This window comes from Polycladomyces subterraneus (assembly GCF_030433435.1).
Lineage (GTDB): Bacteria > Bacillota > Bacilli > Thermoactinomycetales > JIR-001 > Polycladomyces > Polycladomyces subterraneus.
Genome location: NZ_JANRHH010000055.1, coordinates 1 through 111322 on the forward strand (window position 1 = coordinate 1; position 111322 = coordinate 111322).

A 111322-nucleotide genomic window follows, 5' to 3' on the forward strand; every position below is an offset into this window, starting at 1 on the left:
TGGTGTCACTGAACCGAAGTACAGTGCTCAACTGTACGCATCCTGATTGGATGCCCCCGAATTTATTCGGGGGAGGATGTCACGCAAACTAGCAATTTATCATCTTTTGGTCTGAATAAGAGGACGCCGAGGCTCTTAATAAGCATTCAACGAAAGGTACTATGTGTCAGGGGCTTACCGAACGGTAAGCCCCTATCCAATATACTACGGTAGACGGAATTCCATCCCCTGTTCCCGGAGGATGATCCGATTTTCGTCAGGACCCGCTGCCAGCAACAACCGTTGCATCGGCTCGTCCACCGGTTCGTACGACAGGACGAACGTGCGCCAGTGGATGGGAGCCATCCAACGGGCCCCCGTGTCCAAAAACATCTGCCAGGCTTGTTCAGGTGTGCAGTGGTTCACTTGGTACGTATCCGGTTTGTAGGCGCCGATCGGCATGAATGCCACATCGATGGGGCCATATTTCCGCAAACTGCGCAGACCGGGCGTGTAGGCGGTATCTCCGGCGAAAAAGAGACGTACGCCATTTTTCTCAATCAGATAGCCTGTATACCCGTAATCGGTGTTCCATGGAAGCCGGTTTCCCCAATGTCTTACAGGGATAGCTGTGATGCGCAATCCTCCATCCAGTTCCACAGTCTCCGATTCACCCAGCTCCCGTATGCTGTGAAACGGCATGCCTTTCAACAGATGAGTTGTGTTACGGGCCGTCAAAACGTGTGTCCGGTGAAAGGCCAACCGCTTCAAGGTGGGTAGGTCAAAGTGGTCAAAATGGGCGTGGGAAAGAAGAATCAAATCCACCGGCCCGATTTCCTCCACTCTCAGCGCCGGAGGCACAAACCGTCGGGGGCCGATTTGGATCGGCCCCAAACTGATACCGACACGTTCTCCCAGGACGGGGTCTGTCAGGATTCGTGTACCGTACAGGTTGATAAGCAAAGTGGCGTGTCCCACCCACGTGATGGTCACCTCATCAGATGACCATCGATCCGGCCGGGGGTGATGCCGGAGCGGCCGTCTCGAAGGTTGGGGGAGACGGCCCAGATGATACCAGTATCGGTAACCGAAAAAGATCAGCAATAGCAGAAATATGCCGAACAACGGTATCATGATCCACAAGATCCAATGCAACGGATTTCTCTCCTTAATGAACGGGCTCTGATTCCTGTTTCACTTGGTTCAAAGTCGTTCGTAGGAAAAAGGCCATTCCTTTTGACCGAACACATCCTGACCAGCGTATCGCAACCCCTTCTTTTTCAATCCCGCTTATTTTTCGGTTCGACAAATGTTTGGTAAATCTGTTGAATCAACTCCTGTTTCATTTTCCACAGCTTATTGGACAGGTCGACGGGGTACTCCTCGGGATTCAGCAAACGTAGATATTCTTCCCAAAACAGGGAGCGTTGTTCCCGATGATAACGTCGAATCTCCTCCAGCGACGGAAGCTCTGCTGTGCGTTCCCCATTTCGGATCACAGGTTGTAACAGCTCGATTGCCTGGTAGTGGGTGACCCGTTTTTTCCGATAGGTGTGGACAGGATCAAACAACACGAGCGGGGTCTTCTCATCCACCCGTTCATCCACATGGGTGATCAGATCAGCCTGTGCTTTTCCGGTCACCTTGTCGACGATCCGGTACACATTTTTCCGACCGGGTGTGGTAACTTTTTCCGGATTGGACGAGATTTTAATGGTAGGCACCCACTGACCCTGTTCCATTTTGGCTACCATTTTGTAAACGGCTCCCAGTGCGGGCTGATCATAGGCCGTGATCAGTTTGGTCCCGATTCCCCACGAATCGATGCGGGCACCTTGTGCTTTCAGGTTCAGGATCGTATCTTCGTCCAAGTCGCTGGACGCGATGATCCGGGTGTCTGTCAATCCGGCCTCGTCCAGCATTTTGCGCGCTTGTTTGGACAAATAGGCCAAATCGCCACTGTCCAACCGGATCCCAGCCAGTCGCTTGCCTTGCCGCTTCAGTTCCAGACCTACTTGAATCGCATGGGGGAGCCCGCTTCGCAATGTATCGTACGTATCCACCAGCAGGACGGATTGTTCCGGAAACGCACGGGCGAACGCGCGAAAGGCTTCCAGTTCGTTTTCAAAATCCTGCACCCAAGAATGTGAATGTGTGCCGATGATGGGGATACCGAAACGCTCACCGGCCCGGACATTGGAGGTGGCGTCAAACCCGGCGAGATACGCTGCTCTCGCTCCCCAAATGGCGGCCGTACTTTCCTGTGCCCGACGCGTGCCGAACTCCATGACCAGGTCGTTGCCAGCCACGGTGCGGATGCGGGCCGCTTTGGTGGCAACCAGTGTCTGGTAGCCGATAAAGTTGAGCAAGGCGGTTTCCACCAATTGCAGCTCCATCACGTTGCCTTCCAGTCGGAGTAACGGTTCGTTGGGAAATACGATCGTCCCCTCCGGTACGGCGTACACATCGCCCTGAAACCGAAACGTGCGGAGCATTTCTAAAAAATCGGGGTCGTATTGTTCCGGCTGCCGGGCGAGAAAGGCGATGTCCTCCTCGGTAAATCGGAGATTCTCCAAATATTGCACCGCCCGTTCCAGCCCGGCGAACACGGCGTAACCATTGCCGAACGGAAGATGACGGAAATACAGGTCAAACGCTCTCTTTCTTTGGTGCGACCCGTTTTTCCAATGTGCATACATCATCGTGATCTGATATTTATCCGTGTGCAATGCGTCACCGATTCGTTCCAACAACAGAAAAACCTCCCACGGGGCACCAACAGTGTTCAGCGATTCACAATAATCTGGTACATAACAGGAATCACTTGTTGGTGTCGAATATAGTAGGCTGACAGACGACAGTGTCCTTGTTTGAGTGAACAGATCCAGTAGCTTTTTTCGGGGTAGTGCCAATTGGCGATGTCGCGGGCGGACGGATAAGGTTCGGTGGTGGGATGGGAATGGACCACCCCGATCCACTCCAATTGCTGTTCCCGCAATTGCCGGATCGTCTCTAAATAGGCCTGAGGTTCAAATGAAAACGAATGCGGGCTGTCATCCAGGTTGGGGATCGGAAAAAAGTGCGTGATCTCCTGGGCATGACCCGCCAATATGCCGCATCCTTCTTTGGGATATTGCTGTCGAAGGTAACGGTGGATCTGTTCGACAACGGGGCCCCAAATCGAAAGATAGGAAGAGGCCATAGAATTCCTCCTCACCGATTGATCCCATCTGTGCTTGGTTGGTACGGGCCTGGCTTGTTCAGGTTTTATTGTATATCGAATTTTGTTGAACGAAAAGATGAACGGTTTGGGTCGTGTAGGATGGTGGAAAACTTTGAGACGTCTCCTTGGCTTTTTTGCTAAAATAAAGCTGAACTGACAAGCGGGAGAGGAAATGACAGGCATGACGGAAATCCGGGTGGGGGTTTGCGGCTGGGGTGATCATGATCTATACCCACCCAAAACCCCGTCGAAAGAGAAGCTGGCGTTGTATACACGTCATTTTGATGTTGTGGAGGTGGACAGTAGCTATCATGCGATCCAACCGCCCGAACGGTGGGAGCGTTGGGTGGAAGAAACACCGCCCGGGTTCCGTTTCGTTGTGAAAGCCTATCGGGAGATGACCGGTCACGGCCGTCCGCAACGGGCACCGGAGCGTACCCGGGAAGAGGTGTTTGATCTGTTCGAAGCATCCATTCGGCCGGTAATGGTTTCCGGAAAGTTGTCCATGGTGTTGTTTCAGTTTCCCCCTTGGTTCGATTGTACGAGGGAACATGTCCGCTACATCCGTTGGTGCCGCGAACGATACCCGACGTTGCCACTTGCCGTTGAATTTCGGCATCGGAGTTGGTTTTTGCCCCGTTTTCAGGAAAAAACCCTGCAGTTTCTCAAGGATCATGAACTCATTCATGTGGTCTGTGACGAACCCCAGGCAGGAGAGGGTTCCATTCCGATCGTGCCGGAAGTGACACATTCTGAACTTTCTCTCGTCCGGTTTCACGGACGGAATCGTGAAGGATGGAGCGCTTCTCACCGACCCGATTGGCGGGAGATTCGCTATGCGTATCGTTATTCGGAAGAGGAATTGCGAGAGTGGTTGTCCCATTTCCATCACATCAGAGAGCGAACGAAGCAGTTGATCCTGCTGTTCAACAACAATTCGCAGGGCGATGCGGCAGACAACGCCAAACAGATGATTCATTTATTGGCGGAAAAAGGTTGGATCGAATCATCCGCTGATCCGCAGCCTGTATTTCGGCAGGGAACATTGTTTTAGATAAAAAGGAAAAAAGGAGTGGGCCGGATGTGGGTGTGGTTGGTTGCGGGAGGATTGGCCTTGATCGGTTTGGTGTGGTGGGTACGGATGATCCGCCGGGGGGTTCGGCAGGCCGCCATCCGCAAACAGTCATGGGTGCGGGAAGATCTGGGCCTGCAGTCGCATGATTCGCAATTGAACCGAGACCTGCGTCAATTGATTAACCGGCTCGTATGGTCTTATTCCCGGGAATACGTGGACCGGGTCAAGCGTCGGATGATGGAGAACCACAGCATCCGTGAAACGGAGTGGAATAATCGTTGGTTTGAATTGAAGCGCTTTTTTCTCATGACCGCATTGATGAAACAAGTGCCGATGTACAGTCGCGAAGTGGATCAAGTGTGGCACGAGATGCTCATGTTCACCCGGGCGTATGAGCAGTTTTCCAAACGCTTCCTGGGCGAATATCTTCACCACGAGCCACATGACGCCGCCGGTGCCGCAGCTGGAAGGACAATGCGGGGATGGTTTGATCTCATCTACTGTTGGTTGTTTCAACCCACTCCCTACAGTAGATTGACCTGGGGGGCGTTTTTCCGCCAACCGGTCCCCAGGGAGATTTTGCGGGACTTCGAGGGGGAGGTCTCCGAAGAAGTGCTAGAGCGGTATTTTCGGTGGAGCGCAGGGGACGTTGTCGTTCGCCGGATCATCTTCCGGTTGGCGGAGCAGATCCATGAGGGAATCCGTTTCGTACGCTCATTTGTCGAAGAACGCGGCCGGGATGAGGATGCGCTTATCATCCGATTGTTCGATCAGGTGGAAGATCCTGTTTCGCGTTTGATGTATGGCGTACTGTTTTATTCCCTGTATGATGTGCCACGCTTCGATGTAAGTCGGATTTTGAAGTGGGAAGAAATCAGACGGACCCGTTCGTCCAAATCTTCCGCCAAAAAGGCAGCCGCAGCAGGTGGAACAACCTCCTCATGTACCACTTTCTTCGGCTGTTCCTCGTCGGGAAGTGAGAATGGGGGCAATCATTGCGGCGACGGAAGCAGCCACTGCAGTAGCAGCAGTTGCGGAGGAGGATGCGGCGGAGGTGGTTGCAGCAGCTCTTGAGATTCCGTTTTCCATGTACAACCTGTATAATGGATCCGATAGATACAAGACCTCAAACTGGTGGAGGACTTTCGACTCCCCCTCTGCTTACTTACCATCCCTGGCATTGATGTGTTTTTGGTGATGGATGGGAATAAGGAGTGACCTGCTGTGGAGTGGCTGTTGTTGTTCTTGATCGGATTGATCGGAGGTACGATCGGTAGTATCGTCGGATTGGGCGGCGGGATTATTACCGTGCCGGCATTGTTGTTTTTGGCAGGAGTAGATGCACGGTTTCACCATCTTACGCCTCCGGTGGCGGTAGGGACATCGTTGGCGTTGGTCATTTTGACTGCCCTGTCTTCGACATTGTCCTACGCCCGTCAGCGGCGTGTGGATTTTTCCAGCGGTTGGTTGTTTTTTGCCGCATGCGGACCGGGAGCGGCCATTGGGGCTTATCTCACTCATTTTTTTCGTTCCAGCGGATTTTTGGTGGGTTTTGGCCTGTTGATGCTGGGAGTGTCAATAGTGCTGTCATTTCGGGATCGGCTCAGGGGGATTTCGCTTCGCCAGTCGGTAACGCGTACGTTTGTGGACGCGGAAGGTAGGGAATATACGTACGGATATCATCGGCCGACAGCCCTTTTCATTTCATTTGTCGTGGGTCTTATTTCCGGCTTGTTCGGGATCGGGGGCGGTTCGCTGTTGGTACCAATGATGGTGATGCTGTTTCGCTTTCCCCCGCATGTGGCCACCGCTACCTCCATGTTTATCATCCTGCTCACCGCCGCCATCGGCAGTGTCGCTCACGCCGTTCAGGGAAACATCGACTGGATCGCAGCATTGTGGATTGCACCTGGTTCTTGGATCGGTGGTCAGTTGGGGGCGGCCATCTCCGCGCGGATGAGCAGTCAAGCCCTGTTGGTCACGTTTCGGATCGCGATTGTGTTGGTGGCCGTGAAAATGATCGCCGACGGCATGTCTTCATTGAGTTAGGAGGATGTTTGTGCAAGAAGTGGTGCGACTTCATCTCATCCATACCAACGACATCCACAGCCGATTGGAAGCCGCGGCTGGGATTCATACGTTGACATCTCGACTGATCAAAGAGATCGAGGGGCGCGATGAAGGGTTCCTGCTGTTGGATATCGGAGATCACATGGATCGGGAACGGATGGAAACAGAAGGAACTGACGGGCGCGTCAATGTTTCCGTTATGGCGGAAACCGGATACCACGGTGTAACATTGGGAAACAATGAGTTACTCACCTTTTCGCGTGCGTCGTTGGATTCGCTTTACGAAACGGCGCCATTTTTCGTCATTGCGACCAATGTTACGCCGATCGAGGGGAACCGGCCTGCTTGGCTTCGTCCGTGGGCGATTCTCCAGTGTCAGGGAGTGCGTGTGGGTCTGCTCGGTGCCACGATCCCTTATCCGATGGTGTACGAAATGATGGGATGGCAGGTCCAAGATCCGTTCTTGCGGGTCCGGGAGGTGGTTCAGCAAATGAGGAACCAGGTGGATGTGCTGGTGCTGCTGTCCCACCTCGGGTTGCCCAATGATCGTCAGATGGCGGAGGAAGTGCCTCAGCTGGATGTGATATTAGGCGGGCATACCCATCACTTGATGGAAAAGCCGGAGCGGATTGGGCAAACGTGGATCACGGGAGCGGGCAAGTTCGGACAATATGTGGGGCACCTCACGTTGTCGTGGGATGCCCGTCACAAACGCGTGGCAGACGTGGAAGGGACATGCATCTCCACTGAAGGGGTGCCTCTCTCAAAAGCGGTGTTGAATCGCATTGCCGAGGGTCGGGAGGAAGCAGAACAGAATCTGGCGTATACTGTCACCACACTGCACCAACCGCTTTCCATCGATTGGCGTTCGGAATCGCCGTTAGGTAACTTGTTGGCTGATGCACTGCGCGACTGGGTGGGAACGGAGATCGCTATAGTCAATGCAGGACAGGTTCTGGACGGCTTGCCCGCCGGTCCGGTGACGCGGAGGTTACTCCATCGGATTTTGCCTCATCCGATCAATCCGTGCAGCCTATTGCTGACTGGAGAACAACTTCGTCGCATATTGGAAGAATCATTGTTGGAGGAGTTTCAAACCAAAGTACTCCGAGGATTCGGATTTCGCGGGGAGCAATTGGGTATCCTCAACGTATCGGGGATGGATATCGAATATTGCCCGGAAGCGCCGCCTTATCAAAAAATCCGCACCGTACGGATTGGCGGGCGGGAGCTGGAAGCCGATCGTGACTATACGGTGGCCACCATCGATATGTTTACGTTCGGGGTAGGATATCCTACATTCCAAGAAGCGAAAGAGGTTCGCTATTTGTTGCCGGAGTTTTTGCGGGACGTGCTGGCCCATTGGATTCGGCAACCCGGTGCAGTCAATACGTGCAAAAGCCAACGGTGGCACCAAGTGCAGGCTTGTCCCACAAGATAACCCAAGGCTTCCAAGCCCACCCTTCCAGCAGGAGTTCAGTTGCGCTACAATTAGGTCTGAAGGAGGGTATCCGATGCGTTTTGTGGATGAAGTATATTCGTTGTACCGGGACCAATTAACCGACGATGAAGATGATGCGGTATCATTGGTTCTCAATTTGCTGGAAGATCACACGAGGCAGGATGTTTTGAACCTCATCGAAGAAATGAGCGATGATGAAGTATTGCAAATGGTGGCCATTTATTTGGTGGAAATGCTGAAAGCCAAGATGGCGCAGGAAGGGAAACTGTCGATGTGGAAACCTTCCTTTCAAACGCCATACATTCATTGAGTGGCAGAAGAGTTCCTCTGACGGGGAGCTCGTTTTTTGTATGGACCTGATTTCGTAGAGAATAGATGCCCGTTGCCGTGCCGTTCCGGTGTCGCTCACATACGGTATTAGGGGAATCCGTATCGTGGGAGGGTTATACGTGGTTCAACTGAAACCGATCGATGTGGCGGGACAGACGGTATTGGGCATTGAAGTGGCATTGCCTAAAACGCGTCTGCTCGCGATCGCCACGGAAAAGGGGTACATCATGTGTGGCGCTTTGGATGTGGCTTTGTTGAATGAGCGGTTGGCCGACCGTGGTATTCTCGCCGGACGGGCGGTAGGGGTGCGGTCGCTGGATGATTTGTTGGCCGCCCCACTGGAATCAGTCACCCATGCAGCCAGGGAGGTGGGGATTCATCCAGGTATGACCGGCCAGGAAGCGCTGCTGAAGATGATGTAACGCCAGAAGAGTATATGTTCCTCGACTACTGACAAAATGTAACAGATCAGCAGCCTCAAGCTACCCATCATCGGGTAGCTTGAGGCTGTTTCAGACCAGGCATCCACACATCAGCCAAAGTGCTTGGTGGTAGCGCAGTGTGATGACGGTCATTTTATTCTGCTGCCGGTTCGCTATCAGCGCTCCTCCTCTCAGGAAGGGCGTTACTTCCTTGGGATCAAGGCCGGCTTCGATCAAGCCGATGTTCTCCAGACAAGCATCCTCGTTGGGAGGCATGATGGAAGCCGTCGTCCCGTCGCGGAGGATGCGCTCAAAGGGATGGTCTTTCATCAAGCCGTGGATTCCGCAGGCGATGGAGGCGTTGCGCAGGGTACGGGACGCCCAATAATGTATTTGGCCTTCAGAAAATGAGAAAAAGTTTGCGCGCCAGGGCCATAAGTATCGCTGTACCAAGCGGCGTAGTAAATGGCGTGGCGGGCCACATCCATATCGGAGAACATTTCACCCAGGCGGCGGCGGATCATCGGGAACCCATCGGCTGGGCATACCTCTTCGGTTTACGGGTGGTCAACAGCTTCTTGGCCCAGTTTAACGCACCCATGCCCACGTCGTAGTAGACAGCGGCGAAGGAGCCGAAGGACCAGTTGGCCCCCTGGATGATGAAAGAATCCAGGAAGGTGTCGGTTTTGTGAAGCACCATGTCATCGGGAACAAAGACGTTCTTGTACTCCACGGTGTTGCTCCGGGTGGCTCGCATCCCCAGAGTGTCCCACACGTCGTGGACGGTAATGCCCTCCAGTTTTATCTCTTCCGGTACGTCGGGGTGCTCGATAATCCCCGCCGTGGCGTTTACTGCGGGAGGGGGTCCTGCGGCCCGCCGCGAAACAAACAACGGACAGTGTTCACTGTCCGTTGTTTTTTATTTTTAGAGAAATGTGGGAAAAGAGATGGTTTGTTCGGATTGAACTCAGCATGGATGTGTGATATCCTGATCAATGCCTGATTCATTAAGAATTAATCATTTAAAAACAAATACCCAATTATATCTTATCACTTTCCGATTCTGCTGTCAAGGTCTTTTCGAAAATCATCGGCTAGGGGGACGGATGCATGAGCGTGACAAAGCAGGAATGGCAAAAAGAACAAGAGCGGTTGGACCGGGTAACCGCTAAAATCGGCAAACGGATGGATGATCTTAAGCAGCGAGTCAGCGGGCTTAAGTCGGAAATCGTAAACATCCGCAAGAACTTCTGGGATGATGTGAGGGTTAACGTGGATGAGCCGCATGAAGCGGTGGAGACCGCCGTGAGCGTCAAACAGCAGTCGGAAGTGTTGGCTGAAAGGGAACGAAGCTTCCGTCACGTAAACAAGGAGTTGTCTATTCTTTCGCGGATGAGGAAGTCCCCATGGTTCGGCCGGATCGATTTCAGGGAAGACGGAGAGCAGGAAACAGAGAAGATTTATCTGGGGATCGCTTCCTTCCGTGATGAAAACGATGAGGACTTTCTCGTTTATGACTGGCGGGCGCCGGTCTCCAGCCTGTATTACGAAGGGGTACCCGGCCCTGTGCAGTACGAAACGCCTGGCGGCACAGTGACCGGGACCCTGGAGCTGAAGCGGCAGTATATCATTCGGAACGGAAAAATTGTCAGCTTATTTGATACGGGTGTCACCATCGGAGACGAGCTGCTTCAGGAAGTGCTCGGCAAGCATTCGGACGCGCAGATGAAGAGCATCGTGGCCACGATCCAGAAAGAGCAAAATCGCATTATCCGAAGTGAAGGGCCGCGTCTCTTGATCGTTCAGGGAGCAGCGGGCAGCGGCAAGACGTCAACTGCTCTTCAGCGAGTGGCATGGCTGTTGTACCGGTACAGGGGCTCGCTGACCGCCGACCAGATTGTGCTGTTTTCGCCCAACCCGATGTTCAATAGCTATGTTTCCACGGTTCTTCCCGAGCTGGGGGAAGAGAATATGCAGCAGACCACATTCCAAGAGCTGTTGGAAAAACGGATCGGGAACATGTTTGAGCTGGAAGACCCGTTCACCCAGATGGAATATGTGCTGACGGCCATGGATGACCCGGAATATTCGGCAAGAATTGAGGGAATCCGGTACAAGACGTCCGTCTCCTTCATGAATCTGATCGACCGGTACATTGCGTATCTCGGACAGGACGGGATGCTCTTCCATGATCTGAAGCTGGAAGATGAAGTCCTGATTCCCGCCGATTACATTCGGGAACAATTTTACTCGCTCCCTGCATCTCTGGCCATTCACGACCGTATGAGCTTTCTTGCGGAACGGTTGCTGGAAGATTTAAAAGAACGGGCTCGTCTGGAGCGTTCCAAGCCGTGGGTGGAGGAAGAAATTCAGTATCTGGATCGCCATACGTTGATTCGCGCCTATCAAACGCTGCAGAAACAAAAACGTTTCACGATGACCATGTTTGACGACTTTGAGCGTGAACGGGAATTTCTCGCCGCCTTTGTTGTTCACGAACGGTTCAGGCCGCTTCGTCAGTCTGTGAAGCGGCTGGAATTCGTGGACATCGCGGGGATCTACCGGCAACTGTTCGCTGATCCGGACTATGTGGCGCGATTTGCTCCCGAAATTCGGTTACCGGATAATTGGAAGACGATTTGCGCGCAGACGGTGAAGCGTCTGGATCGCGGCAAGCTCTCCTGTGAAGACGCGACGCCGCTTATGTATCTGAAAGAACAGATCGAAGGGTTTGAAACGGACAATACCATCCGGCACGTGTTTGTCGATGAAGCACAGGATTACTCCCCGTTCCAGTTTGCGTTTGTTAAACGGCTGTATCCTCGTGCCCGAATGACCGTTCTGGGTGATTTTAACCAGGTGATTTTCGCCCATGCCGCTGCCGGTGACGTTTTTCAGGCGCTGCCCGATCTGTTCGGAACCGACGAGGTCAAAACATTTATCCTGTTGCGCAGTTACCGCTCCACCCGGCAGATCGTCGAATTCACCCGACAGTTGATCGATGGCGGTGAGGCGATCGAACCGTTCCACCGGGAAGGCCCCAAACCGACCTTGACGCAGGTGGCGGACCGGAATGAACTGGCGAAAAGAATTGCCGACCGAATCCGCTCCCTTCAAGATGCCGGACACCAAACGATTGCCGTGATCTGCAAAACGGCCCGGGAGAGCCGGGAAGCGTATGAGGTGTTAAAAGACCAGGTTCCGATCCGGTTGATCGGGAAGGACTCTGTTTCTTTCGAAAAAGGGGCTTTGATCATCCCGGCGTATCTCGCCAAAGGGATTGAGTTCGACGCGGTGATCATCTTCAATGCGTCGGAAGACGTGTACGGAAAAGAGAGCGAACGCAAGCTGTTCTACACGGCCTGCACGCGGGCGATGCACGAACTGCATATTTATTGGATCGGAAACAGAAGCCCGTTTCTGGCTCAAGTTTCCCCGGATTTGTATGTCACCGAAAAATGATAGAATCAATGTACACACTAGCTATATCTGTACTGCAAAAACGTATTGCTGAAAAAGTCGAACGTCTGCTCAACAAGATCGTGCATGTTCCAGGCGAAGCGGTCGAAGGACGGGCGTGGGCAAGTTGTTCGGCCGCCACCACATTGCCCGGCATCCCGGCCCCTATACCGCCGTACTCCTTTGGAATGATCAGGCAGTACAATCCGGTTCCGCAGTTTTTCGTCGTTTTCCGTCGGCGCCGGCATTGCATTTGGCTGCCCGGTTGTCTGTCAGCGAAGAGAAGATGTTGGCTTCGAAGGAGACGACAGATGGGGGCTTGGCGGGAATGTGCTGAGTAGTTCGATGCTAAGGGAGCCCGCATTTGAAACGAAAAGGCAGATAAAATTCCTGGATACACCTGCCGCTTTTCGGGGTTCTGTCCTTGTTGTCCATATTCTTATTTCGACAAAAAAAGACTGCTGACCTGCACCTTATGTCAGCAGTCTCAAGGAGGAGAACATACTCCTCCATTTTTGTTTGCGGTTGTTCACTTGTACTCCAGAAACTCAATACGGTTACCAAATGGATCGCGGGTGAAAAATCGCTCTCGGCCTTCAATCGGTGCGTCTTCGATGATCTCTGTGCCGTATTCGGCCAATCGTTGTTTTAACACCGCCAGGGATGTGACCAAAAATGCAGGATGCGCCTTGGTCGCTGGGACAAATGGGTCCTGTACTCCGATGTGCACCTCTTGGTTGCCGCAACGGAACCAAACACCGCCCCGTTTTTGCAATGCGGCCGGCTTCGGCACTTCTTTCAACCCAAGGCATTCGCCGTAAAACCGTCGTGCTTCTTCCTCACAGTTCGGCGGTGCCGCCAGTTGTACATGGTCAATCCCCTGAAAGCGACAATCCATCCGACCATTCCTCCCTCACAAAATGAAGTGATTCAGTCAACTGCAACCAATCCTCCGGCGGCATGGTCTTCAGTGTGAGATTTTTTCCTGTCAATGGATGGCGAAACGATAGGAGCCAAGCATGCAAGGCCTGTCGCCCGATTCCTTCCATGGGTCCGCCATAGAGTTTATCTCCGTATAGCGGGTGACCGAGCGAAGAGAAATGGACGCGAATCTGATGGGTCCGTCCTGTCTCCAATCGAACCCATACAATCGAGGCACGATCGTTTTGTACCAGGACCCGGTAGTGTGTCACGGCCGGATCGCCTTCAGGGGAAACGCACCGTCGCAAAGGATGGTTGGGATCACGAGCGATCGGTTCGCAGATGGTACCCTCGGGATTTTCCAACCGTCCGGAAACACACGCCAGATACTCCCGTTGAATATCGTGTTGGCGCAAATCCCGGTCCAGCAACTGATGTGCGTATGCGTGCTTGGCGATCAGAATGAGGCCTGAAGTATCCCGGTCCAGCCGGTGTACCGGCCGTACCCGTCCTTCTCTGCCTTGTGACAGCCAGTAATGGATAATCCCGTGGGCCAGCGTTCCACCTTCACCGGGACGTACCGGGTGTACATTGATCCCGGCGGGTTTGTCCACCACCATCAGATCGGCATCCTCATATACGACGGAAAACGGTACCGGTTCCGGCGGCAGGTCGGCCCGTTCAAACGGGCGCACAGCCACACGCAGACGGTCGCCCTTCTTCACCCGTCGGTCCAGCCAAGGCATTTTACCATTGAGCTGAATCCCCCTCGACCGAGTGAGTCGGTTGATCATCCGGTTGGACAGCAACAAGGGTCCTCGCAGTACTTCCCGCACGGTGTGTCCTTCCCACTCGGGTGTGACACAGTAGGCGATCCATTTGCCGGGGTTTTTCTGCTTTGACGACATGAACATCACCATTTCTATTTTCACCTGTGTGTCATCACCATTCAAGAAATAGTATAAAAATATTTTTGCAAAATCGTTGACAAAAGGGAGTGATTTCAGCATTATGCCGTGTGGAGAAAGACACCAATCACTTGCGAAAAGTCTCGGTTGGCTTAGTTGAATGGTTAGAAACATGTTCGGGATGGTTCCGCTATGTGAATGATATAATGGAGTAAAAACATGGAAAGGACGGAGAGGATGGAGACCATCACCTATGACCGCGTACGGGAGGCGGCCGCCCGGTTGAAAGGTGTCGCCCACCGGACTCCTGTGATGACATCGCGAACATTAGATCAGCAAACCGGTCAGGAGATTTACCTTAAATGTGAGCAGTTCCAACGTGGGGGAGCGTTCAAGTTTCGCGGTGCCTACAACACAATCTCCCAATTGACCGAGGAGGAAAAACAGCACGGGGTACTCGCCTACTCATCGGGCAACCATGCCCAAGGGGTGGCGCTGGCCGCCCAATTGTCCGGTGTTCCGGCGGTCATTTGCATGCCAACCGACGCGCCTCCCGTCAAATTGGCGGCCACACGGGAGACCTACGGCGCTGAGGTACTGACGTTCGATCGTTTGACGACGGATCGGGAAGCATTCGGACGGCAAGTGGCAGAAGAGCGGGGGCTCACCATTGTTCCGCCATTTGATCATCCGCATATCATTGCGGGGGCAGGGACGGCGGCACTGGAGTTATTGGAGGAAGTGCCGGATTTGGATGTGGTGATAACGCCGATCGGTGGTGGTGGATTGCTGTCGGGGACTTCGATCGCAGCCCACGGTTGGAATCCAAAGATTCGCGTATTTGGTGCAGAACCGGTACTGGCGGCAGATACATACCGTTCCATGCAGGAGGGTAAAAGGGTGTCAATCGATCCTCCGTCGACGGTGGCCGACGGTCTTCGAGCGACAACGCCTGGCGCGTTGACATTTCCCATTTTGCAATCGCATGTGGAGAGCATTGTGCTGGTGACGGAGGAGGAGATTGCAGACGCTGTCCGTTTTGCCCTGATCCGGTTGAAAACGGTGATTGAACCGTCAGCCGCTGTGGCGCTGGCGGCTGTGCGGAAGGGAGCTTTGCCCCGGGATTGCCGGAAAGTAGGCGTTATCCTGAGCGGGGGCAATATCGACCCATCGTTGCTGTCGCAGCTGTGGGAGAGAGAAGCATCGAAGATTTGACGCCGGTTGTTGAGGAGGAGTATACTCTCATTCGTGCGCATTCTGGAGAATCGAGGGGATCAAGATGATGAAAACCGTGACGCCGAAAACAGATCGACGGCCGATCACACCGGATTGGGACCCCTGGGACCCTTGGTATACACGCAGCGAAAAAGGGCGATACGAACTGACCAGTGTGGAATTCACTGTCACCCAGCTTTGCAATCTACGGTGTGAGCATTGCGCGGTGGGGGAAATGTTGGTAGAGCGGGAGGGCATCCCCATCCCCGTCGATCAGCTGATCCGCAAGCTGGACGAAGTGGAAACCTTGCGTACGATCAGCATCACCGGCGGCGAACCGATCCTCAACCCGCAAGTGGTAAAGGAGACGATCCGTCCCTTATTGCGCTACGCCCGTTCGCGGGGGATCTACACCCAACTCAACTCCAACCTGACCCTGCACCTGTCGCGTTACGAAGACTGGATCGAAGACCTGGACGTGTTGCATATTTCTTACAACTACCGGGGGCCGGAGGACTTTCACCGCATTGTGTTTGCCCATTCCAAACAGGAGGTTCCATTCAAAACGGCGGAAATGCTGTACAACCGGATGGTGGATAACGCGCGGGCATTATCCAAAGCAGGCGTGTTCGTCTCTGCGGAATCGCTGATCAGCCCGTTTACCGCCCCCCATCTCCCGCTAATGCACCGGCACATCGTCGAGATGGGGTGTGTTCGCCATGAGGTGCACCCGCTGTACCCGAGCGATTTCGCCAAGAGTATGGAACTTCTCAGTTTGGATCAACTGCGGGAGGCCATTCTCCGTTTGGTCGATCAGCGCGATCCCGATGTGTGGATCTTGTTCGGCACCCTGCCGTTCTATCCGTGCAGCGACCGTCCGGAGGACCGCGAACTGTGGCTGCGGCTTCACCGCGAGCCCAACATCACCGTCCGCCACGACCCCGACGGACGTAACCGGCTCAACATCAATGTTTTTACCGGAGACATCATCGTTACCGACTTTGGCGATGTTCCACCTTTGGGCAACATTCACACGGATCGTCTGACCGACGTCTTCAATCGCTGGCTCTCCCATCCGGTCGCCCGGAAACATCACTGCTACTGCCCGTCTGCTCGTTGCACCGGCCCCAACATCCTAGTGGCACAGATGTATTACAACGACTGGGATTTCATGAAGAGGAAAGCAGACTTGGTGGTTGAGCATTGATGTTTGGATCAGACACCCTCCAGTATGGAAACATTGCTGGAGGGTTTTTCATTGCATCTATCACGTCAAATCCACTTTTTCGATTATTTTTTGTAAAACTATGAATGATTAATTTTGAAAGGAAACAGTGAGTAATCACGAACGTAGAGTTCCACAAGTGATCTCCAAGAAAGTCGAATACTTGCTCCAAAAAGAAAGCAGCAGAGTCCCTGAGCAGTGGCCGTAAGGGGGAGTGGTCAATGGCGAATGATTTGTCCCATTTGGTCATTATGGCGAAAGAGAGTGAACAACAACTGCTGAGTGACATCCACCAAATCAAAAACGATCCGCCGATCTATTGGCATTTCCCTAGTGCAATAGGCAAGTCGAAAAGCGTAAAAAGGCGGCAAGTGCTATGGGTATTTCTCTAGTGATAAAGTCCTCACAGTTTGCGAACTTTTTCTTTTCTACCAATTCAAACAGGAATATTAAAATAAGCAGGCACCTTTTGGTGCCCGCTCTACCTTATATCAACTGGGAACTCACAGTCTAAAACAGCCTGAGGCGTAACCAGGTTATTCTTGCAGGGTGACGCAGGCTTCTTCGTCGTAGTAGAGGTCCCGCCCAAGCTCCACTCGGCCAGAGTAGAGGGGCCGCGGCTTCTCGACCAGCTCCAGGCGATAGACGGTGCTGACGTAAAAGGGAATATCGGGCTCCTTGACCGGCACAGGTGCCATGCGTGCCACCGGGTAACCCCGGGCTACAATGTCCTCCAACAGGTAGTCTTGGAATGCGCCCAGCATGTCCGTGATGGCAAAGCCCATGTCGAGAATGCCCCGCTGGATCTGCCGCCACTTCCGCCAGGAGGCTTCCAGGTAAGAGAGGCCAAAGTAGCCAGCGGCACCGGGCCCACGCAGCCCCTCTGTGCAGCGACTCAGGAAGAGCAGGAGTCCCTTGACGGTCTCAACCGGATCCGTGAAGAACACATCAAACTGGCCACGGAGGTGGGAAGGTAGTCCATCCCGCGCGTCGTAGAACTCGGTGTGAACGTGGTCCCAACCACGATCCCGGGCCACGTCACGGATGAAGCTGACGATGCGCTCGTCCACATCCAAGATGCAGATGCGCCGCGGCAGCCCCGAGAGCGCGGCCGCAATCCCCGTAAGGTCGTCGTCGCCCAGCAACAGCAGGTCGCGGCCCACCAGATCACCCTGTTGAGCCATCAGGACCAACCGTAGCACGGTGGTCTCTGGCGTCACGTACCCTTGGTCAAAGTCAGGCGTTGCTTTGGGGCGTATGGCTACGATCTCCTTGAAATCTGCAAGGATACGGTCGAAAGGCGGCCGTAGAACGATGCCGCGCCCGCCGCAGGCCTCACAGCGTTGTTTGGCTACTCGTTCCAGTCTCAGCGTTTCTGCTTGTCGACGTCCCGTCTCGGTGAGCACGAAGCGGTTGTCGTTGTAGGCCACCAGCTCGCTTTCCATAAGAGACTGCAGGGATTCCAGTACCTGATGGGTCTGGGCTTGCCCTGCCCGCATCAGCTCCCAGTAGGTTTTGGGTCCGAAGTAGAGTTCACGGAGCAGAAGTGCGTCAATCCGACGGGTTTCCGCAGCAATACCGATTGTTGACATAGGTACCACTCCTTTCGCCCTGAGAGTAGTGACGACGCATTTCGCCCCGGCTTCCTTCGTTTTCAGCGAAGGAAGCGACGAGAAAACATGGTACCGTTTCTTTTGTGTCCGGTCAACCCTACAGGTGGCCGTGGCAACAGGACTGTGTCGTGTCGCATGGACTTGGCCACCAATTCCCTACCATTTGCGGATGCGAGGTCAACAAAAGGTCCTGTTCTGAGACTGCTGACAAAGGTAGCAGGTCATCAGAATAAGTCGACATCATCAAGTGTAAAGGACGGAATCGTATGTTTCAAACCTGCTCCCATCGACAAGGAAGCATTGAATGGTTCAATCATCGAGGATTTAGTGCCGCAGGATTACTAGTTGCGCAAAATGGACGTCGCCTTCAATTTTTCATTCATCGCGGTAAAGATCCGGCGGATTCCGGGTTGAAGAGCAATAAAGTTCCTGAGCAGTGGCCATAAGGGGGAAGTACTATTAATGGCTAACGATTTGTCCAATATATCGAATGGGTGCGAACAAGAACTGGTAGAAAGTTTCGATAAGATCAAAACCGATCCTACTACATAATATTGGGATTATCCCGAAGCGATTGCTATATTGGAAACCATTTCTTTTAAGGATCTGTTGCTAGACAAAAATGTACCGGAGTATACCGTTCCGGAAAAAAGATGGAGCGTATCAAACGCATTGTTGGCATGCCTGGGGAGACAATCCAGGGCAGCGACAATCGCATATTGATCAACGGGAAACCGTACCTGAAGGCGTAGCAGGAATTCTACAACTTCATTCCCGTCAAAATTCCGCCGAAGCATGTGTTTGTGCTGGGAGACTACCGGAAAGCCAGCATTGATTACCGGGCCCGTTCCTTTTAGTCGGAGCAATGGAAAAGTGGTATGGGTGATCAAGCCGGATGAAAAATGAGAAAAGCCGGTCCCCTTCTGCCGGGGATCGGCTTTTTATCTATGCTGCTTACACCGTCCAACGGATTAACGTGCTGGAGTGAACAAAACCGCCACCAAAGCCGGATAACAACAGGATATCCCCTTTTTTGATCTTGTTTTGTTCCATCCCCATCTTCAAGGCTAATGGGATGGTGGCGGAGGAAGTGTTACCGTAGAACTCACCGCTGAACAACACCCGCTCCATCGGGAAATGCAGTCTGTCACAAGCAGCTTCGATGATGCGGATATTGGCGCTATGAGGGACGAACCAATTGACATCCGACAGGGACATGCCTGCTTTCTCTATCAGTTTGGGTATTTCATTCACCAGTGTGTTAACGGCCATTTTGAAAATTTCTCTTCCGTTTTGGACGATCTTCCCATTGGTAATGATGTCTTTGTCGAGAAGTTTGTTGGCAATGCCGGAGTAATACAGGTGAATGGCCGCTTTTCCTTCCGTTGAGGTGGAAGAGTAGAGAAAGCTAGGATTGGCATCATCGTATTCTACCAGGACAGCCCCGGCTCCGTCGCCAAACAAGATGCAAGTGGTGCGGTCGGTGTAGTCCGTCACTTTGGACAGGGTGTCCGCTCCAATCACGAGCACTTTCCGATGCAACCCGGAGGTAATCAGCGCATTCGCAAGATGCAATCCCTGTACAAATCCGGCGCATGCAGCACTGATATCAATGGCCCCAAGGGAAGAGGGTAAATTCAATTTCGCTTGAAGTTGGCTGGCCACACTGGGAAGCGGAGTGTCAGGCGTCGTTGTGGCCACGATCAGATAATCAACATCATCCAACTTCACGCCATGATGTTGGACCATGTCTTTGACTGCTGCTACACAAATGTCACTCGTAAATTCATTTTCATCGGCAATCCGTCTTTCCCGGATGCCGGTTCTTTGCACAATCCACTCATCAGAGGTATCCACTATTTTTTCGAGGTCGAAGTTGGTCAGTTTCTTTGACGGTGTATAGGTACCGATGGCAGTAATTCTCGCCTTTGACCTGATCTTGGTGTTTGAGAAATTCATTCCCATTCCCCTTCAATCAAAATTAGTACCAGATACTAATCATTACTCATCATGTTAGCCATAAAACCATCGTTGTCAAGGGAGAATCGGTTTCATGTACACGATGGACAGGATCGAACATATGGGCAGGGTCATTCTCCAAGATGTAGAATGAAAATATCTGATTTGGAAGTTTTGGCATGGAGGTCCCATGATGTCCTACACCATTTTCATCGTGGAAGATGATCCAATCATCGCCGGTTCCGTCCGAGACTTTTTGACCCGTTATGGGTACCGGGTGGTGACGGCCACCGATTTTGAGCGAATACCCGAAACGGTCAGGGAACTTCAGCCCCATTTGATCATTTTGGATGTGCAATTACCGTATCAAGACGGGTTTCATCTGTGCAGGGAACTCCGACGTCACTCGTCGGTACCGATTCTGTTTTTGTCCGGTCGTACAGGCGAGATGGAGCAGGTGCTGGGAATGGAAAGCGGTGGAGACGATTACGTGACCAAGCCGTTTCATCTCGAGGTGTTGTTGGCCAAAATCAGGGCGATGTTGCGCCGTACATACGGGGAATACGCATCGGCCGAACAGCCCGTTCATGAGCAGTGTCGGGGTGATTTGTGTCTTCGCCTGAATGCTGCGGAGATGGTGTGGCGGGGAGAATTGCAAACCTTGACCAAAAACGAGGTGAAACTGTTGGCGCTGTTGATGGAACACGCTGATCAGGTGGTGAGCAGGGAAGAGTGCCTGACAGCGTTGTGGGAGGATGTCGCCTTTGTCGACGACAATACGTTAACCGTGAACGTCACGCGGTTGCGAAAGAAACTGGCCCGTTGGGGGATCGACGATGCGATTGTCACGCACCGGGGATGGGGATACCAGCTGAATACGAATCGGTTGGTGAAGAAACCGTGACAAGGTCCATCATTTCATATCTGAAGGAATGTAAGCATTGGATTGCCATTTATACGGTCAATACGGCGGTGCTGCTGATCTGGTTCGCTGTGGCTCGCGCATGGGATCGGCACCCTCTCCAGCTGTTCTGGAACGAAATTCTGTATGGGGCATGTCTTTCGGGCGGATGTCTGTTGTCGTTTCTTGCCGCTCGCTTTTTCAGCTGGTATCGCAAAATGGAGTATTTGCGCCGTACCGTTCAACAGGCAGAGACAATGGACGAATTGTCCCGTTATCCGTTTGACGATACCCTTCCCAGCATTTGACTGCCCGATGGATCGAACGACTACATGAGCGTTACCGGGAACAACTCCAGTCGTATCAGTTGGGTTATCGTCAGCACCTGGATTTTGTGCATTTGTGGGTGCATCAGATGAAAACACCATTATCGGGGCTTTCTCTGTTGTGTCAGCAACAACGACCCCAGACTGCTGATGAACGGGAACGTTGGTTGCAAACGGAAGAGGCGGTGGAAAAGTTGGCCGAAGGGTTGGATACGGTGCTTCACATGGCCCGATTGCAGGATTTTGCTTTGGATGTGCATAACCGGCGTACCGATCTGTTGCAACAGGTAAAAGAGGTGATCGATGCCCGGAAACGAACCATGATCCGGCTCGGGATCTTCCCCCGGATCGACGCGGAACAGGGAGAATGGCCAGTGTATACCGACCCGAAGTGGAACAAGGTGATCCTGGAACAAATCTTGTCCAACGCGCTGAAATACGGTTCACAAGCGGACAAGGAGGGGCAGTACATCCGCTTTGGATTGCACCGGGGGGGGAGAGAGGTGGTGCTGACTATCAGCGACGATGGTCCCGGCATCCCGCCCCAAGACCCCCCGCGGATCTTCGATCCGTTTTTCACCGGGGAAAACGGACGCCGCTTTACCCATGCCACTGGGGTAGGTCTGTATCTGGTGAAACAGGTGACGGAGCGCTTGGGCCACCATGTAAGCGTCACATCCACGCCGGGAGAAGGTACGTGTGTGACGCTGAGATACCAGGGAGAACAGGTGATTTGACGGACCTTTGTATCATTTCAACAGGGGATGAATGGGGAGTAAGGGGAGAGTGAGGAAATTTTTCAGACATGATAGACAACTCATTTTTTTGGTCACGATATCTTCCAAAACGGGGCAAGGAGGGATAAGGTTTGCCTTTGTTGGAGGCCAAACAGTTGACCAAAATTTACGGTGGAGGTGGGGCCGCTTCCCATCGGGCACTCGATGGATTTGATCTGAGAGTGGAAGCCGGGGAGTTCGTCGGAATCATGGGGCTCTCCGGCAGCGGCAAAACGACATTGTTGCACTTGTTGGGCACCCAGCGTATCCAATGTGCAGTTCCAAGTGGGGGATGCTGAAAATCTCCCCTTCGAGGAAGCCTCATTCGACCTTGTTACCTGTCGTTTTGCAGCTCATCATTTCCCTGATCTGAAAAAAGCGGTGGGGGAAATAGCCAGAGTACTGAAACCGGGCGGAATATTCTTGTTGGTGGATCATTACGCACCTGAGGAAACGGAGTTGGATGTGTTTGTCAATCAGCTGAACCGTTTGCGCGATCCGTCTCATGTTCGCGAAAGTTCCCTGTCCGAGTGGCAAGATCTGTTGACCCAGCACGGTTTGTTCTATCGAGAAATCATGAAATGGGATTTGCCAATACAGTTTCAAAGCTGGGTGGAGCGTTCAGGCACGCCGTATGAAGTGCGGGAGAAGCTGGTCCAGATGCTGAAAACTGCCTCTCTATTGTGTCAAGCGTCATTCCGCATCACATTTGCCGAAGATGGCAATCCCCGTTCGTTTTGCCTGAAGGCCGTTTTGTTGCACGGGGTGAAATGACAGATATGGAGTGAAGCAGTTTCCGATTCGTTCAACCCGACTTTTCACGGACATCGTGATCAGGCGGGTTGAATTTTTGATAAAGTACAAATTGACACTCCATAGTGACAAGTGTAAAATTACACTATAAGTTAACGGAGGTTACTTTTTGTGAACAAAGATGAGCTGATTCAACAACTCTCGCAACAGATGAAACTAGTACGTGCTGAATACGGTTACACACAGGAGGAGATGGCGGAAAAATTGGGCATCTCCAAAAAGACGCTGGTCCAAATTGAAAAAGGTCGGCAAAAAGCGAGCTGGACGATAGTGGTGGCGCTATGCGCGCTGTTTGCCAACAGCTCGTTTTTGCAACATGCCTTGGGAGGGGATCCATTGGAAGTAGTTCAGACAATTGCCCATACGCATTGCGAATGGCATAAACCCAAAACATGGGGAGGAAAGGTGTGGTGGATCGAAAAAGAGCGTCGGGGAGGCTTCATTCTGCAGCAGAATATCATTTCCCGTCACTATCGTATTTTGGATGAGGAACAAAGACGTTGGTATAGTTCCTTTGATAAGGAGTACATGGAGGAACGATTTGATGAGTTAACCCAACCAAATCATAAGGAGAAATAGGCGTGAAAAGAGTACCGATCTTATATAATGTGATTTTTCCGATTTGGATGGCGATATTCATCCCGCCGTTTACCTTGATCCCTTTGCTGGGCAACCTGCTGATTGACGGCAGTGTCATCTATTTGACGTTGAAACGCAATGGGGTAGTGTTGGATGGAGGGAAGTTGAGAAAGCTTATTTTACAGGCGTGGGTGATGGGGTTTGTCGTCGATCTGATCGGGGTCGGGTTGTTATTCCTATTGAATGATGTATTGTACCGATTTTTCGCCATCGAGATCGACTTTTTCTGGGTTTGGAAAGATCCCGTGTCGGTGATCGTGCTGGCATTGATCGTTGCTGTATGCGGCACACTCATCTTCATGGTGAATCGTTGGTTGGCCCGGAGAGCAGGAGTGGTGGAACCGGCGGCGTTTCGTGTAGGACTGGCGATGGGGATCATCACGGCACCGTATCTCTTTTTGGTGCCCACAGGTTATTTGATGATATGAGAAACAGTATCGCGTGATCCGAATACAGGTTGGAACAATCCCGCAGAGCCAACGCAAACGCTCTGCGGTTTTTTTGGCAACGTCCCGACCAAAGCGCTTTCGTCTCCCCTTTTAATGGAGAGATGAAAGTGTTCTCTTAATTTCTCAAAACCTCTTTTCTCAGCTTCCGGATTTGGGGATACTGACTCAGCTTTCTGTACAAGGTGGTGCGGCTGATCCCGAGAAGACGGGCCGCTTGCGACAGATTTCCCTCTGTCTTTTCAATCGCCATTTTCAGCGTTTCTACTTCCTGTTGGTTCCAAAGTCCTGATTTGGAATGAACAGAAGGCTGGAATACCTTCTCCCTCGGCAGTGAGATGTCTTGTACCGTAATCGTAGAAGTCCGGCGCAAAAGGCACGCCCGGTACGCCGCTTGACGGAGAACCTGTCGGAGTTCCCGGATGTTGCCCGGCCAACTGTACCCGGCGATTTTCTCGCGGGCGATTTGATCAAGCGAGATGTGGGGCACTCCCAGTTCTTTGGCCATCTCCTCCAGAAAATGCTCCGCCAAATCAAACAGATCTGAGCGCTCCCGGAGTGGTGGCAAAAAGAGCTCAATTTCACAAAGGCGGTAATACAAATCCGCCCGAAACCGGTTTTCCTCCACCTCTTGGGACAATGTCCGGTTGGTGGCGGCGATGATGCGGACATCCACCGGCTTGGAGCGATGGGAACCGATTCTTGTCACCCGTTTCTCCTCTAACACACGCAGTAGAGCAGCTTGAGAGGCTAAGGACAGTTCCCCAATCTCATCCAGAAAGAGGGTTCCCCCGTCCGCCGCCTCAAACTTCCCTTGGTGGCCTTCGTTCTTTGCCCCGGTGAAAGCTCCTTTTTCATAGCCGAACAGCTCCGATTCAATGAGGGATTCCGGGATTGCAGCGCAGTTGACGACCACCAAAGGACCGGAACGGCCGCTTGCCCGGTGGATCGACTGGGCGATTACTTCCTTGCCCGTGCCGGTCTCCCCCTGAATGAGTATGGTAGCATCGGTGGGTGCCACCACCGATGCGAGACGGAACACCTCTTTGGCTTTGGGACAGTTGCAGATGATGTCGCTTTCTCGTGTGAGGCTTTGCTCCTTTACTTCCTGCACATTCACTTTTTGCACATGTTCTTTTCTCTCCAACGGCTTCGGACTTAACACTGTACGTATCACCCGATCCCGTTGATCCCGGACAGGACGTACAATCCACTTTTTGATTTCTTCCCCTCCTGATGAATCCGTTTTCAATTTTGGCTCAACAAAAGACGGACCCTTTGCCGAGAGAATCTCATCGATATCCTTCCGGCTAAACCAGCGGGATAAGTGCTGACCGATGCACTTCTCTGGAGGCAGGCCAAAGATCCTGGACGCATCTTGGTTGATTCGGGTGATCACTCCGTCACGATCAACGGAGAGGAGGGGTTGGCCGTACCAATCAAAAATTGTGTCCGTTTCCTGAATACAAAGGGTCAATTCCCGCTTAGCGCTCTCCAGCAAAAGGTGGGCTTGACACGCTTGGGCGGCCGCGATGACCATCCCCATGGTGTGGGCCTGATGATGACGGACATCTCCACTCACATCTAATACGCCCAGTAATTCCCCTGTTGGAGAATATAGGGGAGCGGCATAGCAGCACAAAAAATGGTTCTCCCGGCAGTAATGCTGTTCGCCGACAACACTGATGGGCTTTTTTTCAATGATAGCTGTTCCGATGGCATTGGTTCCCTTCACTTTTTCATGCCAATTGGCCCCGGCATCCAACCAAACCTTTCTCGCTCGATTGGTAAAAGGAGAGTTCCCCCACGATTTGAGAATATAACCGTCAGCGTCGGAGACGAGAACCATGAATGGGGTGTTTTTCAGTTGCTTATAGAGGTTGTCCAATACGAACGACGATGTGTGAAACAAATCGTGGAGACGATCTTTTCGATCTTCCAATTCCCCGCCTGTCAACAGGTCGTTTTCGACATGGAGCGGATCCACTCCGAATGACTTGCTGCGGTCCCAGGAACTGATCAAGGATATTGTTTCTTCTTTTATTTTAGAAAATTTCATTAATTATTCACCTCCCCATCTTTTTCCCTCTTAAGGTGGAACGGCATCTGACTCTCCTCTGTTCTTATTATAATCCAAATACGTTATTGAACGATGTACCAAATGAAAACAATGTATTGTCACGTGAACATGGTCAATCGTACTGGAATCCTCAAAATCTTGGGTATTTTGTGTTGGCACAATGATTGCTCATATCTTTTGTTGAAAATGCTTTCAATTATTTTTCAAGGGGTGAGTAAAAGATGGCAAAAAAAATGCTCGCGGCGGTGGTACGGAACTTTCATGAACCCATTCGTATCGAAGAGGTGGATATTCCGGAACCGGGAGAGGGTCAGGTTCGCGTGAAAATTGAAACGTCAGGATTATGCCACACCGATATCCATGCGGCTAAAGGGGACTGGCCGATTAAACCGAAACTGCCTTTTATTCCGGGGCACGAAGGAATCGGGATTGTGGAAGCTGTCGGAAAGGGCGTCAAAGGAATCAAGGAAGGGGACCGTGTGGCCCTCCCCTGGCTGGGTTACGCATGCGGAATGTGTGAATACTGCAACTCCGGCTGGGAAACCCTGTGCGAATCCCAGTTGAACACCGGTTACTCCATTGACGGCACCCACGCCGAATACGCCATCGGTTACGCCAAACATATCGCCAAGGTGCCCGACGGTGTCAGCCCGTTGGATGCGGCTCCACTGACCTGTGCTGGAGTGACCACGTACAAGGCGGTGAAAATGTCCGGCGCCCGTCCTTCCGATCTGGTGGCCATCTTCGGCATCGGTGGGTTGGGTCACCTGGCTTTGCAGTATGCCAAAGTGGCAGGTGCGGCGGTGGTGGCTGTGGACTTGTTCGATGAGAAACTGAAGCTGGCCAAGGAGTTGGGAGCGGACTATGTGGTTAACGCCCGTACCCAAGACCCTGTGGAAGAAATCAAGAAGCTGGGCGGGGCGGATGCGGCTATTAGTGTGGCTGTTGCACCCAAGGCTTTTGAACAGGCTTTTTATTCCCTGCGTCGGGGCGGCCGTCTCGTCTTCGTTGCGCTGCCAGCGGACAACCACGTAAAGCTGCCCATTTTTGAGACCGTCCTCAACGGTATCCAGGTCATCGGCTCCATCGTGGGAACCCGTACCGATCTGGAGGAAACGTTCCAATTGCACGCGGCCAGACGGACAAAAGTTGTTTCTGAAACCCGACATCTTCATCAGGTTCATGAAGCCTTTGAAGAAGTGGAAAAAGCACAAGCGAAGGCTCGACTGGTTTTCAAATTGTAAGCAAGAAAAACGGGTTTTCCGTACCCCAATTGTCGATATTTCAAAACCTCAAGTTGATCGTACAACAATAAGACCAATTTAAAATGGAGGAATGAATCATGAGCACGATCCTTGCTGGGTATAAAGCTCCAAACACAGAAGGGAGCCTCGTTCAATACAAGGAGAAATACGACAACTTCATCGGAGGAGAATGGGTTCCCCCCGTGAATGGGGAATACTTTGAATCCATCTCCCCTGTCGACGGAAAACCCTTCACCAGGGTGGCGCGCTCCAGAAAAGAAGACATTGAACTGGCCCTGGATAAAGCCCATGAGGCCAAGGAAAAATGGGGCAACACCTCGGCGACGGAACGGAGCAACATCCTCTTGAAAATCGCAGACCGCATGGAAGAAAACCTGGAAAAGCTGGCCCTCTCCGAAACTTGGGATAACGGCAAGCCCATCCGGGAGACACTGAACGCCGACCTTCCCTTGGCTATCGACCACTTTCGCTATTTCGCCGGGGTCATTCGCGGTGAGGAAGGCAGCGTAGCCGAACTGGATCAAAACACTTTGTCTATGCATATCAAAGAGCCCATCGGCGTGGTCGGGCAGATCATCCCCTGGAACTTCCCCATGCTGATGGCCGCCTGGAAGCTGGCTCCCGCATTGGCTGCCGGTAACTGTGTCGTCTTGAAACCCGCAGAACAGACGCCAGTGACGATTATGCTCTTTGCCGAGCTGATTGCCGATCTCTTGCCGCCCGGTGTGATCAACATCGTTAACGGCTTCGGTCCCGAAGCGGGCGCACCACTGGCTTCCTCTCCCAGAGTGGGCAAAGTGGCCTTCACCGGGGAGACGACCACCGGCCGTTTGATCATGCAGTACGCATCGGAGAACATCACACCTGTCACCTTGGAGTTGGGGGGCAAATCGCCCAACATCTTCACAGAAAGCGTCATGGCTCAAGACGACTCCTTCTTGGATAAGGCTCTTGAAGGGTTTACCATGTTCGCTCTCAACCAAGGGGAGGTTTGCACTTGCCCCTCCAGGGCCATGATTCAGGAATCGATCTACGATGCCTTTATGGAAAAGGCATTAGAACGGGTAGCCAAAATCAAGTTGGGAGACCCCCTCAATCCCGAGACGATGATGGGGGCGCAGGCGTCCCGTGATCAGTTTGAGAAAATCTTGAGCTACATTGAGTTAGGAAAACAAGAGGGTGCCGAGCTTCTGGCCGGTGGCAAGCCCTTTGAAAACCCGCATTATCCCGAAGGGTACTATATCCAACCCACCGTGTTCAAAGGGCACAACAAAATGAGGATCTTCCAGGAGGAGATCTTCGGACCCGTCGTTTCGGTAACCACCTTTAAAGACGAAAACGAGCTCTTGGAGATCGCCAACGATACACTCTACGGCCTCGGAGCCGGCCTGTGGACCCGGGATATGCACCAAGTATACCAAATCGCCCGGAAGATCGAAGCGGGTCGGGTATGGGTCAACTGCTACCACTTGTACCCGGCTCATGCCGCCTTCGGTGGTTATAAACAATCCGGTATCGGCCGAGAAAATCACAAAATGATGCTGGAGTATTACCGGCAAACCAAAAACTTACTGATTTCCTACGACAAAAACCCACGGGGCTTCTTTTAATACACAATCGTCATAGCTAGTCGTTGTATGCTTTTTACCCGCAGAGCAAACGAGCGCTCTGCGGGTTTTTCGTTAAATCCTCTTTTCTTTCCACGTCGGGCAAGTGCCTCCAATAGTAGACCAGTGTTCGCAACCCCTTGTCAAAGTTGTCCAGCAAGAAAAACTCATTGGGAAAGTGAACATTGGCATCGGGCAGGCCGGATCCCATCAGGACTACCGGCACCTGCAACAGCCGGGAGAGTGTTTCCACCACTGGGATGGACCCTCCAGCTCGGATGAAGTGACACCGCATACTGAATGCTGACTCATAGACGGTGGCCGGAAGAATCGTTTGCCGCCTTCTTCATAGTAGCCGCTGACGATGCCGTTGATCTCCAGCGGTGGACGAATCCATACTCGCTCCAACGCGGTGAAACCCTCTTCGCCAAACAGTTCCTTCAATTGAAGGCGGGCTTCCTCGCTTCTTCGTCAAAGGGTAACCAACGCCACTTTTTCCTGCGGTGTCGGAGGGATGACATCCTCGTGACTTGCTCCACACGGCTACCAAGGGTACTCCCTTTGGTCGTCGTGGGCGGCGTGAAAACCCACATCCATCCACGAAGGATTCGTCCAAGCTTAGAAAAATTGTCCGTGTCTCAGATCAGGATACCAAGCAATGCTCGCTTTCATCTGCCCATTGAAATGGCAAGGATTTCGTTCGTTTTTCCAAAACTCGAAGTATCTAAAAAAGAAGGAGTCCCTCGTTCTGTTCGCGAAAAATCGTTCAAGTGAAAACAACAAGAGTAATCCTCATTATTCATGGTGAATGGAAACCGCTATTATAAGCGGAAATCATTCCAATAGCAATGATGAAAGGGGATCCGGTAATGCATCCTTCTTATACTCAGCAAGAAAAGGAAATCATCTACCGTGTGATCAGGGAACGACGCGATATCCGCCACTTTTTGCCCGATCCCGTACCTGAACCGGTGCTGGCACGCATGTTGGAAGCGGCGCATTACGCTCCCTCGGTGGGTTTTATGCAACCGTGGAATTTCATTTTGATCACGTCCAGGGAATTGCGTCAGCAGGTGAAGGCTTCATTTGAACGAGTGAATCAAAACGAATGGGCGAAGTTGACCGACGACGAACGGCAAGCATTATATAGCCGGCTGAAGTTGGAAGGCATCATGGAAGCACCGATCAATCTGGCGATGACATGCGATCACCGGCGGGACGCGCCATTTGTGTTGGGACGTGCTCCCATGCCAGAGACGGATGTATACAGCACCTGTCTGGCCGTGCAGAACCTATGGTTGGCCGCTCGTGCCGAAGGGGTCGGAGTAGGTTGGGTGAGCCTGTTGGAGAAACGGGAAGTGGAAAAACTGCTCGGTTTGCCGGATGGAGTGGAGTTGGTCGCCTATCTGTGCGTGGGATATCCTGTCGAATTCCGATCCAAACCGATGTTGGAGGAGAAGGGTTGGAAATTCCGTATGGATTGGCGACAGCTGGTTTTTGAAAACGGTTGGGGTGATCCGGTTGTCTCCTATTCGCTCACTTCGCCGTGATCGCAATGGCGGTAATACTGTGCGAGTACCTCGTGAAAGGAACTTTCCTCTTTCTATTTCCTATTATTTTTGGAATAATAGAATGCAACATCTTGTCAATACACGGGTGGAAAAATGGTAGTCGACATGAATCATCTTCTGGCCACGTACGTTGATAGAACCGGAAGGGTGTAACTGATCATTCGCCCCGTCAACTTACATCCCCGGAGTGACCAGATATACTGCAGTTCCTGAGAAAGGGGTAACACTGATGATTGTCCGTCGTCAGGGGGAAGCGTTTGTATTGATCCGACAACATGACCATGCGCGGATTTCCGGCTTGATGGCACGGCATTGGCGGAATCGACCTGAACCGTACCCATCCGTTGTTTATGCAATTGAATACCACGATGTAGGCTGGCAGACGCTGGATCACACGATCCATTGGAACGAAACCGCAGATGCTCCGTATTCGTTCGAAAATTTTCCGCTGGAACCCAAACTGGTTACGTATCGGGAAGGAATCGACCGGGTAGAAAAGAGAGATAGGTATGCTGCTTGTTTGTGCAGTATGCATTACGCTTCCTTTTTTGTCGACAGCGATGAACCGCAGGCCCTGGCTTTCAGGGAACGGGAGCTCGAACGCCAGAAGGCGTTGATGCGTCATTTTTCGGATGAAGACCGGAGCCGACTGAAGCAAAACCTGCACCTGCTGCAAGTGTGTGATAATCTTTCACTGTTTCTCTGTTTTAACCAAACGGGAGAGAATACCCATCCATGGTATCGGGACGGCGTCAAGTTGGGACCTTCCCATTATCATCCTGTTTGGGAGAGTTCCCATGTATTGCGGTTGGAACCCAATCCCTTTGATCGCTCATTCGTCGCGGAAATCCCGTACCAAGTAGTGGGCAGGGACCGGAGACCGCTGAGTAAAGGAAGCCTCCGGATTAAGATCCGCGGGGAAGAGAGAAGAGGAGTGGGGACATGATTCGCGCATTGGTGTTTGATTTTGACGGGACCATTTTGGATACGGAAACACCGGCCTATCTCACCTTGAAGGAAATCTATCAGGAGTATGGTGTTGAGCTGCCGCTGGACGAGTGGTGCAAGTGCATCGGAACACGAGGGGGTGAATTTGACCCGCTCGGTTACTTGGAATCGTGTGTTGGCCGCCCGCTGGACAAGAAAGCCATCCATCAAAGATGGCGGGCGCGACATCAGAAGATGGTCGAGCAACAGCGCCCCCTTCCCGGAGTGGAGCGTCTTTTACAGGAGGCAAAAGCAAAAGGATTGAAGGTGGGGCTGGCATCCAGTTCCGACCGGGAAGTGATCCTGCACCGCCTGACGATGTTGGACCTGCTGTCCCATTTTGATTGTGTATGTACAGCCGACGATGTGGAATATGTCAAACCCGATCCCGCTTTGTACCTGCTGGCGATATCCCGACTGGGCGTCAGGCCGGAAGAAGCGGTGGCAGTGGAAGATTCACCTAACGGGGCGTTGGCGGCCAAACGGGCGGGATTGCGTTGTTTGGTGGTACCCAATCCGATGACGGCGGGACTCAATCTTGGGGAGTATGAATTGCGATTGGATTCGTTGGAGGAGCTGACCGTAGACAGTTTGCTGGACGGCAGTGCATTCTCCGTTTCCGTGAAAGGGGAGCGAAGATGAAGCTGACCGGTTTCAACCATGTGACGATTCGGGTAAGGGATTTGCAACGTTCCTTGGCATTTTACCGGGATGTCTTGGGGATGAAGCTGGTTCATCTCGGTCGGACCGACGCCTATCTGGACGGGGGCGGTGCCTGGGTGTGTCTGGTGGAGAAAGCCAATCTGATGCCTCAGAGAAAACGGCAGGAGTGGATCACGTGGCGTTTTCGATTGCCGAATCGGATTTCGACGAAGCCGTTCAACAGTTAAAGCAGAACGGCGTGACCATCGTACGCGGCCCCGTTCTTCGCGGGCAAGGGTGGACCGTCAATTTCCTCGATCCCGACGGAACGCAATTGGAACTGCATACGGGCAATCTGGCGAAGCGGATGGAAGTGTGGAAGTAGAACGACGCGATCGGGGAGGATGGAGCATGACCACCCTGTTGGAGACAGCTAAAGCCGTTGCGGTGAAAGCGGCGATAGAGGCGGGGCGAATTGCCAAAAACGCTTTTCAACAGGATTTTCACGTTTATGAGAAGGGGGATCACGGTGATGTCGTGACAGAAGTGGACATTAGGGCGGAGCGGGCAATCGTGAATACCATTCGGCGACATTTTCCCGATCATGTCATCCATAGTGAAGAGATGGGCACCTCCGATGGCCAATCGGAATGGATATGGCAGATCGATCCGTTGGACGGAACCAATAACTTCGTTATCGGTCTGCCGTTGTACGGCGTGTCGATCACGTTGTGCCGCCACGAACGGCCGGTACTCGGTGTGATTGTGGACAGTCATCAGGAACGGGTGTACATCGCCGAGCGTGATCGTGGTGCCGTATGCGGTTCCCAACCGTTACGGGTGCGAAAGCGTGTGGACGATCCGAAGCAGATGACGGTGGGTTGGATCCAAGGCTACCATGTCGGACAGGAGGCAGGCGCGGTTCGATTGCGGCAAATGCTGGAGAACAGGGTGAAACGCACCCTGCGTCTGTGGGCTCCCACGTTGGTATGGGCGATGCTGGCACGAAGCGACCTGGATGCTGTTTTCGTTTATGACTCGGAAGGGGAAGATTTGAACGCAGGACTGCTGTTGTCCCGGGAAGCGGGAGCCGCCGTGGTGGAGTTTTCTGGAAGGGAGTGGGATGGGATGCCGGGACAACGCTGTGTTTTGGCCTGTCACCCCGAACACGCGGACCTCTTCTTATCTTGGCTGAAAGAAGTCGAGGAGGAAAATACCGATGCGTTTGGCCGTTGACGGAACCGGGGTGGAACTGCGATGGTTGGATAAAAGCGACGCCGAGGCACTTTTTCAGTTGGTGGTTGCCAACCGGGAGCATCTCTTGCCGTGGTTGGCGTTTGCCAAAACCACCCGCCAGGTGGAGGATACAATGCGTTTTTTGGAAGAAGTTCAAGAGCGGCATGAACAAGGTCTAGGTATGCATTTCGGCATCTGGATGGGGGAGGAATTGATCGGCACGCTCGGCGCAATCCCCGACCGTTACGGTTACGGCAGTTACGAGATCGGTTACTGGATCGCGAAAGCGTATGAAGGAAAGGGGATCGTGACACGCTGTGTCATCCGGTTGTTGGATCATCTCTTCGAGGAGAAGCAGGTCCATCGGGCCGAGATTCGTTGTCACGCGGACAATGCTCGTAGTCGCGCCATTCCTGATCGCTTGGGATTCCGGTTGGAAGGATGTTTGAAACAGGCTTCCCGCACATCCGACAGGGAATACGGCGATCAGCTCATATTCGGTTTGCTGCGGACGGAATGGGCGGCCGCCCGGGCTCACGCTACGGCGTCGGCCGGATCGGAATTGTCTGGGTGAAAGGAGCATCGGCATGATCACACTCCAACCCTTTACCAAAGAAGATTATGCCCAATTAATGGAGTGGGTTGATAACCCTGCGTTTCTCCTGCAATGGGGCGGGCCACGTTTCACTTTCCCGCTGGATGAGCGGCAACTGGACGATTACCTGTCGTGGGAAAGTCCGGGCCGGCAAGTGTGGAAAGCGGTGGATCCAACGAGTGGCCGAACGGTGGGACATATCGAATTGGGCAACATCGACCCTCGAAATCGAATCGGTACGATCGCCCGTGTCATGATTAGCCCTGACGCCCGTGGCAAAGGCTGGGGCGAACAGATGGTGCGGGAAGCGGTTCGATACGGCTTTGAAACGCTGCACCTGCACCGGATTGAACTGCGCGTTTTTGATTTCAACAATGCAGCCATCCGATGTTACGAGAAAGTAGGATTTCAAAAAGAGGGATTGTTACGCGAATGCAGGCGGTTCGGGGATGAATACTGGAGTTTGTGGGTCATGAGCCTGTTGCGGCCGGAGTGGTTGAAGCAAAAACAAGAGGAAGGAGAATGAAAAACACCTGCGACAGGTGGCCGATCGTACAAAGGGACTTCACATCAAAAAGGAGCCACGATATGCATGTGGCTCCCTTTCTTTTGGTTCCCCTTCACGTTAGTTCGCTTCATACACCAGCAAGGATGCGTGATCGTCATCCGGTACAGCATAAAGCCGCAACCCTTGGTCAGTATTCTCCAGATACACCGGGTTACGAGTAATAACATGTCCTTGCGGCGAAAATTCGGTTACCGGTACTTCGTGGAGGATATCCAGCGTGTTCGTGTCAAGCAAGGCCAATCCGCCCAACTCATAGGGGTTGGAATTGTTTGTTGCAGGGTTGGGCAGCTCCGAAATACCGCTACAGACAATTTTTCCTTGGCCCACACCCTCACAATCCTGGTAATCGACGAAGTGGCTGGGATTGTTTTCTACACGCAGTTGTTTCCCTTGTTCATTCCACAGATAGAACTTCCGAGAACCCCAACTGACACCGATCAGTTTTCCGTTTCGAACGTCGTGGACCAGCCCGCCGATATGGTCATTAACCCGGAACACTTCCTCTGCCTTCATCGTCTTGGGATCTACTTTGTAGATAATAGAATGGCTATTGGGACGGTATTCGGCCACAGGCACCCAAATGTATTTGCCGTCATATGCGATGCCGCCAGGGTGATATATGATTCCCTCACCCAGCTGGATGTCTTTTACGAGTTTCCCTTGTTTGTCAAAGGCAAACAGGTGTCCAACCCCTTTTCCGGGCGTGCGATCATATCCGTCCCGGGGTTGGTCATATTTCACCGGTTTTTCGATGATTTCCACCGAGGACATGTAATACAGGTCCCCAATTCGCGTCATTCCTTGTGGGTGATAGACATTGAATGGGAGATCGATCTTTTCTATTTGCTGCCACTTGGTGCTGCGGGAAAGTTGTTGGAATTTGTCCGGCAATAGGGCATCTTTCGTTTCAGCATGATCCGGTTGAGCCATGGTGACAGCCGTGAATACGGTGCCGATCAAAAATATGACAGTGACAATGAATACGATTTTTCGCATCATCACCCCTCCTCGGTTTCCACCTAGCATCCATTAACCAGTTACATCTTAACTGTCTGGAAGAAGAGAAAAAAGGCTTTCAACAGTACTTTAAAGGAAGATTTAATCGGGATTTACAGAATTTCGTCCATTAAACAGGATGAATCGTGGAATGAAAAATAGTGCTCCTGAATCCCTTCAATAATTTCTATTGGTATTACCCTGTAAAGTTGAGTATCAGTGTACAGCGGGAATTTTCATACAATAATGATATTCCATTTAATCTAATTATTTAATGCAATAGGGAATAGTCGCTTCCAACCGCATCATGTTTTCCGTCTATTAGGAATATTACGACTCATTCTTGCGCCATTTGTGATTTGGTGTATGGCCGATGGGCAGGTACGATAGCTAACGCACAGTCCGACGGTGGCCCGTTCTCTTACCGGAGAGCAAATCCCTTCCGATGAGGTGATGAAGGGAAACAAACCCACAGCGCACGATAGGTACGCCGTGGGAGACTGGTCCGTCATGACAAACAGACATTGTCATGATCCCGGTTTGTCAACACCCACGGCCTCCCATTCTCCTGAATGGAGACCTTTGTTTGCATGTCCCGTATTCATTCCCTTCAGTCCGATGGAATCCGACGTGGATCGGAGTTACGAAACGGGTCTGCCGAGTGGGACGACGGATGCAGCTTTTTCCGGTTCCTTGGGCCGGGAGGCTTGTATGACTCTTCAACCTAGAAGTTCACCGGATCCACTGCTTCCGCAGGGCGATGGCCACCGCTTCGGTCCGGTTTTTGGCCTCCAGCTTCTTTAAGATGGTGTTGGCGTACTCGGCGACGGTGTGTTCGCTGATATACAGTTCGGCAGCGATAGATTTGGTGCTGTGGCCATCGGCAATCAGCTGCAGGATTTCCCGTTCCCGGTTACTGAGGACGGAAGGGGTGTGGAAGCGGGGTGGACGGGACGGGTTTAACTGAGCTTCCAGGGCCTTGGACGTCCGCTTCATCAATGCGTGGACGGTTTCCATCATCTGGTGTTCCGGCCGGAAGGGTTGCCCGTTCTGGTCGAGGAGTAAGAATCCGAGGGGGAAGGGATCCTTCCCGTACAGGGGGGCCACCACCAGGGACGTGACCCGAAAGTGTTCAATGTGGTGAGATGGGAGGTAATGCTTGACGTTTCGAAAATAGATGGGCTTTTTCTCCTTCAGTACGTATTTCAACCCGGGTATCTTGTAGTCCAGTTCCCGGATGCGCCGAATGTCGTCCAAATCGATGTTGTGAGAATAGATTCCATCCAGGGAACGGGTGATGGGTGTGTACCAAAACAGCGCGGCCCGCGCGAACCCGGCGATACGGCAAACCTCCCGGACGGTATAGGAGAGTATATCTTCCAGCCCGTTCAGGGTGAGCAAGTTTTCATCATATTGGATGATCGCTTCATACAGGCGTATCTGATCTTCTTTAAAAGGGATGGGGTCCCGCTTCGACAATTGTCCTGATTGGTCGGATTCTTCGGACATCGACCCGTGGAGAAACTCTTGTTCCTGTATGGCGGAAAAAGCCAAATTCAGCAGAGATGAATGAATCCAGCAAAAGCCGACATGGATGTCCAAGTCGGGATTTTGCAAGATCAACTCGAGCGTAATCTCCTCCAATGCGCCGATGATGAGGATGATATGACTCAGACGGAGCTTACCCGGATGGGAAGCGATCCGTTCATGAAACTGCCGGGCGCCGGTGACCGGATCGGAAAGGAAACGGTCCAGCCGCTCCAGGAGGAATTGGAATACGTCGTTCACCGCGCGCTTTTCCACCCCGGAGAGCTTGAACGTCGAGAGTTTCACTCTCCAACGGGTCTCGCATTCCGGGTAGCCCTGAACCAACGTGTTCAGAATTTGTCGAACTTCCTTCTGGGTCAGGATTGGGGTGGGTAGGATACTCTCCATGGCAGAACCTTCCTTTTTATTGCGTGATATTGATATATTCGTATTTTGAAATTATTTAGTTTTATTACATTTGTCAAGTTGTCAACCCCCTTGATTATGGGGGTAGTAATCCCCCCATCCAGGGGATGTGGGCCAATTTGGAGCAGTGATATCTTTCAGAATAAAGGGAATCCTTACACAAGTAAAAAAGGAGGCAGAAATGAAAGCGCTTGACGAGGAATGGGTTGAAGCCTGGAAAGAGAAGATCAATCAGAGTGTTCAGTATAGGCAGGCGGCGCTGACGTGGGAATGGCCGCTGTCCTGACGATGGAAAAGGACCCATCCGTCGGCTGGAACGGGGACAAGAGCGTCTATCTGGACCCCTACCGGGGGGAGTGCCACGAAGCGCGGGTTGCCACGAAAGAGGACATCGCCTATATGCCGTGTGGGGATACCGTGTTGAAACCGTGTTCCAAATCGTCGGAAGAGTAAAGGAGTGGGTACGGATGGCATTTGAGGCTTTCACGGACGAATGGGCAAAAGAATGGGCCAAACATTTGAACCGGAACGAAAACTATCGGAAGTTGGCAGCAACCTGGGAATGGCCGCTGGTGCTGCGGGTGGAAAAGGATGAGTCCGTCGGGTTGGAGGAGGATCGTGCCATCTATCTGGATCTGTGGCACGGCCAATGCCGGGAGGCCAGGGCGGCAACGGAAGAAGATCTGGAAAATGCACCGTACATCATCAGCGCCGATCCCTACACATGGAAAATGATCCTCGAGCGGAAACTGGAGCCCATCTCGACACTGATGCGCGGCAGACTGAAGTTGGTCAAAGGCGACCTGTCGACTCTGTCCGGCTATGTGATGGCTGCCAAGTCTCTGCTGGAGGACGCTTTGAAAGTGGATACGGAGATTCCCGAAGCCCTGAAATAAAGAACGGGGGGAAGAAACATGCGCGTGATGCAGAGCACGAGCGAAAAAGGGCTGAATCATTCGCTTCTACCCATGCGGTTGTATCACAAAGCCAAAGTTTTGGGTGTATGGGATCCGAAGGACATCGATTTGACCCAGGACAGGAAAGACTGGAAAACGTTTAACGAAATTGAAAAGGAGATGGCCCTGCGCCTGTGTTCCATGTTTCAGGCGGGAGAGGAAGCGGTCACTCGGGACCTGCTTCCGCTGATCCGCGTTATTTCCATGGAAGGACGCCTCGAGGAAGAGATGTTTTTGACCACATTTCTGTGGGAAGAGGCAAAACACACCGAAGCATTTCGACGCTTCCTCGATGAGGTGGCCGGTGTCACTGGACAGGATTTGTCCGTGTATCACCTCGACAATTACCGGAAGCTGTTTTACGAATACCTGCCGCAAGCCATGGAGCGGTTGATACACGATCCCTCGCCGGAAGCACAGGCGGAGGCGTCCGTCACCTACAACATGATCGTCGAAGGCGTGCTGGCGGAAACGGGATATTATTCCACATTCTGCTCCTACAAACGCTTGGGCCTGATGCCGGGAACAGTCAAGACGTTTGAATACCTGCAGCGGGATGAATCTCGCCACATTGCCTACGGTGTTTATCTCCTCCAGCGTCTCATCATCGAACACGACCATGTGTGGGACGTCGTCCGAAAGCGGATGGAGTTTCTCCTGCCGACGGCGATCGGCGTGGTCAACGAGTTGATCGGTCAGGTGGAGGTTCTCCCCTTCGGTTTGGACAAGGACGAAATGATTCAGTACGCCATGAAACAATTCGATATCCGGATGAGCTTGTTGGAGCGGGCCCATGGAAAGTCGGTGGAGGAGCTTTCCGACCTGAGTGAAGAAACCTTAAAAACAGTAAAGGAAGTTTTTTAAGGGAATAGCTATGGATCATTACGTCAAGGGAGGCGGTGTGGGGATAGGATACCCGTTCTCCAAGGAGGGATTAAAGCGGTGGTATCTCCGGTCCTTGAGGATTCCGAAGAGAAGACGGTTGTGAAGGGAGAAACGTTCACCGCGGAGGAAAAGGAAAAGATCTGGCAAGAGATCCGGGGCATGCGGAATTCGATCACGAAAGGCGGACGCTTTCGCTCCATCGCGAAGGTTCTAGCCAAACACGGGCTTCTTTATTTGTTGTCGGATCGGAAGATGTTCCGGTGGTTTCCGGGGAAACTGGTCTCACCGGAAGAAGACCGGGAATTGCATCAGATCGGTCGTCGCCTGCGCCTCGCCTTTGAGGAGCTGGGTCCCACCTTCATCAAGCTGGGGCAGGTGCTGGTCACCCGACAGGAATTGATCCCCGAACCGATCACGGCAGAACTGGTGAAATTGCTGGACGAGATTCCCCCGATGCCGTTTCGGTATATCGCCGTCGTACTGGACGATGAGCTGCCCGATGGATTGGAGACCTTTGAATGGATCGACCCGGAACCTATCGGATCCGCTTCACTGGCCCAGGTGTACCGAGCTCGGCTGAAGGACGGGCGCATGTGTGCGGTCAAAGTGGTTCGACCCAATGTTGAAAAACTGTTTCAGACAGACATCGACGTCATCAGGAAATGGGTCCGTCGGTTGCACAAGCTGCTTCCGCCGCCGCTGGCGGCGGTCGTCGATCTGCCGGGGTTGGTCGACGACTATTACAGCAGCTCGATGAACGAGTTGGATATGCGCGTCGAGGCGCGCAACATGGAGGAACACGGACGGATTGGAGAGGAATTTGAAACGATCGGTGTTCCCGAGGTTTACCATGCGTTCCGCTCGGTCCTGATCATGGAGTATGTGGAAGGATGGAACCTCAAGGAGTTTCCGGTCGACTTCTTCACCTTTGAAGAACGCTTTGAGCGGATGATGGATCTGGCCCATTACTACATCAAGACCTTTTCCGAGGGATATTACCACGCCGATCCTCACGGTTCCAATCTCATGGTGGATCGCCGCACAAAAAAAGTGATCGGCATTGACTGGGGCATGGTGGGCCGGATGGACTCTCTCCACACGGAAGCGATCTTCCGCATGCTGCTCCATATTCGATTAAATCAGGCGGAAGACGCCGCGGAAGCAGCGCTGGACGTCTTCCAACCGACGCCGTATACGGACCCTGTCCGCCTCAAGGATCAGCTTCGTTCCGTCTTCATCCGGTATGTCAACAGCGAACAGGCCAGCAAGTACAACTGGGGAAACTTGTTGATCCAGGCCATCACCGTTGCCATGCGTAACTATTGCCGGATTCCCAACGGTCTGGCCCTGTGGGCTAAGGGATTTTCGGCGGCTGAGGGAACAGCGCGATGGCTTTGTCCCGAGATCAGTTACCATCTGGCGGTGGAGTCGGCCGACGTGCAGATTCTGCGCCGATGGCTGGCCCGCCGGTTCAACTACCGGGCCAACGCAAGCTTGGTCGTGGAGGGCGCCAAACTGGTCGCCACGTTGCCCCGGCGACTGAACAAAATCCTGGAAAAACTGGCCTGGAATGATCTGAAGTGGGTGGTGGTGAACCGGTTGGACGACGATTCCGTCCGTGAGGTGAACAGGATGATCAATCGGATCACCCTGGGGATGATGACCGGTGGTCTGTTCGTGGGCAGTTCCCTGCTTCTCGCCTTCGGCGGGGAGCAGGTGCTGGTCGTTCCGTCCATCCGCTGGCTGGCGACCGGCATGCTGTGGGGCTCGGCGATCACTGCCCTTTATGTTGTTTGGAGGGTGGTCCGATCCAACAGAGCTTGACCCGGGTGCTGGTGGACACAACGGGAATGGAGGGATCGGGTTGGAAAACGAAAAGATGACCATGGAACAGCGTATAGAGGCTTTTTATCGGCAGAGCGGCGGCCCCCACAACAGCCAGATCCCCAAGCTGCTGGAGAAGCACCTCCTCTACGGGAAAGATCACGGCATGCCCGGCTACAAGGAGACCTTCGAGGATGGGATCATGGATGTAGTGTTGAACGATCCCAGTCTACTGCTTCTTTACGAGCGGATTCAGCGCTGGCGTCTGAAGCGGAAATCAGAGCACGAGGCCGCATCTCACTTGAAGGAAAAGATCGAGTCTTTGGAACGGGAAGTGGCTCGTCTGCGGGAGGCGATCGACCGTCTGTTTGAGGAGAAGTCGAAGCGGTGAAAAGCGGCGAATCTCCGGCATGTGCCGGGGATTTCTTTAAAGTGAGCCCTACAGGGCACGACTGTTCGAAGGGCGTGGGAATGGGAAATCTGTTTTTCGGCTTTTCCCGAATGACCGGCAGTAGATCTCCCCGTTCATATTATCACTTGTCTCTTTAGGTTTTTGAAGGTTTGGTCATACTGTTCAAAGATTCGTTCTAGCTCTTGCCTTCATTTCGAGAGTCTGGTCGCCGACAGGGAGTTTGTATGAGCCTGTTGTTGATCACGGGATGTACGCAGGAGGAAAAGACGGTGCCTGTCGTTATCAGATTAAAGAACACCCAAGGACAACCGGTTACCCATTCAGTGGTTGGGATTTCATCCCCAAAAATCTTCGGAAACAAGTAGGAGCCATCCAATGGCCGGATCAAAAAGGGGGGGAAGTGGTTCAACAGCTTTCCCTGGCAGTACGGGAAGCAGAAAAGGATCGTGGAAGTCAAGAACCGACCGGTGACGGTGGAGTTCATCACAAAAGAATAAACAACCGGGCTCAATAAAGCATCTCAGAACATCTGTTGGCTTTGCAGACTGCTATGGTTGGTATAAAATGGTTTGTACGATGCCGATGAAGTATTCAAATTCGCGGATAATATGGTTTATAACGACTTGAGCGGTGAAATTGTTTTTGAACGATTCACTTTGATCTCTGATTTGTATTTGTATAAATTGTTCACTTTGATTGAGGCAAAATTTTACTAGCTTTAACACGTTTTGATAAACTGCAGGAGTGACGGCATAATCAGAACGGATCACCGTCTCAATGAATCTGATTACACGCTGGTGTGTTTGATTTAACGCCCTCTCCCATTCTTTTAGTACTTCGACATATTGTGTTTCCAGGTTTTTTACTAGCTCTCGAATAACAACAGTATATTCTTCTTCTTGATGCTTCCAAAATTCAGCCTCATCCAAAATACGCAACGGCATTTGATTTCCATAATAATATTGCATTTCTATGCATTTCTACCTGGCCACCATTCGATATTCGCCTATTAAACAAATGTATTCAAAAGATAGTCAAACATGAGGAGTCGTTATTAGTGCATTTAATGAGACCATAAGAGCTTTAAGGGAACTGGTAGTCACCAGGCAATATTGAGACTTGGTCTAAAGAAGGGGTTCGGCTCTTTATCAATCAAAAAATCCAATGAATGGAAACAAACGATCAAAGGAGGAGTGGTACGATGGACTGGGAAAAGATGTATGAGACAGGTGAGTTCGCCTATTGGGACTTTGTGGCCCCTTCATCGGAATTGGTAGCAACCATCGCCGTTTTGGGACTGCCGCAACCGGGGGAGGTGGCGCTGGATATCGGATGTGGTGCGGGACGGGAGGCCATTTTCTTGGCCCAATGCGGTTATCGTACCATTGGTGTGGACATGACGGCCAAGGCGCTTGAAATCGCTAGGGAACGCGCACGTGAGGAAGGCGTTCCGGTCGATTTCCGGCAGGGAAATGCCCTGGATCTACCGATTGAAGATGAATCTGTCGATTTCGTCAATGATCGAGGTTGTTTTCACCTCATACCCGAAGCCGACCGGTCGCGCTACGCGAGTGAGGTGTTGCGCGTGATGAAGCCGGGAGCCCGGTTTCTGTTGCGTGGTTGCCGAGATGCCAATGCCGTTCCAAAAGCCGTGGAGGAACGTGATGTCCATTTCGAACCGATAACGGAGGATGTCGTCCAACGTTTTTTCCCGACCGAGTATTTTGTACATGGACCTGTCTTGCCCCTGCAATTGATCGGGAATCAAAAAGCGCTTCCTGGAAATCTCGTGGTGTTGCGAAAAAAATAAACGGAAAAGGGGATTAAGAGAATGGATATCGCCTACAACCGCATCGGTAAGACGTATGACGCAACCAGGAGGGCTGATCCGGAAATCCTTCGTCGGTTGCTACGGCATTTGTCTGCGGCGCAAGGAGAACCGGTGTTGGAAGTGGCCTGCGGCACCGGTAATTATACCACGGCGTTGGCCGAGGCGGGATTGCGGATGACTGGGGTGGATGTGTCAGATGTGATGTTGTCCCGTGCACGATCCAAATCAGCTGAGGTGAACTGGGTGCAGGCGGATGCGGTGCAGTTGCCGTTTGCAGATGGATCGTTCCGAGGCGCGTTGACCGTGCTGGCTGTTCATCACCTGCACGACGTCGTGTCGGTGTTTCGTGAGGTGTACCGGGTTCTGGATCAAGGCCGGTATGTGATCTTCACCTCATCGCCGGAGCAGATGGAACAATACTGGTTGAATGCGTATTTTCCCACGATGATGCAGAAGGCGATGGAGCGGATGCCCAGTGTCGGCCAGGTGGCCGACTGGTTAAAAGAAGCCGGTTTTACCCTAGTGGAGGCGGAAACTTACCTGATACCTGAGGATCATCAAGATGCGTTTCTCTACGGATTGAAGCATCGTCCAGGAGCATACCTGGATCCGCAGGTTCGTGCCGGGATTTCTGCATTCGCCCAACTGGCCGACGAGCAAGAGGTCACGGAAGGGTGCTGTAAGTTGGAGCGGGACATCGTTTCGGGCCAAATTGGTGAAGCAATAAAACAATGGGGAAGTATCAAAGGGGATTACACATTTGTAATCGCTGAGAAGAACAGATCGGTGTCGGATTGATTCAACCATGAAAAAGAGGACCATTTCCCCGTTATGCGTGTCCGGTAGGATTTGAGCTCGAGAAGGGTGTCCTTATTCTCGCAATCCACCCTTTAAGATTGGAAACAGAAGCGAGGGGGAAAACGTGTTCCTCCGTAGATTGACCGGGAGAAATGGCGATATCCAAAAAAAAAGCCTAGCAGGGATCAACCCGCTAGGCTTTTTTTTTTACCAATAGAAAAACTAAGCTGCCCTCGCTTAGTCACAAGATTTTTTTCCCAAAGTATTTTTCATGCCTTTCCACCACTTTCCGCCTTTTTTCCCGAAAGAGACCTTCGGTTGTATGGTCCAAAAATTCACGACGGGACATGTTCCCTTGCTCAAACCGTTCGTAAATCTTCTGTTCTTTTGGACCCAACCTCTTCACGGTGTGCACCATAGACACCCTTTCTACCTGACAAATGATAAGAAACTAAAGGGGAAAGCGCGTTGGCAAAAGCCCTTAAATAAGGAATGTCTTCTGATTCAATGTACGAATTTTTTTCTTCGCCCGTCACACTTAGAACGCCTATTACTTCTTTTCCGCATTTTACGGGAACCGTAACCAGTGAATGAAAGCTATTATCGGAATGATTATTATATTCGAAGCGAGCGCCAGGGTCGTTTACATCAGGCAAGTAGTAAGGTTCGCCAGTCATATATGTAAATCCTGCTGAGTTTTCCTGACTAATGATCGGAGTGAATTTTTGGATTTGCATCGAGTGACTGGCCCAACCATATGGTTCTAAGTGGGTTTCTGCGTCATTAGGAATGAAAAGTACCACTTTGGGGTCCTTGGATTTTTTATTGATCATAAAGGCTCGAACCATCCAACATATATGATGAAAGGTGTGACGATTATTGGTCTTTGAAAAAGGTTCTCGTAAACATTTGGCAATTAGATTGCCGATTGTACTCAAAATATCGATAGCGTCAGTATTCTTAACTATTTCTTCGTTGATTTCTAAAAATTCTTCGGTGAAGTTCAAGGACCTTGCTGTTCTCTTGTAACTCCACCATAAAAGAATGCCGACTAAGAAAGATAATACAGTAACAACCAAAATCACTACTATAGGGGTGTTCTGAAGGTTTTCCCAATCCAACTGAGAAAGAGTGTACCATACCAATCCTAATATTGAAATAAACGCTAATACAAAGGGGAACCACAGGAAACGCTTAAACAACTTTTCTAAAAGCTCCCCGAACACGCTTATCCCCCTTCCTGGTAAAAATTATTCAATCTATGGTCTTTCAATTCCTCTCTTACATTTTGCTGATTGTTGACCAAATGAAAATAGGGATCCCACTCCTTATAGGGTGGAGAGGATCCCGAATTGGTAGCAAGAATAGGATTGGGAACCCATGTTCAGAAAAACACTTTGTCAATTTTATTGATAAAAAGAGCCGGGTCATAGTGAACTGAACCCCAAAAAGTAGGCATGAAAAGAAAAATACCTAAGCAGATCTCATGAAATGTCTTCTGTATTCTGCAGGAGCCATTTCATTTAGTTTTGCTTGGAATCGTTCATTGTTGTAAAAAAGTACGAGTCAGAATTGAAAGAAAATAACTATCCGTAGGCTTTGCCATCAACCTACTCCGAACTCGTCAGGGATGGATTTCTTGATTTTGGAAAACTCTATAGAGAGGATGTGTCGACGAAGGAGAGAATGACGTGGGAACGATTGTGTCAGTGGGAACGGCGGTTCCACCTCATGGTATCCATCAACAGGAAGTTCGCGAGTTTGCAAGGCACTTATTTCGCGATTCCTTTTCCGATGTGGACCGTTTGCTCGGTATTTTTGATCGTACAGCCATACAGACACGCTGGTTCAGCCGGCCGAGGGAGTGGTTTGAACAAGACCATTCGTTTTCTGACCGGAATGAGGCCTACATCGAAGCAGCATGCCAGTTGGGGGAAGAAGCGGTGCGGCGTTGCTTGGATCGGGTCGGTCTTGAGCCGCAAGAGGTGGATGTGTTTCTCTTCGTCTCCACTACCGGTTTGGCCACTCCCAGCATTGATGCCTACTTGATCAATCGATTGGGGATGAACCCGCACGTCAAGCGAACGCCGATTTGGGGTCTGGGATGTGCAGGGGGTGCCGTCGGATTGGCACGAGCGATGGAAACGGCGAGGGCGTACCCGGAGGCGCGGGTGTTGTTGTTGACGGTGGAGTTGTGCGGGTTAACGTTCCGCCGGGAGGATCGCAGCAAGAGTAATCTGGTCGCTTCCTCCCTTTTTGCCGACGGAGCGGCGGCGGTGTTGCTGGTGGGGGATCGCGCGAAAGCGCCCCGGCCAACAAACGGCCCCCGATTGTTGGATGCGATGAGTACCACCTGGCGGGATTCGTTGGAGATCATGGGATGGGAAGTGTGTGACGACGGACTGCAGGTGGTGTTCTCCAAAGATATCCCGTCCATCGTTCGCCGGGAGGTACGTTCCAACGTGGATCGTTTTTTGGCACGCAGAAAATTGGTGTGTAGCGATATCCACCGTTGGATTACGCATCCGGGCGGTTTGAAAGTGTTACAGGCTTACCGGGAGGCGATGGATTTGCCGTCGGAAAAATTGCATCATGCACAGGAAGTGTTGCGGGATTACGGCAACATGTCCTCAGCCACCGTATTGTTCGTGTTGGAACGTGAAATGCGGGAAGCGCATGAACCCGGGGAGTATGGATTGGTGACGGCATTGGGACCCGGTTTCAGCTCCGAGCTGGTGCTCTTGCAATGGGAGGAAAGGTGAGATGTCTGTAAATGACTGGTTTTGGTTGACGGTGTCAATAGTACTGATGCAGCGATTGGCGGAATGGGCCTGGTCCCATCGCAACAGCCGACTGTTGCGGTCTTGGGGAGCAGTGGAAGCCGGACGGGAACATTTTCCCCTGATTGCTGGGATGCACGGATTGTTTTTTCTCTCCTTGATCGGAGAAAAGGTACTTTTTTCAACCGAACCACCGATTTGGTGGCCCGTTCCGCTTGTTTTCTTTCTGGCCGCCCAAGTATTCCGGATTTGGGTGCTCCGCGCATTGGGGCCGTTTTGGAATGTCCGCATTTGGGTGGTACCGGGTATGCAGCCGGTGATGAAGGGCCCGTACCGTTTCCTGCGGCATCCCAACTATGTGGTGGTCGTGATGGAATTGTTGGCGTTGCCGATTCTGTTCGGTGCGTATCGAACGGCGCTTCTTTTTTCGGTGCTCAACTGGTGGATCTTGACCCGGGTCCGTATTCCGGCGGAGGAGCGTGCTTGGGCGGAGCTGACCAATTACGAACGGGAGATGGCGGAACATCATCGGCTCATTCCCGGATGGACGGGGCCGAACGGGCGGCCGCGAACGTAAAGCGTTTACTGCTGGGATCAGAATGGGGGATGGATTGTGAAGCGGGGGAGTTTGTATGATGTTTGAGAGAAAGAGAAAAATTACGGTACAATAGTATCGGAAAAGGGAAAATAATGATCCAAAAGAGGGTAGTTTTTGATAGAGAATCGTGGGGCGTGTCCGCTTCTTTTCTGAGCCATAAGAGGGGTTCCTGTCTTCCAGACGGGTTCTCCCGGATCAACGTGCTATCGGGCACGCTCAATCATAGAAAGGAGGCGGGCCGATGGACTGGAATGATCGCGTGGTGATCGTTACAGGTGGTGGACAGGGAATCGGACGTGTCCTGTCCCATGCCTTTGCCAAGAAAGGCGCCATCGTGTACATCGCCGAAGTGGATGAGGAAGCGGGTGAAGAATGTCGGCGTTGGATCGAAGCAGAAGGAGGACGAGCGTTATTCGTTCCTGTCGACGTATCGCGGGAGGAAGAGGTTCAATCGCTGATGGCGCGTGTTGAACGGGAGCAAGGCAAGTTAAACGTACTGGTCAACAATGCGGCAATCATGAGGAACGGTCCGATTGAGAAGCTGTCGTTGGAGGATTGGAATCGGGTAATCGGGGTGAATCTCACCGGGGCCTTTTTATGTGCCAAATACGGGGTACCCTTGCTGCGAAAAGGAGAAGATCCGGCCATCATCCAAATTGCTTCCACTCGGGCACTGATGTCGGAGCCCCATACCGAGGCGTATTCCGCCAGCAAAGGCGGTATTTTGGCGTTGACCCATGCGTTGGCCGTCAGTCTGGGGCCCGAGATCCGCGTCAATGCGGTGAGTCCGGGATGGATCGACGTGTCCCCTTGGCAAAAAAGCAGTGAACGCCAGCCCGAAACACTGAGGGAGATTGACCACGCCCAGCACCCGGTCGGTCGGGTGGGCAGGCCCGACGACATCGCACAAGCGGTATTGTTTTTGGCTTCCAAAGAGGCGGGGTTCATGACGGGAGCCAATATCGTCGTCGATGGTGGCATGACAGTGAAAATGATTTATGCGGAATAAAGCGTACGCCTACTGCAATATTTTAGGACGTGACTACATAAGCCGGGGAAAACCCGGCTTAGAAAATGAAGTGTTGAAACACTGGGAGGCGCCATAAATCCTTTTGAAGTCCATCCGCGGTATTTGACCTTGCATCTCAAACGTGGTTCCTATACAAACTGCTCATTTTCAGCGATTTTTATCAATTGGCCACTCGGAAAGTGCCTTTCGCCCGGTTGCGATGAATCCGCCGATAAAGATCGGGACAGTGAACGGCGGTTGAATAACGATAGGCGGCAGAATACCAGTCGCAAATAGGATATAGTTAATCGTCACGATCACAGCGGGTGCGGCGACAAACGGGATTAATAAAACAGGATTTAACACAATCGGAGCTCCGAAAATAACGGGTTCGTTAATGTTGAAAATCGCTGGTATCAATGCAGTTTTTCCGACTTGTTTCAATTGACGGGAGCGTGAGAACAGCATAAAGATCACTAATCCCCAAGTCGCCCCGGATCCCCCGATATGGGCAAACATGTGAAAGAACGGCTCCGTCACAATCCCGTGTGCTGTTTTTCCGGCGTTGACGGCAACAGCATTTTGGGCCAACTGGGTCATCCAGAATGGATACGCCACAGAGGAAACCACGTTCATCCCGTGAATCCCCATCCCCCAGAGGATCCATCATCAACAAGATTTCACCGAGAGCAGCAGGGTAAGAGCATGACGCAAACACTCCAATCTTTACCTACCATGAAAAGGAAAAGAAAATACGCAAAAAAATCCTTTTCGGCTCCACCGCGGCCGCCATACAGGTAGGAGTCACGTTTGGGTTGGGCTTTATTTCGCCGACCATGGCGAAAGCACTCAAACAGATTCCCATACTCGGCTCAGTATTCTCAACGGTGGGAGACTACGGTTTAAAAACAGCGGAGGAAAATGGATTGATCCAAACCTACCACAAACGGCTGAACATCAACGGAGACACTTTTGAACTGACTGAATCGTTTTATGACGGCTATCGCATCAAGCTGGGCTTTGTCTATCGATTTAAAGGAAAAATGGACATTGCCGCCATTCCCGACTTTTCCTTCAAAATTAATAATCACCTTTTTATGGGGGGGCGGGGGTTTAAGTGGCGGTCCCGTCGATGACAAAACCTTTAACGGCATCCTACATCTAGAAACAATCAAAAGGCTGCCTGATCAATTCACATTGAACATAACCCTCAAAGACAAAAAAGATCCGAAAAAATCTTGGCAAATGAATATTTCGGTCAAATTGACGCAATCGGGACAAACCACATATACCCTAAATACGACCAAATCCGCGCCCGATTTCTCTTATACCATACAAAAAATCAACTTTAGCAAAAGTGAAACCATCTTGATGATCCATCCGTCGAAACACCCCACTCCTCGTAACCATGATTCTATAATGGATTTTATGATCATGGACGATCGGGGGATTGTGATCGATGGATCTATGGGTAGCGGTTACTTCGATGAAAATGGCTCCTATGTATACAGAATGTATTATTCGCCTTTGAAGCGAATTCCGCGTTCGTTGACCATCATCCCATATTATCCGTTTAAACACACGAAGAAACTTCGTCTGCCTATTCCACACATTGAAGCAAAAATGGATCACTCGCCAACACCCGAAAAGCCGATTTTACTGTCCATGGGTGACGCAGGTAAAATACGTATAATAAAGTGGAGTTTCATTCTGATCAAACGCGCGTCCATTACCAGATAGTCAGCCCAGAACCCTACCAATTCAACAGAGAATTGGAACTAAAGGACAAAACCGGCCGAAAATATCAAATTCGATACGTCCAAGTGGCCAATACGGATACGTATTCGTTCATCGCCTATTTCCCGGCAATCAAACCGGATCAACTTGCCTCCTTTGTCACACGCGATCTGGCTCCCCATGTCATGCGCAAGGACTTAATGTTGAAAGTAGAACTGCCACCCAAAAAATGAAAAAAGACCGCCTATGAAAGGTGGTCTGAGGCTATAAAAAACCCAGCGGAAAAAACGCTGGGTTTGTCTAGTGATTGAAAGAAAATAAAGAAAACTAGACGGAGATCATGGAGCAAGGCCCGCCTGGGCTCCATGCTCCTCATCCAGATGTTCTTGATGTTATGGCACACGGCAGTAACGAACCTACTCCATGTCATCTCATCAAAATCACCGAAAATGAGCGACCATGAGCGGTCGTCCTGTTTTCCACTTCATTTTTTAAGCCGGTGCGCAAACCAATCGGTTCCTAATATGGATTCTGCAATTTCGCTTAATACTTTGCCGATGCTTTCATGTATGATGTGATCTGCCAAATGATCCAAAGGAGTAGAGGTTTTGTTGATGATGATGATTTTCGAACCTGTTTCATGTGCTAACTCTACCAATCCGGCAAAAGGATAGACTTGCAGAGAAGTGCCCATTACTAGTATCTTATCCGCTTGTTCCACTTCTTGAACAGCCGAATTCCAAGCATCTGAATCCAGCGGTTCACCGAACAGAACGATTGGCGGACGAAGGGGAGCCTTACAATTCTCATCTGTACAATAATAAGTAGATTCGCGATAAGAAGTTGCGGGATATTCTTTTCCACAGCGGGAGCAGACCAGATAGCGCATATGACCATGGATTTCGATCACCCTTTGACTTCCCGCTCGTTGATGGAAACCATCGATATTTTGCGTAAGAACCGCTTTTAAAATTCCTTCCTTCTCCAGTTCGGCGAGCACATAATGACCAATATTAGGTTTATACTTCAACAAGTCTTCGATGCGCATTTGGTAGAATTCAAAAAAGTCATCCGTTCCGATCGCTTGCGGGCTGGCGATTTCATAAGGATCTCTTCCGCACCAAAGCCCGCCTTGTGAACGAAAATCGGGAAGTCCGCTTTCTGTCGACATACCCGCACCGGTAAGAGCGACGAGATAGTTGGAGTCTTGGATCAGCTGAATCAGTTCTTTCATGAGATCCCCTCCTCTTTTCAAAGATCTATATTGAACCATTTCAATGCGGTTTGTCAGTGCTAGGGTGCTTATGTGCGGTATGTAGAATCTATCACTTTTGATGCTAATCCTTTCTCCTATTAACATAATAACATTAGACATCGGTTGATTCCGAGGTTGACTTAGCACTACCAAGTCCGTTTGGTGATGCCTTATCTATCAATGGTTTCCGCCTGGTCTTAAGAAGCGGAAAGGAGTGATTAATCTGTCCGAGGGTAGGAACAAAATGCATGACATTCTTTTAGGGGGAATACCAGCGAAGCTGTCACCAGGGGGGGAAGTAGATTCCATAAAAAGTAAAACCCTCAACTGAGGGTTTTTATTTTCTCCCATGGTAGTTCTCTATTCTCTATTCATATATAGATTTTGCGTCTCGTGGAAGAGCCCATACCCGTTTCAGATAATCAGTGACTCCCCGATCTTCGTCATATGGATATTCGAAGCCAAAATGTAGTGCTACCTCAATTGCGGTTTCCCTAAAAAGATCACACATCACGAAAAGTGCCTGCCAAATATTATCATATTCGCCATCAGGAAACGTTTGGACGAATGCTTTCCAACGCTTCGGATCAAGGTACTTCTCAAAATACTTGCCAAATTTTCCTGTATCGACGGAAAAGCCCGTTTGGGTGCCTATATACCAACTTAACATCAAAGTAAGCGCATCCCGTGCAGGATGGTCATACATGAACTTCGCATATGGAAGCTCCCTACGCCACAATCCCTTGGCGATGTTTGTTGTAATCCACCAAAATTCATTGCAACAGTCCTGAAATTCTTTTTCAGTAGGAGGTGTAGGGATATAATCTTTGTCACATGCTGGTGGCAATGGTTCTAACATTCCGTCCTTATCCAGCAGAAGCAAACTGGTGCTTTCCAAACGTAGATCGGATATTTTATTAGCAGGATAAAAGGTGAGATCGATCCGATTTCCATCCTTAAACAACATAAGAAAAGCGAAGCTACCATTGTCACGATCTGGTGGTGGCGGGAAAACTTTTTCATCGGGAGTTTGCATCATAATCAGTTCTCCAAAAGTATTGATCCAACTGCGGTCTCGAACAAAATCATCAACGGAGGATACGATATACATGATGTCGTAGTCCTGAAATGGATCACGAGGCGCATTCGGATTGGCGCGTGATCCGTTCAATATGAGCGCTCGTATCCGTTCATCATCATTCGCAAAATTGAGTATCAAATCAAGCATTTCCTTTTCACTTCTCATTGCTCCCCTCCTATTAAACATCTTTCCATTTTGATGATCACAGTTAAATTTCCTTTATTTTTCTGGATTGTAAACATAATATTCCGCAATCCTGCCCGAAAGTTTAGGGCGGCCAGGCATCCCGTTTCTTCTGGAGCGCGATGATGGTGATGGTGAATTGTCACTAGTTGAATTTGACCACTTTTTCACGATAAGAAGGAACTTCGTAAGTCGCGACCAAAATCCCCACTTGCTCAATATCATCATACGATTTGAGTTTTCTTGTGGCGGCGTAAACCCAATAATTCATGGTTTGGCCGTGATGTATCACTGCGTAAAAATACACTGTTGGATCAGGATGTACCCCCGGTGTGATAAAACGCAATTCTGCAATATGATGATGCGTGGCATGCCGCATTCCTATCAGTCTGGTGAAGATTTTCCTCAGACGCGCTGCTGCGCTTAGAGGGATGTGAGAAGTCTCCGACATCATGGTACTTGGTTTCAAACAATGGCTATGTAGCGTCACTTTGTAGGTATTGCCCATTCCGAGTAAGCTTTGCGGGTCGTATACTCGATAATAGGGATTGATATACCCTTTTCTCAGTAATTGCTGGCGTCCAATCGTGATCGCTCTGCCTGCTTGATCAAAATAACGCAACACAAAGGTCTTAACAAAAACAGGAACACTTTTCACATTGGTCAGGATAATATCAATCGTGAAGCTTCGTCGGTCTTCTGCTATATAGATCGTAACCTCAGGTTGTGCGTCCTTCCTTGCCTGTTTGATCTGACTGTAAGCAAAAAAGACTGTGACCAAAGTCAAAACAGCACTGAGTACTTGCCCCGCAGAACTGACTATCTGTGCGGCATCCACCCAGTCCTGTTGTGTCCATAACGTCCAATTTTGTTTGAGTGATAGGAGCAATGCTGTTCCCTCCACACTATACAAATATTGTCATGGGTTAGTTCTGCAAATTCAAAAATCGGGGTTTGCTCTGGCTCAGGAAATGACATATCGGAATGGAAGGCGCATCTTTTACATCAAGATGTCCGCCCCCGAAGATCGGGGGCGTTTTCAATTTTAGCCCAATCGTCGTTGTGCATAGCGGGCAAACACAGGATGCTTCTCTTGCAGCTCCCGAAGCAACGCCTCAAATGTGAGACGGATGTCCCATTGTGCTTCCGGCGAGGTGCGCAGGTTGATGAGATGGTACAGTTCCCACAGCGAAGCTGTGGCAGTAACGGGACGATGGTGCGCGTTGCTCACGCAATAGGCGGCTATTTCGGGGAAACGGGCGGCTATAAACTCATATGTTTCCGTTGCCAAAAACACCGCTTCCTCATAAATCGAGGTCAGTCCGGCCTCTTCCACATGAGGCGGGATGGTGTATCCAAGTTTGACCGTCGGTTCGCCGTAGGAGAAATGCGTCCGCCGGTTGTGACGGAGCAGTTGGTGCCAGTTGGCCTCCGAGATCAACAGTTCCATGGTGTAGGTCACATGCTGGAATTCATCCCGGGGGTTGTCAAAGAAGCGCAGGTGCCGTAGCGCAGTATCAACGATCCGCTCCTTCTCCTCGACAGAGAGTCGTTCAGCCGTAGCCAATGCCCGCGCGTAGGTCGCCGATCGTTCGCTCACCATCAAGTGGGTCACCGTTTGCGTCAAGGCTTTGTCGTAATCAGGCATCTGGACGAACCGAGCGAACGGTTTCTTCCTCTCCGTATCCTCCGTCTGATGAGGAGATTCCGGCAACAGGTCGGAGAGGTCATTCCGCGTCTGCAACAGATAGTCATTGGGTTTGACGTGTTTGAGCAATGTCGGGATGACCCGGCTGATTTCCCGCTCCATCTCCTCGGCCAATCGGCGGCATTCAGAGTGGCGGCTGGAGAGCAGCCGGACGATCGTGTCGCGGAGGGCTCGTCCGTTACCAGTCATGCCGAGATTGGTGAGCGTAGCCAGTGTCAATACGTATCGGGCATCTTCAAACGCCGTTTTTTCCACACGAACGGAGAAGCGTTTGTCGGATTCGCCTTCTTGACGTGGGAGGTTGCGACTCAGATGATCGATCAGCCCGCTGAGCAACCGTTCATAGATGTCGAAAGCTGTTTCGTTCAGGCGTATGAATGCTTGTTTTGATTCGGTGTCCTGTTCCAGCTCCGCCGGGATGAAGTAGTCGCCACGCCGGGGCCGTTGATATCGCTGGCTGTACTCGGTAAAACTGTTGAAGCTGTTGGCCAGTTCCAATTCGGCGGATGCCAGTCGACTGATCTTTTCGATTCCCACATGGGCGACGGCATGCTCTGCCACACTGCTGTGACCGTAGCCTACCACCCATTTTTCGTGGAAGAGGGCAGCCTTTTCCGAGTAAAAACCGGTCATGCCGCCGGCCGTCTCGTCCATCGCCAATTCCCCATCAGCCAGCAGTTTTTTTAGATTGTCGCGGAAGCTGGCTGGACTGCGACTGACGTACGCAAAAATGACCGCAATCACTTCCTCGGGCAAATTGAAGATGGTATATACATTTTTATCCAGATTGGACACATATCGGGACAAATCGATGGTTTGCGCTGTCATGTTCATTCCTCCGTCATACACGCTAAACTATCTTTTTCATTCTATCAAACAACCCTGGCAAGTGGACGGGGTTTTTTGCATAGAAGTGGGGCGAGGAGGGATAATGATGCGGTTTCGAAGGTGGCGATTGCGGCTGCGTCGCAGACCTCAGGGGTTGAGGCGGCGCAGAAAATCGGGGGCATGGTTCCTGGCGTTGGTCATCCTGTTTGCCGTGTTGTACCAGACATTGTGGTTGTTGGAGAAACACCTGCATCCCACCTTAGTCACGATCGCCCGGACCGAAGTGAAAAAGATCGCTTCGGAGGCGATTTTGGAAGGGGTACAACAACAATTGAAAATGGGCGGTGACCTCAACCGCATCATGAAAGTGGAAAAAGCCGCAGACGGGCAAGTGGCGTGGATCACGATCAATCAACAGGTGCAACAGCGGGTATATACACAGACCACCTCGCAGGTGACGCGGATTCTGCATCATCTCGAAAACAAACCGATCAGCCTCAGTTTGGGGCAAGTGTTGCAAAGCAACATCCTGGCCGATTATGGACCGCGGATTCCGGTGGAAATTTGGCCCAAAGGGGACGTGATCGTCGATTTCGAACCGAAGATGGAGTCGGCGGGGGTGAATACGGTGATGGTGACGATGATGTTGAAAGTGCACGCCGAGATGAGCGTGGTCGTTCCGTTTTCAACCGAACCCACGGTCGTCCAGGCCAAGATTCCGATTGCGACAGCGTGGATGATGGGAGACGTGCCACAATTCTACTATTACAACGGCGCATTGAAAAAAGCCGAGAGCGGCTCATCACCGCAGGTTCCGATGCCGCAGATCAAAATGAAGGGGGAAAATTAGGTCGTGTCTGTTTATTCCGTAAGGGAGCAATTTTCCCCAGGCGTGCGACTGACCCAACCCTGACTGAGTCGGAGCGGTCATCATTAGGTTCGCTGAAGGGTGAAGGTGGAGCGAGCCGGGAAAGCAATGTGGACAGTATTCACCAGACACACCCCAAAACCGGTTGTATGGGGCGTATCAAGTAATCTCGCGTGTGACAAAAAAAGGCGTACCCGGACAATCGAATGTACCGGATACGCCCTCCAATCTTCCGAGAGGGAAATTTGGTCCCGCTAATTCCGGTATGGCGGGTGTCCATTCAATTGGATCGTAGCCCTTGTGGAAAATATTCTTTCCACCGTCGATCAACTAACTGCACGATCTCCGGATCCGGCTCCAGTTCGTCGGGATAACCCGGCTTCATGCGGGCATCGATCACGATCGGCAGGCGGTACCTCGGATGGTGTCGCACCAGTTCCGCGCGGGCATGGATGTCGTAAGCCGGATCGAACCGGGTGAAGACCGTCCACAGGAACCGTGTTTGCCTCTCTACTGCACGGATGTCATCCACCAAAAAGACGAAGGGCCATTCACTCAGTGCATCACCATACGATTCGGCCAGGCGACGGGCCAACTCCGGCTCCCGTTCGAACGGCTCACCTTCCACCACCAGTGCCCCTTTGCAATAGGGACAGATGTGACGAATCCCAGGCAGTTCCGGGCCGCGATACTCGGCAGGCAGCGTACGGATCGGTTCGCCGACGCCGACCAGGACCGCCTTACTTCCATGATTGAACCGTCGGCCGGTATAATCTAGCGTATCCATCGAGGTATTCCCGAAGACGAACAGATCAACCGCAGGATCAAACCGCTCCAACACAGTTTCGAACAACCGGGGGAAGTTGTCCAGCGGCAGAGCTTGATCGGTGATGATCAAAAACTTGGTCAGCGTCAACTGGCCTTCGCCCAGGATGCGGAAGGCGTGAGCCAATGCTTCCCGTCGATAACTTTCTCGGACCACGGCGGCTGCCAGGGGATGGAACCCGGTTTCCGCGTAGGTCCACAAATCCCTGACTCCCGGCATGGCCAGTGGGAAGGCGGGCGAGAGCAGACGTTGCAGGAATTCGCCGAGATAGTAGTCTTCCTGTTTTGGTTTGCCCACCACGGTCGCCGGGTAAATCGCGTCCTTGCGGTGATGCACCGATTGGACGTGGAAAACGGGAAAGTCGTGTTTGAGTGAGTAATACCCGTAGTGATCACCGAACGGTCCTTCCGGACGCCGCTCATGCGGCGGCACATAACCGGAGAGGACGAATTCAGCTTCCGCGATGATCGGGTATCCGTTGGCGCCCGGCCGAACGACGGGCAGTTTTTCTCCTAAAATGAGGGAAGCCAGTATCAACTCCGGCAACGACTCCGGTACGGGGGCGATGGCAGAAGCGATCAATGCGGGCGGGCCGCCCAGAAACACCCGCACCGGCAGGGGTTGGTTCCGCTTCTCCGCTTCGTGGTGGTGAAAACCGCCTCCTTTGTGAATCTGCCAGTGCATCCCGGTTGTCTGCCGGTCAAAGATTTGCATCCGGTACATGCCGAGATTGTGTTGACCGGTCTCCGGATGTTGCGTATAGACCAGAGGCAGAGTGATAAACGGACCGCCGTCTTCCTGCCAGGAGGTGATCACGGGCAATTGGGTCAAATCCACTTCCGGCTGTTGCACTTCCAGCACGGGAGCCCGGTTGGAAGAAACGGTTTTGGTCCCCACTCTGAGCAGGTCGAACAGCAGTTTTCGCTGTTTCCACAAGGTTTGTGGTTTGGGTGGAAGCAATTCGTGCAACATTGCCACTGTTTGCTTCATCAATTGTTCCGGTCGTGGACCGAACGCGAGGTCCACCCGCCTGGCGGTGCCAAACAAATTGGTGACGACAGGAAAGGACGAACCTTTTACTTGGGTAAACAATAATGCCGGTCCTTCCTCGGCAATGACCCGTCGATGAATTTCCGCCAATTCCAGATGAGGATCGACGGGAGCAGAAATCTCGACAAGATCGTTTTCCCTTCGCAGTGTATCCAAAAATGATCGTAAATGTTTGTGCAATGAAATCGCCCCTATGATCAGTCTATCGCTATTATACAGCTTCTCGCGAGTGATGGCAGAACTTCGATGCAGACGTTTGCTGTGATATAGTGGGAGGAAAAGAATGTTACGCACTGTATATGGAATGTGTCCCCTCATTGATCAACTGTAGTGAGCGAAGACTTGAGTGCGACCGAGCATCGCAATATTCATCAGATGCGTCCAGGTAATCAAGTTTCGTAAGGGGCAAAGTTTTCCCGGGTGTACGACTTACCAAGCCCGGCAGAGAGAAGACCCGAAAAGCGCAGGAATGGAATCACGGGCAATTTCCTTTCAGCGAAGCGTACTTTGCCCATGTCCTGTGCTCACCAGGTCGTAGCGGTCATGATTTCCTTCCTTGCTGGGCGCAGGTGGAGCGAGTCGGGAAAGCAATGCGTACACTATTCACCAGACACGCCCTAGGTGCTCGAAAGGAGGGACCGGAATGCAAGTAGTGGTGTATTCCAAGCCCCATTGCATTGAATGCAACGTCTTGAAGCGCTTTTTGCACGACTATGGCATTCCATATGAAGTGCGGGATTGTGCCGCCCATCCCGAATATCTGGAGGAAGTGAAAGCGATGGGATTTTTGGGCGTCCCAGTCACGGTGGTAAACGGTACGGCCGTCCAAGGACTGCAACCAGACGAGATCTTGAGACTGTTGGGGCGCAGTGGGTGAGGCTGTTTCATTCACTCCCCGACTCAATCAGAATTGGCGGGGTCCGATGGTAAACAATCGGACCCGCATCAGTCTTACTGTTACTTTTTTCGTTTCTTCTTTTTCATTTCCCGCCATTGTTTGCGGGTTTGCCGTTCCCACGCTTTTAGATGGGGATAGGGGTCAAAAGAATAAATGGTTCGACCGTTGAACTTGTACAAGCCGTAATGCAAATGGGGTGGAAACTTACCCGAGGTACCCGGTGGACCGTAACCGGAAGAGCCGACGTATCCGACCACATCGCCCGGTTTGACGATGTCACCTTGTTTCAATTTTTTGCGGAACCCATTGAGGTGGGCGTAATAGTGATAATTGTTGTATACATCACGGATGCCAAGACGCCAGCCACCGTATTTGTTCCATCCCATCAATTCGATATAACCGTAACAGGTGCTGAGAACTGGGGTGCCGTAATCGGCAAAGATGTCCGTCCCTTCATGGATACGTAAACCTCCCCATCCTCGTCTATCCCCCCATGTGCTGTGATAGGTATAGTTGTATTGCAACGGGAGAGGAAAAACATGTGCATCCAATTTCAATGTGTCGAACTTGGCAAAGATCTTGGCAATATGTGTAATGGTATCTACTGCGATGGGTTGGTGGTAGTACTGCCACAATCCTGTACGAATCGCATCTTCATCCGTTCCAAGGTGAGATAGGAAACGGGCCACGGTGTACAGAACATCGACAGGATCGTGACGATTCGCTTTTCCGTCACCATTGCCGTCACGTCCGATGCCCCCGAAATATTGAATGGAGACTTCCATTTGATCTTCTTGGTCCGGGTTGATCACACCGGCCCATCTTTCAGCAGGAACGTGGATGGCCAGCCACCCTTTTTTTCGGGGAAGATCACGACGCACTCTTTGTAAGTTACGTTCATATTGGTCCATAGCGGCTAGATAATACCAAGGGAGTCCAGTTAACATTTCCACGTTTTTAAATACCTGTTTCCGCCAATCTGTTTCCACGGGGGAGTCTTTTGCCGCCGCGGATGGGAATGTCAACGCGAGCGTTAGGGACATTACCATGCAGAACGCCAGGAATCTTCTCATCCGCATCACCATTTCCTGCTTGATTGATCATTTGATAGTGTGAATGTTTTCGATCGGAAACATGGTGGTACTTTTTGGGTTTTTCGTTCGGGGGAGGTATTGTGATGCACGACATGGATGCTGAACAGCTGGATTCGGATATGGTGGAGATCGCATGTAATCTGGACGACATGAACCCTGAGTGGTTTGAACACGTGATGAATCGATTGTTTGCATTCGGAGCCCGTGACGTGTGGATGGTTCCGATCATCATGAAGCGGGGGCGTCCCGGTGTGACATTGCATGTTTTGGTAAGCGAGGAACATCTGGATGAGGTCAAACGCGTGTTGTTCTTGGAGACAACCACATTGGGAATACGGTGGCATGGCGTAACGGTGCACCGACTGGGACGGACGTTTCAATCGGTGAAAACCCCTTGGGGGACAGTGCGGGTAAAAGTCGCAACCCATCAAGGAGAAATCGTGCAGTTTGCTCCGGAATACAGGGATTGCCGCGCGATTGCCGAAACAAGCGGGGTACCCCTGAAACAAGTAATGAAAACGGCGGAAATGGCTTGGATCGCTTCGTTGCCTGACGAGCAGAGAAAGAAGTGGAGCGGTGAACATCCAACAGAAAAAGGGGATATTGCAATGGGAGAAGGGATGAGTACGGATATGCGGTACCCCATCGGTCAATTTGTAAAGCCAGACACCATTACGACAGCGCATGTCCAACAGTGGATCGACGAATTGGGTGGTTCGGCCGAGCAGCTTCGCCATGCAGTGGCGGGGTTGACGCCCCAGCAGTGGGATACGCCTTATCGACCGGGTGGATGGACTGTCCGGCAAGTGGTGCATCACGTGGCGGATGCCCAAATGCACAACTATATCCGATTTAAACGGGCTTTGACCGAAGAAGAACCGGAAGTGAATGTATGGGAGCATGACGGGTGGGCCGAGATGGCGGACTCACGCACGGAACCGCCGGAAGTTTCCTTGCAATTGATCGAGGCGCTCAACCGTCGTTGGGTGACATTGCTGCGTTCTCTGGAAGCGGCGGATTTCAAGCGTACGTATCTTCATCCGGTGATGGGGCGCATGAGATTGGATGAAGCGTTGGGGTTGTTTGTCTGGCATATTCGGCATCATGTGGCTCATATCACGCATTTGCGCCAACGGATGGGATGGTGAGAGACGGCGGGAGTACAGGCTCAGGCATCAGGCCGATTCGATGTCTGTCTGACCGAATGGGAGCAAGAAAAGGGTGACCTTTTCAGCGATGATCCCAGCGAGCGAAAAGAGCCACCCGATTCATCGTTGTAAGCGGTGAGCCCTGCTTTCTTTAGACTTCGGTCAGTCTGTTTGTTCCGACTGGCCGACTTTTTTCACCAGACGATCGTATTGCATGCGAAACAGACGGATGATGCGATCCACGTCTTCCTCTTTGCGAATCCAGACACTGACCCAACCGGAATCGGGATAGATATGATGAGGTTCCGCTTCTCCGTCCGCCACCAGTTGGTCACGGACGGACCGGGGAAACGGAAGGTCAGCCAACCGGTCTTCATGCAAATGGCCCAATTCCTTCCCTGCGTAGCGAAATTCGATTCCCCCGAAGCGGTGCGGTGCTTCGCTGACACCCGGCCAAGCGGATATCGTCTGACGGATGCGATCGGCGGCATTCATCTTGGACAAGCTCCTTTCCTCAATGGTTTGTGGAGTAGTACATAATAAAATATATAATAAATAAAAAAGTTTATAAATAACCAAATCAAAAAAACAACGGCTGATCAACAACAAAGATTGCACGCCGGTATGAAGTTCCTACCGGCGTGTGTGATGGTGTCATAGTACGAGGACGGTTTAGCGGTTTCCAAGTATCACACGCAATACATTGGGGCGGTCTGGCAGGTCAAGCATACCTGCGCCGTAGCCGGTCCGTTCGACGGTCATGTCGGGAACGGGGCCCCATTGTTCCGTCAGTGCCGTCAAAATGCCCGCTCCCGTAGGCGTGGTCAATTCAAAGGGCAAAGAGGTGGAACGGATGGGATATCCTTTCATCAGCTCCAGTGTGGCCGGGGCGGGAAGCGGATAAATCCCGTGAGCCATAACGGCTTCGCCATTCCCCAGTGGCGGAGGTGATGAAGAGATTCTGTCCGGATTGAGCTGATCCAATGCCAAAGCAGTTCCGACGATATCAACAATCGAGTCGATGGCTCCTACCTCATGGAAATGGACCTCATCGAGCGCAATACCATGAATGCGGGCTTCCGCCTGCCCGATCCGTTCAAAGATCTGAAGGCTCCATAAAACGGCCTGTTCTGGCAAGTCAGCCGATTTCAGCATGTCGACAATCTCCCGATACCGACGATGTGAATGTCCCTTTTGTTCGGGCTCAGTGATGATTCGAACGGCGCGGGCGGAGATGCCTTTTTTCACTGTGCGGGTCCATTGCAGATGAAACGTTTCCAGCGGAAGGGATTGCAACTGTTGCTCGATCAACAAGGGATCGGCACCGGCGTCCACCAATGCGGCCAGCGCCATGTCGCCGGCAATGCCGGAGAAAGGGTCAAAGTGCAGGATTTTTCCCATGAGCGTTGTCCCTCATTTCCGTCAGCTCAACTTGACTGCGATGGATCAGTGCGGCATAATAACCGGCGCCGAAACCGTTGTCAATATTGACGACGGCCACCCCTGCCGAACAGGAGTTGAGCATGGTCAGTAGTGGTGCCAAACCGTTCAGATGTGCACCGTATCCCACACTGGTTGGAACGGCCACGACAGGAGCGGCGACCAATCCCCCCACCACGCTTGGAAGCGCTCCTTCCATACCTGCAACCACGATAATGACATTGGCTTTGCGCAGGACGGACAACTGATCAAGCAGCCGATGCAAACCGGCCACGCCTACATCGTAGACGCGTTCGACCGGGCTGCCGAGGAATTCTGCCGTACCCGCCGCTTCTTCCGCCACCGGCAAATCAGCCGTTCCCGCACAGACGACGGCGACAAAGCCAGGGCTCATGGTTTGCGGACATTCAGGTGGCCACCAGCGAAGCAACCGGGCGACGTCGTCATACTCCACATCGGGTGTAACGTTGCGTACCGCCTCCGCTTGTTCACGTGTGACGCGGGTAGCCAATACAGGTTCTCCCGTTGCCTGCAGTCGATGAAAAATGGTCGCGATCTGGTTCGGCGTCTTACCCTGGGCGAAAATGATCTCCGGAAATCCGGTTCGCCGGGATCGGTGCAAATCGACACGGGCAAAGCCCAGTACATCATAAGTGGCCAATAGTTTACGGGCTTGGTCCACCGAACATCGTCCCTCTGCAACCGCACGCAAAATCTCGGTCAACCTGTCCATGCTCATAGGGTTTCACCTGCCTGATTCCGTACGATGTTCATACTGCCGCTTCTGTATCCGGCCAAATCCAACGTGGTATACAGGAACCCCAACGAGCGGAAGAAGTCAGTGATGGCAGCGGCGTGGCGAAGAACGAGTGGCATTTCTTCCGGCAGCACCTCGATCCTGGCGATCGTTTCGTGATGACGTACACGGACTTGCGTGAATCCTAGTTCCAACAAAAAGATTTCGGCTTGGTCCAATTGTAAGATTTTTTCGCGTGTAATCCGGGTACCATAGGGAATGCGGGAGGAAAGGCAAGCGAATGAGGGCTTGTTCCAGGTCGGCAATCCCATCTCTTTGGAAAGCAGACGAATCTCCTTCTTGGTCAACCCGACTTCCATCAACGGGCTTCTGACGCCCCACCGGCGTGTCGCCTGCATACCGGGCCGATAATCCCCGACATCATCCGCATGGCTACCGTCTACTATAACCGCGTTGGCATATCGGGCGGCAATGGCCTGTATGCGACTATATAATCCGTTTTTGCAGTGAAAACAACGATCTAAATTGTTGGCGGCAAACGCTTCGTTGGTCAACTCTTCCACGTGAAGAGTTTCGTGGCGGACCCCCAATTGCCGAGCCAACGATACGGCTGCATCGAATTCCCTTTTGGGAAACGTGTCGGACGAAGCAGTCACAGCTAGACAGCGTTCCCCCAACTCCTCTTGTGCCCTGGCCAGCAAAAACGTGCTGTCCACACCCCCTGAAAAGGCCACGACCACCCGATTCATCTCTTTGAGCAGGTGTCCCAAACGCTCATTTTTGTCGCGAACGTCCAAGGGGAGACCTCCTTTGTCTGTATGTTCAAGTCCAGTATATCGGGTTTTGTCTGGAAGAGACAACCAGACTTTCTCTGGTTGAAGAGTGGGTGCCAATTGCGTTACCATGGAAACGATGGAAACCTTTTGAGACTGCTGGACAAATTGGTTGACCTCACGCATTGGAAAGTGGGTCCAAATTTCCCGTCGCATACAGTACGGAAACGGGAATTTGGTGCCCGCGAACTTTTTCATCCACCTAATAACGGCGTAACCGTTTTGTTTTTGTGGTAAAATAATCATGATGATTGTGCAGCTTCGATCAATCTCATCGGGTATTTTTGCCTTGGGCAGTTTCATGAGAAGCTGCTCGGGGAAGTATAGTGGGGGACACCTGTTTGGCAGCCTTTGCACATAGGAGGATGCGTGGATGAAACACGAACGGAAGCCGGAATGGCTGAAAGTCAAATTGTCCACCGGAGAAAACTATCAAGAATTGAAACGGATGATGCGGAGCAAGACGCTCCATACCGTTTGCGAAGAAGCACGCTGTCCCAACATTTACGAATGCTGGGCCAATCGGACAGCTACATTTATGATCTTAGGCGATATCTGCACCCGCGCCTGCCGTTTCTGTGCTGTGAAGACGGGCTTGCCGACCGAGCTGGACTGGCAGGAGCCGGAACGTGTGGCCGAAGCAGTGGAGCAAATGGGCGTCAAGCACGCCGTTGTTACTTCGGTTGCCCGGGATGATCTGAAAGATGGGGGTGCCGCCATTTTCGCGGCCACCATCAAAGCGATCCGTAAACGCAATCCGTTTACCAGCGTAGAGGTATTGATCCCGGACTTCCAGGGTAACTGGGATGCATTAAAAGTGGTGATGGATGCACGCCCGGACATTTTGAACCACAATATCGAAACGGTGCGGAGCCGTTCGGACCGTGTCCGCTCCAAAGCGAAATACGACCGTTCCCTGGAGCTGTTGCGCCGGGCCAAAGAAATGCAGCCGGATATCCCGACCAAATCCAGCATCATGGTGGGCGTCGGTGAGGAATATCACGAGATTTTGGAGGCCATGGACGATTTGCGGGCAGTCAACGTGGACATCTTGACCATCGGCCAGTATTTGCAACCGACCAAAAAACATCTGAAGATCCATCGGTATTACACGCCGGAGGAGTTCCAGCAACTGAAGGAAGAAGGGCTGAAACGGGGCTTCTCACACGTGGAATCCGGTCCGTTGGTCCGCAGTTCGTACCATGCGCACGAGCAAGTGCAATCCGCCGAAAAACGCATGGCGCAATAAACCAAACAGCCATCTCCGGTTAAGGAGATGGCTGTTTTTCTTCTTCGGACTCAAAAGGAAAACGCGATCCAGGGCGTGCTGATCCATCTCGCAATTTTCCCGGCTGGCTCCACCTGTGCCCGGCAAGGAAGCAGCGTAGGACCTGATTTAAATGAAAGCGCGGGAAATGGACTAAGTTCTGATGGAATAACCAGATACGTGCCCTAGATACCACCGGATCCGCCCGCTCGGGCAGAACGTCCGGCTCCTCCCAGGTCGGGAGGTGTTTTGTCACCCATACGATCCAACAGTTGTTCCAGATCACCGCGTGCACCCTCGACATAATTGCCCCTTTGCAACCGCATGCCGACCCGGTCGATCTGGTTCCGCAAACGGGTATCGCTAGTCACGTGGATCCGGAAATATCGGGGTGTGACGCTGGCTGCCGTCCGCCAAGCGTCGCGCAGTGTTTTCCGGTCCAACTGTCCCGTTTTGGTTTGGACACCGACAAATACGTGATTGTCTGTTACTAGGACGGAAGCTGCTTTTACATTGGGGAGTACCGTCTCCAGATGGGCGATGTGTCGTGCCAAGATGGTCCGGTCCACATAAACGCTGGGACCCTTTACAGCAGTTCCGTCCGCATTCCGGAATTGGGATTCATCATAATGGATATAACCGATCTGGTTGGGGCCGCCGTGCATATTGTAGCGGCTAGCGTCCCGATTCCCGACGTAGTCATATGGGCGCGTGTTCTGTCTATTTTGGTACAGAGACTCATCCAGATTGCGCTCCGGCATCCTCGCTTGCATACATCCGGTCACCAGGAAAAGAAAAGCGCAAAAGCCCAAAATCAGGCGTCTTTTCATGATGTACACCTCCTAGGGATATCATGCCCGCGGAAAAGAGGCGTACGCGTGACAAAATGTGTATGAGACTGGAATTGGAGGAAGAAGGAATTGATCCAACAAGTGTGGTAAGATAGGAACAAGAACAGGTACAGAGGTTGAGAGTTATGGAGACCATTTCTATACAAGGAAAAGAATATGAATTGATCACGAATCACAAAAACGGATGGAATCCGGAGGCGTTTCGCAAGCGGTATAGCGACATTCTGGGGAAGTACGACTACATCGTGGGAGATTGGGGATATGGTCAGTTGCGGTTGAAGGGCTTTTTTTCCGACCATCACCCCAAAGCGACTAATGATAGTAAAATCAGCCACTTGGAGGAATATCTAAACGAATACTGCAACTTCGGATGTGCGTATTTCGTGTTGAGGTGTGTCAACAACAAACGTCACTATGCCAAATCGCGCAAAGGGAAACAACGTGAACGACGTCTATATGAAAAGCGGTGAAAATTTCATAGAAAACGGGGGCCGAATCCTTCCGAGCGACTCATACCGGACGCAGGTGGATTCGACTCCCTTTTTTTATGCTTCAAATGTTGGTTGAGATGGTGCGTCTCCACCGCGGTCCTGTTCGTCGTGGGTAGGGTGACTGCCAGGGGCTTGACGGGGAAGCCCTTCATGAAACTCCCTCATTTCGTAAGTAAATTGGGGAGCGGCATGCTGGCCCGGTCGCCAGGGTGTACTTTTTCCCAATTGTGGTTCGTTATGAGCAGCACCGTAGGGACCTTCCGGGAATTCTTCGGGTATTAACTCATTGCGTTGGGATTCCACTGTGGAGACATCGTGAAAATCACGTTTGGGATGTTTTCGGCGCATTTGATCTCACCTCAAAAATTAAACTCCCCTTGCGGGGAGGAACTATGCGCCCAAATGTACTTGTCAACCGATTATGGACCAAAGGAACTGCTCCAATTCCTGCGCTTCCACTTCCGACAAACCGTATACATGTTCCAGATAACCGGGTTCCTTCAAGTCGTCTGGACCGATGATGGAGAATTTGTTGGATTGCAGGTTCAAAACCAACAGCTTGCCGTAAAATCGCTCGGTCTGAATGATCGCCAAGTCGAAACGGTTGGTATCGCCCACAAAGCTAACGAACCGGGTGCGCGTCTCTTCCGTGTCGTCATATAAAAACATCCAATTCTCTTGTGTCATCTATGACGTGCTCCTTTGCGGTTGGATTTCGTTCTCCATTATACCGCACACACTCGGTGGAACCCAGAACTGCAAGATCAGAAAATGCCCAAAAAGCGCGCGCTTTTCTTCTGTCTCCGTGGCACAAACTGGCTTTCTTCCGAAGCGGCTGCCAGTCGGTTGTGGAAGGAGAGGTTTCGGAGCTCGATGCGCAGTTGGTCCTGCTTTTTACGGATTTCATCAAACATGAGATGCACGTCGTTGGCGGGAGCATACTCGTACGTCATCGATGTGAATTTATTATCCAGCTCTTCGATAGCGTCAAACAGGCTGTATGTGTGCTCCTCCATTCGTTCCAACCGATCGTATAGCTCCGACACCATTTCCCCGATATTTTCCATATGTTTCATCATGTGTTGCAATGCTTTTTCCGTGTTCAGAAACGGCGCCACTTTGTCTTTTTTTGATTCCTGCGCAGGTGCGGGCGGTTCTTCCGGCTTCAATTTACCCTCTTTATACAATTCTAACCGCACTTGGCGCATGGACTTGTTGGGTTGCTGCTGCAGGCGTTCCTGTATCTCCGCCAAGCGGTTGAAACTTTCTTCGTTTAACACGTAATGGCCCCGGTCGTTCCACTCTGGGCGAATGTATTCGGCGAAGACGTCGATCCATTTGCGGATTGTGCGGGCATGGACGTGAAGACGCTCGGCGGCTTCCCGGGTGGATATCGTGGCTGGCTTAGACATGTTTCATTCCTCCCGTTAATCACGTTCCTGGCTATCCATTCGTGGGCAAGGAATGGAAATCCTTCCAACCCGACAAAGAATGTCATTTCCTGACAAACAAAACAAAAAACAGACAAGGGACGATTGAAGTGTAGGTGCCATTTCAAAAAGAATGAAACATCATTGCAATGAATTGTAGGGGACGATGTTTTTCCGGGTGAGCGACTTTAGGAGCTCAGTAAAGCGAAGGAACGGACCACGAGGAGAAACGCGGTCGATGGCGAATCTGGCAAATCAGTGAGGGAGCAAATGCTTTCCAGGTGAGCGAAGACCTGGAAAGCACAGGAAATAAAATCGCGGGCAAGACGTCAAAAACTCATTCCATCTGTGATTTCAAAGGAGTGTAACACCCCGATGGAACTTCTTCTTCGTCCCATGTATACAACTGACATCCCTGGTGTGAAAAAGGTGGCGGAGGAGACTTGGTGGTCGACATATCGCCCTATTTTGAAAGAAGAGAGCATCCGGCGGTTTTTACAAGTTTCTTATTGTGAGGAAGCGTTGGAGCAAGCGTTGGAGGCACATCAACGAGCAGCTGTGTCGCTTTTTTGGGTGGCGGTACAAGAGGGAGCGGTCATCGGCTTTGTTGAGGCGATGCGGGAAACGGACTCGATGTTTGAACTGAGAAGATTGTATGTGAAGCCGGAAGTCCAACGGCAGGGCGTCGGGCGTCGATTGTTGGAAGAGGTCATTCAAGCGGGACGGATAAATAGCATGTTTGCTTGGGTGGAACAAAAAAACGAAATCGGCCGCGCTTTTTATGCGCGGCGGGGATTCGTCAAAGTGGACGAGCGGGAGGAGGACTTTTTAGGGACGGTCACTGTGGTGGAAAAGTGGGTATGGCGGTGTCAAAAAACTGCCTCAATCTTTGACACAGATGGTCCACCTCGTTGATCCCGCCGCGTGGGGCGGCGTCCCATTCCGTCACCCGAATCCCCCAATATACCCGAGGGGCTCCGGGATAACGCGGAATAACGTGGACATGCAGATGCGGGACGTTGTGTCCGATGCCGAACACATAGACATGTTCAGCTTGAACCACTGACTTGAGCGCACGGGCGGCTCGTGCGACCATTTGGCCGACGGCGGCGCCCTCCTGATCCGTCAGTTGATCCCATCCCGTCGTGTGTCGTCGGGTTTCCACAATCAAGTGGCCCAGGTAGATCAAAGGTTCTGGTTGTTTTTCCAACGGTGCGTGGTAGAGAAAGGCAAGGTCATTTTCGGCAATCTTCTCCAAATGGGAGAAGGCAGCTTCTCCTCGATGTTTCCGGCAAAAAAGCAGTCTTCGGATGTGGTGCTCAACTCACTTCCCTCCGCTTGGAAAAAATGGTGCCTTCTCTTGTTTCCACATGGTGAGCCGCAAGACCTTTCTACAAAGTGCACATTTTTCGTCAAAACAACCATCCCCGGATTTCCTGCCGGGGATGGTTGTTACGCATAAGGGAACTGTGTCCGGTAGTTGGCGAATTGTTGTGCCGCCTGCGTGACTTGTTGCGCCGGGGCGGGATCAGTTTTGTACCAACCCTTTTGGCTCATCAAATTAAACAGGTCGCGTTGGCAGTGATGCAGTTCTGTCAACATTTGCATCTGAACCTGATACAATTGTTGGGTACTGGCTTCGTTCACCGCAATGTTGTAGGCGGTCGTCAAGTATTTCTCAGTTGACAGAATGTCGTTTAGCCGATCTCGGTCGTTCATTTCCGGCCCTTTGACTTTGGGTAATCCGGTCGATTGCTGAGGTTGGTTTTGCTGAGCTCCCCAGGTGGATGGTTGTTGTCCGTATGGTGGTTGCATTGTTTTCGCCTCCTTATTGCGTCATGGTCCCACCGGCAGGTGGTTGAGGTTGGATTCCCGTAGTTTGCACTCCCGATTGCAGTTGAGAGAGCAGGGTTTCGTAATGCTGTTGATGTATGCGTCCGACCCGATCGATCAGCTGGCGGACTTGAGGGTCCTGAGATTCCTGAGCGTAATGATGGCATTTTTTCATCGCCAACAGTTCCCAAGACAGTTCATCCTTCAAATAATGCAGATCTTTGCTGGACAATGGCATTTTCTTTCATCCCTTCCCATTCTGATGGTCTCATTGTTTGAAAAAAAGGAAGGGAATATGCATGGTCCATGTTAAAACCCGGGATTCATGATGTGATGATCTGGTATAATCCTAGCAGGATCAAAGCGCTGCCGCTGACATAGTGGACCCATGAACCGGGTTGAATCCGTCGGGCTCGGGTTCCCAATGCACAGCCCACCCACAGGAGGATTCCACTGAAACCACCCAGAACCAAACCGAATAAGGTGGGCGCGTAACCGAGGAGACCACCGGTCAATCCCATCCCGAGGTTGTTGAAAGACAACCCCAGGGCCAAAAACCACCATTCTTTTTCCAAAAAGGTTGCGTAGCGGGTGATGCGAACCCGGACGGTCCAGTACGATCGCAGGCCGATGATCAGCAAGGTGATACCTGCCATCCACCCCAGCAAAAAATCGGGGAGAAGGGGATGTAACCAGGAACTGAGCCAATCAGCCGTGCCCGAAGCGAATCCTCCTATGACAGTCACCAACACCAGTGCCGCATATGGGATCTGCTTATTACCCAAACCATAAGTGATGCCCACTCCGACATTGTCCACATTGGCGGCGAAAGAAAGCGCGATCAACGGCAATAATGGATGCATTCTTCGTTCACCTGACGCTTTTTTGAGGATTTTTTGAGGATATCATCACACCCTATGTCGCTATCGCTGAAAGAGAAACGGCGGAAACTAACGGGCACGAGGTTTTTTCAGCCGGGGGATCAGCCCGGATCAAGATATATCCAGAAGGAGGAGTTTCAGTCATGATTTATGATGTAAATACGGAAAGAATCGAACGGCAGTTGACCTACTTGCAAACCTGCATCGACGTGATCGCCCGCATCGACGAACAGCCACAGGAGAAGTGGATGCAGGACCCTATCCGCGTGTTTGCTCTATCCCGTGCCTATCATATCGCGGTGGAATGCATCATCGACGTGGGCAGTTTGCTGATCGACGGATTTATCATGCGCGATCCCGGCGGCTATCTGGATATCGTGGACATTTTGGCGGACGAAGAGGTAATCCCTGCGGAACAGGCGGATACGATTAAAACGCTGGTTCGCTTCCGCGACCGATTGGCCCGCCATTACGACACGTTGGTGCCGGCGGATTTGGCGGAACATCTAGACAAACGGGAGATCATGGCTTCCTTCATAAATTGGGTGCGTTCGTATTTGACACGGGAACTGGGGGAAAGTTACCGATAAAAAAGGGAGTTGTCAACATTGGACCGCATCGAGGAAATGCCCATCAACAGATTGTTGGCCGAGATGGCGATGAAAACCTTCCCCAGTCCCAAAGCGGGGAGTTCGTTGGCCCTCACATTGGCGATGGCATGTGCATTGTTGGAACTGGTGATTGCGGATCGGGGCGAAGAAAGTGCGGTGCCGCCAGGAAGGGACTGGCACGGCGATGTGCTGCTCGTGCGCGGATGGCGTAGGGATGCTCTGGTACTCGGGGAGGCGGACATGAGCGAAGTGATCCGTCTGTTCCAAGACCATCCGGAAACAGCGGAAGCCCATCCCTCAAGTTTGCCTACACCGGTTGCCCGTTTGCAGGCACTTGCCGAGGCCGTCATCGAGATGGGGATGCCATACTTGGACCATGCGGGGGACAAAAAGAGCGACATCGTCACCGTCCTCCTACAGGCGCGTGCGGTATGGCTGGGGGCGCATCATATTCGATGGAACAACCGGAACAAGACGATGGAAGCCCCTCTGACAAAGAGTGTCCGGTTGACGAAGGTACGGATTTGGGATGAGAGATTGGAGATCGCCATGAGAGATGTGGAAATAATCGGTAAGGATACATAATGGTTTCGGATATTGATGAAACCGGGTAGAATAATGGGAGAGGAAGGTGAGGCCCAATGACCTCCACTCGGGAGCAGATATTGCATCTGCTCAAAACGGACGGACCGATGACGGTCAGTGATTTGGCTGAAAAACTGGATATCACGGAGATGGCGGTTCGGCGCCACCTCAACACGTTGGAACGGGATCAGATGATTGGCTCCCGGCTGTTGCGCCAGGCGATGGGGCGTCCGACCAGCCAATTTTATCTGACAGATAAAGCGGATGAATATTTCCCAAAAAACTACCACACCTTTGCACTCAGTCTGTTGGAGGACATCGAGGAGACGGAAGGTCCGGAAGCAGTCGAGCGGCTGTTTGAACGGCGCAAGGACCGACTGACCAAAGAGTTTCAGGATGCTTTTCGGGGTAAGACGTGGGAGGAGCAGGTCAAAACGCTCGCCCAACTACAGGATGAAAAGGGCTATATGGTTCGGCTCGAAAAGCGGTCAGACGGTTCCTACGAGTTGACGGAACTCAACTGTCCGATCGCGCAAGTGGCCAACCGGTACCAACAGGCTTGCGCCTGTGAAATCGGGTGGTTCCGCAATATGTTGGATGCAGATGTGGATCGGACGGAATGCAAGGCCAAAGGCGGCCAACATTGTGTCTATGTAATCAAGCCCAAAAGAAATTGATTGTTTAGGGCGTGTCTGGTTACTGTCCACATTGCTTTCCAGGCTTGCTCCAGCCTGCGCCCTGCAGGGAAGCAGATGATGACCGCTCCGACCAGGTCAGCGCAGGACGTGGGCAGGAAATTGCCTTCGATTTCAATCCTGCGCTTCCCGAGTCTCGGGCTGGCTTGGATAAGTCGCTCACAATGATCAGAGATGCCCTAGTCCGGACACACTTTCGTCTTAACGGCATTGAGCCGTTCTTTTTTTTGCACTGCGGGACAATCCTGCAATACAATGAAATCAGTTGGGCGTTTTGTGCCATCAGGAGGGAAACAATATGTCTCAATGGTACGAAGAAAGTTTCGGGGAAGATTATTTGTTGGTGTATCGCCATCGCAGTAAAGCATCTGCACAAAAAGAAGTGCGTGCGATCACCCGGTGGTTGGACCTGAAACCGGGTCAACGTGTATTGGATTTGTGTTGCGGCACGGGACGTCACTCCATCGCACTGGCAGAGGAGGGATTGCACGTCACAGGAATCGATTTGTCCGAGACACTGTTGAAACGTGCGCGGAAAGATTCGGCAGGGCGGAACATTCGGTATGTTCGCGGTGATATGCGGGAATTGCCCTTTGAAGACGGGTCTTTTGATGTGGTCGTTAACTTGTTTACTTCCTTTGGTTATTTTGAAACGGATGCGGACAATCAGAAGGTATTGCACGAAATCGCGCGCGTGCTACGGTCTAGCGGTGCGTTCCTGATAGATTTTCTCAATCGCCAATCGGTGCAATCGCGCTTGGTCCCTGTCAGTGAGCGGGAGCAAAACGGTTTGCACATCCGGGAGGAACGTCGCATTGACGGTGATTTCGTAAGGAAAACGATCGCCATCACGGCCCCTGACGGGAATCGCCGTCAATACCATGAACGCGTCAAAATGTATACGTATGAACAAATGCGGGATATGCTGGCGCAATCCGGTTTGCGTTTGGAGGACGCCAAGGGGGATTTTGAAGGCAATCCGTATACGCCGGAAAGTCCACGCATGATTTTGATGGGGCGTGGTAGCAGATGAAAACCTATCAGGCCTATCTGCTGGATTTAGACGGCACGTTGTACCGTGGGAAGGAAGTGATTTCGGGAGCACGGGAGTTTGTACGCTGGTTAAAAGACAGCAGCCGTGATTTCCTTTATTTTACCAACAACTCATCCCGTACCCCCGAACAAGTGGCGGAAAAACTGAGGGCGTTCGGGTTTCCGGCAGAGCCGGATCAGGTGATGACGTCGTCAATCGCCACCGCCCGCTTTTTGCAGGAGCAATTGAAGGGAACGTCGCATTCTGTCTATGCCATCGGTGAAGTGGGTTTGCTCACGGCTCTGCGTGAAGCCGGTTTCCGTTTCGATGAAGACCGACCTGATGCGGTCGTGGTCGGCATTGACCGGGATTTTCACTATGAAAAAATGAAAAAGGCTTGTTTGGCGATTCGAAACGGCGCCCGGTTCATCGGAACCAATGGAGATAATGCGTTGCCGACGGAAGAAGGACTGCTGCCTGGCAACGGTTCACTGTGTGCGGCGATCGCGACCGCCACAGGGGTTGATCCCGTCTTCGTGGGAAAACCCGAGCCATTCATGGTTCATTATGCACTGGAACGATTGAGAAGAAAACCGGAAGAAACGTTGTTGGTGGGAGACAATCTGATGACAGACATCCAGGCGGGAGCGGTCGGCGGGATCGACACGCTGCTGGTTTATACGGGTGTTACCACCCGGGAGCAAGCGGCGGCATCCGACATCCGGCCAACTTATGAAGTGGACAACCTGATGCAATGGATGCAGAAGGAGGCAGCCATCCGATGAATAAATGGGAGGATATTACGCAAGTTTCTCTGCCGTTGCCGTTTGCGTTGAAAATCATTCACGCCTACGTGGTGACAGGGACTGACGGTATTACATTGATTGATACGGGACTTCATATCGGGGAAGACATGGATACTTGGGAACGGGCACGGCAGGAAATGGGATGGGATTGGAGAGATGTAGAAAAAATCGTGCTGACGCACTATCATCCGGATCACTACGGGTTGGCCGGCACATTGCAGAATAGGACAGGAGCACCCGTATACATGTCCAAGACGGATGCCGAGCAGGCCTTGCTGTTTTGGCGGGAGGACAGCGATCAGCCGGAAACGATGGCGCGATTTTACGCCAAACACGGTTTGGATGAAGAATGGGTGAAGAAGATGCCCGATCACCTGCGCAGTTTCCGCCAATGGGTGGAACCGCATCCGCAGCCGACCTATATCGCCGGTGGAAAGACGGTTCGCCTGGGAAACCGGAGCTATCAAGTACTGCATACCCCCGGACATGCTGACGGTCACCTCAGTTTCTACGATCCGGAACGAGAATGGTTAATTGGCGGCGATTTTCTGCTGCCCAAAATTACACCCAACATCAGTCTGTGGCCCGGATGTGACCCCAATCCGTTGCGGTCGTATCTGACCACGTTGGATCGTATGGCCGATCTGCCGGTGAAGAAAGTGTTCCCTTCGCACGGACCCGTATTTGATCATTACCGGAAACGGATCGAGGAGCTGAAAGCGCATCATGCCGCACGACTGGATGAAATGCTGGAATTTGTGAAAGCAGGGCCGAAAACAGCGAAAGAGGTGTGTGATTTTATCTTCGGCTCCAATCTGTCCATCCATAATCTCCGCTTTGCCCTGTCGGAAACCCTGGCCCATTTGGAATATCTGCGGAATGAAGGGATGCTGCAGTTGGTGGAAGAAAAAGACCGGTTTTACTACATGCATGCTTGATGTGAGTATCGTCGGAACCGATTGGGCCGCGGCTCCGATCGGGCACTGGGTGCCCGCGGATGACCGCGGCTTGTTTAAACGGTCCGTTATGTTCGATCGAGTGACTGGAGAAGATGGAGAGTGGAATCGGGTGATGCGAGGAAGCGGCCATATCCTTTCTTTCGCAAATACCCTTCCGTGAGGCGTTTAACCGGGACTGGAGCGGACAACCAATAACCGCACACCACCCATTCCTCGCGGTTCACGCCCGAATGACCCGCTTCGCCAGCCAGTTCTTCCACCTGCTCTTTGATTGCCCGTTTGATCTCGGCTCGTTCCAGCGAGGGAACGGGACTGACCAATTCATTGAGCAAATCTCTGGCATGATCGGACCATTTCATTTTTCGTCACTCCTTTGGACACATGCCCTCGAGATGTCCGGCAGGCTTGTTTTCTCTCAGTCTACACGGAAGCGATCCATTTTATGATCTTGTCGGCGATGGCGAATCCAAATGAATCAGGGAGGGAGTTGTATTGACGTCACATCAATCCCGCGTTGCGCTGATCGCGGGTGGTTCACGCGGTTTGGGACGAATGGCGGCAGTGGAGTTGGCCCGTGCCGGGTGGGATCTCATGATCAACTACCGTCAAGGCGAGGAAGAGGCAAACCGGTTGGTCCATCATCTCAGAGAGTACGGCAGAGAGGTGGAAGCGGTACAGGCAGATGTCAGCCAGCGGACGGAAGCGGCTCGATTGGTCGAACGGACTGTGTCCAGGTTTGGCCGAGTAGATGCCCTCGTACACGCAGTAGGACCGTTTTTACGTGAACGTCGCCGTTTTGTCGACTATTCGGTCGAAGAGATTGAACAGCTGATCAACGGCAACTTCCGCAGTGCGGTCATGACCATCCATTCTGTGTTGCCTCACATGAGACGAAAGCAGTTCGGACGGATCATTTTGTTTGGTTTCGGACGGGCGGGAGAAGCCCCTGCTTGGCCGGACCGCGCCATTTATGCAGCAACGAAAACGGCGTTGGTTTCTTTTACCAAATCGCTCGCTGTGGAGGAAGCGCCCTATGGGATCACGGTCAATATGGTTTGCCCGGGTGACATAGTAGGAGCCAACAAGGAAAAGACGATTCAGGACGTCCGAAGGTTATCGGATGAGGAAACTCCATTGGGACGGCCCGGCTCGGGTGAGGATGTGGCACGGGTGATTCGCTTTTTATGCGAGGCGGATTCCGATTTCGTGACCGGAAACGTGATCAACATCACCGGTGGGTTGGACGTGATCCATCCTGTCTCCAAAGCACCGCTGGAATGAAAAATAGGCACATTCCCTCGCGTTAGTACATAGAGTGTGACAGATAACAAGAAATGACGAGGGGAAATTCCATGGCAGACATCCTGGATGATGTGAGGGAATGGACAGGTGAGCCGCGGCTGGACGTGTTACTGGAGCATTATTATGGTCTACAGTTACAATCTGCTCAACCTTACGCCGGTGTGTTAAAGGTGGAGACGGACAAGGGTGCCTATGCCATCAAGCGTTTTCGCAAACAGGAAGAGGTCACCTGGTCGCTGGTTGAACAGGTCGCCGAACACGTCAAGCAGGCGGGATACATCATTCCTGTGCCGACTCGGACTCAACAAGGAAAACGCTCCTTCCCCGGATTTGCCCACCGGTATGTGTTATTGCCATGGCAAGATGGGCAACAGATGGAGAAGTGGGACAGGGACGGATGGTTAGAAGTGAGTCGACATCTGGCCCTGTTTCATGCGGCTACAAAGGATTGGGAATCGGAAGTGGGTAGAGCAACCTGTCTCCATCTGGGAAAATGGACGGAGCTGTGGAGAGAAAGCCGTAGACAGATGGCCATTTTCCAAATGGCAGCCGATTTGGCGGGGGAACGTCAGGGGATGGATGAACTGTGGTTGAATCACAGCATTTATGCGGACACGATGGTGGACAATGCCGTTCAATACTTGGAAAAAGCAGGCGGAGACCGTCTCTGTCTGGAGATGTCTGAACACGGCAAGGTATGTCACGGCAACCTGCATCGCCGCAATGTGCTGCGCACCGCTGAAGGCGTCCAGCTGATCGATTGGCGTCACCTGGTAGTGGACGTTCGGGCCAGAGATTTGGCGCATTGGCTGATATACGCGTATGGACGAACCGGTAGACCGGAAATCGTCGTGCCATTGTTGCGGGCTTACCAGTCGGTTTCTCCGTTGAAGGAAGAAGAATACCAACTCGTCTACGCACAATTTCTGTTTCCCCATCGCATCGCTCATGTCTTGTACCAAACCTATGACCGACAAAAATACACTGCCCGTCAGGCAGAGGCCCATTTGAACCAAGCAGTGACAGTCGAAGAGAAAAAGTTGATGTTAATTCGCCGTTACCCTGATTTGATGCGGGAAGCGTTTGATGTGACGGTGCCCAAGGTGGATTGGTTATGAAAAACGGGCCTTCCACAGAAGCGTGTTTTCGCTTCGAATGGAGGCCCGTTTGCACAGCCGATCGTCAAATACGGTCCAACAGCGATTGCCCTTCCTGTTGTTTGAGCTCCACTTGAACTTGGTACATTTGTTCAATCGTTTTGCTGAACTGCTCACGATCCACTTGTTCCCAACAACGGGACAACAGAAAGAGCACATCGTATTGCAGTTGCTTGTACCCGTATTTTTCGGTGAGGGAAAGGGCTTCTTCCAGATACGGAATCGCTTGCTGGAATTGTTGTTGTTTTTGTTTGCATTCGCCCATCACGAGCAGCGCACCGACCAATCGCAAAGCGTCGTTGAGCGAGCGGCCCAACTCGATGGCTTGTGACAGCGCTTCTTCCGCCTCTTCCCATTTCTCTTGCAACATGTACAAGGTGCCCAAATCGGAGTAAGCGGATACGAAGACGGCTTCATCTTCGAAGGTACCCTTCAAAGACAAGGCTGTACGGTAGCAAATCTCTGCCTTTTTCCACTCTTTCTTCGCCATGTATACGCTTCCCAAAGCGGACCACAAATCAAATGAACGGTCGAATTGCTTGTTGATGCGGGCGATTTCCAACCCTTCTTGTGCATAGCGGATCGCCTCGTCGTACATACCGGAACGGCGCAGCAGAACGGATCGCAGTTCATATAGGTACAGGATAACAGAGATGTTTTGAATCTCGGGCAGATGGTTCCACAGTTCCTGTACAGCGCGAAGTGCCTCTTCGTAGCGTCCGGCCTTTTCCAGGTATGCCGCTTTGTTGGTCATTAGAATATATTTGTAGTAGCGGCGTCCTTGATCAGGAAGAAAGGCCTCAATGCCATTTTCTGTGTAGCGGATCGCTTGTTCCAAGTTGTTTTGGTAGTAACTGCATAACGCCAATTCGTTGAAGCTGGCCGCTTCGATGTTTTCCCGTTTTCCTTCCTCGCTTTGGTCCGCGAGACGAATGGAGTTGGAGAACTCCCGCTCCGCCCGTTTCCAATTGCGGCGATGTTTTTGGTATTTCCCCCGCAGATAGTAGTAATAGGCGGCAAATGGATGCGCGTCATCCAAATCCAGTCCGCGCAATTGATCCCAAAGACCTTCGGTCACACCCAGATCCAACTTGGATTCGATGGATTGCAGGGTGAGCCAAAGGTCTTGCATTTTTTGTTGTTCGTCTTTTAACAACTCGGGCAACTGGTTCATGTCCAGACCCAATTTTTCCATCAAATAATGAATCTTTGTCGGACTGACATGGGGAACACCCCGTTCAATGTTGCTGACCGTCGCGGGAGAGATATTCTCGTCCGCGAGATCTTCCAACCGAAGGCCGCGTTCTTTACGTACTTTTCTTATAACTTCTCCAATCTCGCTCATCTCGATCGGATTCATCTTGGTCCACCTCACGTTTCTACTGACATTTTCCTTTTAAGTGTATCATACTATGTTTTATTGGGATTGGATACAGCATAATTAATATTTTTCTATCTCAACCACATTGTGGATTTTAATCAAAAATCCTTGTGACTTTTTTATTAACTGTATTCATCATAAACGCTTTAGAGTAAGAAAGCAAAAGAAAATCATCTTTTATTCGAGGATAAATTTTCCAAATGAAAGGAGATCTGTATGTCTATTCTAGGCAAACGAAATGGAGGAAATACCCCTCACAGATCAACAGTGTGATTGACTCCAATAGACGTTACACAAATTACCCTCTTTTATGGAATGTATCATGAAAATGATGGGTGTGCAAAATATAAAAAATGGCGAGAACTAGAAGAAATCCTGGAGAAAAGAAAAATTTCGATTAATTTATTGTGTAATGGAAAAAATAAATCAGCTATGTTTTCTGAAAGAAAGATAATTGTATTTCTGGTATATACAAATTTACAAAATATAGATTTTGTGGTGATTGATTCTTGTTCATGATGACCATCATATCGACAGAGAGAAAATACTTGTAAAATATGGACTTAATACAAAATTGCCAACCAAAAAACATAGTTGCAATCGAAGGGTCAATTCGTGTTAAGATGGACATTGGGTATGGACTCCAAATATTTTCTGATGATTAAAACTCTCGAAAAGGTGGTGTAAATGTGAATAAGGAGTCTGGTAAACCGTCGTTTGTTCCGTATGTACCGGCTTCGCGTTCTTTGCCGGAATTGACGGTGGTCGCACTTGTGCTGGGTATTATTTTGGCGATTGTATTTGGTGCGGCTAACGCGTATTTGGGGTTGAAAATCGGACTGACGGTAAGTGCGTCGGTTCCGGCGGCCGTGATATCGATGGCCATCTTGCGCGGACTGTTCCGCCGGGAGTCGATTTTGGAAAACAATATTGTTCAAACCATGACTACGGCAGGGGAAGCGGTTGCCGCAGGCGCAATTTTTACCTTGCCCGCATTATACCTGTGGAAATTAAACCCTAGCCAAGTCATGATTTCCTTTATTGTGTTGACGGGCGGTTTTCTCGGTGTGCTGATGATGATTCCGCTCCGTCGCCTGTTGATCGTCAATGAGCATGAAACGCTGCCTTATCCGGAAGGAACCGCGTGTGCAGAGGTGTTGAAGTCCGGTGAGACAGGCGGGCGCAATGCAAGACTGGTTTTCACCGGATTCGGCATCGGTGCACTGGTCAAAGCGCTGGGAGACGGTTTTTCACTGTTCAAAACGGAAATTGAAACACAAGTGGCCAAATTTAAAAATGCTGTCATCGGGATGGATACCTACCCGGCACTGTTGGGTGTGGGATACATCATCGGTCCGCGTATTGCCGGACAAATGCTGGCAGGGGGCCTGTTGGCATGGATTGTGCTGATTCCGGCGATTTCCTTCTTCGGTGCGGGGAGCACGCACCCGATCCTGCCCGCGGCAGATCCAATCAGCAAAATGGATGCCTGGACCATTTGGAAAGAATATATTCGATATATCGGGGCTGGTGCGGTGGCAGCCGGCGGTTTGATCACGCTGGTGAAAACATTGCCGATTTTGTACAGCTCCATCCGTGACACGGTCCGGAGCATGCGGGTCAAACGCGACAACGGGCCTGCAGCTATCGAACGGACGGACCGTGATATTCCGATGACCTATGTGATCCTCGGCATTATTGCGCTGATCCTGGTGATCGCGTTTGTGCCGGTCACCGATGTGGGGATCATCGGTGCGGTCGCCATTGCTGTTTTCGGTTTCTTGTTCGTTACCGTGGCATCCCGGATTGTGGGGATCGTTGGAAGCTCTTCTTCTCCGGTATCGGGGATGACCATCGCTACGTTGATCATCGTGACCGTAGTCTTCAAATTTATCGGTGTCACTGGACAAGCGGGTATGGTGGCCTCTTTGGTCGTGGCGGCGATCATCTGCACGGCGTTGGCCGTGGCAGGGGATATTTCGCAAGACCTGAAAACCGGTTACTTGGTCGGGGGGACCCCGTGGAAACAACAATTGGCGATGATGGTCGGGGTGTTGGCTTCCGGTCTGGTGATCGGGTTTGTGTTGATCGTGTTGAACGCTTCCTATGGTCTGGGATCCGCCGCTTTGCCGGCACCGAAAGCCGTGCTGATGAAAGTGATCATCGAGGGGATGATGGCGGGGAACCTGCCGTGGGATCTGATCTTCATCGGCGTGGCGCTGGCCGTGACGATCGAATTTTTGGGTCTGAACTCCTTGGTCGTGGCTGTGGGCGTGTACCTGCCGGTGCATGTCAGCGTGCCGATCATGGTGGGCGGCATTGTCCGCTGGTTGGTCGACATCTTTACCAAAGACGATAAACTGCGTGAATCCCGTCATGAAACGGGCACTTTGTTCGCTTCCGGATTGATCGCGGGTGAATCGTTGGCCGGTGTCATCATCGCGATCCTGATCTGGTTGAATTTGAAATCGCCCGAAGTGACGCCAAAATTCGACAGCCAGTTGTTGCCCTTGGCCGTATTTGCTTTGGTCGCATTGATCCTCTGGTGGGTGGCTGGGCGTGCCAAACCACAGGCGGAAGCGGCTGAGGTTGGTACTGCGCATTCCCCGGAAAACACTCAAACCGAACCGGCAGAAAATGTGGCGGAAAAAGCGGATACGGCTGAAGAGAATCAAAGCCAACCTGCAACCGATGCACGGCAGGCTGAAGCAGAAGAACAAGAAGAGAGCAACGACGACAACAAGAAGGGGAACGAGTGACACGTGTTCGGTTTTCGCCGAAAACGATCCAAACTCAATTTGTTGGAGATGATTCCGCAACTGAAATCGCATCTGCGTTTGGAGTGGGAGGAAGGGGCGGCCGAAGCCGCCCTTATCCTGCCCCGTACGAGTTGGCTGGAGCGTATGTCGGTCAAATACCTGAAACAACCGTCTGCCATACGCGTTCAGCTGGATGCGTTGGGATCGTTTGTGTTGTCTTACTGTAACGGTCAACATACGGTACAGCAGATCGCGGACAAAGTGCAGGAACGGTTTGGAGAAGAAGCCGAGCCATTGTTGCCGCGGCTGATCAAATTCATGCAGATTGTGGAAGCCAATGGATGGATTGTTTGGCAGGAGCGCTGAAGTGCTCCTTGAGTCAATTGAAAAACCCAGCGGAGAAAACCGCTGGGTTTTTCAATTGACTCAGCCTCCCATTTATGAAAAACTGGTATGGTGTTTTAGTCTTACATCGATAACCAACAGGCTTTGTAGCCTGTCTCAACGAATTACTGAAAGGTTATACTTGACTACCAAACTCCCGTATGAGTAAATTTTTCCTTTGAATTTTATCCCCCCAACGCGTTAATATACTAAACAGGTTGAGAGACATGGACTCATTCAATAAAATGCAGGGCTATTTCGTGTAATGGAACGTGTGGGGAGGAATTGTCATTGGATCTGTTTCGAAGAAAAAGTGTCTGTACACTAATTGATAACAGTCGACAAAGCCAAGGGCTGAAAAGGGAACTGAGCGTGTGGGATCTTACCCTGCTCGGCATCGGCGCCATCATCGGCACCGGTGTTTTTGTGTTAACCGGCACGGGTGCGCTAAAAGCAGGCCCCGGATTGATGGTGTCATTTGTCATCGCCGGACTGGCCTGTGCATTTTCTGCTTTGGCGTATGCGGAGTTCGCTTCCACGGTTCCCGTGTCCGGTTCGGTGTACACATACAGTTACGTCACTTTGGGCGAGCTGGTTGCCTGGATCATTGGTTGGGATTTGGTGTTGGAATATTTGCTCGCCGTCAGCGCCGTCTCATCCGGGTGGTCCGGTTACTTCCAATCGCTGCTCGGCGGATTCGGACTGAATTTGCCTGACGTTTTGAGGGCTGCCCCAGGAGCTGTACCCAGTAAGACGACGCTGTTCAACCTGCCTGCGTTTTTGATCGTCATGCTGATCACGCTGTTGTTGTCCCGCGGCATCAAAGAGTCCAAGCGGGTCAACAACGTGATGGTTCTGGTTAAAATCGTCGTGGTCCTGCTGTTTATTCTGATCGGTGTGTTTTACGTGAAGCCGGCCAACTGGCAACCGTTCGCTCCTTTTGGGGCCAAAGGTATCTTTGCCGCTGCGGCGGTTGTCTTTTTTACTTACCTGGGATTTGATGCGGTGAGTACTGCGGCTGAGGAAGCGCGTGATCCGGCACGCACGTTGCCGCGGGGATTATTGTATTCACTGGGAGTTTGCACATTGTTGTACATGGTGGTTTCCGCCATCATGACAGGGATTATCCCTTATCAGCAAATCCGCGGGCATGAAGACCATCCGGTCTCGCTGGCCCTGAAGATCGCAGGTCAAAACTGGTTTGCCGCGTTTGTCGACATCGGTGCCATCGTGGGCATGACGACGGTGATGCTGGTGGCACTTTACGCCCAAACCCGCGTAGCGTTCGCCATGTCGCGAGATGGGCTGTTGCCCGCATGGTTTTCCCGCGTACACGAAAAATACCGTACCCCTTACAATGTAACCTGGGTGTTGGGCATTGTCGCAGGACTGATCGGCGCGTTGGTGCCGATCTCCCAAATCGCCGAATTGGTCAACATTGGAACCTTGTTCGCATTCATTATTGTTTCCATCAGTGTGATCATACTGCGCAAAACCCAGCCCGATCTTCCGCGGGGATTCCGTTGTCCAGCCGTCCCGTTCGTTCCAGCAGTGTCGATCGTGCTGTGCGCTTTCCTGATGTCCCAACTGATGTGGATCACTTGGGCGACATTTCTGATCTGGCTCACATTAGGATTGATCATTTATTTCACTTATTCCCGCAAGCATTCCGCGCTGAATGCATCCAAAGCGCAATAAGCAAAATCCCAAGGTTGTTGAAAACGTGATAAAAAACGAAAGCCGTTTCCCGCCTTTGCTCCGTAACTTGTCAGGATGGAGTCGATTGGCTGGGAAACGGCATTTATATTTTCAGTAGTTTCCAGACATGTAGAGATGTTCCTATTCATCCAGTCGGGACTTGAGAACGAACCGTATGCTACCATGTAACATATATCCCAAAAGGAGCGAGCAATCCATGAGCGTACCGGTGGAGTTTTGCCTGACCAATATGTGCAACGGTTCCGAGTCTGTCTACTACCGGCTGCAACGTCATCCGGACGTACGTGTCTATGCCTTTCAATGTTTGGGCAATTGTCGTCTTTGTGCAAAGAAGTTGTATGCCGTCGTCGGCGACGAAATCGTGGAGGGAGATTCTCCGAATCAACTGTACCGCAACATCATCCGGTTGATTGAATCAAATATAAACGAGAGCAAACGATAGGAAAGTATCGACCAATCCCGCCATCAGAAAAGCGGGAACGATCCATTCCAGCCTTTTGGTACGTTTTGAATCTGTTTCCTCATCCCATACTTCCAATTCCGGTCGCTGTATCCATTTTCGAAAACCACGGATAAACAAGGAAAAAAATCCACCACGAATCACATAGGCGCTACCGGATACTACGAGAAAACCAAGTCCGAACAAAAAGAGTCCATTGATCCACTCCAACTTTTGAGTATGAGAAATAAGTGCCACAATCACCCATGATCCGATCATGAGAATCAAACTCCACTGCCATGGACGTATTCGATGCATGCCAATCCTCCTTGAGTATGGGAATTTATAACATTCTCGATATTTCTTTTCGTTTAAACAAGCTGGAATCCTTGTGACAACGGAAAGGATTTGAGTGAGGAAAATATCGGAAATAAAAAGATACACATTTCCGTCTCTTTTCTGATGTGCTGCATTCTATTATTATAATAAATGATGTTTTTCTTGCCGTGTTTGAACCAGAAGGCAGAGGTTATTGTTTAAATTATCTGCAAAGATTACGATTATTCCTTTTTTTCCAGGAGATGTGAAGGAGGTCTACCGATGAGACGGAAGGTGTATGCCTTGGCGGCCGTGTTGTTCGCGGTCAGCTGGTTGTTGTCTGCTTGCAGTCTCTCCGGCAACACGGTCCAAGGCGGCCCCAATGAACCGCAAGTGTTAAACCTCGTCGTGGATTCGGAACCGCCCAACTTGGATAGTGCCACAGCGATTGACGGTACGTCCATCACACTGTTGAACAATGTGATGGAGGGATTGATGCGCCTGGACAAGGACAATAAACCAGTTCCGGCGATGGCGTTGGATTATCCTGAGATCAGCCCTGACAAGAAAACCTACACGTTTAAAATCCGGGATGCCAAATGGTCCGACGGGGAACCGGTGAAGGCACAGGATTTCGAATATGCATGGAAACGGGCGCTCGATCCCAAGACCAAATCGGAATACGCCTACATTTTGTACCCGATTAAAAATGCCGAGGAGTACAATCAGGGGAAAGTCAGTGCAAACCAAGTGGGTGTGAAGGCGCTTGACGACAGCACCCTGCAAGTCAAGTTGAAAGAGCCGATCCCGTATTTCCTCAGTTTGACGGCGTTCCCTACCTACTTTCCGCAACGGGAAGACATCATCGAAAAATACGGGAAAGAATATGCCAAAGATGCTGACAAAATGGTGTTCAACGGCCCCTTTGTGCTGTCGCGTTGGGAGCACGATCAAGGCTTTCAGTATCGGAAAAATGACGAGTATTGGGATAAAAACAACGTGTATCTGACTGAGGTCAACGTCAAGATTGTTCCGGATTCCACGCAGGCCATGAGCTTATACACCTCAGGCCAAGTGGATGTCGCACCGTTGGACGACAATCTGGTGGAAGTGTTCAAAAACAACAAAGAGTACTTGCCTGTCACACGGGGGATTACTTATTTCATCATTTTCAACACGGATGATGCGTTCCTTGCCAATCAAAATATCCGCAAAGCGATCAGCCTGGCGATCGACCGCGATGATATCGTAAAGGACACACTGAAAAACGGATCGCAACCTGCGGGCGGAATCGTGCCGCCATCGATTATGGGTTACAACAACCAATCGTTCCGCGACCAATCGCCGGCACCTCCGGAGTATGATCCGTCCCTGGCAAAGCAACTTTTTGAAAAAGGATTGCAGGAGCTGGGCCTTTCCGCTCCTCCGTCCGATCTCACGTTGAATGTTTATGATGACGATCGCAAAAAGGTGGCTGTCGCGATTCAGGAGCAGTTGGAAACCAATCTGGGTTTGAAAGTGGTAATCAACCCGAAACCGGTCAAGCAAAAATTGAACCTGGAAAAAAAGGGTTATTTCCAAATGACGGTCGGGCGTTGGGTGGGAGATTACAACGATCCGATGACGTTCCTGGATGTCTGGAAGTCGGACAGCCCGGTTAACTTTGGGGATTGGAAAAACCCCGATTTCGATCGGTTGATCGATCGGGCCAAAAAGACCACCGACTATCAAGAACGAAACGAGGATTTGATCAAAGCAGAAAAAGAACTGATCGATAATGCGGCGATCGCGCCGTTGTACTACGAATCTCAATCGTTCGTGCAAAAAACGTATGTCCATGATCTGGTACGCCACCCGGTCGGTCCGGATTACTCCTTGAAATGGGCATATATCAAAGGCAAAGCGAAACAGTAACATCTGAGGACATACTTTATTCAGGAAGGCAGTGTATACATATACTCGCCTTCCTTTTTTTGCAATCTTACAGTGAAAAATTTCCTCTTTCAAAAAGGAACAATATAGCGATAATATAAAATTGGGTGTCCAACCACCCTGAATAAGGATGAATTTTTATAAAATTAAAATCGATCCAGATTGACAGGAAGGTGATGGATCGAGTACTGGTAGAGGCCATTTCGTTTACCCTAGTAAAACATCAGTACGTGATAGGGATGGCCTTTTTGTCGCGAAGCGACCTTTGGGCGTCATATGAAATAAGTGCTGCCGAGTCTCCATTATCAAATGCCGACTATTCAGTTGACTCCGCCAGCCACGGACACAATTGACACCGTTGTTTTGAAATGGAAGATCACCCAGACACTACTCTCACTGCATGGGCCAACAGTCATTCTCGTTATGTTTGACATTTTACAAAATAGGCGGAAGTGAGGTATGTTAAAAAGGGATTGATTGACTGTTAACAGAATATGAATTGCGGAGTCATTATAGGATCTAGTAGAGTAAATAGAGGGAACCTTTTCTCTTTATTTAAATATCAGGGTTAACGGCTGTTTACCAGCCTTAACTATATCAATCATCAGAATATACTCAAGGGGGTAAACAGATGAAAAAGCGCTTTTATTTGTCCCTGGTCATTTTGCTTGTGGCCGGCATGCTGCTTTCCGCATGCGGCGGCGTTCAGCAAAACTCCGGTGCTTCCGGTAACGTGCTGAACGTGCGGGTGGATGGTGAACCGCCGAACCTGGACAGTGCAGTTTCCACGGACAACATCTCGTTCAACCTGTTGAACGCGGTGATGGAAGGTCTCACGCGATTGGACAAGGACAACAAACCGCAACTGGCGATGGCGGAAAGCTATACCATCAGCCCGGACAAAAAGACCTATACGTTCAAACTGCGTGACGCCAAATGGAGCGACGGAAGGCCGGTCCGCGCGCAAGATTTCGAATATGGGTGGAAACGGGCGTTGGCGCCTCAAACTGCTTCTCAATACGCTTACATCCTGTACCCGATTCTGAACGCCGAGAAATACAACACCGGCAAAGCGAAAGCAGAAGACGTCGGTGTCAAGGCGCTGGACGACAAAACCCTGCAAGTGAAACTGGAAGCGCCGTCTCCGTATTTCCTGGGTCTGACATCGTTTGCCACTTATTTGCCGCAACGGCAGGACATTGTGGAGAAATATGGCAAACAATATGCGCAGGAACCGAACAAAATGGTCTACAATGGGCCGTTTGTTCTGGCCAGCTGGCAACACAACGAAAGCTACACGTTGAAGAAAAACCCGAACTATTGGGACAAAGCAACCGTCAAACTGGACGGCATCAACTTTAAAATCGTGAAGGAAGTTTCGTCTGCGATCAACCTGTACAAGACCAACGGATTGGACTACGTGCCGAGGATCAGTCAAGAGTTTGTGGACGCCTACAAGTCCAAACCGGACTTCAAACCGGTGACGGAGGCCACCACTGTCTACCTCGAATTCAACATGAAAAAAGAGAAAGTTTTGCGTAACGTGAAGATCCGCAAAGCGATCCAAATGGGGATCGACACCAACATCTTGGCCCAAAACATCGCGAAGGAAGGTAAGCCGGCTACCGCGTTGGTTCCGCCGACCCTGCAAGGCGGCAACGGCAAACTGTTCCGCGACCAAGCGCCGGGCTACGTCAAATTTAATAAAGAAGAAGCCAAGAAGTTGCTGGCAGAAGGATTGAAGGAAGAGGGTCTCAGCCAGTTCCCGACGATGGAACTCTTGGGCGACGACACGGACGTGGCAAAAAGATGTCTGCAATTCATCAAAGAACAATTGCGCACCAACCTGGGTATCAACGTCAACATCCGTTCTGTACCGTTTAAAGAACGGTTGCAACGTTCCCAAGACGGCAACTTCCAAATCGTATTGTCCCGCTGGGGTGCAGACTATGACGATGCCATGACCTTCCTGGATCTGTTCCTGACCGGAAACGCCTTCAACCGTGGCGGTTACAGCAACCCGAAATATGACGACCTAATCAAAAAGGCCAAGATGAACCCGGACTTCAACCAACGTCTGCAGCAAATGGTAGAAGCAGAGAAAATACTGATCCAGGATGACGCCGGCATCGCACCGCTGTACTGGCGTCAACGGCAAAATCTGGAACGTCCGAACATCAAGGGTCTGGTACACCATCCGTTCGGACCGGATGACGACTTCAAATGGGCCACGTTGAACAAGTAAGGCAGTCAAGTTCAAAAATGATAACCTGGTAGAACAAATGGGAAGGTATATGTTCGCCTGGAGCATATACCTTCCTCCATGCTTGTTATATCCATGTTTTTGTAGAAAAAGGAAGTGAGAGGATGGGTCGTTATATCTTGCAGCGGTCGATCTACATGTTGGTCACGCTATGGGTCATCATTACCTTTACTTTCTTTCTCATGCATTTCATGCCCGGTTCCCCGTTGCAAAACGAAGAGCGCATTCCGCCTCAGATGAAGGCACTGATTATGAAAGAGTATGGGCTCGATCAACCGTTGCCGGTGCAATACGTTCATTTTTTGGGCAATTTGTTACAAGGTGATCTGGGCAAATCGTTCCAGTATAACGGACGAGACGTAACTGAATTGATTTTCCAAGGTTTCCCGGCTTCTGCTCAAGTGGGGATTCAGGCCGTGATCTTTGGCATCGTGATCGGGCTGACCCTAGGTGTCATCGCCGCATTGCGGCGAGGAAGTTGGGTGGACAATCTGGCCACCGTGATAGCGGTGTTGGGGGTGTCGGTTCCCAGCTTCTTGTTGGCGGGATTACTCTCCTTTTACGTCGGCGTGAAATTGCTCTTGTTGCCGCCAGCAGGGTGGGGTACATGGCAACATACAATTATGCCTTCGCTGGCGTTATCTGCTTTGGTCATCGCGCAGATGTCCCGCTATATCCGCACGGAAATGCTGGAAGTGTTGGGGCAGGACTACATGAAGACGGCTAAGGCCAAGGGGTTGAGCCGGCCTACGGTCGTGTTCCGTCATGCCCTTCGTAACGCGCTGATCCCAGCGGTGACGATTTTGGGGCCGCTCACGATCAACATCATCACCGGTTCGCTCGTGATCGAGCAAATCTTTGGTATTCCCGGCATGGCATGGCTGTTCGTTCAATCGATTCAAGTCAACGACTACCCCGCCATCATGGGCGTCACCATTTTCTACAGTGTTCTGATCATCGTCAGCATTTTTGTGGTGGATATCTTGTACGGTATCATTGACCCGAGGATTCGGATTGCCGGTGCGAAGGAGTGAGTCACATGGAAGCGACCAAACAACTCAACCAAGATTTATCCCCGGAAATGTTTCAGCCCGGTGAAGTGAGACCGGAGGAGAGAAACGGACTCACCGGCAAACACGTCGGGTACTGGACCGATGTGTGGCGCCGTTTTCGCTCCAACAAAGGGGCCATCATCGGTTTCACCATTTTGTTGGTGGTCGGTTTTCTGGCCCTATTTGGGCAGCATTTCGTTCCCTATGATTATCAGACACAGAACTATTCCATTTTGAACAAGGAACCGTTCGGCAATCACTATTTCGGGACGGACAACTTCGGACGCGATCTATGGGCCCGGACTTGGTACGGCGCGCGCATCTCTTTGACCATTGCCTTTTTGGCCGTGTTCATCGACATGACGATCGGTGTGACGTTCGGCGCCATTTCCGGGTATTTCGGCGGCAAAGTGGATACTGTCATGCAGCGGATTTTGGAAGTGATGTACTGTATTCCGCAACTGATCATCCTCATTTTGCTGATGCTGTATTTTGAACCCGGTATCGTGCCGATCGCGATTGCGATGGGGATCACCGGGTGGGTGCCGATGGCGCGGATCGTTCGCGCGCAGGTGATGAGGCTGAAGGAGCAGGAGTTCGTATTGGCTGCACGGACGCTGGGGGCGAGCCACGGGCGGTTGTTGTTGAAGCACCTGTTGCCCAACGTGATGGGGCCCATCATCGTGGCGATCACGTTCTCCATTCCGCAAGCGATCTTCTTTGAGGCATTCCTCAGCTTTATTGGTTTGGGGATCAATCCTCCGGCAGCCAGCTTGGGGATGTTGGTGAACGATGGATTCAAAAACCTGCAATTGTTCCCGTATCAAGTGTTTTATCCGGGATTGGTCTTGGGTCTGATCATGTTGAGCTTTAACTTGTTGGGTGACGGATTGCGCGACGCGTTGGATCCGAAACTGCGTCGATAGGGGGATCGGTATGGAGAAGGTGTTGGAAGTACGGGATTTGCACGTTTCGTTTGACACATACAACGGAGAAGTGAAAGCAGTACGCGGTGTCAGCTTCGATCTGAAAAAAGGGGAAACGCTGGCCATTGTCGGGGAGTCCGGTTGCGGAAAAAGCGTGACTTCCCAAACGATCATGCGGTTGATCCCCAATCCTCCCGGACGGATCAAACAAGGTGAAATCTTGTTTGACGGAAAGGATTTGACCAAACTGTCCGAGCGGGAGATGGAAAAAATCCGCGGGGCGGAAATCGCGATGATCTTCCAGGATCCGATGACATCGCTCAATCCGACGATGACGGTGGGGCGGCAGATCACCGAAGGATTGATGAAACATCAAAAAATGAGCAAAGAGGAAGCAAAGAAGAAGGCAGTCGAAATGCTTCGACTCGTGGGCATCCCCAGCCCTGAATCCCGAGTGAATCAATATCCCCACCAGTTCAGCGGCGGGATGCGCCAGCGGGCGATGATCGCCATCGCGTTGTCCTGCGCGCCGAAAATTCTCATCGCCGATGAACCGACGACGGCGTTGGACGTGACGATTCAGGCGCAGATCATGGAACTGATGAAAGAGCTGCAGGAGAAGTTGAACACCTCCATCATCCTGATCACGCACGACTTGGGTGTGGTGGCCGACGTGGCTGATCGCGTAGTTGTAATGTATGCGGGGAAAGTGGTGGAAACCGGTACAGTGGAAGAGATTTTCTACCGTCCGCGCCATCCGTACACTTGGGGTTTGATGGCTTCCATGCCGCGGCTGGATCAGAAAAAAGAGCAGGAATTGCTCCCCATTCCGGGTTCGCCGCCCAACCTGATCGCTCCGCCCAAGGGATGTCCGTTTGCCGCCCGATGCAAACATGTCATGAAAATCTGCCAGGAACGCATGCCCGATGTGACGAATATCTCATCAAACCATCAGGTTTCCTGTTGGCTGGAGCATCCGATGGCACCAAAGGTAGAACCACCGGCTCAACTGGTAGAAGGGGGAGCGAAGTAACATGGAAGCCCAAGTGGAAAAAATCCTGGAAGTGGAAGGACTCAAAAAATATTTCCCTGCCGGCAGGGGGCAGGTCGTCAAAGCGGTGGACAACGTCACCTTTCACGTATACAAGGGCGAAACGCTCGGGTTGGTGGGCGAGTCCGGATGTGGAAAATCGACGATTGGCCGGACCATCATCCGTTTGTACAACGCCACGGGCGGAACGGTGAAGTTCAAAGGCAAGAACGTCCATGAGCTGAAGGGCAAAGAGGCGAAACAGTTCAACCGGGAGATGCAGATGATCTTCCAAGACCCGTATGCCTCGCTCAACCCACGGATGACCGTGGCCGACATCATCGCGGAAGGTCTGGATATTCACGGTCTGGCCAAAGGCAAGGAGCGGCGCGAACGCGTGGTGGAGCTGTTGCGGACGGTGGGGTTGAACGAAGAGCATGCCGATCGTTTTCCGCACGAATTCAGTGGCGGTCAACGGCAACGGATCGGCATTGCCCGATCGTTGGCTGTGGATCCGGACTTCATCATCGCCGATGAGCCCATTTCTGCACTGGACGTCTCAATTCAGGCCCAAGTGGTCAATCTGATGAAAAAATTGCAGCGAGAAAAAGGGTTGACCTATTTGTTCATCGCCCACGACTTGTCAATGGTGAAATATATCAGTGACCGGGTCGGAGTGATGTATCTCGGCAACTTGGTGGAACTGGCGGAAAGTCAGGAGCTGTATGACAACCCGCTTCATCCCTATACCGAAGCCTTGTTGTCTGCTGTACCCATTCCTGACCCGTCAGTGGAGAAACGTCGGGAACGAATCTTGCTCAAAGGCGACGTGCCCAGCCCGATCAACCCGCCGAGCGGATGCCGTTTCCGTACCCGTTGTCCCAAAGCGATGGACATCTGCGCGGAAGTGACGCCCACTTGGCAGGAAGTGCGCCCCCTTCACTGGGTTGCGTGTCATTTGTACCAAGAAGAGAGCAAAAACGAAGTGGCCGCGACGTCGGAGCAAACGAGTTGAGAAAGCACTTGGATGTAGACAACCCTGATCAAATGCAAAAAAGCCGTTTCCCATTTGTGGGAAACGGCTTCGCTCATTCGGGCGGTTGAAGTTGTTAGATGTCATCAGAAGCTTTCCCGGATGACCAGTTTTTCCAGCGGGAACCGACTGGACGGGCGGGCCGGTTCGGCCGCTTTGCCGATGACGATCAGCATCACTGGGATATAACGCGGCGGGATGTTGAGCGCCTGAATCAATTTTTCCCGGTCGAATCCACCCATCGGGCAGGTGTCATACCCTTTGGCCTTGGCAGCCAGCATCAGCTGCATAGCCGACAGAGAGGCGTTGAGAATGGCTTCGTCACGTGCCTTCTGCGGGTTGTTGGCGTAAGCACCTTTGATCTGATCGAGCAGGGTGTCGTACACCTGCTGCGTGATATGTCCCGCTTCCAGAGCCGGTTTGTACACATCTTCTGCATTTTTGTCCGCTTCCAGGTCACCCAGAATGACGACGGTGGCCGATGAATCCACCACTTGCTGTTGGTTATAGGCGATCGGCAGAATCTTCTCCTTCATCTTCTGCGATGTGATCACCAAGTAACGCCAATGTTGGAGGTTCCAAGAGGACGGAGCTTTCGCCGCGAGTTCGAGAATCTCTTCCAGGTCCTCCTTGGGGATCTCCACTTCCCGTTGGTACTTTTTCACGCTGCCGCGCGCTTTCATCACATCGATGGCCGACAGTTCCGTCTTCGTGGTCATGAATGCAACACCTCTTGATGCTACGATCTGGGTTGGTACCTTCTTATTATACTGCAAAAAAAGAACTAAGTGGAGAAAAATAAGTGAAAGGGTCTTTAAACCCTCACTAATAACCCGAAGCAAATACTCAGCCGTTTCCCAAGTGCGGGAAACGGCCTTTGTTTTTCCAAGATATTAAAGGACTTGCTCCACTTCTTTGACGCCCGGTACTTCTTCCATCAGAGCGCGTTCGATCCCCGCTTTCAGCGTGATGGTGGAGCTGGGGCAGCTGCCGCAGGCGCCGAGCAGACGAACTTTCACCACACCGTCTTCCACATCCACCAGTTCCACGTCACCGCCATCGCGTTGGATGAACGGACGCAGTTTGTCCAATACTTCTTGTACTTGTTCTTTCATCGGTTCATGCTCCTTTCGGTATGATCGCTGGCCAATTGGTCTTATTTCAAACGAGACCCATGGTCCGCTTTTTACCGTTGGAATGGAGGAACCATTTCCTTCCCCGTAACTTATTGTATCCCAAAGCGCGTCGATTGACAAAGGGAATCATCTTCATGTCGGCGATGTAGACCATCCGTTTTTTTGCTCGTTCAAAAGTGGTAAGATGGAGAGGGTGTGTTATTGTTGAGTAAACATCGGGTGTATGGAAAGGAAAGGGAATTCCGATGAAGCAAGTATATGAAGATGTAAAAGAACTGATCGGTTGGACGCCGATTGTACGGATAAAACGGTTTGAGATTCCTGCCGGGGTCAACATTTACGCCAAGCTGGAATTTTTCAATCCCGGAGGGAGTGTGAAAGACCGGCTGGGAATCGAGCTGATCCGGGATGCCGAAGAAAACGGACTGCTGAAACCCGGCGGTACGATCATTGAGCCGACCGCGGGGAATACCGGGATCGGACTGGCTTTGGCAGCCGTTGGGACCGGGTATCGGGTGATTTTTGTCGTGCCGAAAAAGTTTTCTGAGGAAAAACAGGAACTGATGCGAGCATTGGGAGCGGAAATCGTCAACACACCGACAGAGGAAGGGATGAAAGGCGCTATTGCCAAGGCGAAGGAACTGGCCGAAAACATTCCTGGTGCCTACGTTCCCCAGCAGTTCGCCAACCCCGCCAACCCAGGAGCGCATTACAAAACAACCGGTCCAGAAATTTGGCAGCAGATGGACGGGAAGGTGGATGTCTTTGTGGCGGGAGCGGGAAGCGGTGGCACGTTCATGGGTACGGCCCGCTATTTGAAAGAGCAAAACCCCGTCATCAAAACGGTGATCGTGGAACCGGAAGGTTCCATTTTGGGCGGTGGTCAACCGGGACCGCACAAAACGGAAGGGATCGGAATGGAGTTTCTTCCCGACTACATTGACCCGTCCTACTTTGATGCGATCTACACCGTATTGGACAAAGATGCGTTTGACATGGTGAAGGAACTGGCGAAGCGAGAAGGTTTGTTGGTGGGCAGCTCGTCAGGAGCCGCTTTCTTTGCCGCTCTGCAGGAAGCGAAAAAAGCTGAGCCCGGTACCAACATCGTGGTGATTTTCCCAGACAGCAGCGAGCGCTATCTGAGCCAAAAGATTTATCAGGGAGGGATTTGACACCGATGCGTTTGGATACCAAGTTGATTCATGCCGGTGTGTTCGGTGACGTGCACACCGGAGCGGTCACCGTGCCGATCTACCAAGTGTCGACCTATAAGCAGGAAGGAATCGGCCAGCATAAAGGATATGAATACTCCCGAACCGGCAACCCGACGCGAGCAGCGTTGGAACAATTGATCGCAGAGTTGGAGAACGGTACACGCGGACTGGCTTTCGCCTCCGGTATGGCCGCAGTGTCGACGATTCTTTCGTTGTTTGATCAGGGGGATCACCTGGTGGTGGGTGACGACGTGTACGGCGGCACCTACCGGGTGTTGACCAAAGTGTTCAACCGGTTGGGTATTGATTCGACTTTCGTGGATACGGGCGATTTGGATCAAGTGAAACAGGCGATCCGACCTAACACCAAGGCGGTGTACCTGGAAACGCCCAGCAATCCCTTGCTCAAAGTGTCGGATATCAAGGCGGTTGCTGATATCTGCCGCGAGCTGAATGTATTGTTGATCGTGGATAATACGTTTATGACACCCTACTGGCAAAACCCGCTCGATTTGGGTGCCGATATCGTCATTCACAGTGCCACCAAATATCTGGGCGGACACAGCGACGTCGTGGCCGGATTGGTCGCGGTTACAGATGAAGACCTGGGTGAGCAATTGCACTTCCTACAAAACTCGATTGGTGGTGTGTTGGGACCCCAAGACTCCTACTTGTTGATCAGAGGTATCAAAACACTGGGGGTGCGGATGCGCCAGCATGAAGCCAATGCCCGGCAACTGGCGGAATGGCTGAAGGATCGGGATGATATTGAGAAAGTCTATTATCCGGGCCTGCCGGATCATCCGGGACACGACATCGCTGCACGCCAAGCACGCGGATTTGGCGGCATGATTTCGTTTGATGTGGGTAGCGGCAGGCGGGCTGAACAAGTCCTGAAAAAAGTGCGGTACTTCACGCTGGCGGAAAGCCTGGGAGCGGTAGAAAGTCTGATCAGTGTTCCCGCGAGAATGACCCATGCTTCCATTCCGCCGGAGCGGCGTGCCGAACTGGGCATCACCGACGGGTTGATCCGGATTTCGGTCGGGGTGGAAGACGTCGCCGACCTGATGGACGATTTGGATCAAGCGCTTCGTTCATAAGAGGAGAAGGCGGGAGGAGTGTACTCCATGAAACTGACGCAACCGATCGAGATCCTCGTTTTCGGCGCGGACACCCCCTGTCCCAGTTGTGTCAACGGTCCTTCCTCCCGGGAAACGGCCGATTGGTTGGAAGCGGCGTTGGGGAGGAAGTACGGTAGGCAAGTCACTGTTCGGTATATTGACATCGAGCATCCCGAGGGAGAAGAGGAAACCGCCTTTGCGTCCAGGGTGCTCGATGGTGAGTTCTTTTATCCGGTGGTGGTGATCGGCAGTGAAGTGGTGGCAGAGGGGGATCCCAAGCTGAAAGTGATCCAAACCAAATTGGAGGCGCTTGGAGCCGTCCCCACCGAGCTGCTCTAAGGCGTGTCTGGTAGGCGATCACTACGATATTCGACATCCACGCCTCAGGGATACTGCCCGATCAAGCCCTGACCTTTTGGGGTCAGGGCTTTTTTTACTGTCCAATTGCTTTCCCGGGTCTCTCTATCTGCACCTCAAGGAAACTGGTGGTGGGCGCTCCGCCCCGGAACGCAGTACACGGGCAAAATACGATTCGCTTAGAGGAAGTTGCCTGCGTCTCATTCCTGCGCTTCCGGGTCTTCGCTCATCCGGGAATCACCGATTGACATAAAACAACAGGGGACCCGACCTGATACGGGAACGGCGCCTCTTTTGCATGGAAGGGGCGTTTTTCGTGCTATAATAAAGGGAATGTGAAACGAATGTGATTGAAACCGATGATTGACGGAGTGACATTGCCATGCGACCATTGATCGAGTTTTGTGTGAACAATTTGACGCCCGAAGTATTGGAAGTCAAAAAACGATTGGAGCAGGACCCGGACTTAGACGTTTTGGAATACGGTTGTTTGGGCAATTGCGGAATTTGCGCAGAAAAGCCGTACGCATTGGTCAACGGTGATTTGATCAGTGCGGATACGGCTGAAGAATTGTATATCAAAATTCGCAAAGCTGTAGACGAGATGGAATTTCGTTTTTGATACAAAAAGGGGGTGCGCTGGGCGCCCTCAGGTTGTTGATAAATTTTACTTAATTTTCAGACTAATAGTCCAACCAATCAATCCGAACGCGACGTTTCCCGGGAGAGCGACTGACCAAGCCCTGTCGAGCTTCGATTAGAAAACGCAGGATAAGCGAAGCGTACAGACTCATCAGATACAACCTCGGCCACTTTCTTTCTATCAGCTGGATCATCGAACAATCCATTGTCAAAGAAGAATCAAATCACTAAAATAATAGATGAAAAAAATTGCGATAATTCTGACATATAGAAGGATTACAAAGTCCAATCAATCCAACTCAAAACGAAAAAATCCGCTTCGATTTTTACGATCAAAACGGCAAACTTGTCCTATCCCGCTCGGCGGAAGCAGTTGGTCATAAGTGGTTCCGATATTCCACGGGGTTACCGACCGGATACTACAAAATCAAGATAGTGAATGTATCTGGTCATCCGTCTTGGATCTATGGAGGGCTTCACTATTAGTAATGAAAATCAGAATAAAAAAGGCCATCCTGATTTATCCAGGTTGGCGCGGATATTGACAAACCCAGCGGAATAACCGCTGGGTTTTTTTGAATGCAAGGAAGTAGAGAAATACAGCCGTATCCTCGGACAGGAGATAGCTCTAGACTTGGATCACCATCAGTAGCCATCTCCCTGACTGCGTGTGATCAATGTCAACAGTCTACCTGCTTAGTCGTATACTTTCACTACATTGTAGAAGGTGTCTCGCTCCACCGGCACACGGTGCGCCCCTTTGATCAGCCAGATCAGCTCATCCCGCGTGAGCGAGGTTTGGGTGAGTGCACCGACCGCATGACTTATGCGTTCTTCCACCAGGGTTCCGTGAATGTCGGAAGCGCCATAGTGCATAGATAGCTGTGTCAGTTGCGTACCGATATTGATCCAGTACGATTTGATATGTGGGAAATTGTCCAGCATCAGGCGGCTGATCGCGATGGTTTTCAGGTCGTCCATTGCGGAGGTGCGCCGTTTGATGCCGGCATTGACGCTACGCGGTTGGATGGCGAGCGGGATAAACACCATAAACCCGCCTGTTTCATCCTGCAATTCTCGCAGGCGGATCATGTGCATCAGCCGTTCTTCATAGGTCTCGATTGATCCGTACAACATGGTGGCGTGCGTTTTCAGCCCCAGAGAATGGGCGATGCGGTGCACTTCCAGCCATTCATCGGTACTCGCTTTGTCCGGACTCATTTTGGCACGATACCGTTCGCTCAAAATTTCCGCCCCGCCACCCGGCAGCGTATCCAGTCCAGCGTCGATCAGCGTTTTCAACACATCTTCCACTGAAAGACCGGAAATCTTAGCGAAAAATTGGATCTCTGCAGCGGTATAGGCTTTGATGGTTACATCAGGATAATGTTGTTTCAGGATGGCGATCGTATCCACATAGTAATCAAACGGCACCGTGTGGTTGTGTCCACCGACGATGTGAAATTCACGGATGTTTTCCGTCATCCGTTCCCGGACATAAGCCAGTACTTCCTCTGGCGACATCGTGTAGGCTCCCTCTTCACCGGGGTCCCGACGGAAACCGCAAAATGCACATTTGGCTTCGCAAACGTTGGTGGGGTTGATGTACATGTTTTGGATGAAATAGACCCGGTCTCCGTTTTTTTGTCGGTTAACCTGATTGGCCAGCTGTGCAATCGTCAGCAGGTCTTCGGAAGCATAGAGCGCCAGCCCGTCTTCCAATGTCAACCGTTCCCCTGTGTTCACTTTCTCCACGATTGTTGCCAAATCGGGATTGGCTTTCGCCGTGATCGTCATGATCGTATCCTCCCTCCGGTTTCTCGGCTCAATAAGTCCGGATGATGTTGTACAAGGTGTCCCGCTCGACCGGCACTCGCCCCGCTTCTTTGATCATGCGAATGAATTCCTGTTTGGGGGTCATCTGTTTCGTTTTGGCCCCGGCGGCATGGACGATTTGTTCTTCCATCACCGTGCCGTCCAGATCGTCGACACCGAAATGGAGAGAAACCTGGGCCAGTTTCAAACCGATCATCATCCAGAACGCACGGATGTGCGGGAAGTTATCCAGCATCAATCGGGAGACGGCCAGGATTTTCAAGTCGTACATTCCGGTCGTTTCACTAGGCAAAGTGAATTCCCGTGCCAGCTGAGTGTTTTCGGGGTGGAAAGCGAAGCCGAAAAAGGCCTGGAATCCCCCGGTCTTGTCTTGTAACTCCCTCAGACGAATCAAATGATCGATCACGTGTTCCGGTTGTTCGATATGCCCGTACAAAATGGACGCATTGGACTTCATACCGAGCTGGTGACAGATTTCGTGGATTTCAAACCAGCGGTCGGCATTGGTTTTGTGACCGGAGATCACTTTCCGAATTTCCGGATGGAAGATTTCGGCCCCACCGCCCAGGATGGAGCCCAGTCCCGCTTCCCGCAACCTCATAATCGCTTCGTCCACACCGATTTTGGAGACGCGGGCCAGATAGTCGATTTCCACTGCTGTGAAAGCTTGTACATGAATGTCCGGATTATGTTTTTTGGCGATCCGAATAATGTCTTCATAATAGCTAAAAGGCAGCTTGGGATTCACGCCGCCGACGATGTGCAACTCGGTAAACCCTTTTCCCGCGATTTGCTTGGCCTTCTCTTCGATCTGTTCCAAGGAGAGCGTATACGATCTGGGATCGTTCGGCTTCAAACCAAACGCGCACAGTTTGCAGTCGAGATAACAAACGTTGGTATAGTTCAAATGGGTATTGACGATAAAATAGACGTTGTCGCCGTTTTTCTGCCGTCGGACCAGATCGGCCATTTGACCGATGGCCAGCAGGTCGTTCGACTTCATCAGGCGGACACCGTCTTCAAATGTGAGACGTTCTCCCCGTTCGACCTTTTCGCGAATGTCCGTAAGGGTGTCCGGCATCGAAATGGCCGTCATGATCGGATTCCCTTCTTTCTCATCATGGTCGCTTTGTGCAATTCATCACTATTTTATCATAAACATTCTGCTAGAAACACCACTCCCCGTTTTCCTGCACCAGCCGACCGTCCAGATAAATCCGTCCACCTTTGCGGAGGTCTTTTACCATGTCCCAGTGAACGGCGGAACGGTTTTTCCCCCCGCACTCCTCATAAGCCTGCCCAATGGCCAGATGGACAGTTCCCCCCATTTTTTCATCGAACAGGGTGTTTTTGGTATAACGAGTGATGCCGGTGTTGCACCCGATCCCCAATTCTCCCAGATAACGGGCTCCCTCGTCCGTCTCCAGCACTTCGTGCAGAAAGTCCGCTCCTTTTTCTGCCGTGGCTTCCGTCACTTTGCCATCCCGAAACACGAGCCGGATGCCGGATACTTCCCGTCCGTTATAGACTTGCGGCCATTCGAACGTAACCGTACCTTCCGTTTGATGTTCCACCGGGGCATAAAAAAATTCCCCGCCGGGCATATTGTTTTCACCACCGTCGATCACTCCGTGTCGGCCTTCCAAACCAATGACCAGGTTGGTGCCGGGAGATTCGATACGGACTTCGCGGGCTTCGTCAAACAACGCCTTCGCTTTTTCCATGGTGGCTTTCATGCGGTTCCAATCCTGGTTGATCGCATCAAATACGAAATCCTCGTACTGGGAGAGCGGCATGTCGGCATCTTGCGCCAGTGATGGCGTGGGAAACAGGGATACGACCCATTTGGCTTCGTTGCGCATGTATCGATCCAACAGCGGTGCTTTGGCCTTGCGGTGGCGCTGCAATCGTTTGGGATCGACCTGCATCAGTTCCCGTCGGTTTTCCGGGGCATCGATGGAAATCAATGCGTCTGCCTGTAAGTAGGCTTCGCGAATGATGCCGGGGAGGGTATCCAGTTTCTCATCCGGTGCAGTTTCATAAAAAATCCGTTGTAGCCGTTCCGTGGTGAAGAAGGGAACCGGATGACCGCCCCGTTCCAAAATCAAGCGGTACAACTCCTCCACCAGAGGCATCGCCAGTGGCGTGGATTGAATTAACACCTGTTCATCATTTTGGACACGAATCGAATGAGCGATCAGAACCTGCGCCATTTGTCGAATCCGGGGATCACCCATACTAACACTCCTTTCAACATCCATCCCCATTATTATACAATAAGAAACAAATACATAGAATTAAGTGAGATTTAGCAAAAAACTGGTTTTCAATTTGTCGGATTCACGGTAATATAGTGGTAAAGCACATTTGTTCGAATCCCCCCCAATGTGTCTGTTCACGCTACATAACCCGAAAAGGAGAGGAAACCGATGCTGAAGGGGAAGCGGTTGGAAGAGGAGATCGAGCGAATGCGGCATGAGATGGAGCAGGCGGCTCAACGCTTGGGCTTGTCCCATCCGGAAGTTCACTTGTTGAGCAAGGAACTGGACGGTCTGTTGAACGCGTGGGTAAAGGAACGGAACCTGTCGAAACCTCATCGCATCTACCCGCTCTCTTCGACGCCTGACCGTGTGCGTGAAGCCGATGCGCTGTATTTCTGATAATATGTCGCATTCCTCCGATCACACCGCTTTCCCCCATCCACCACCACCCGAATGCCTGGCGGTTGTATCCGCCAGGCATTCCCTGTATACTGGATGTAAGAAAGGGAATGCTGTGCAGCAAGCAACCCTGACTCCCATGGGAGGGATGATGATGATCACGTTGACGGAACGGGCGAGTCACCGGATCAAGGAAATGCTCGCTCAGGAAGAGCATCCGGAGAAATTGTACCTGCGCATCGGTGTGACCCATGGTGGATGCAGCGGATTTTCGTACGGCATGGGTTTTGATGAGGATAAAACGGAAGACGATCTCGAATTGGAACAACACGGACTACGGATTTTGGTCGACCAACACAGCCTTGATCTGATCAAGGGATTGGAAATCGACTTCAAAGAATCGATGATGGGTGGTGGCTTCACCATCCACAATCCGAACGCCATCGCTACGTGCGGTTGCGGCCATTCCTTCCGTACCGCCGATAACGCAGGCAAACCGGAAGAGTGTTGACGTTTTTGAGGCGATTGGGTGGATGAATAGAACATACGTATGGGTGATGGATGAATGACGTCCTGAAACGGATATCAATCCGTAAGCGGGACGTCTTTTTATGTATAAATTACCTCCTTCCTTTTCAGGAAGGTTATTTATTTTATTCGATTTTCATCACATGTAAAATATTTACCCGAATGTGTCGAATCTCCTCTCCAGTTTTGTACCTTCTCATCCGAAATTGTGTGGATTTCTGCACAAGCAGAAGAAATGATTCTAAAATAGAAAAAGTTCTTTTTCATTATTCTATCCACTTGTACTGATCCGAGAAAAGGAGATGCACATGTCGGGAGCGTGGACGAAGAAAATGGCGGTCAGTTGTGCGGTGGTGGCCGGCGTGGTATGGCTGATGGCCGGATGCAGTGTGCAGACCGCCGTACAAGCGCTGCAATCCGTTCAGGAACAGAAAAAGCCGTTGACAGTCGATCAAGTGGTGGACAAGTCGATCGACACGATGGAGAAATTGAAAGGAGAAAAGTGGCATATCCAAGCCGATCAAAAGATATTGGGGCCTGAAGATCCGGGAGAAAATACACGTTCAAGCAGAAATGACGTATGAGCAGGCACAGCAGAATCGGCATCACAGTGTCATGGATATTCATATGGATGCACCGGGTGAAAATCATCAGATCAATATGGAAATGTATACACGGGATATGGAACCGCGGAATCGACAGACGGTTGGGTGAAAAAACGATTCCAAGCGGGAGAAAAGGACGAGGTGCAGGAACTGTACCAAGGTATGCAACACGATACAACCAAAATCCTCAAGCTGTTCCGCGAGGAAGGAAAGAAAGTTAAACTTCATGAAGAAGCGGATGCATACCGGTTGGAACTCACCCTGCACAATGATAAGAGAATCAAATCCTATATCGACTTTTCAGACTAGAATGGTCAAAATATATGGAATGATGATGGGATTCAATTCAAAAGCATGAGCGTGACTTTGTGGGTGGACAAAAAAACATTCCGGCAAACCAAGGCGGAACAAACTGCCGAGGTGGGTATGGAGGAAAACGGGAAATCGGGCTACTTGAAACAATACTGGACCATGGATTTCCAAGGAGAAGTTCAACAGGTGGATATCCCGGCTGATGTGGAACAAAACGCTCGGGAGATAGACGATTCTTCCTCTTATTAAACACAAAAAGGGGGCGCATCTGTGCGCGCCCTTTTTGTCCTTATCATTTTTCTAACTTGATCCCGTTTAGGTCCTGCCGATCGGGATCCGATCCCGCCGGAAAATCAACACCCGGTGGCGGCGACGCGCCTCGGTTAATTTCATGTACAGTTCACTGGCGGTGCCATATGCCTTGGCTTGCCAAGCTTGTCTGTATGCCCGTTCCAAGGGAGCCACCTCCAGTCGGTGGTATTGATCCGCGACAGTGGTTGTGCGCTGTTTGGGCGGATTGTGAGCCTTTTTCTCACGATTTTTCAGTTTGCCTTTTTTCTTTCCCATGGTGATCTCCTCCCCGTATCAGGATACGAGACAGGATGACCGCTCGAGATGGGCGGTTGTACCAAAGGAAGAAAATCAGGCGCGGATTAAGTTTCAAACACGCCCAGGCTTTCGATCTGGCGTTTGGTTTCCGGTGTACCCAGTTCATGGATTTTTCGATAAATGGCATGCAAGTACTGATCGTACGCCTGGTTTTCCTTATTCATCAGGTGGTAGGCCTTGGTCGGAATATGGGATTGAAAGTATCCACCGTAATCATGTTCCGAAGCAAGGTCCATCAATTGGCGCAAGGATTGCAGTTCATCCGGTGTCGCGTCGATGGCATAATCGTAGTACGCGTCATTGGGGTCCAGATGTTCGCGGATCTCCCCCTGATAAGCACCGGGGTGTACCGTGACGTAATACCGTTTTTTCTCCATCCTGCATCACCTGTCGGGATGGATGGCGGAAAAATGCACTTCTGCCACCGTCAGCGTGTCCGAGAAGTCGCAATGGGGACAATAAACCACATGCGGGCACTGATGGTTCGCCTCATCGATCCATCCATCCGTTTTTTTTAAATCGTCAATCGGGCGGTACGGGCTGTAATTGGCAAAAAAGTCGAGGAGACGCCCGTGATCCTCCATGGGTTCACCGCAATTGGGACAGAGAATGGATAAGCTAATCAAGCCATTGCAAATGGGGCAACCATAATCGACCGTTTGCATCATTCGTCCCGATGCTCCAGCCAACTGGGCAAGATGAGATAGCTGATCCAAATGACAAAGGCGATGCCGCCGCCGATCCACGTGAGCAGGGTGGGTTCACCTCGTTCCCGCATGGCGGTCATGATCGCCAACGGCATGAACAGAGTCAACCCCACCAATCCTGCATAGTACAAAACCGCCAACCATTTTCTCTGTACCATCAAACATCCCCTCGCGTTTGGACGTTCATAGGTTTAGCTTGGCGGTGATCCATTGGGTTTATGCAAATAAAAAGACCGCTATTCCCTCACCGGTAACAGTGGAGAAAGCGGCTGTTTGGATTTCCATTGGTTTGTGATGGTTAAAGGAATGCTGATCAAGTTCCACAATATACCGTCATCCGCCTCCGATCCGTATCCTTGGCGCTAGATGCTCGGCTGGGTGACGGCTTTTGGTTTTTCACACGTCCAGACTGCCCATCAAAGTTTCATACTGGAACTGTGACCTGGTTGAAGTCGGGCTGAAGGGTCCATAAATTGTTTTGCATTGTTCACCGCAGTGGGCGCTTCGCCAAACCCGACGGCAATTAATTTCACTTTTCCGGGATATGTGGCAATGTCGCCTGCGGCGTAGATGCCAGGAATATTGGTTTCCATGCGCGAATTGACGACGATTCCCCCGTTCTCGATGTGGAGGCCCCACTCTTTGATCGGGCCGAGTGAAGAAACGAACCCGAAGCTGACGATTAGTGCATCCACTTGTAATTCCTCGGTCACACCCGCTTTTTTGTCCACGATCACGACTTTTTCGATATGTTCCTCACCATGTAAGGATTGAATTTCTCGTGGCGTGATGATTCGGACGCTGGATTTTTTCATCTGTTCCACACTGTGTTCATGTGCGCGGAAGGTGTCCCTGCGGTGAATCAGTGTGACGCTGTTGGCGATCGGTTCCAACATCAACGCCCAGTCGACAGCCGAATCGCCACCGCCGGCGATCAGTACGTCCTGATTCCGGAATTGATTCAAATCGTTGACGAAATAGAATAAGTTTTTCCCTTTAAACTTTTCAGCCCCCGGAATATTCAGTTTCCGAGGCTCAAATGCTCCGCAGCCGGCCGTAATGATGACTGTTCGCGATAAATGCAACCCTATGTTGGTAGTCAACTCAAAAATGCCGTCTTCATTTTTGACAACATTCAGCACCTTTTCTTCCAGGCAATAGACCGGATTGAACAGATTGGCCTGCTCGATCAGGTTGTTGATCAACTCTTGTGCCCGTACTTTGGGGAAACCGGCTACGTCGTAAATATATTTTTCAGGGTACAGGGCTGATAATTGCCCCCCCAGTTGGGGCATACTCTCAATGATTTTAACGGATGCTTGGCGCATCCCGGCATAAAATGCGGCAAAGAGTCCGACAGGCCCTCCGCCGATGATCGTGATGTCCATGATTTCCCGTTGCGTTCCGCCACCCATGTGAGCACCTCCGATTCGTTCCAAAGGACCGATACCGAACATTGGTCATCGTTAACAATTATAATGTTGATTTTTCACAATGGAAAGAGGGGACCGATGGCATTGAGCGTCGTAAGAACGGACGGGGACAAAATCTGACCAAAAAGCCTTGCCAAGAGTACGTGAAAAAATTATCATAAACTGTGGGTTCTGATGAAGGATGAGGAAATAATTGGCGGATTTTATGTGATGAGTTTCTCATACTGAAATCTTAGTAATGGAAGTGATATCAATGGCAACTCCGAAAATCGTCGTATTGGGAGCCGGCTATGCCGGCTTGATGACAGTGGTCGGCCTGCAAAAGAAACTCAACTACAATGAGGCCGAAGTCACATTAGTCAACCAAAACGATTACCATTACATCACCACCTTGTTGCACGAGCCGGCAGCCGGCACACAACCGGCAGACCATGCACGCATCGCGATCCGGGACATTATCGATGAAAACAAAGTGAAGTTCATCCAGGATCGGGTCACCGCCATCAAACTGGATCAAAAAGAAGTACACCTGGCGGAAAACGAACCGTTGTCCTACGACTATCTGGTGATCGGTCTGGGAAGTGCCCCGGAAACGTTTGGTATTCAAGGACTGCTGGAAAACGCCATGTTTATCCGTAACATCAACAGTGTACGGATGATCAATCAACACATCGAGTACATGTTCTCCAAATACCACAATGAAGGTCAACGTCAAGACCTGATCACCATCGTGGTGGGTGGAGCCGGATTTACCGGTATCGAATTTGTGGGTGAATTGATCGATCGGATGCCCGAGCTGTGCCGCAAATACGACATTCCCCGGGAAAAGGTACGTCTGATCAACATCGAGGCGGCACCGACGGTTCTGCCCGGATTTGATCCCGAGCTGGTGGATTACGCGGTCAAGTATTTTGAACGTAACGGTGTGGAGTTCCGCCTCAGCACCCCGATCGAAGAATGCACCGAAGACGGCGTGATCCTCAAAGGCGGTGAAGAAATCAAAGCCGCAACAGTTGTCTGGACGGGTGGTGTCCGCGGCAACAAACTGGTGGAAGAGTCCGGCTTGGAAACAATGCGGGGACGCGTCAAAGTGGATGAGTTTCTCCGTGCACCGGGACATCCGGAAGTGTTCGTGCTGGGTGATAGCTCCTTGGTATTCAACAAAGAAAACGAACGTCCCTATCCGCCGACGGCACAGATCGCCACGCAACAAGGGCAAAACTGCGCGAAAAACCTGGTGGCAGCCATTCGAGGCGGCCAGATGGAACCGTTTGTATTCGACTTGAAAGGAACCGTTGCTTCACTGGGTCGCAAGGAAGCGATCGGCATTGTGGGCAAGAGCAAAATGTTTGGCCGCAAAGCCGCCATCATGAAACGCATCATCGAGTTGCGTTGGCTGTATCTGTTGGGTGGCATACCGATGGTATTGCGCAAGGGCCGGCACTTGATCTGATCGATTAGGCTAAAGAGATCAACCCCTTCCGGGAGGAAGGGGTTTGTTTTATTCACTGAAAATGGCTCAAAAATAGTGTGTAAAAAAGAGAATCAGTGAAATCAGTTCATGGTTACGCTTACATCCAATCAGAAACGGAATATTGGGAAAATTTACTTCTTTATTTTTTTCTTATTCTCAGGTATGATTATCTGAAAATTAGAGAAAATAAAGAGAACCAAGAAGAACAGGGGGGCTGTCAATGACGACCGCTACTACATTGGAAAGGGAAGATACATGCCTCTATTGCGGAGGAGATGGATATTACCAACTCCTTCTGGGGGGGTCGGAAACGTGCGAATCCTGCGGTGGAACCGGCAAACAAAACGCAGGATGAGTGAGATGATGAAAAGCGGGAGCCGCTCTCTCTTATGAGTGGCTCCCGCTTTTGAGTTCGACCCATTATCATGTGTTGAGGGCATCCGTCACATTGTTGGTACACAACTGAACATCGGTGTGTCGCGCAAGGTGTAGCGGCGGCTGGCTACTGTCCTCCCTGAGTTCCTGTACGAGGTTGAGGAAATTCTTGAATTCGTCCGTTTCAAAGCTTGAGGCGAGTGCAAATCCATGCGGCGATCTGTCAACCGCATTTCGCGTTTGTAACGGTACGGAATTGACCGGTGTCCGTTTTTTCTGTACACTGATTGAGAGCAAAATAATAAGGAAAAATGATTCGACGAGCGGAGGCGATGACGGTGAGTCTGCCCCAGTTGATTGTGTCCGTTCCGCTGTTTTTCGTGCTTTTTTTCGGAATCGGATTCATTTTAAACATGATTTTGAAAACGACCTGGTTTCCGGTGATCGCATATACGGGTTTGCTGATCTTCTTTATTGTCAGCAAAGGTGGACTGATGATCGTAGACATGATCATCATGTTTAGCGGGCTGGTCGGTGCGTTTGTCAGCGGGTGGGCAATCAAGACGCTGCGTGTCAAAGGATACCGCATGTTTTAACCCTCTTCCGACGAATCGGAGGAGGTTTTTTTATGGCCGAACGGCGATGGGAGCCAGCGGACGTTCGGGGTCCGGAGGGCCGAAACGATCAGGATACAGTATATGTGCCAAGTGTTGGATGCCGGTCAGCAATCTCGGGGAGGGGCGGCAGTACCAGCCCTCATCTAATATGTGCACGCGGTCTTCCCGTGCAAACTGTTTTCCCCTGAATGCCGGTCGGCTTGTAATGAGTTGTTTGCGGATGCGGTCGGTTCGTACTCCGGTCCATACGATCAGGGTATAGTCGGGTTCGCGGGCAGCTACCACTTCCCAGTCGGTCTGAACTGATTCCCGATCGACGTCGCCGAAAATGTTGATCCCCCCGACGATTTCGCTTACATCGGTCAGCCAGTTGCGTCTGCCCGGCGTAAATACCGGTTTGGGCCACCATTCCCAATACAGGCGCGGTCGAGGTTGATCCTTCGGGACCCGCTCCCGGATTTGCCGGATTCGTTCCTCGAAGATCGTTGCTGTGCGCTCTGCCGCTTCCTCCACTCCACAGGCGGATCCCACGATTCGGATATCTCGGGGAATATCTTTGATCGATTTCGGGTAAAGAACCAAATAGGGGATACCGGCTTGTCGAAGGCGCTCCACGTTTTTCTCCATCCCAGGGACACTGAGGGAAGCGAGCACCCAATCGGGCTGGAGCGAACGTACTTTTTCCATGTCGATATCCAAATCCGGCCCGAGTCGGGGGAGATGCTTGATTGATTCCGGCCAGTCGGAATAATCGTCCACGCCGACGAGGCGGTCTTCCAAACCGAGGAGGCAGAGGATTTCGGTATTGCTGGGGCAGATGGAGACAATGCGCTTCATTGTGGTCCCTCCTTTTCTCGATCATACCGCATCTCCCCGATTCGATCCACAGGGAGCGATTTGAAAGGAGCTACTCTACGCATGGCGATGAAAACGGAAACCGTAGGCAAGAAAGTGGAACGACCCTTTCGGGAACGGCGTTTGTACTGCACGAAGGACGGACAGTGGGTCACCCTCCGTCCAGCTCGGGAAAGCGACGCGCCGGAAATCACCAAACGGATGGCACGTGTCGTGAAGGAAGGAGTCTATCTGGAAGAAGATCTGGATACGATGCCTTCTGGTGAGGAGCACCGGAAGGAGATTCGTGACATCCAGAAGGACGATGGCATGTATACCGTGGCCGAGGTGAACGGCAAGATCGCTGGCGTCGCAATATTGAAGCGCGGATCGATGGAGATGAGCCGGCACACAGCCAAATTCCGCACTTGGCTGGCACCGGGCTTTCGTGGAATGGGACTGGGGAAAAAACTGATGGAATATACCATCGCATGGGCCAAGGCCAACGGATTGGAAAAAATCAATCTGGACGTGTTTTCCAACAATCAACGGGCGATTAAACTGTACAAAAAGTACGGCTTTCGTAAAGAGGGTCATTTGCGCAAACAATATGTGCTGGAAGGTGAATATGTGGACGAAATCTTCATGAGCCTGTTTATTTAGGCCATAACCAATACACGAGGAGAGAGATGAAGATCCCGAACCACGCACCGGTAAAGACTTCGATGGGCTGATGACCCAATATTTCCTTCAATTTTACCCCCGCTTGCGGGGGGTTGATTTTGTTTCGACGTATTTCCGCCAACAGTTCCGTGAAATCCTCCATCAAGCGATTCAGTACCTGTGCTTGCATTCCGGCATGACGCCGAACGCCGGTAGCGTCGTACATCACGATGATGGCCAAAATCGTGGTGATGGCAAAGGTGGGGGAATCCCACCCTTCCTGCAGGCCGACGGCGGTTGCGAGCGAGGTGACAGCCGCCGTGTGTCCGCTGGGCATACTGCCCGTGTTGATCAACCAATTCCAATCCCAAACGCGATGTAGGGCGTAATTCCATAAAACCTTTAAAAATTGTGCAAGAGCGATCGCGATGATGGACGCCCACAACGGATAGTTCTCCAGGACCTGGTGCATGGCCGCTGTCATCCTTTCATTCGTCCTCTACGGTATCTGTTGTTCCAACTTCACACCCATGATATACCGAGATCGGTCCGGTTGTCATTCCCAATCCCGTGAAATATGAGAGTTGACGAAATTACGAACATTTTTATATGATGATGTTGAAAACGTTTTCATCGGGGGAAACAACATGTCAGTGACCATTAAAGATATCGCCAAACGGGCGGGGGTCTCGATCACAACCGTATCGAGAGCGCTGAACGGTTATCCCGACATCCACCCTCGCACGCGGGAGCGGGTGTTGCGCATTGCTGATGAGCTGAACTTTCGACCGAATGCAGTGGCCCGCAGTTTAGTGATGAAAAAATCCAAAACAATTGGATTGATTATTTCAGAATTGACATGTTCTCCTTCCAGTCATCATTTCATTTTCGACATTATTCGCGGTGTGCATGATCAGGCGGCATTGATGGGATACGATGTAATTCTATCTGCGACCAGTCCAAACCAACAACAGGAGATCTCTTATATGGAACTGTGCACT

Annotated in this window: 126 protein-coding genes and 3 pseudogenes (1 of these 129 cut by a window edge); 79 read left to right on the forward strand and 50 right to left on the reverse strand. The window is 51.4% G+C overall.

The annotated features are described in order from the left end of the window. Window positions 1-204 precede the first annotated feature (204 nt). The 3 genes from NWF35_RS16055 to NWF35_RS16065 all read right to left on the reverse strand — a co-directional run bounded on the left by NWF35_RS16055 (window position 205) and on the right by NWF35_RS16065 (window position 3181). Window positions 205-1134: an MBL fold metallo-hydrolase gene (locus NWF35_RS16055; protein ID WP_301240487.1), complete on the reverse strand. Its 930-nt coding sequence runs from the start codon at window positions 1132-1134 to the stop codon at window positions 205-207. A 125-nt stretch (window positions 1135-1259) separates the two neighbouring features. After that, window positions 1260-2729: a nicotinate phosphoribosyltransferase gene (locus NWF35_RS16060; RefSeq protein WP_301240672.1), complete on the reverse strand. Its 1470-nt coding sequence runs from the start codon at window positions 2727-2729 to the stop codon at window positions 1260-1262. Between the two features lie 35 nt (window positions 2730-2764). Next, complete coding sequence (locus NWF35_RS16065; RefSeq protein WP_301240488.1) at window positions 2765-3181, reverse strand: M67 family metallopeptidase; 417 nt, start codon at window positions 3179-3181, stop codon at window positions 2765-2767. Between the two features lie 202 nt (window positions 3182-3383). Between NWF35_RS16065 and NWF35_RS16070 the strand changes: the two genes are divergently transcribed. From NWF35_RS16070 to NWF35_RS16095, 6 genes are all read left to right on the forward strand, one after another. Then, window positions 3384-4256 carry a DUF72 domain-containing protein gene (locus tag NWF35_RS16070; RefSeq protein WP_301240490.1) on the forward strand — a complete coding sequence of 291 codons (873 nt, stop codon included), beginning with the start codon at window positions 3384-3386 and terminating at the stop codon, window positions 4254-4256. A 27-nt stretch (window positions 4257-4283) separates the two neighbouring features. Then, a complete protein-coding gene (locus tag NWF35_RS16075) occupies window positions 4284-5351 on the forward strand; it encodes a UCP032817 domain-containing protein (protein ID WP_301240491.1) in 1068 nt (355 codons plus the stop codon). Between the two features lie 150 nt (window positions 5352-5501). Continuing rightward, window positions 5502-6326, forward strand: coding sequence for a sulfite exporter TauE/SafE family protein (locus tag NWF35_RS16080; RefSeq protein WP_301240492.1), 825 nt, complete (start codon window positions 5502-5504; stop codon window positions 6324-6326). Between the two features lie 10 nt (window positions 6327-6336). Further along, a complete protein-coding gene (locus NWF35_RS16085; protein ID WP_301240494.1) occupies window positions 6337-7788 on the forward strand; it encodes a bifunctional metallophosphatase/5'-nucleotidase in 1452 nt (483 codons plus the stop codon). A 73-nt stretch (window positions 7789-7861) separates the two neighbouring features. Further along, window positions 7862-8119 carry a DUF6154 family protein gene (locus NWF35_RS16090; protein ID WP_301240496.1) on the forward strand — a complete coding sequence of 86 codons (258 nt, stop codon included), beginning with the start codon at window positions 7862-7864 and terminating at the stop codon, window positions 8117-8119. Window positions 8120-8258: 139 nt separating this feature from the next. Beyond that, on the forward strand, window positions 8259-8561 hold the full coding sequence (locus NWF35_RS16095; RefSeq protein ID WP_301240497.1) for a YunC family protein: 303 nt from the start codon (window positions 8259-8261) through the stop codon (window positions 8559-8561). 90 nt (window positions 8562-8651) lie between these two features. Here NWF35_RS16095 and NWF35_RS16100 read toward each other — a convergent pair whose 3' ends face one another. Both NWF35_RS16100 and NWF35_RS16105 read right to left on the reverse strand, forming a co-directional pair. Next, window positions 8652-8894, reverse strand: a complete 243-nt coding sequence (locus tag NWF35_RS16100) for a hypothetical protein (RefSeq protein WP_301240499.1) — start codon at window positions 8892-8894, stop codon at window positions 8652-8654. 187 nt (window positions 8895-9081) lie between these two features. Continuing rightward, a complete protein-coding gene (locus NWF35_RS16105) occupies window positions 9082-9318 on the reverse strand; it encodes a hypothetical protein (protein ID WP_301240501.1) in 237 nt (78 codons plus the stop codon). 353 nt (window positions 9319-9671) lie between these two features. Between NWF35_RS16105 and helD the strand changes: the two genes are divergently transcribed. After that, on the forward strand, window positions 9672-12023 hold the full coding sequence (helD, locus tag NWF35_RS16110; protein ID WP_301240503.1) for an RNA polymerase recycling motor HelD: 2352 nt from the start codon (window positions 9672-9674) through the stop codon (window positions 12021-12023). Here the strand turns inward: helD and NWF35_RS16900 are convergent. Beyond that, window positions 12010-12225 carry an acyl-CoA dehydrogenase family protein gene (locus tag NWF35_RS16900; RefSeq protein WP_363321632.1) on the reverse strand — a complete coding sequence of 72 codons (216 nt, stop codon included), beginning with the start codon at window positions 12223-12225 and terminating at the stop codon, window positions 12010-12012. The genes helD and NWF35_RS16900 overlap by 14 nt on opposite strands. Here NWF35_RS16900 and NWF35_RS16115 point away from each other — a divergent pair. Next, window positions 12139-12357, forward strand: a complete 219-nt coding sequence (locus NWF35_RS16115) for a hypothetical protein (RefSeq protein WP_301240505.1) — start codon at window positions 12139-12141, stop codon at window positions 12355-12357. The genes NWF35_RS16900 and NWF35_RS16115 overlap by 87 nt on opposite strands. Before the next feature lie 192 nt (window positions 12358-12549). On the opposite strand, the gene NWF35_RS16120 is transcribed toward NWF35_RS16115, so the two are convergent. Together NWF35_RS16120 and NWF35_RS16125 are read right to left on the reverse strand one after the other, a co-directional pair. Continuing rightward, entirely contained in the window at window positions 12550-12918 is a 369-nt protein-coding gene (locus tag NWF35_RS16120; protein WP_301240507.1) for a VOC family protein, read from the reverse strand. Then, entirely contained in the window at window positions 12893-13861 is a 969-nt protein-coding gene (locus NWF35_RS16125; RefSeq protein ID WP_301240509.1) for an RluA family pseudouridine synthase, read from the reverse strand. Before NWF35_RS16125 ends, NWF35_RS16120 begins: the two co-directional genes overlap by 26 nt. Window positions 13862-14068: 207 nt before the next feature. Between NWF35_RS16125 and NWF35_RS16130 the strand changes: the two genes are divergently transcribed. From NWF35_RS16130 to NWF35_RS16140, 3 genes are all read left to right on the forward strand, one after another. Then, window positions 14069-15064: a threonine ammonia-lyase gene (locus NWF35_RS16130; RefSeq protein WP_301240510.1), complete on the forward strand. Its 996-nt coding sequence runs from the start codon at window positions 14069-14071 to the stop codon at window positions 15062-15064. Window positions 15065-15131: 67 nt separating this feature from the next. After that, window positions 15132-16271 carry a radical SAM/CxCxxxxC motif protein YfkAB gene (yfkAB, locus tag NWF35_RS16135; protein WP_301240511.1) on the forward strand — a complete coding sequence of 380 codons (1140 nt, stop codon included), beginning with the start codon at window positions 15132-15134 and terminating at the stop codon, window positions 16269-16271. Between the two features lie 239 nt (window positions 16272-16510). Continuing rightward, a complete protein-coding gene (locus NWF35_RS16140; RefSeq protein ID WP_301240512.1) occupies window positions 16511-16681 on the forward strand; it encodes a hypothetical protein in 171 nt (56 codons plus the stop codon). A gap of 144 nt (window positions 16682-16825) precedes the next feature. Here NWF35_RS16140 and NWF35_RS16145 read toward each other — a convergent pair whose 3' ends face one another. Beyond that, window positions 16826-17881 carry a bis-aminopropyl spermidine synthase family protein gene (locus tag NWF35_RS16145; protein ID WP_301240513.1) on the reverse strand — a complete coding sequence of 352 codons (1056 nt, stop codon included), beginning with the start codon at window positions 17879-17881 and terminating at the stop codon, window positions 16826-16828. A gap of 674 nt (window positions 17882-18555) precedes the next feature. Between NWF35_RS16145 and NWF35_RS16905 the strand changes: the two genes are divergently transcribed. Continuing rightward, on the forward strand, window positions 18556-18654 hold the full coding sequence (locus NWF35_RS16905; RefSeq protein ID WP_363321633.1) for a S26 family signal peptidase: 99 nt from the start codon (window positions 18556-18558) through the stop codon (window positions 18652-18654). 202 nt (window positions 18655-18856) lie between these two features. On the opposite strand, the gene NWF35_RS16150 is transcribed toward NWF35_RS16905, so the two are convergent. Further along, window positions 18857-19861 carry a ketoacyl-ACP synthase III gene (locus tag NWF35_RS16150; RefSeq protein ID WP_301240515.1) on the reverse strand — a complete coding sequence of 335 codons (1005 nt, stop codon included), beginning with the start codon at window positions 19859-19861 and terminating at the stop codon, window positions 18857-18859. 190 nt (window positions 19862-20051) lie between these two features. Between NWF35_RS16150 and NWF35_RS16155 the strand changes: the two genes are divergently transcribed. The 7 genes from NWF35_RS16155 to NWF35_RS16185 all read left to right on the forward strand — a co-directional run bounded on the left by NWF35_RS16155 (window position 20052) and on the right by NWF35_RS16185 (window position 23744). Continuing rightward, window positions 20052-20765 carry a response regulator transcription factor gene (locus NWF35_RS16155; protein ID WP_301240517.1) on the forward strand — a complete coding sequence of 238 codons (714 nt, stop codon included), beginning with the start codon at window positions 20052-20054 and terminating at the stop codon, window positions 20763-20765. Beyond that, window positions 20762-21070, forward strand: a complete 309-nt coding sequence (locus tag NWF35_RS16160; RefSeq protein WP_301240519.1) for a hypothetical protein — start codon at window positions 20762-20764, stop codon at window positions 21068-21070. Before NWF35_RS16155 ends, NWF35_RS16160 begins: the two co-directional genes overlap by 4 nt. Continuing rightward, window positions 21067-21825: a sensor histidine kinase gene (locus NWF35_RS16165; protein WP_301240520.1), complete on the forward strand. Its 759-nt coding sequence runs from the start codon at window positions 21067-21069 to the stop codon at window positions 21823-21825. Before NWF35_RS16160 ends, NWF35_RS16165 begins: the two co-directional genes overlap by 4 nt. A 131-nt stretch (window positions 21826-21956) precedes the next feature. Then, on the forward strand, window positions 21957-22163 hold the full coding sequence (locus NWF35_RS16170) for an ATP-binding cassette domain-containing protein (protein WP_363321634.1): 207 nt from the start codon (window positions 21957-21959) through the stop codon (window positions 22161-22163). Next, entirely contained in the window at window positions 22150-22638 is a 489-nt protein-coding gene (locus tag NWF35_RS16175; RefSeq protein WP_301240673.1) for a class I SAM-dependent methyltransferase, read from the forward strand. Before NWF35_RS16170 ends, NWF35_RS16175 begins: the two co-directional genes overlap by 14 nt. A 150-nt stretch (window positions 22639-22788) precedes the next feature. Beyond that, on the forward strand, window positions 22789-23256 hold the full coding sequence (locus NWF35_RS16180) for a helix-turn-helix transcriptional regulator (RefSeq protein ID WP_301240522.1): 468 nt from the start codon (window positions 22789-22791) through the stop codon (window positions 23254-23256). Window positions 23257-23258: 2 nt separating this feature from the next. Then, window positions 23259-23744, forward strand: coding sequence for a hypothetical protein (locus NWF35_RS16185; RefSeq protein ID WP_301240523.1), 486 nt, complete (start codon window positions 23259-23261; stop codon window positions 23742-23744). A 136-nt stretch (window positions 23745-23880) separates the two neighbouring features. Here the strand turns inward: NWF35_RS16185 and NWF35_RS16190 are convergent, their stop codons facing one another. Further along, entirely contained in the window at window positions 23881-25821 is a 1941-nt protein-coding gene (locus NWF35_RS16190) for a sigma-54-dependent Fis family transcriptional regulator (RefSeq protein ID WP_301240524.1), read from the reverse strand. A 254-nt stretch (window positions 25822-26075) separates the two neighbouring features. Here NWF35_RS16190 and adhP point away from each other — a divergent pair, with 254 nt between their 5' ends. Both adhP and exaC read left to right on the forward strand, forming a co-directional pair. Continuing rightward, window positions 26076-27086, forward strand: coding sequence for an alcohol dehydrogenase AdhP (gene adhP, locus NWF35_RS16195; protein ID WP_301240674.1), 1011 nt, complete (start codon window positions 26076-26078; stop codon window positions 27084-27086). Window positions 27087-27184: 98 nt separating this feature from the next. Further along, entirely contained in the window at window positions 27185-28717 is a 1533-nt protein-coding gene (gene exaC / locus NWF35_RS16200) for an acetaldehyde dehydrogenase ExaC (protein WP_301240525.1), read from the forward strand. A 34-nt stretch (window positions 28718-28751) separates the two neighbouring features. On the opposite strand, the gene NWF35_RS16205 is transcribed toward exaC, so the two are convergent. Together NWF35_RS16205 and NWF35_RS16210 are read right to left on the reverse strand one after the other, a co-directional pair. Then, window positions 28752-28970 (reverse strand): hypothetical protein, encoded by a 219-nt coding sequence (locus tag NWF35_RS16205; RefSeq protein WP_301240526.1) that lies wholly within the window; start codon window positions 28968-28970, stop codon window positions 28752-28754. Next, entirely contained in the window at window positions 28931-29122 is a 192-nt protein-coding gene (locus NWF35_RS16210) for a hypothetical protein (protein WP_301240527.1), read from the reverse strand. Before NWF35_RS16210 ends, NWF35_RS16205 begins: the two co-directional genes overlap by 40 nt. Window positions 29123-29583: 461 nt before the next feature. Between NWF35_RS16210 and bluB the strand changes: the two genes are divergently transcribed. From bluB to NWF35_RS16245, 7 genes and pseudogenes are all read left to right on the forward strand, one after another. Next, on the forward strand, window positions 29584-30264 hold the full coding sequence (gene bluB / locus NWF35_RS16215) for a 5,6-dimethylbenzimidazole synthase (protein WP_301240528.1): 681 nt from the start codon (window positions 29584-29586) through the stop codon (window positions 30262-30264). Window positions 30265-30514: 250 nt separating this feature from the next. Beyond that, window positions 30515-31231: a DUF3891 family protein gene (locus tag NWF35_RS16220; protein ID WP_301240530.1), complete on the forward strand. Its 717-nt coding sequence runs from the start codon at window positions 30515-30517 to the stop codon at window positions 31229-31231. Beyond that, on the forward strand, window positions 31228-31914 hold the full coding sequence (locus NWF35_RS16225; RefSeq protein ID WP_301240531.1) for an HAD family hydrolase: 687 nt from the start codon (window positions 31228-31230) through the stop codon (window positions 31912-31914). Before NWF35_RS16220 ends, NWF35_RS16225 begins: the two co-directional genes overlap by 4 nt. Continuing rightward, window positions 31911-32299: pseudogene (locus NWF35_RS16230) on the forward strand (VOC family protein). Before NWF35_RS16225 ends, NWF35_RS16230 begins: the two are co-directional and overlap by 4 nt. A gap of 26 nt (window positions 32300-32325) precedes the next feature. After that, window positions 32326-33150 carry an inositol monophosphatase family protein gene (locus NWF35_RS16235; RefSeq protein ID WP_301240533.1) on the forward strand — a complete coding sequence of 275 codons (825 nt, stop codon included), beginning with the start codon at window positions 32326-32328 and terminating at the stop codon, window positions 33148-33150. Beyond that, window positions 33134-33724: a GNAT family N-acetyltransferase gene (locus NWF35_RS16240; protein WP_301240535.1), complete on the forward strand. Its 591-nt coding sequence runs from the start codon at window positions 33134-33136 to the stop codon at window positions 33722-33724. The genes NWF35_RS16235 and NWF35_RS16240 overlap by 17 nt, the downstream gene beginning before the upstream one ends. A 13-nt stretch (window positions 33725-33737) precedes the next feature. Next, window positions 33738-34271 (forward strand): GNAT family N-acetyltransferase, encoded by a 534-nt coding sequence (locus NWF35_RS16245; RefSeq protein ID WP_301240537.1) that lies wholly within the window; start codon window positions 33738-33740, stop codon window positions 34269-34271. A gap of 99 nt (window positions 34272-34370) precedes the next feature. Here the strand turns inward: NWF35_RS16245 and NWF35_RS16250 are convergent, their stop codons facing one another. After that, window positions 34371-35309 (reverse strand): DUF6454 family protein, encoded by a 939-nt coding sequence (locus tag NWF35_RS16250; RefSeq protein ID WP_301240539.1) that lies wholly within the window; start codon window positions 35307-35309, stop codon window positions 34371-34373. 732 nt (window positions 35310-36041) lie between these two features. After that, window positions 36042-37244, reverse strand: coding sequence for a LuxR C-terminal-related transcriptional regulator (locus NWF35_RS16255; RefSeq protein ID WP_301240540.1), 1203 nt, complete (start codon window positions 37242-37244; stop codon window positions 36042-36044). A gap of 282 nt (window positions 37245-37526) precedes the next feature. Between NWF35_RS16255 and NWF35_RS16260 the strand changes: the two genes are divergently transcribed. From NWF35_RS16260 to NWF35_RS16280, 5 genes are all read left to right on the forward strand, one after another. Beyond that, on the forward strand, window positions 37527-37715 hold the full coding sequence (locus NWF35_RS16260) for a hypothetical protein (RefSeq protein ID WP_301240542.1): 189 nt from the start codon (window positions 37527-37529) through the stop codon (window positions 37713-37715). A 14-nt stretch (window positions 37716-37729) separates the two neighbouring features. After that, entirely contained in the window at window positions 37730-38158 is a 429-nt protein-coding gene (locus NWF35_RS16265; RefSeq protein ID WP_301240551.1) for an SCP2 sterol-binding domain-containing protein, read from the forward strand. An 18-nt stretch (window positions 38159-38176) separates the two neighbouring features. After that, complete coding sequence (locus NWF35_RS16270) at window positions 38177-39082, forward strand: R2-like ligand-binding oxidase (RefSeq protein WP_301240553.1); 906 nt, start codon at window positions 38177-38179, stop codon at window positions 39080-39082. Between the two features lie 78 nt (window positions 39083-39160). Next, the gene (locus NWF35_RS16275) at window positions 39161-40927 is read left to right on the forward strand and encodes an ABC1 kinase family protein (protein ID WP_301240555.1); all 1767 of its coding nucleotides are present in this window, start codon (window positions 39161-39163) and stop codon (window positions 40925-40927) included. A gap of 40 nt (window positions 40928-40967) precedes the next feature. After that, a complete protein-coding gene (locus NWF35_RS16280; RefSeq protein ID WP_301240556.1) occupies window positions 40968-41318 on the forward strand; it encodes a hypothetical protein in 351 nt (116 codons plus the stop codon). A 569-nt stretch (window positions 41319-41887) separates the two neighbouring features. Here the strand turns inward: NWF35_RS16280 and NWF35_RS16285 are convergent. After that, on the reverse strand, window positions 41888-42307 hold the full coding sequence (locus NWF35_RS16285; protein WP_301240558.1) for a DUF2935 domain-containing protein: 420 nt from the start codon (window positions 42305-42307) through the stop codon (window positions 41888-41890). Between the two features lie 233 nt (window positions 42308-42540). Here NWF35_RS16285 and NWF35_RS16290 point away from each other — a divergent pair, with 233 nt between their 5' ends. Further along, window positions 42541-43149 carry a class I SAM-dependent methyltransferase gene (locus tag NWF35_RS16290; RefSeq protein ID WP_301240560.1) on the forward strand — a complete coding sequence of 203 codons (609 nt, stop codon included), beginning with the start codon at window positions 42541-42543 and terminating at the stop codon, window positions 43147-43149. A gap of 21 nt (window positions 43150-43170) precedes the next feature. After that, window positions 43171-43968 (forward strand): class I SAM-dependent methyltransferase, encoded by a 798-nt coding sequence (locus NWF35_RS16295; protein WP_301240562.1) that lies wholly within the window; start codon window positions 43171-43173, stop codon window positions 43966-43968. A 359-nt stretch (window positions 43969-44327) separates the two neighbouring features. Here NWF35_RS16295 and NWF35_RS16300 read toward each other — a convergent pair whose 3' ends face one another. After that, entirely contained in the window at window positions 44328-45194 is an 867-nt protein-coding gene (locus NWF35_RS16300; RefSeq protein WP_301240564.1) for a GAF domain-containing protein, read from the reverse strand. A gap of 465 nt (window positions 45195-45659) precedes the next feature. Between NWF35_RS16300 and NWF35_RS16305 the strand changes: the two genes are divergently transcribed. From NWF35_RS16305 to NWF35_RS16315, 3 genes are all read left to right on the forward strand, one after another. Then, window positions 45660-46730 carry a type III polyketide synthase gene (locus tag NWF35_RS16305; protein ID WP_301240565.1) on the forward strand — a complete coding sequence of 357 codons (1071 nt, stop codon included), beginning with the start codon at window positions 45660-45662 and terminating at the stop codon, window positions 46728-46730. A 1-nt stretch (window position 46731) separates the two neighbouring features. Continuing rightward, window positions 46732-47325, forward strand: coding sequence for an isoprenylcysteine carboxyl methyltransferase family protein (locus NWF35_RS16310; protein WP_301240567.1), 594 nt, complete (start codon window positions 46732-46734; stop codon window positions 47323-47325). A gap of 262 nt (window positions 47326-47587) precedes the next feature. Further along, entirely contained in the window at window positions 47588-48355 is a 768-nt protein-coding gene (locus NWF35_RS16315; RefSeq protein ID WP_301240568.1) for a glucose 1-dehydrogenase, read from the forward strand. 168 nt (window positions 48356-48523) lie between these two features. Here NWF35_RS16315 and NWF35_RS16320 read toward each other — a convergent pair whose 3' ends face one another. Next, a complete protein-coding gene (locus NWF35_RS16320) occupies window positions 48524-48991 on the reverse strand; it encodes a PTS transporter subunit EIIC (protein ID WP_301240569.1) in 468 nt (155 codons plus the stop codon). Window positions 48992-49170: 179 nt separating this feature from the next. Here NWF35_RS16320 and NWF35_RS16325 point away from each other — a divergent pair. After that, a pseudogene (locus tag NWF35_RS16325) lies at window positions 49171-49317 on the forward strand (DUF4179 domain-containing protein); the annotation flags it as partial. Window positions 49318-49348: 31 nt separating this feature from the next. Then, window positions 49349-50095: a DUF5643 domain-containing protein gene (locus NWF35_RS16330; protein WP_301240570.1), complete on the forward strand. Its 747-nt coding sequence runs from the start codon at window positions 49349-49351 to the stop codon at window positions 50093-50095. A gap of 481 nt (window positions 50096-50576) precedes the next feature. On the opposite strand, the gene NWF35_RS16335 is transcribed toward NWF35_RS16330, so the two are convergent. From NWF35_RS16335 to NWF35_RS16350, 4 genes are all read right to left on the reverse strand, one after another. Then, on the reverse strand, window positions 50577-51326 hold the full coding sequence (locus NWF35_RS16335) for an NAD-dependent protein deacylase (protein WP_301240571.1): 750 nt from the start codon (window positions 51324-51326) through the stop codon (window positions 50577-50579). A 388-nt stretch (window positions 51327-51714) separates the two neighbouring features. Further along, window positions 51715-52593 carry an aminoglycoside 6-adenylyltransferase gene (locus NWF35_RS16340; protein WP_301240572.1) on the reverse strand — a complete coding sequence of 293 codons (879 nt, stop codon included), beginning with the start codon at window positions 52591-52593 and terminating at the stop codon, window positions 51715-51717. 163 nt (window positions 52594-52756) lie between these two features. Then, a complete protein-coding gene (locus NWF35_RS16345) occupies window positions 52757-53500 on the reverse strand; it encodes a hypothetical protein (protein WP_301240573.1) in 744 nt (247 codons plus the stop codon). A 156-nt stretch (window positions 53501-53656) separates the two neighbouring features. Further along, on the reverse strand, window positions 53657-55147 hold the full coding sequence (locus NWF35_RS16350; RefSeq protein WP_301240575.1) for an FAD-dependent thymidylate synthase: 1491 nt from the start codon (window positions 55145-55147) through the stop codon (window positions 53657-53659). A 106-nt stretch (window positions 55148-55253) separates the two neighbouring features. Between NWF35_RS16350 and yunB the strand changes: the two genes are divergently transcribed. Next, complete coding sequence (gene yunB, locus NWF35_RS16355) at window positions 55254-55997, forward strand: sporulation protein YunB (protein WP_301240576.1); 744 nt, start codon at window positions 55254-55256, stop codon at window positions 55995-55997. A 298-nt stretch (window positions 55998-56295) separates the two neighbouring features. Here the strand turns inward: yunB and NWF35_RS16360 are convergent, their stop codons facing one another. Further along, window positions 56296-58071 (reverse strand): menaquinone biosynthesis decarboxylase, encoded by a 1776-nt coding sequence (locus tag NWF35_RS16360; protein WP_301240577.1) that lies wholly within the window; start codon window positions 58069-58071, stop codon window positions 56296-56298. A gap of 463 nt (window positions 58072-58534) precedes the next feature. Between NWF35_RS16360 and NWF35_RS16365 the strand changes: the two genes are divergently transcribed. Further along, entirely contained in the window at window positions 58535-58768 is a 234-nt protein-coding gene (locus tag NWF35_RS16365; protein WP_301240579.1) for a glutaredoxin family protein, read from the forward strand. Window positions 58769-58848: 80 nt separating this feature from the next. Here NWF35_RS16365 and NWF35_RS16370 read toward each other — a convergent pair whose 3' ends face one another. Then, complete coding sequence (locus NWF35_RS16370) at window positions 58849-59862, reverse strand: M23 family metallopeptidase (RefSeq protein WP_301240675.1); 1014 nt, start codon at window positions 59860-59862, stop codon at window positions 58849-58851. A 113-nt stretch (window positions 59863-59975) separates the two neighbouring features. On the opposite strand from NWF35_RS16370, the pseudogene larC2 reads away from it, so the two are divergent. Both larC2 and NWF35_RS16380 read left to right on the forward strand, forming a co-directional pair. After that, a pseudogene (gene larC2 / locus NWF35_RS16375) lies at window positions 59976-60386 on the forward strand (nickel pincer cofactor biosynthesis protein LarC2); the annotation flags it as partial. Window positions 60387-60503: 117 nt separating this feature from the next. After that, a complete protein-coding gene (locus tag NWF35_RS16380) occupies window positions 60504-61031 on the forward strand; it encodes a YfiT family bacillithiol transferase (protein ID WP_301240676.1) in 528 nt (175 codons plus the stop codon). Between the two features lie 162 nt (window positions 61032-61193). Here NWF35_RS16380 and NWF35_RS16385 read toward each other — a convergent pair whose 3' ends face one another. From NWF35_RS16385 to larE, 4 genes are all read right to left on the reverse strand, one after another. Further along, complete coding sequence (locus NWF35_RS16385; protein WP_301240580.1) at window positions 61194-61526, reverse strand: luciferase domain-containing protein; 333 nt, start codon at window positions 61524-61526, stop codon at window positions 61194-61196. A gap of 177 nt (window positions 61527-61703) precedes the next feature. After that, window positions 61704-62432: a nickel pincer cofactor biosynthesis protein LarC gene (gene larC / locus NWF35_RS16390; protein ID WP_301240581.1), complete on the reverse strand. Its 729-nt coding sequence runs from the start codon at window positions 62430-62432 to the stop codon at window positions 61704-61706. Then, window positions 62410-63210: a nickel pincer cofactor biosynthesis protein LarB gene (gene larB / locus NWF35_RS16395; protein ID WP_301240583.1), complete on the reverse strand. Its 801-nt coding sequence runs from the start codon at window positions 63208-63210 to the stop codon at window positions 62410-62412. The genes larC and larB overlap by 23 nt, the downstream gene beginning before the upstream one ends. Beyond that, window positions 63207-64025, reverse strand: a complete 819-nt coding sequence (larE, locus tag NWF35_RS16400; RefSeq protein ID WP_301240585.1) for an ATP-dependent sacrificial sulfur transferase LarE — start codon at window positions 64023-64025, stop codon at window positions 63207-63209. Before larE ends, larB begins: the two co-directional genes overlap by 4 nt. A gap of 409 nt (window positions 64026-64434) precedes the next feature. On the opposite strand from larE, the gene lipA reads away from it, so the two are divergent. Beyond that, window positions 64435-65310, forward strand: a complete 876-nt coding sequence (gene lipA, locus NWF35_RS16405) for a lipoyl synthase (RefSeq protein WP_301240587.1) — start codon at window positions 64435-64437, stop codon at window positions 65308-65310. Between the two features lie 203 nt (window positions 65311-65513). On the opposite strand, the gene NWF35_RS16410 is transcribed toward lipA, so the two are convergent. Then, entirely contained in the window at window positions 65514-66158 is a 645-nt protein-coding gene (locus NWF35_RS16410) for a YhcN/YlaJ family sporulation lipoprotein (RefSeq protein ID WP_301240589.1), read from the reverse strand. A gap of 146 nt (window positions 66159-66304) precedes the next feature. Here NWF35_RS16410 and NWF35_RS16415 point away from each other — a divergent pair, with 146 nt between their 5' ends. After that, window positions 66305-66649: a YutD family protein gene (locus NWF35_RS16415; RefSeq protein ID WP_301240590.1), complete on the forward strand. Its 345-nt coding sequence runs from the start codon at window positions 66305-66307 to the stop codon at window positions 66647-66649. Between the two features lie 432 nt (window positions 66650-67081). On the opposite strand, the gene NWF35_RS16425 is transcribed toward NWF35_RS16415, so the two are convergent. Beyond that, on the reverse strand, window positions 67082-67357 hold the full coding sequence (locus tag NWF35_RS16425) for a DUF3055 domain-containing protein (RefSeq protein ID WP_301240592.1): 276 nt from the start codon (window positions 67355-67357) through the stop codon (window positions 67082-67084). A gap of 77 nt (window positions 67358-67434) precedes the next feature. Further along, the gene (locus tag NWF35_RS16430; RefSeq protein WP_301240593.1) at window positions 67435-68082 is read right to left on the reverse strand and encodes a MerR family transcriptional regulator; all 648 of its coding nucleotides are present in this window, start codon (window positions 68080-68082) and stop codon (window positions 67435-67437) included. Between the two features lie 393 nt (window positions 68083-68475). Here NWF35_RS16430 and NWF35_RS16435 point away from each other — a divergent pair, with 393 nt between their 5' ends. Next, window positions 68476-69015 carry a GNAT family N-acetyltransferase gene (locus NWF35_RS16435; protein ID WP_301240594.1) on the forward strand — a complete coding sequence of 180 codons (540 nt, stop codon included), beginning with the start codon at window positions 68476-68478 and terminating at the stop codon, window positions 69013-69015. Here the strand turns inward: NWF35_RS16435 and NWF35_RS16440 are convergent. The 4 genes from NWF35_RS16440 to NWF35_RS16455 all read right to left on the reverse strand — a co-directional run bounded on the left by NWF35_RS16440 (window position 68939) and on the right by NWF35_RS16455 (window position 70796). Beyond that, a complete protein-coding gene (locus tag NWF35_RS16440; RefSeq protein WP_301240595.1) occupies window positions 68939-69358 on the reverse strand; it encodes an HIT family protein in 420 nt (139 codons plus the stop codon). The two genes, NWF35_RS16435 and NWF35_RS16440, sit on opposite strands and share 77 nt — an antisense overlap. Before the next feature lie 194 nt (window positions 69359-69552). Continuing rightward, a complete protein-coding gene (locus NWF35_RS16445; protein WP_301240597.1) occupies window positions 69553-69915 on the reverse strand; it encodes a spore coat protein in 363 nt (120 codons plus the stop codon). A gap of 13 nt (window positions 69916-69928) precedes the next feature. Further along, complete coding sequence (locus tag NWF35_RS16450) at window positions 69929-70171, reverse strand: hypothetical protein (protein ID WP_301240599.1); 243 nt, start codon at window positions 70169-70171, stop codon at window positions 69929-69931. 85 nt (window positions 70172-70256) lie between these two features. Further along, window positions 70257-70796: a manganese efflux pump gene (locus NWF35_RS16455; protein WP_301240601.1), complete on the reverse strand. Its 540-nt coding sequence runs from the start codon at window positions 70794-70796 to the stop codon at window positions 70257-70259. Window positions 70797-70957: 161 nt separating this feature from the next. Between NWF35_RS16455 and NWF35_RS16460 the strand changes: the two genes are divergently transcribed. From NWF35_RS16460 to NWF35_RS16485, 6 genes are all read left to right on the forward strand, one after another. Further along, a complete protein-coding gene (locus tag NWF35_RS16460) occupies window positions 70958-71404 on the forward strand; it encodes a DUF86 domain-containing protein (RefSeq protein WP_301240602.1) in 447 nt (148 codons plus the stop codon). Between the two features lie 18 nt (window positions 71405-71422). Next, a complete protein-coding gene (locus tag NWF35_RS16465) occupies window positions 71423-72010 on the forward strand; it encodes a hypothetical protein (protein WP_301240603.1) in 588 nt (195 codons plus the stop codon). 56 nt (window positions 72011-72066) lie between these two features. After that, on the forward strand, window positions 72067-72687 hold the full coding sequence (locus NWF35_RS16470) for a helix-turn-helix transcriptional regulator (RefSeq protein WP_301240604.1): 621 nt from the start codon (window positions 72067-72069) through the stop codon (window positions 72685-72687). Window positions 72688-73003: 316 nt separating this feature from the next. Beyond that, entirely contained in the window at window positions 73004-73738 is a 735-nt protein-coding gene (locus NWF35_RS16475; protein WP_301240606.1) for a class I SAM-dependent methyltransferase, read from the forward strand. Then, window positions 73735-74523, forward strand: coding sequence for a TIGR01457 family HAD-type hydrolase (locus NWF35_RS16480; RefSeq protein ID WP_301240607.1), 789 nt, complete (start codon window positions 73735-73737; stop codon window positions 74521-74523). Before NWF35_RS16475 ends, NWF35_RS16480 begins: the two co-directional genes overlap by 4 nt. Continuing rightward, window positions 74520-75482, forward strand: a complete 963-nt coding sequence (locus NWF35_RS16485; RefSeq protein WP_301240609.1) for an MBL fold metallo-hydrolase — start codon at window positions 74520-74522, stop codon at window positions 75480-75482. Before NWF35_RS16480 ends, NWF35_RS16485 begins: the two co-directional genes overlap by 4 nt. An 86-nt stretch (window positions 75483-75568) precedes the next feature. Here NWF35_RS16485 and NWF35_RS16490 read toward each other — a convergent pair whose 3' ends face one another. Next, a complete protein-coding gene (locus tag NWF35_RS16490; protein ID WP_301240611.1) occupies window positions 75569-75862 on the reverse strand; it encodes a DUF2621 family protein in 294 nt (97 codons plus the stop codon). Between the two features lie 133 nt (window positions 75863-75995). On the opposite strand from NWF35_RS16490, the gene NWF35_RS16495 reads away from it, so the two are divergent. Continuing rightward, window positions 75996-76784, forward strand: a complete 789-nt coding sequence (locus NWF35_RS16495; protein ID WP_301240612.1) for an SDR family oxidoreductase — start codon at window positions 75996-75998, stop codon at window positions 76782-76784. 71 nt (window positions 76785-76855) lie between these two features. Beyond that, entirely contained in the window at window positions 76856-77923 is a 1068-nt protein-coding gene (locus NWF35_RS16500; protein WP_301240614.1) for a phosphotransferase, read from the forward strand. 64 nt (window positions 77924-77987) lie between these two features. On the opposite strand, the gene NWF35_RS16505 is transcribed toward NWF35_RS16500, so the two are convergent. Beyond that, window positions 77988-79322: a tetratricopeptide repeat protein gene (locus NWF35_RS16505; protein WP_301240615.1), complete on the reverse strand. Its 1335-nt coding sequence runs from the start codon at window positions 79320-79322 to the stop codon at window positions 77988-77990. Window positions 79323-80032: 710 nt separating this feature from the next. Here NWF35_RS16505 and NWF35_RS16510 point away from each other — a divergent pair. The 4 genes from NWF35_RS16510 (at window position 80033) to NWF35_RS16525 (ending at window position 84647) form a co-directional block, all read left to right on the forward strand. After that, entirely contained in the window at window positions 80033-82102 is a 2070-nt protein-coding gene (locus NWF35_RS16510; protein WP_301240617.1) for an OPT family oligopeptide transporter, read from the forward strand. Between the two features lie 3 nt (window positions 82103-82105). After that, complete coding sequence (locus NWF35_RS16515) at window positions 82106-82468, forward strand: PqqD family protein (protein WP_301240618.1); 363 nt, start codon at window positions 82106-82108, stop codon at window positions 82466-82468. 303 nt (window positions 82469-82771) lie between these two features. Then, window positions 82772-84184, forward strand: a complete 1413-nt coding sequence (gene bcaP / locus NWF35_RS16520; protein WP_301240620.1) for a branched-chain amino acid transporter BcaP — start codon at window positions 82772-82774, stop codon at window positions 84182-84184. 217 nt (window positions 84185-84401) lie between these two features. Further along, entirely contained in the window at window positions 84402-84647 is a 246-nt protein-coding gene (locus NWF35_RS16525; RefSeq protein WP_301240622.1) for a DUF1450 domain-containing protein, read from the forward strand. Here the strand turns inward: NWF35_RS16525 and NWF35_RS16530 are convergent. Further along, entirely contained in the window at window positions 84621-84962 is a 342-nt protein-coding gene (locus NWF35_RS16530; protein WP_301240623.1) for a DUF3899 domain-containing protein, read from the reverse strand. The genes NWF35_RS16525 and NWF35_RS16530 overlap by 27 nt on opposite strands. Before the next feature lie 282 nt (window positions 84963-85244). Here NWF35_RS16530 and NWF35_RS16535 point away from each other — a divergent pair, with 282 nt between their 5' ends. The 6 genes from NWF35_RS16535 to NWF35_RS16560 all read left to right on the forward strand — a co-directional run bounded on the left by NWF35_RS16535 (window position 85245) and on the right by NWF35_RS16560 (window position 93180). Beyond that, the gene (locus NWF35_RS16535) at window positions 85245-86876 is read left to right on the forward strand and encodes a peptide ABC transporter substrate-binding protein (protein ID WP_301240624.1); all 1632 of its coding nucleotides are present in this window, start codon (window positions 85245-85247) and stop codon (window positions 86874-86876) included. Between the two features lie 649 nt (window positions 86877-87525). Next, window positions 87526-89139, forward strand: a complete 1614-nt coding sequence (locus NWF35_RS16540; protein WP_301240626.1) for a peptide ABC transporter substrate-binding protein — start codon at window positions 87526-87528, stop codon at window positions 89137-89139. A 122-nt stretch (window positions 89140-89261) separates the two neighbouring features. Continuing rightward, a complete protein-coding gene (locus NWF35_RS16545; protein ID WP_301240628.1) occupies window positions 89262-90191 on the forward strand; it encodes an ABC transporter permease in 930 nt (309 codons plus the stop codon). A 5-nt stretch (window positions 90192-90196) separates the two neighbouring features. Then, window positions 90197-91135 carry an ABC transporter permease gene (locus tag NWF35_RS16550; RefSeq protein WP_301240629.1) on the forward strand — a complete coding sequence of 313 codons (939 nt, stop codon included), beginning with the start codon at window positions 90197-90199 and terminating at the stop codon, window positions 91133-91135. A gap of 10 nt (window positions 91136-91145) precedes the next feature. Continuing rightward, on the forward strand, window positions 91146-92168 hold the full coding sequence (locus NWF35_RS16555; RefSeq protein WP_301240630.1) for an ABC transporter ATP-binding protein: 1023 nt from the start codon (window positions 91146-91148) through the stop codon (window positions 92166-92168). 1 nt (window position 92169) lies between these two features. After that, a complete protein-coding gene (locus tag NWF35_RS16560; RefSeq protein ID WP_301240631.1) occupies window positions 92170-93180 on the forward strand; it encodes an ABC transporter ATP-binding protein in 1011 nt (336 codons plus the stop codon). 104 nt (window positions 93181-93284) lie between these two features. Here the strand turns inward: NWF35_RS16560 and NWF35_RS16565 are convergent, their stop codons facing one another. Both NWF35_RS16565 and NWF35_RS16570 read right to left on the reverse strand, forming a co-directional pair. Then, window positions 93285-93917 (reverse strand): nitroreductase family protein, encoded by a 633-nt coding sequence (locus NWF35_RS16565; RefSeq protein ID WP_301240632.1) that lies wholly within the window; start codon window positions 93915-93917, stop codon window positions 93285-93287. A 174-nt stretch (window positions 93918-94091) separates the two neighbouring features. Beyond that, on the reverse strand, window positions 94092-94313 hold the full coding sequence (locus NWF35_RS16570; RefSeq protein ID WP_212774207.1) for a NifU family protein: 222 nt from the start codon (window positions 94311-94313) through the stop codon (window positions 94092-94094). A 266-nt stretch (window positions 94314-94579) separates the two neighbouring features. Between NWF35_RS16570 and cysK the strand changes: the two genes are divergently transcribed. The 4 genes from cysK (at window position 94580) to NWF35_RS16590 (ending at window position 97648) form a co-directional block, all read left to right on the forward strand. Then, window positions 94580-95506, forward strand: a complete 927-nt coding sequence (gene cysK / locus NWF35_RS16575; protein ID WP_301240634.1) for a cysteine synthase A — start codon at window positions 94580-94582, stop codon at window positions 95504-95506. 5 nt (window positions 95507-95511) lie between these two features. Continuing rightward, window positions 95512-96648 carry a bifunctional cystathionine gamma-lyase/homocysteine desulfhydrase gene (locus NWF35_RS16580; protein WP_301240636.1) on the forward strand — a complete coding sequence of 379 codons (1137 nt, stop codon included), beginning with the start codon at window positions 95512-95514 and terminating at the stop codon, window positions 96646-96648. A gap of 27 nt (window positions 96649-96675) precedes the next feature. Further along, window positions 96676-97008 (forward strand): DUF1462 family protein, encoded by a 333-nt coding sequence (locus NWF35_RS16585; protein ID WP_301240638.1) that lies wholly within the window; start codon window positions 96676-96678, stop codon window positions 97006-97008. 400 nt (window positions 97009-97408) lie between these two features. After that, window positions 97409-97648 (forward strand): YuzB family protein, encoded by a 240-nt coding sequence (locus NWF35_RS16590; protein WP_301240640.1) that lies wholly within the window; start codon window positions 97409-97411, stop codon window positions 97646-97648. A 716-nt stretch (window positions 97649-98364) separates the two neighbouring features. Here the strand turns inward: NWF35_RS16590 and mqnE (NWF35_RS16595) are convergent. The 3 genes from mqnE (NWF35_RS16595) to NWF35_RS16605 form a co-directional block, all read right to left on the reverse strand. Next, a complete protein-coding gene (mqnE, locus tag NWF35_RS16595; protein WP_301240642.1) occupies window positions 98365-99465 on the reverse strand; it encodes an aminofutalosine synthase MqnE in 1101 nt (366 codons plus the stop codon). Window positions 99466-99493: 28 nt separating this feature from the next. Beyond that, window positions 99494-100600 carry an aminofutalosine synthase MqnE gene (gene mqnE / locus NWF35_RS16600; protein WP_301240644.1) on the reverse strand — a complete coding sequence of 369 codons (1107 nt, stop codon included), beginning with the start codon at window positions 100598-100600 and terminating at the stop codon, window positions 99494-99496. A gap of 70 nt (window positions 100601-100670) precedes the next feature. Continuing rightward, window positions 100671-101741 carry an aminopeptidase gene (locus NWF35_RS16605; RefSeq protein WP_301240646.1) on the reverse strand — a complete coding sequence of 357 codons (1071 nt, stop codon included), beginning with the start codon at window positions 101739-101741 and terminating at the stop codon, window positions 100671-100673. 192 nt (window positions 101742-101933) lie between these two features. On the opposite strand from NWF35_RS16605, the gene NWF35_RS16610 reads away from it, so the two are divergent. The 5 genes from NWF35_RS16610 to NWF35_RS16630 all read left to right on the forward strand — a co-directional run bounded on the left by NWF35_RS16610 (window position 101934) and on the right by NWF35_RS16630 (window position 103858). Continuing rightward, complete coding sequence (locus NWF35_RS16610; RefSeq protein WP_301240648.1) at window positions 101934-102164, forward strand: aspartyl-phosphate phosphatase Spo0E family protein; 231 nt, start codon at window positions 101934-101936, stop codon at window positions 102162-102164. A gap of 154 nt (window positions 102165-102318) precedes the next feature. Further along, window positions 102319-102675, forward strand: coding sequence for a HesB/IscA family protein (locus NWF35_RS16615; protein WP_301240649.1), 357 nt, complete (start codon window positions 102319-102321; stop codon window positions 102673-102675). Window positions 102676-103000: 325 nt separating this feature from the next. Continuing rightward, entirely contained in the window at window positions 103001-103276 is a 276-nt protein-coding gene (locus NWF35_RS16620; RefSeq protein ID WP_301240651.1) for a hypothetical protein, read from the forward strand. A gap of 126 nt (window positions 103277-103402) precedes the next feature. Beyond that, window positions 103403-103606 (forward strand): hypothetical protein, encoded by a 204-nt coding sequence (locus tag NWF35_RS16625; protein ID WP_301240652.1) that lies wholly within the window; start codon window positions 103403-103405, stop codon window positions 103604-103606. Between the two features lie 30 nt (window positions 103607-103636). Continuing rightward, on the forward strand, window positions 103637-103858 hold the full coding sequence (locus NWF35_RS16630) for a DUF6612 family protein (RefSeq protein WP_363321637.1): 222 nt from the start codon (window positions 103637-103639) through the stop codon (window positions 103856-103858). A 66-nt stretch (window positions 103859-103924) separates the two neighbouring features. Here NWF35_RS16630 and NWF35_RS16635 read toward each other — a convergent pair whose 3' ends face one another. The 5 genes from NWF35_RS16635 to NWF35_RS16655 form a co-directional block, all read right to left on the reverse strand. Further along, window positions 103925-104176: a hypothetical protein gene (locus tag NWF35_RS16635; protein WP_301240656.1), complete on the reverse strand. Its 252-nt coding sequence runs from the start codon at window positions 104174-104176 to the stop codon at window positions 103925-103927. Between the two features lie 86 nt (window positions 104177-104262). Next, on the reverse strand, window positions 104263-104595 hold the full coding sequence (locus tag NWF35_RS16640; protein ID WP_301240657.1) for a hypothetical protein: 333 nt from the start codon (window positions 104593-104595) through the stop codon (window positions 104263-104265). 6 nt (window positions 104596-104601) lie between these two features. Then, window positions 104602-104886 carry a hypothetical protein gene (locus NWF35_RS16645; RefSeq protein ID WP_301240658.1) on the reverse strand — a complete coding sequence of 95 codons (285 nt, stop codon included), beginning with the start codon at window positions 104884-104886 and terminating at the stop codon, window positions 104602-104604. Next, window positions 104883-105083, reverse strand: a complete 201-nt coding sequence (locus tag NWF35_RS16650; protein ID WP_301240659.1) for a hypothetical protein — start codon at window positions 105081-105083, stop codon at window positions 104883-104885. Before NWF35_RS16650 ends, NWF35_RS16645 begins: the two co-directional genes overlap by 4 nt. Window positions 105084-105341: 258 nt before the next feature. Next, window positions 105342-106340, reverse strand: coding sequence for an NAD(P)/FAD-dependent oxidoreductase (locus NWF35_RS16655; protein WP_301240660.1), 999 nt, complete (start codon window positions 106338-106340; stop codon window positions 105342-105344). A 271-nt stretch (window positions 106341-106611) separates the two neighbouring features. Between NWF35_RS16655 and NWF35_RS16660 the strand changes: the two genes are divergently transcribed. From NWF35_RS16660 to NWF35_RS16670, 3 genes are all read left to right on the forward strand, one after another. Then, a complete protein-coding gene (locus NWF35_RS16660) occupies window positions 106612-107811 on the forward strand; it encodes an NAD(P)/FAD-dependent oxidoreductase (RefSeq protein WP_301240661.1) in 1200 nt (399 codons plus the stop codon). Window positions 107812-108052: 241 nt separating this feature from the next. Beyond that, entirely contained in the window at window positions 108053-108187 is a 135-nt protein-coding gene (locus NWF35_RS16665; protein ID WP_301240662.1) for a YuiA family protein, read from the forward strand. Between the two features lie 352 nt (window positions 108188-108539). After that, window positions 108540-108803, forward strand: coding sequence for a YuiB family protein (locus NWF35_RS16670; RefSeq protein WP_301240663.1), 264 nt, complete (start codon window positions 108540-108542; stop codon window positions 108801-108803). Between the two features lie 30 nt (window positions 108804-108833). Here the strand turns inward: NWF35_RS16670 and NWF35_RS16675 are convergent, their stop codons facing one another. Continuing rightward, window positions 108834-109661, reverse strand: a complete 828-nt coding sequence (locus tag NWF35_RS16675) for an ABC transporter substrate-binding protein (protein WP_301240664.1) — start codon at window positions 109659-109661, stop codon at window positions 108834-108836. 81 nt (window positions 109662-109742) lie between these two features. Here NWF35_RS16675 and NWF35_RS16680 point away from each other — a divergent pair, with 81 nt between their 5' ends. After that, the gene (locus tag NWF35_RS16680; protein ID WP_301240665.1) at window positions 109743-110321 is read left to right on the forward strand and encodes a GNAT family N-acetyltransferase; all 579 of its coding nucleotides are present in this window, start codon (window positions 109743-109745) and stop codon (window positions 110319-110321) included. Here the strand turns inward: NWF35_RS16680 and NWF35_RS16685 are convergent. Next, window positions 110314-110793, reverse strand: a complete 480-nt coding sequence (locus NWF35_RS16685) for a divergent PAP2 family protein (RefSeq protein WP_301240666.1) — start codon at window positions 110791-110793, stop codon at window positions 110314-110316. The genes NWF35_RS16680 and NWF35_RS16685 overlap by 8 nt on opposite strands. Window positions 110794-110968: 175 nt before the next feature. Between NWF35_RS16685 and NWF35_RS16690 the strand changes: the two genes are divergently transcribed. Beyond that, on the forward strand, window positions 110969-111322 hold the 5' end (the start) of the coding sequence (locus NWF35_RS16690; protein WP_301240667.1) for a LacI family DNA-binding transcriptional regulator. 654 nt of this gene lie beyond the right edge of the window; only the first 354 of its 1008 coding nucleotides appear in the window; the start codon lies at window positions 110969-110971; its stop codon lies beyond the right edge, outside the window.

Excerpts from the sequence above, each read along its gene's own strand:
- NWF35_RS16065 (WP_301240488.1), bottom strand. The coding sequence starts at position 3,181 with ATGGCCTCTTCCTATCTTTCGATTTGGGGCCCCGTTGTCGAACAGATC.
- NWF35_RS16070 (WP_301240490.1), top strand. The coding sequence starts at position 3,384 with ATGACGGAAATCCGGGTGGGGGTTTGCGGCTGGGGTGATCATGATCTA.
- NWF35_RS16075 (WP_301240491.1), top strand. The coding sequence starts at position 4,284 with ATGTGGGTGTGGTTGGTTGCGGGAGGATTGGCCTTGATCGGTTTGGTG.
- NWF35_RS16090 (WP_301240496.1), top strand. The coding sequence starts at position 7,862 with ATGCGTTTTGTGGATGAAGTATATTCGTTGTACCGGGACCAATTAACC.
- NWF35_RS16105 (WP_301240501.1), bottom strand. The coding sequence starts at position 9,318 with ATGCGAGCCACCCGGAGCAACACCGTGGAGTACAAGAACGTCTTTGTT.
- helD (WP_301240503.1), top strand. The coding sequence starts at position 9,672 with ATGAGCGTGACAAAGCAGGAATGGCAAAAAGAACAAGAGCGGTTGGAC.
- NWF35_RS16120 (WP_301240507.1), bottom strand. The coding sequence starts at position 12,918 with ATGGATTGTCGCTTTCAGGGGATTGACCATGTACAACTGGCGGCACCG.
- NWF35_RS16125 (WP_301240509.1), bottom strand. The coding sequence starts at position 13,861 with ATGGTGATGTTCATGTCGTCAAAGCAGAAAAACCCCGGCAAATGGATC.
- NWF35_RS16130 (WP_301240510.1), top strand. The coding sequence starts at position 14,069 with ATGGAAAGGACGGAGAGGATGGAGACCATCACCTATGACCGCGTACGG.
- yfkAB (WP_301240511.1), top strand. The coding sequence starts at position 15,132 with ATGAAAACCGTGACGCCGAAAACAGATCGACGGCCGATCACACCGGAT.
- NWF35_RS16140 (WP_301240512.1), top strand. The coding sequence starts at position 16,511 with ATGGCGAATGATTTGTCCCATTTGGTCATTATGGCGAAAGAGAGTGAA.
- NWF35_RS16145 (WP_301240513.1), bottom strand. The coding sequence starts at position 17,881 with ATGTCAACAATCGGTATTGCTGCGGAAACCCGTCGGATTGACGCACTT.
- NWF35_RS16905 (WP_363321633.1), top strand. The coding sequence starts at position 18,556 with ATGGAGCGTATCAAACGCATTGTTGGCATGCCTGGGGAGACAATCCAG.
- NWF35_RS16150 (WP_301240515.1), bottom strand. The coding sequence starts at position 19,861 with ATGAATTTCTCAAACACCAAGATCAGGTCAAAGGCGAGAATTACTGCC.
- NWF35_RS16155 (WP_301240517.1), top strand. The coding sequence starts at position 20,052 with ATGATGTCCTACACCATTTTCATCGTGGAAGATGATCCAATCATCGCC.
- NWF35_RS16190 (WP_301240524.1), bottom strand. The coding sequence starts at position 25,821 with ATGAAATTTTCTAAAATAAAAGAAGAAACAATATCCTTGATCAGTTCC.
- adhP (WP_301240674.1), top strand. The coding sequence starts at position 26,076 with ATGCTCGCGGCGGTGGTACGGAACTTTCATGAACCCATTCGTATCGAA.
- exaC (WP_301240525.1), top strand. The coding sequence starts at position 27,185 with ATGAGCACGATCCTTGCTGGGTATAAAGCTCCAAACACAGAAGGGAGC.
- bluB (WP_301240528.1), top strand. The coding sequence starts at position 29,584 with ATGCATCCTTCTTATACTCAGCAAGAAAAGGAAATCATCTACCGTGTG.
- NWF35_RS16220 (WP_301240530.1), top strand. The coding sequence starts at position 30,515 with ATGATTGTCCGTCGTCAGGGGGAAGCGTTTGTATTGATCCGACAACAT.
- NWF35_RS16225 (WP_301240531.1), top strand. The coding sequence starts at position 31,228 with ATGATTCGCGCATTGGTGTTTGATTTTGACGGGACCATTTTGGATACG.
- NWF35_RS16235 (WP_301240533.1), top strand. The coding sequence starts at position 32,326 with ATGACCACCCTGTTGGAGACAGCTAAAGCCGTTGCGGTGAAAGCGGCG.
- NWF35_RS16240 (WP_301240535.1), top strand. The coding sequence starts at position 33,134 with ATGCGTTTGGCCGTTGACGGAACCGGGGTGGAACTGCGATGGTTGGAT.
- NWF35_RS16245 (WP_301240537.1), top strand. The coding sequence starts at position 33,738 with ATGATCACACTCCAACCCTTTACCAAAGAAGATTATGCCCAATTAATG.
- NWF35_RS16250 (WP_301240539.1), bottom strand. The coding sequence starts at position 35,309 with ATGCGAAAAATCGTATTCATTGTCACTGTCATATTTTTGATCGGCACC.
- NWF35_RS16255 (WP_301240540.1), bottom strand. The coding sequence starts at position 37,244 with ATGGAGAGTATCCTACCCACCCCAATCCTGACCCAGAAGGAAGTTCGA.
- NWF35_RS16265 (WP_301240551.1), top strand. The coding sequence starts at position 37,730 with ATGGCATTTGAGGCTTTCACGGACGAATGGGCAAAAGAATGGGCCAAA.
- NWF35_RS16270 (WP_301240553.1), top strand. The coding sequence starts at position 38,177 with ATGCGCGTGATGCAGAGCACGAGCGAAAAAGGGCTGAATCATTCGCTT.
- NWF35_RS16285 (WP_301240558.1), bottom strand. The coding sequence starts at position 42,307 with ATGCAATATTATTATGGAAATCAAATGCCGTTGCGTATTTTGGATGAG.
- NWF35_RS16290 (WP_301240560.1), top strand. The coding sequence starts at position 42,541 with ATGGACTGGGAAAAGATGTATGAGACAGGTGAGTTCGCCTATTGGGAC.
- NWF35_RS16295 (WP_301240562.1), top strand. The coding sequence starts at position 43,171 with ATGGATATCGCCTACAACCGCATCGGTAAGACGTATGACGCAACCAGG.
- NWF35_RS16310 (WP_301240567.1), top strand. The coding sequence starts at position 46,732 with ATGTCTGTAAATGACTGGTTTTGGTTGACGGTGTCAATAGTACTGATG.
- NWF35_RS16315 (WP_301240568.1), top strand. The coding sequence starts at position 47,588 with ATGGACTGGAATGATCGCGTGGTGATCGTTACAGGTGGTGGACAGGGA.
- NWF35_RS16320 (WP_301240569.1), bottom strand. The coding sequence starts at position 48,991 with ATGAACGTGGTTTCCTCTGTGGCGTATCCATTCTGGATGACCCAGTTG.
- NWF35_RS16330 (WP_301240570.1), top strand. The coding sequence starts at position 49,349 with ATGACGGCTATCGCATCAAGCTGGGCTTTGTCTATCGATTTAAAGGAA.
- NWF35_RS16335 (WP_301240571.1), bottom strand. The coding sequence starts at position 51,326 with ATGAAAGAACTGATTCAGCTGATCCAAGACTCCAACTATCTCGTCGCT.
- NWF35_RS16340 (WP_301240572.1), bottom strand. The coding sequence starts at position 52,593 with ATGAGAAGTGAAAAGGAAATGCTTGATTTGATACTCAATTTTGCGAAT.
- NWF35_RS16350 (WP_301240575.1), bottom strand. The coding sequence starts at position 55,147 with ATGACAGCGCAAACCATCGATTTGTCCCGATATGTGTCCAATCTGGAT.
- yunB (WP_301240576.1), top strand. The coding sequence starts at position 55,254 with ATGCGGTTTCGAAGGTGGCGATTGCGGCTGCGTCGCAGACCTCAGGGG.
- NWF35_RS16365 (WP_301240579.1), top strand. The coding sequence starts at position 58,535 with ATGCAAGTAGTGGTGTATTCCAAGCCCCATTGCATTGAATGCAACGTC.
- NWF35_RS16370 (WP_301240675.1), bottom strand. The coding sequence starts at position 59,862 with ATGAGAAGATTCCTGGCGTTCTGCATGGTAATGTCCCTAACGCTCGCG.
- NWF35_RS16380 (WP_301240676.1), top strand. The coding sequence starts at position 60,504 with ATGAGTACGGATATGCGGTACCCCATCGGTCAATTTGTAAAGCCAGAC.
- NWF35_RS16385 (WP_301240580.1), bottom strand. The coding sequence starts at position 61,526 with ATGAATGCCGCCGATCGCATCCGTCAGACGATATCCGCTTGGCCGGGT.
- larC (WP_301240581.1), bottom strand. The coding sequence starts at position 62,432 with ATGGGAAAAATCCTGCACTTTGACCCTTTCTCCGGCATTGCCGGCGAC.
- larB (WP_301240583.1), bottom strand. The coding sequence starts at position 63,210 with ATGAGCATGGACAGGTTGACCGAGATTTTGCGTGCGGTTGCAGAGGGA.
- lipA (WP_301240587.1), top strand. The coding sequence starts at position 64,435 with ATGAAACACGAACGGAAGCCGGAATGGCTGAAAGTCAAATTGTCCACC.
- NWF35_RS16410 (WP_301240589.1), bottom strand. The coding sequence starts at position 66,158 with ATGAAAAGACGCCTGATTTTGGGCTTTTGCGCTTTTCTTTTCCTGGTG.
- NWF35_RS16415 (WP_301240590.1), top strand. The coding sequence starts at position 66,305 with ATGGAGACCATTTCTATACAAGGAAAAGAATATGAATTGATCACGAAT.
- NWF35_RS16425 (WP_301240592.1), bottom strand. The coding sequence starts at position 67,357 with ATGACACAAGAGAATTGGATGTTTTTATATGACGACACGGAAGAGACG.
- NWF35_RS16430 (WP_301240593.1), bottom strand. The coding sequence starts at position 68,082 with ATGTCTAAGCCAGCCACGATATCCACCCGGGAAGCCGCCGAGCGTCTT.
- NWF35_RS16435 (WP_301240594.1), top strand. The coding sequence starts at position 68,476 with ATGGAACTTCTTCTTCGTCCCATGTATACAACTGACATCCCTGGTGTG.
- NWF35_RS16445 (WP_301240597.1), bottom strand. The coding sequence starts at position 69,915 with ATGCAACCACCATACGGACAACAACCATCCACCTGGGGAGCTCAGCAA.
- NWF35_RS16450 (WP_301240599.1), bottom strand. The coding sequence starts at position 70,171 with ATGCCATTGTCCAGCAAAGATCTGCATTATTTGAAGGATGAACTGTCT.
- NWF35_RS16455 (WP_301240601.1), bottom strand. The coding sequence starts at position 70,796 with ATGCATCCATTATTGCCGTTGATCGCGCTTTCTTTCGCCGCCAATGTG.
- NWF35_RS16460 (WP_301240602.1), top strand. The coding sequence starts at position 70,958 with ATGATTTATGATGTAAATACGGAAAGAATCGAACGGCAGTTGACCTAC.
- NWF35_RS16470 (WP_301240604.1), top strand. The coding sequence starts at position 72,067 with ATGACCTCCACTCGGGAGCAGATATTGCATCTGCTCAAAACGGACGGA.
- NWF35_RS16475 (WP_301240606.1), top strand. The coding sequence starts at position 73,004 with ATGTCTCAATGGTACGAAGAAAGTTTCGGGGAAGATTATTTGTTGGTG.
- NWF35_RS16480 (WP_301240607.1), top strand. The coding sequence starts at position 73,735 with ATGAAAACCTATCAGGCCTATCTGCTGGATTTAGACGGCACGTTGTAC.
- NWF35_RS16485 (WP_301240609.1), top strand. The coding sequence starts at position 74,520 with ATGAATAAATGGGAGGATATTACGCAAGTTTCTCTGCCGTTGCCGTTT.
- NWF35_RS16490 (WP_301240611.1), bottom strand. The coding sequence starts at position 75,862 with ATGAAATGGTCCGATCATGCCAGAGATTTGCTCAATGAATTGGTCAGT.
- NWF35_RS16500 (WP_301240614.1), top strand. The coding sequence starts at position 76,856 with ATGGCAGACATCCTGGATGATGTGAGGGAATGGACAGGTGAGCCGCGG.
- NWF35_RS16505 (WP_301240615.1), bottom strand. The coding sequence starts at position 79,322 with ATGAATCCGATCGAGATGAGCGAGATTGGAGAAGTTATAAGAAAAGTA.
- NWF35_RS16525 (WP_301240622.1), top strand. The coding sequence starts at position 84,402 with ATGAGCGTACCGGTGGAGTTTTGCCTGACCAATATGTGCAACGGTTCC.
- NWF35_RS16530 (WP_301240623.1), bottom strand. The coding sequence starts at position 84,962 with ATGCATCGAATACGTCCATGGCAGTGGAGTTTGATTCTCATGATCGGA.
- NWF35_RS16535 (WP_301240624.1), top strand. The coding sequence starts at position 85,245 with ATGAGACGGAAGGTGTATGCCTTGGCGGCCGTGTTGTTCGCGGTCAGC.
- NWF35_RS16540 (WP_301240626.1), top strand. The coding sequence starts at position 87,526 with ATGAAAAAGCGCTTTTATTTGTCCCTGGTCATTTTGCTTGTGGCCGGC.
- NWF35_RS16545 (WP_301240628.1), top strand. The coding sequence starts at position 89,262 with ATGGGTCGTTATATCTTGCAGCGGTCGATCTACATGTTGGTCACGCTA.
- NWF35_RS16550 (WP_301240629.1), top strand. The coding sequence starts at position 90,197 with ATGGAAGCGACCAAACAACTCAACCAAGATTTATCCCCGGAAATGTTT.
- NWF35_RS16555 (WP_301240630.1), top strand. The coding sequence starts at position 91,146 with ATGGAGAAGGTGTTGGAAGTACGGGATTTGCACGTTTCGTTTGACACA.
- NWF35_RS16560 (WP_301240631.1), top strand. The coding sequence starts at position 92,170 with ATGGAAGCCCAAGTGGAAAAAATCCTGGAAGTGGAAGGACTCAAAAAA.
- NWF35_RS16565 (WP_301240632.1), bottom strand. The coding sequence starts at position 93,917 with ATGACCACGAAGACGGAACTGTCGGCCATCGATGTGATGAAAGCGCGC.
- NWF35_RS16570 (WP_212774207.1), bottom strand. The coding sequence starts at position 94,313 with ATGAAAGAACAAGTACAAGAAGTATTGGACAAACTGCGTCCGTTCATC.
- cysK (WP_301240634.1), top strand. The coding sequence starts at position 94,580 with ATGAAGCAAGTATATGAAGATGTAAAAGAACTGATCGGTTGGACGCCG.
- NWF35_RS16580 (WP_301240636.1), top strand. The coding sequence starts at position 95,512 with ATGCGTTTGGATACCAAGTTGATTCATGCCGGTGTGTTCGGTGACGTG.
- NWF35_RS16585 (WP_301240638.1), top strand. The coding sequence starts at position 96,676 with ATGAAACTGACGCAACCGATCGAGATCCTCGTTTTCGGCGCGGACACC.
- NWF35_RS16590 (WP_301240640.1), top strand. The coding sequence starts at position 97,409 with ATGCGACCATTGATCGAGTTTTGTGTGAACAATTTGACGCCCGAAGTA.
- mqnE (WP_301240642.1), bottom strand. The coding sequence starts at position 99,465 with ATGACGATCACGGCGAAAGCCAATCCCGATTTGGCAACAATCGTGGAG.
- mqnE (WP_301240644.1), bottom strand. The coding sequence starts at position 100,600 with ATGACGGCCATTTCGATGCCGGACACCCTTACGGACATTCGCGAAAAG.
- NWF35_RS16605 (WP_301240646.1), bottom strand. The coding sequence starts at position 101,741 with ATGGGTGATCCCCGGATTCGACAAATGGCGCAGGTTCTGATCGCTCAT.
- NWF35_RS16610 (WP_301240648.1), top strand. The coding sequence starts at position 101,934 with ATGCTGAAGGGGAAGCGGTTGGAAGAGGAGATCGAGCGAATGCGGCAT.
- NWF35_RS16615 (WP_301240649.1), top strand. The coding sequence starts at position 102,319 with ATGATCACGTTGACGGAACGGGCGAGTCACCGGATCAAGGAAATGCTC.
- NWF35_RS16620 (WP_301240651.1), top strand. The coding sequence starts at position 103,001 with ATGTCGGGAGCGTGGACGAAGAAAATGGCGGTCAGTTGTGCGGTGGTG.
- NWF35_RS16635 (WP_301240656.1), bottom strand. The coding sequence starts at position 104,176 with ATGGGAAAGAAAAAAGGCAAACTGAAAAATCGTGAGAAAAAGGCTCAC.
- NWF35_RS16640 (WP_301240657.1), bottom strand. The coding sequence starts at position 104,595 with ATGGAGAAAAAACGGTATTACGTCACGGTACACCCCGGTGCTTATCAG.
- NWF35_RS16645 (WP_301240658.1), bottom strand. The coding sequence starts at position 104,886 with ATGATGCAAACGGTCGATTATGGTTGCCCCATTTGCAATGGCTTGATT.
- NWF35_RS16650 (WP_301240659.1), bottom strand. The coding sequence starts at position 105,083 with ATGGTACAGAGAAAATGGTTGGCGGTTTTGTACTATGCAGGATTGGTG.
- NWF35_RS16655 (WP_301240660.1), bottom strand. The coding sequence starts at position 106,340 with ATGGGTGGCGGAACGCAACGGGAAATCATGGACATCACGATCATCGGC.
- NWF35_RS16660 (WP_301240661.1), top strand. The coding sequence starts at position 106,612 with ATGGCAACTCCGAAAATCGTCGTATTGGGAGCCGGCTATGCCGGCTTG.
- NWF35_RS16665 (WP_301240662.1), top strand. The coding sequence starts at position 108,053 with ATGACGACCGCTACTACATTGGAAAGGGAAGATACATGCCTCTATTGC.
- NWF35_RS16670 (WP_301240663.1), top strand. The coding sequence starts at position 108,540 with ATGACGGTGAGTCTGCCCCAGTTGATTGTGTCCGTTCCGCTGTTTTTC.
- NWF35_RS16675 (WP_301240664.1), bottom strand. The coding sequence starts at position 109,661 with ATGAAGCGCATTGTCTCCATCTGCCCCAGCAATACCGAAATCCTCTGC.
- NWF35_RS16680 (WP_301240665.1), top strand. The coding sequence starts at position 109,743 with ATGGCGATGAAAACGGAAACCGTAGGCAAGAAAGTGGAACGACCCTTT.
- NWF35_RS16685 (WP_301240666.1), bottom strand. The coding sequence starts at position 110,793 with ATGCACCAGGTCCTGGAGAACTATCCGTTGTGGGCGTCCATCATCGCG.